The sequence below is a fragment of the Bradyrhizobium sp. 14AA genome, assembly GCF_054185205.1.
Genome location: NZ_JAVAYM010000015.1, coordinates 115,344 through 207,328, shown reverse-complemented (window position 1 = coordinate 207,328; position 91,985 = coordinate 115,344). Strand labels below are relative to the sequence as shown.

Annotated in this window: 94 protein-coding genes, 1 tRNA gene and 2 pseudogenes (1 of these 97 only partly in view); 56 read left to right on the top strand and 41 right to left on the bottom strand. The window is 63.1% G+C overall.

Annotation, left to right across the window (positions count from 1 at the left end; translation table 11 throughout):
* Positions 1 to 127, top strand: a pseudogene (locus RAD15_RS25990) (IS110 family transposase); the annotation flags it as partial.
* A 338-nt stretch (positions 128 to 465) separates the two neighbouring features.
* On the opposite strand, the gene recG reads toward RAD15_RS25990, so the two are convergent.
* Positions 466 to 2,574 carry an ATP-dependent DNA helicase RecG gene (gene recG / locus RAD15_RS25985; RefSeq protein WP_458181037.1) on the bottom strand — a complete coding sequence of 703 codons (2,109 nt, stop codon included), beginning with the start codon at positions 2,572 to 2,574 and terminating at the stop codon, positions 466 to 468.
* Between the two features lie 196 nt (positions 2,575 to 2,770).
* On the opposite strand from recG, the gene RAD15_RS25980 reads away from it, so the two are divergent.
* The 3 genes from RAD15_RS25980 (at position 2,771) to RAD15_RS25970 (ending at position 7,980) form a co-directional block, all read left to right on the top strand.
* Positions 2,771 to 3,061, top strand: coding sequence for an FAD assembly factor SdhE (locus RAD15_RS25980; RefSeq protein WP_458181036.1), 291 nt, complete (start codon positions 2,771 to 2,773; stop codon positions 3,059 to 3,061).
* Positions 3,058 to 6,576: a transcription-repair coupling factor gene (gene mfd, locus RAD15_RS25975; RefSeq protein ID WP_458181035.1), complete on the top strand. Its 3,519-nt coding sequence runs from the start codon at positions 3,058 to 3,060 to the stop codon at positions 6,574 to 6,576. Before RAD15_RS25980 ends, mfd begins: the two co-directional genes overlap by 4 nt.
* 267 nt (positions 6,577 to 6,843) lie before the next feature.
* Positions 6,844 to 7,980 carry an acyl-CoA desaturase gene (locus RAD15_RS25970; RefSeq protein WP_458181044.1) on the top strand — a complete coding sequence of 379 codons (1,137 nt, stop codon included), beginning with the start codon at positions 6,844 to 6,846 and terminating at the stop codon, positions 7,978 to 7,980.
* Positions 7,981 to 8,094: 114 nt separating this feature from the next.
* On the opposite strand, the gene RAD15_RS25965 is transcribed toward RAD15_RS25970, so the two are convergent.
* From RAD15_RS25965 to RAD15_RS25955, 3 genes are all read right to left on the bottom strand, one after another.
* The gene (locus RAD15_RS25965; protein ID WP_458181034.1) at positions 8,095 to 9,318 is read right to left on the bottom strand and encodes a GGDEF domain-containing protein; all 1,224 of its coding nucleotides are present in this window, start codon (positions 9,316 to 9,318) and stop codon (positions 8,095 to 8,097) included.
* Between the two features lie 85 nt (positions 9,319 to 9,403).
* Positions 9,404 to 10,906: an AMP-binding protein gene (locus tag RAD15_RS25960; protein WP_458181033.1), complete on the bottom strand. Its 1,503-nt coding sequence runs from the start codon at positions 10,904 to 10,906 to the stop codon at positions 9,404 to 9,406.
* 4 nt (positions 10,907 to 10,910) lie between these two features.
* Entirely contained in the window at positions 10,911 to 12,749 is a 1,839-nt protein-coding gene (locus RAD15_RS25955; RefSeq protein ID WP_458181032.1) for an extracellular solute-binding protein, read from the bottom strand.
* A gap of 260 nt (positions 12,750 to 13,009) precedes the next feature.
* Between RAD15_RS25955 and RAD15_RS25950 the strand changes: the two genes are divergently transcribed.
* Positions 13,010 to 13,831: an invasion associated locus B family protein gene (locus tag RAD15_RS25950; protein WP_458181031.1), complete on the top strand. Its 822-nt coding sequence runs from the start codon at positions 13,010 to 13,012 to the stop codon at positions 13,829 to 13,831.
* Between the two features lie 78 nt (positions 13,832 to 13,909).
* Here RAD15_RS25950 and hspQ read toward each other — a convergent pair whose 3' ends face one another.
* Complete coding sequence (hspQ, locus tag RAD15_RS25945) at positions 13,910 to 14,242, bottom strand: heat shock protein HspQ (RefSeq protein ID WP_458181030.1); 333 nt, start codon at positions 14,240 to 14,242, stop codon at positions 13,910 to 13,912.
* Positions 14,243 to 14,348: 106 nt separating this feature from the next.
* On the opposite strand from hspQ, the gene RAD15_RS25940 reads away from it, so the two are divergent.
* Positions 14,349 to 15,302, top strand: a complete 954-nt coding sequence (locus tag RAD15_RS25940; RefSeq protein WP_458181029.1) for an AEC family transporter — start codon at positions 14,349 to 14,351, stop codon at positions 15,300 to 15,302.
* 6 nt (positions 15,303 to 15,308) lie between these two features.
* Here the strand turns inward: RAD15_RS25940 and RAD15_RS25935 are convergent, their stop codons facing one another.
* On the bottom strand, positions 15,309 to 16,493 hold the full coding sequence (locus RAD15_RS25935; protein ID WP_458181028.1) for a UbiH/UbiF family hydroxylase: 1,185 nt from the start codon (positions 16,491 to 16,493) through the stop codon (positions 15,309 to 15,311).
* 86 nt (positions 16,494 to 16,579) lie between these two features.
* Here RAD15_RS25935 and pcsA point away from each other — a divergent pair, with 86 nt between their 5' ends.
* The 3 genes from pcsA (at position 16,580) to RAD15_RS25920 (ending at position 19,128) form a co-directional block, all read left to right on the top strand.
* Complete coding sequence (gene pcsA, locus RAD15_RS25930; RefSeq protein WP_458181027.1) at positions 16,580 to 17,347, top strand: phosphatidylcholine synthase; 768 nt, start codon at positions 16,580 to 16,582, stop codon at positions 17,345 to 17,347.
* The gene (locus RAD15_RS25925) at positions 17,344 to 18,078 is read left to right on the top strand and encodes a TerC family protein (RefSeq protein WP_458181026.1); all 735 of its coding nucleotides are present in this window, start codon (positions 17,344 to 17,346) and stop codon (positions 18,076 to 18,078) included. Before pcsA ends, RAD15_RS25925 begins: the two co-directional genes overlap by 4 nt.
* A 75-nt stretch (positions 18,079 to 18,153) precedes the next feature.
* Positions 18,154 to 19,128: a quinone oxidoreductase family protein gene (locus RAD15_RS25920; RefSeq protein ID WP_458181025.1), complete on the top strand. Its 975-nt coding sequence runs from the start codon at positions 18,154 to 18,156 to the stop codon at positions 19,126 to 19,128.
* Positions 19,129 to 19,296: 168 nt separating this feature from the next.
* Here the strand turns inward: RAD15_RS25920 and RAD15_RS25915 are convergent, their stop codons facing one another.
* Positions 19,297 to 20,493 carry an acetylornithine transaminase gene (locus RAD15_RS25915; protein WP_458181024.1) on the bottom strand — a complete coding sequence of 399 codons (1,197 nt, stop codon included), beginning with the start codon at positions 20,491 to 20,493 and terminating at the stop codon, positions 19,297 to 19,299.
* Positions 20,494 to 20,781: 288 nt separating this feature from the next.
* Positions 20,782 to 21,924, bottom strand: a complete 1,143-nt coding sequence (locus tag RAD15_RS25910) for a tetratricopeptide repeat protein (protein ID WP_458181023.1) — start codon at positions 21,922 to 21,924, stop codon at positions 20,782 to 20,784.
* A 125-nt stretch (positions 21,925 to 22,049) separates the two neighbouring features.
* Here RAD15_RS25910 and RAD15_RS25905 point away from each other — a divergent pair, with 125 nt between their 5' ends.
* The gene (locus RAD15_RS25905; protein WP_458181022.1) at positions 22,050 to 22,994 is read left to right on the top strand and encodes a hypothetical protein; all 945 of its coding nucleotides are present in this window, start codon (positions 22,050 to 22,052) and stop codon (positions 22,992 to 22,994) included.
* A gap of 99 nt (positions 22,995 to 23,093) precedes the next feature.
* Here RAD15_RS25905 and rimO read toward each other — a convergent pair whose 3' ends face one another.
* Together rimO and RAD15_RS25895 are read right to left on the bottom strand one after the other, a co-directional pair.
* Complete coding sequence (gene rimO / locus RAD15_RS25900) at positions 23,094 to 24,413, bottom strand: 30S ribosomal protein S12 methylthiotransferase RimO (protein ID WP_458181021.1); 1,320 nt, start codon at positions 24,411 to 24,413, stop codon at positions 23,094 to 23,096.
* Positions 24,414 to 24,654: 241 nt separating this feature from the next.
* Complete coding sequence (locus RAD15_RS25895) at positions 24,655 to 24,792, bottom strand: hypothetical protein (protein ID WP_458181020.1); 138 nt, start codon at positions 24,790 to 24,792, stop codon at positions 24,655 to 24,657.
* A gap of 105 nt (positions 24,793 to 24,897) precedes the next feature.
* On the opposite strand from RAD15_RS25895, the gene RAD15_RS25890 reads away from it, so the two are divergent.
* From RAD15_RS25890 to RAD15_RS25865, 6 genes are all read left to right on the top strand, one after another.
* The gene (locus tag RAD15_RS25890; RefSeq protein WP_458181019.1) at positions 24,898 to 25,266 is read left to right on the top strand and encodes a hypothetical protein; all 369 of its coding nucleotides are present in this window, start codon (positions 24,898 to 24,900) and stop codon (positions 25,264 to 25,266) included.
* 247 nt (positions 25,267 to 25,513) lie between these two features.
* Positions 25,514 to 26,104 carry an ANTAR domain-containing response regulator gene (locus RAD15_RS25885; RefSeq protein WP_027559205.1) on the top strand — a complete coding sequence of 197 codons (591 nt, stop codon included), beginning with the start codon at positions 25,514 to 25,516 and terminating at the stop codon, positions 26,102 to 26,104.
* Positions 26,101 to 27,264 carry a CmpA/NrtA family ABC transporter substrate-binding protein gene (locus tag RAD15_RS25880; RefSeq protein ID WP_458181018.1) on the top strand — a complete coding sequence of 388 codons (1,164 nt, stop codon included), beginning with the start codon at positions 26,101 to 26,103 and terminating at the stop codon, positions 27,262 to 27,264. The genes RAD15_RS25885 and RAD15_RS25880 overlap by 4 nt, the downstream gene beginning before the upstream one ends.
* Before the next feature lie 337 nt (positions 27,265 to 27,601).
* A complete protein-coding gene (locus tag RAD15_RS25875; RefSeq protein ID WP_458181017.1) occupies positions 27,602 to 29,386 on the top strand; it encodes a NirA family protein in 1,785 nt (594 codons plus the stop codon).
* Complete coding sequence (locus RAD15_RS25870) at positions 29,383 to 30,990, top strand: sulfite reductase subunit alpha (RefSeq protein ID WP_458181016.1); 1,608 nt, start codon at positions 29,383 to 29,385, stop codon at positions 30,988 to 30,990. The genes RAD15_RS25875 and RAD15_RS25870 overlap by 4 nt, the downstream gene beginning before the upstream one ends.
* 234 nt (positions 30,991 to 31,224) lie before the next feature.
* Entirely contained in the window at positions 31,225 to 31,377 is a 153-nt protein-coding gene (locus RAD15_RS25865; protein ID WP_014495196.1) for a hypothetical protein, read from the top strand.
* On the opposite strand, the gene RAD15_RS25860 is transcribed toward RAD15_RS25865, so the two are convergent.
* Genes RAD15_RS25860 through pxpB form a run of 3 tightly spaced genes read right to left on the bottom strand, consistent with a single transcriptional unit; the run spans position 31,378 to position 33,945 of the window.
* Entirely contained in the window at positions 31,378 to 32,148 is a 771-nt protein-coding gene (locus tag RAD15_RS25860) for a LamB/YcsF family protein (protein ID WP_458181015.1), read from the bottom strand. It lies immediately after the preceding gene.
* 31 nt (positions 32,149 to 32,179) lie between these two features.
* On the bottom strand, positions 32,180 to 33,217 hold the full coding sequence (locus RAD15_RS25855; RefSeq protein WP_458181014.1) for a 5-oxoprolinase subunit C family protein: 1,038 nt from the start codon (positions 33,215 to 33,217) through the stop codon (positions 32,180 to 32,182).
* The gene (gene pxpB, locus RAD15_RS25850) at positions 33,214 to 33,945 is read right to left on the bottom strand and encodes a 5-oxoprolinase subunit PxpB (RefSeq protein WP_458181013.1); all 732 of its coding nucleotides are present in this window, start codon (positions 33,943 to 33,945) and stop codon (positions 33,214 to 33,216) included. Before pxpB ends, RAD15_RS25855 begins: the two co-directional genes overlap by 4 nt.
* A 257-nt stretch (positions 33,946 to 34,202) precedes the next feature.
* Between pxpB and RAD15_RS25845 the strand changes: the two genes are divergently transcribed.
* Both RAD15_RS25845 and RAD15_RS25840 read left to right on the top strand, forming a co-directional pair.
* Positions 34,203 to 34,901 carry a ribonuclease activity regulator RraA gene (locus RAD15_RS25845; RefSeq protein WP_458181012.1) on the top strand — a complete coding sequence of 233 codons (699 nt, stop codon included), beginning with the start codon at positions 34,203 to 34,205 and terminating at the stop codon, positions 34,899 to 34,901.
* Positions 34,902 to 34,936: 35 nt separating this feature from the next.
* Positions 34,937 to 35,341 (top strand): (R)-mandelonitrile lyase, encoded by a 405-nt coding sequence (locus RAD15_RS25840; RefSeq protein WP_458181011.1) that lies wholly within the window; start codon positions 34,937 to 34,939, stop codon positions 35,339 to 35,341.
* Between the two features lie 143 nt (positions 35,342 to 35,484).
* On the opposite strand, the gene RAD15_RS25835 is transcribed toward RAD15_RS25840, so the two are convergent.
* From RAD15_RS25835 to RAD15_RS25825, 3 genes are all read right to left on the bottom strand, one after another.
* Positions 35,485 to 35,841 carry a hypothetical protein gene (locus RAD15_RS25835; RefSeq protein WP_458181010.1) on the bottom strand — a complete coding sequence of 119 codons (357 nt, stop codon included), beginning with the start codon at positions 35,839 to 35,841 and terminating at the stop codon, positions 35,485 to 35,487.
* A gap of 179 nt (positions 35,842 to 36,020) precedes the next feature.
* On the bottom strand, positions 36,021 to 36,917 hold the full coding sequence (locus RAD15_RS25830; protein ID WP_458181009.1) for a DUF2147 domain-containing protein: 897 nt from the start codon (positions 36,915 to 36,917) through the stop codon (positions 36,021 to 36,023).
* Positions 36,918 to 37,101: 184 nt separating this feature from the next.
* Positions 37,102 to 37,884, bottom strand: coding sequence for a transporter substrate-binding domain-containing protein (locus tag RAD15_RS25825; RefSeq protein ID WP_458181008.1), 783 nt, complete (start codon positions 37,882 to 37,884; stop codon positions 37,102 to 37,104).
* Between the two features lie 114 nt (positions 37,885 to 37,998).
* Between RAD15_RS25825 and RAD15_RS25820 the strand changes: the two genes are divergently transcribed.
* On the top strand, positions 37,999 to 38,496 hold the full coding sequence (locus RAD15_RS25820) for a DUF1993 domain-containing protein (RefSeq protein WP_458181043.1): 498 nt from the start codon (positions 37,999 to 38,001) through the stop codon (positions 38,494 to 38,496).
* Positions 38,497 to 38,498: 2 nt separating this feature from the next.
* On the opposite strand, the gene RAD15_RS25815 is transcribed toward RAD15_RS25820, so the two are convergent.
* From RAD15_RS25815 to RAD15_RS25790, 6 genes are all read right to left on the bottom strand, one after another.
* Positions 38,499 to 38,990, bottom strand: a complete 492-nt coding sequence (locus tag RAD15_RS25815) for a hypothetical protein (RefSeq protein ID WP_458181007.1) — start codon at positions 38,988 to 38,990, stop codon at positions 38,499 to 38,501.
* Positions 38,991 to 39,173: 183 nt separating this feature from the next.
* Complete coding sequence (locus RAD15_RS25810) at positions 39,174 to 40,163, bottom strand: hydroxyacid dehydrogenase (protein ID WP_458181006.1); 990 nt, start codon at positions 40,161 to 40,163, stop codon at positions 39,174 to 39,176.
* A gap of 34 nt (positions 40,164 to 40,197) precedes the next feature.
* Positions 40,198 to 41,298, bottom strand: a complete 1,101-nt coding sequence (locus RAD15_RS25805; RefSeq protein ID WP_458181005.1) for an ABC transporter ATP-binding protein — start codon at positions 41,296 to 41,298, stop codon at positions 40,198 to 40,200.
* Between the two features lie 20 nt (positions 41,299 to 41,318).
* Complete coding sequence (locus RAD15_RS25800) at positions 41,319 to 42,230, bottom strand: carbohydrate ABC transporter permease (protein WP_458181004.1); 912 nt, start codon at positions 42,228 to 42,230, stop codon at positions 41,319 to 41,321.
* On the bottom strand, positions 42,230 to 43,168 hold the full coding sequence (locus tag RAD15_RS25795) for a carbohydrate ABC transporter permease (protein ID WP_458181003.1): 939 nt from the start codon (positions 43,166 to 43,168) through the stop codon (positions 42,230 to 42,232). Before RAD15_RS25795 ends, RAD15_RS25800 begins: the two co-directional genes overlap by 1 nt.
* Before the next feature lie 141 nt (positions 43,169 to 43,309).
* A complete protein-coding gene (locus RAD15_RS25790; protein ID WP_458181002.1) occupies positions 43,310 to 44,650 on the bottom strand; it encodes an ABC transporter substrate-binding protein in 1,341 nt (446 codons plus the stop codon).
* A 502-nt stretch (positions 44,651 to 45,152) separates the two neighbouring features.
* Between RAD15_RS25790 and RAD15_RS25785 the strand changes: the two genes are divergently transcribed.
* A complete protein-coding gene (locus tag RAD15_RS25785; RefSeq protein ID WP_458181001.1) occupies positions 45,153 to 45,953 on the top strand; it encodes a Spy/CpxP family protein refolding chaperone in 801 nt (266 codons plus the stop codon).
* A gap of 111 nt (positions 45,954 to 46,064) precedes the next feature.
* The gene (locus tag RAD15_RS25780) at positions 46,065 to 46,442 is read left to right on the top strand and encodes a response regulator (RefSeq protein WP_458181000.1); all 378 of its coding nucleotides are present in this window, start codon (positions 46,065 to 46,067) and stop codon (positions 46,440 to 46,442) included.
* A 109-nt stretch (positions 46,443 to 46,551) separates the two neighbouring features.
* Here RAD15_RS25780 and RAD15_RS25775 read toward each other — a convergent pair whose 3' ends face one another.
* The 3 genes from RAD15_RS25775 to glk all read right to left on the bottom strand — a co-directional run bounded on the left by RAD15_RS25775 (position 46,552) and on the right by glk (position 48,164).
* Positions 46,552 to 46,707: a hypothetical protein gene (locus RAD15_RS25775; protein WP_458180999.1), complete on the bottom strand. Its 156-nt coding sequence runs from the start codon at positions 46,705 to 46,707 to the stop codon at positions 46,552 to 46,554.
* A gap of 143 nt (positions 46,708 to 46,850) precedes the next feature.
* Positions 46,851 to 47,054 (bottom strand): hypothetical protein, encoded by a 204-nt coding sequence (locus tag RAD15_RS25770; protein ID WP_458180998.1) that lies wholly within the window; start codon positions 47,052 to 47,054, stop codon positions 46,851 to 46,853.
* A gap of 138 nt (positions 47,055 to 47,192) precedes the next feature.
* Positions 47,193 to 48,164, bottom strand: coding sequence for a glucokinase (gene glk / locus RAD15_RS25765; protein WP_458180997.1), 972 nt, complete (start codon positions 48,162 to 48,164; stop codon positions 47,193 to 47,195).
* A gap of 259 nt (positions 48,165 to 48,423) precedes the next feature.
* On the opposite strand from glk, the gene pncA reads away from it, so the two are divergent.
* The 10 genes from pncA (at position 48,424) to RAD15_RS25715 (ending at position 59,486) form a co-directional block, all read left to right on the top strand.
* Positions 48,424 to 49,062: a bifunctional nicotinamidase/pyrazinamidase gene (pncA, locus tag RAD15_RS25760; protein WP_458180996.1), complete on the top strand. Its 639-nt coding sequence runs from the start codon at positions 48,424 to 48,426 to the stop codon at positions 49,060 to 49,062.
* A gap of 16 nt (positions 49,063 to 49,078) precedes the next feature.
* Positions 49,079 to 50,194, top strand: coding sequence for an alpha/beta fold hydrolase (locus tag RAD15_RS25755; RefSeq protein WP_458180995.1), 1,116 nt, complete (start codon positions 49,079 to 49,081; stop codon positions 50,192 to 50,194).
* 138 nt (positions 50,195 to 50,332) lie between these two features.
* On the top strand, positions 50,333 to 52,366 hold the full coding sequence (locus RAD15_RS25750; protein WP_458180994.1) for an NAD(+) synthase: 2,034 nt from the start codon (positions 50,333 to 50,335) through the stop codon (positions 52,364 to 52,366).
* A 38-nt stretch (positions 52,367 to 52,404) separates the two neighbouring features.
* Positions 52,405 to 52,788, top strand: a complete 384-nt coding sequence (locus RAD15_RS25745; protein ID WP_458180993.1) for a GrlR family regulatory protein — start codon at positions 52,405 to 52,407, stop codon at positions 52,786 to 52,788.
* Between the two features lie 452 nt (positions 52,789 to 53,240).
* The gene (locus RAD15_RS25740) at positions 53,241 to 54,056 is read left to right on the top strand and encodes a sugar phosphate isomerase/epimerase family protein (RefSeq protein ID WP_458180992.1); all 816 of its coding nucleotides are present in this window, start codon (positions 53,241 to 53,243) and stop codon (positions 54,054 to 54,056) included.
* A 30-nt stretch (positions 54,057 to 54,086) separates the two neighbouring features.
* On the top strand, positions 54,087 to 55,724 hold the full coding sequence (locus tag RAD15_RS25735; protein WP_458180991.1) for an ABC transporter substrate-binding protein: 1,638 nt from the start codon (positions 54,087 to 54,089) through the stop codon (positions 55,722 to 55,724).
* Positions 55,725 to 55,727: 3 nt separating this feature from the next.
* On the top strand, positions 55,728 to 56,711 hold the full coding sequence (locus RAD15_RS25730; protein ID WP_458180990.1) for an ABC transporter ATP-binding protein: 984 nt from the start codon (positions 55,728 to 55,730) through the stop codon (positions 56,709 to 56,711).
* Positions 56,708 to 57,700, top strand: a complete 993-nt coding sequence (locus RAD15_RS25725; RefSeq protein WP_458180989.1) for an ABC transporter ATP-binding protein — start codon at positions 56,708 to 56,710, stop codon at positions 57,698 to 57,700. The genes RAD15_RS25730 and RAD15_RS25725 overlap by 4 nt, the downstream gene beginning before the upstream one ends.
* Complete coding sequence (locus RAD15_RS25720) at positions 57,700 to 58,629, top strand: ABC transporter permease (protein WP_458180988.1); 930 nt, start codon at positions 57,700 to 57,702, stop codon at positions 58,627 to 58,629. The genes RAD15_RS25725 and RAD15_RS25720 overlap by 1 nt, the downstream gene beginning before the upstream one ends.
* Positions 58,626 to 59,486: an ABC transporter permease gene (locus RAD15_RS25715; protein ID WP_458180987.1), complete on the top strand. Its 861-nt coding sequence runs from the start codon at positions 58,626 to 58,628 to the stop codon at positions 59,484 to 59,486. Before RAD15_RS25720 ends, RAD15_RS25715 begins: the two co-directional genes overlap by 4 nt.
* A gap of 58 nt (positions 59,487 to 59,544) precedes the next feature.
* Here the strand turns inward: RAD15_RS25715 and RAD15_RS25710 are convergent, their stop codons facing one another.
* Together RAD15_RS25710 and RAD15_RS25705 are read right to left on the bottom strand one after the other, a co-directional pair.
* Entirely contained in the window at positions 59,545 to 60,921 is a 1,377-nt protein-coding gene (locus RAD15_RS25710) for a SagB/ThcOx family dehydrogenase (protein ID WP_458181041.1), read from the bottom strand.
* Between the two features lie 95 nt (positions 60,922 to 61,016).
* A complete protein-coding gene (locus RAD15_RS25705; RefSeq protein ID WP_458180986.1) occupies positions 61,017 to 63,263 on the bottom strand; it encodes a TOMM precursor leader peptide-binding protein in 2,247 nt (748 codons plus the stop codon).
* A gap of 741 nt (positions 63,264 to 64,004) precedes the next feature.
* Between RAD15_RS25705 and RAD15_RS25700 the strand changes: the two genes are divergently transcribed.
* From RAD15_RS25700 to RAD15_RS25665, 8 genes are all read left to right on the top strand, one after another.
* Positions 64,005 to 64,928: a VOC family protein gene (locus RAD15_RS25700; protein WP_458180985.1), complete on the top strand. Its 924-nt coding sequence runs from the start codon at positions 64,005 to 64,007 to the stop codon at positions 64,926 to 64,928.
* A 199-nt stretch (positions 64,929 to 65,127) separates the two neighbouring features.
* Complete coding sequence (gene ilvD, locus RAD15_RS25695; protein WP_458180984.1) at positions 65,128 to 66,978, top strand: dihydroxy-acid dehydratase; 1,851 nt, start codon at positions 65,128 to 65,130, stop codon at positions 66,976 to 66,978.
* 218 nt (positions 66,979 to 67,196) lie between these two features.
* Entirely contained in the window at positions 67,197 to 67,520 is a 324-nt protein-coding gene (locus tag RAD15_RS25690; protein WP_458181040.1) for a hypothetical protein, read from the top strand.
* A 281-nt stretch (positions 67,521 to 67,801) separates the two neighbouring features.
* Positions 67,802 to 67,891: transfer RNA gene (locus RAD15_RS25685), tRNA-Ser, on the top strand.
* Positions 67,892 to 68,049: 158 nt separating this feature from the next.
* Positions 68,050 to 69,219, top strand: coding sequence for a tyrosine-type recombinase/integrase (locus tag RAD15_RS25680; protein WP_458180983.1), 1,170 nt, complete (start codon positions 68,050 to 68,052; stop codon positions 69,217 to 69,219).
* Between the two features lie 345 nt (positions 69,220 to 69,564).
* The gene (locus tag RAD15_RS25675; protein WP_458180982.1) at positions 69,565 to 69,834 is read left to right on the top strand and encodes a hypothetical protein; all 270 of its coding nucleotides are present in this window, start codon (positions 69,565 to 69,567) and stop codon (positions 69,832 to 69,834) included.
* Positions 69,835 to 70,077: 243 nt separating this feature from the next.
* Positions 70,078 to 72,285, top strand: coding sequence for an AAA family ATPase (locus RAD15_RS25670; protein WP_458180981.1), 2,208 nt, complete (start codon positions 70,078 to 70,080; stop codon positions 72,283 to 72,285).
* 299 nt (positions 72,286 to 72,584) lie between these two features.
* A complete protein-coding gene (locus RAD15_RS25665; protein ID WP_458180979.1) occupies positions 72,585 to 72,974 on the top strand; it encodes a DUF3775 domain-containing protein in 390 nt (129 codons plus the stop codon).
* Positions 72,975 to 73,641: 667 nt separating this feature from the next.
* Here the strand turns inward: RAD15_RS25665 and RAD15_RS25660 are convergent.
* Entirely contained in the window at positions 73,642 to 74,754 is a 1,113-nt protein-coding gene (locus RAD15_RS25660) for a hypothetical protein (RefSeq protein WP_458180978.1), read from the bottom strand.
* 381 nt (positions 74,755 to 75,135) lie between these two features.
* Here RAD15_RS25660 and RAD15_RS25655 point away from each other — a divergent pair, with 381 nt between their 5' ends.
* From RAD15_RS25655 to RAD15_RS25645, 3 genes are all read left to right on the top strand, one after another.
* Positions 75,136 to 75,300 (top strand): hypothetical protein, encoded by a 165-nt coding sequence (locus RAD15_RS25655; protein ID WP_458180977.1) that lies wholly within the window; start codon positions 75,136 to 75,138, stop codon positions 75,298 to 75,300.
* A 718-nt stretch (positions 75,301 to 76,018) separates the two neighbouring features.
* Positions 76,019 to 76,216, top strand: a complete 198-nt coding sequence (locus RAD15_RS25650) for an H-NS family nucleoid-associated regulatory protein (protein ID WP_458180976.1) — start codon at positions 76,019 to 76,021, stop codon at positions 76,214 to 76,216.
* The gene (locus tag RAD15_RS25645; protein WP_458180975.1) at positions 76,216 to 76,434 is read left to right on the top strand and encodes a hypothetical protein; all 219 of its coding nucleotides are present in this window, start codon (positions 76,216 to 76,218) and stop codon (positions 76,432 to 76,434) included. The genes RAD15_RS25650 and RAD15_RS25645 overlap by 1 nt, the downstream gene beginning before the upstream one ends.
* Here RAD15_RS25645 and RAD15_RS25640 read toward each other — a convergent pair.
* Positions 76,414 to 77,055: a hypothetical protein gene (locus RAD15_RS25640; RefSeq protein ID WP_458180974.1), complete on the bottom strand. Its 642-nt coding sequence runs from the start codon at positions 77,053 to 77,055 to the stop codon at positions 76,414 to 76,416. The genes RAD15_RS25645 and RAD15_RS25640 overlap by 21 nt on opposite strands.
* Before the next feature lie 83 nt (positions 77,056 to 77,138).
* Between RAD15_RS25640 and RAD15_RS25635 the strand changes: the two genes are divergently transcribed.
* Positions 77,139 to 77,438: an H-NS family nucleoid-associated regulatory protein gene (locus RAD15_RS25635; protein ID WP_458180973.1), complete on the top strand. Its 300-nt coding sequence runs from the start codon at positions 77,139 to 77,141 to the stop codon at positions 77,436 to 77,438.
* Here RAD15_RS25635 and RAD15_RS25630 read toward each other — a convergent pair.
* The 5 genes from RAD15_RS25630 to RAD15_RS25610 form a co-directional block, all read right to left on the bottom strand.
* A complete protein-coding gene (locus RAD15_RS25630; RefSeq protein ID WP_458180972.1) occupies positions 77,435 to 77,560 on the bottom strand; it encodes a hypothetical protein in 126 nt (41 codons plus the stop codon). The genes RAD15_RS25635 and RAD15_RS25630 overlap by 4 nt on opposite strands.
* A gap of 356 nt (positions 77,561 to 77,916) precedes the next feature.
* Entirely contained in the window at positions 77,917 to 78,063 is a 147-nt protein-coding gene (locus RAD15_RS25625; protein WP_458180971.1) for a hypothetical protein, read from the bottom strand.
* Positions 78,064 to 78,572: 509 nt separating this feature from the next.
* The gene (locus RAD15_RS25620) at positions 78,573 to 78,869 is read right to left on the bottom strand and encodes a hypothetical protein (protein ID WP_458180970.1); all 297 of its coding nucleotides are present in this window, start codon (positions 78,867 to 78,869) and stop codon (positions 78,573 to 78,575) included.
* Between the two features lie 219 nt (positions 78,870 to 79,088).
* On the bottom strand, positions 79,089 to 79,298 hold the full coding sequence (locus tag RAD15_RS25615; protein ID WP_458180969.1) for a hypothetical protein: 210 nt from the start codon (positions 79,296 to 79,298) through the stop codon (positions 79,089 to 79,091).
* Positions 79,288 to 79,476, bottom strand: a complete 189-nt coding sequence (locus RAD15_RS25610) for a hypothetical protein (RefSeq protein ID WP_458180968.1) — start codon at positions 79,474 to 79,476, stop codon at positions 79,288 to 79,290. Before RAD15_RS25610 ends, RAD15_RS25615 begins: the two co-directional genes overlap by 11 nt.
* Before the next feature lie 77 nt (positions 79,477 to 79,553).
* Here RAD15_RS25610 and RAD15_RS25605 point away from each other — a divergent pair, with 77 nt between their 5' ends.
* The 5 genes and pseudogenes from RAD15_RS25605 to RAD15_RS25585 all read left to right on the top strand — a co-directional run bounded on the left by RAD15_RS25605 (position 79,554) and on the right by RAD15_RS25585 (position 81,871).
* Positions 79,554 to 79,772, top strand: coding sequence for a hypothetical protein (locus tag RAD15_RS25605; RefSeq protein ID WP_458180967.1), 219 nt, complete (start codon positions 79,554 to 79,556; stop codon positions 79,770 to 79,772).
* 587 nt (positions 79,773 to 80,359) lie between these two features.
* Complete coding sequence (locus RAD15_RS25600; protein WP_458180966.1) at positions 80,360 to 80,614, top strand: hypothetical protein; 255 nt, start codon at positions 80,360 to 80,362, stop codon at positions 80,612 to 80,614.
* Positions 80,614 to 80,841 carry a hypothetical protein gene (locus RAD15_RS25595; RefSeq protein ID WP_458180965.1) on the top strand — a complete coding sequence of 76 codons (228 nt, stop codon included), beginning with the start codon at positions 80,614 to 80,616 and terminating at the stop codon, positions 80,839 to 80,841. The genes RAD15_RS25600 and RAD15_RS25595 overlap by 1 nt, the downstream gene beginning before the upstream one ends.
* A gap of 272 nt (positions 80,842 to 81,113) precedes the next feature.
* Positions 81,114 to 81,251 (top strand): hypothetical protein, encoded by a 138-nt coding sequence (locus RAD15_RS25590; protein ID WP_458180964.1) that lies wholly within the window; start codon positions 81,114 to 81,116, stop codon positions 81,249 to 81,251.
* A gap of 255 nt (positions 81,252 to 81,506) precedes the next feature.
* A pseudogene (locus RAD15_RS25585) lies at positions 81,507 to 81,871 on the top strand (RusA family crossover junction endodeoxyribonuclease).
* On the opposite strand, the gene RAD15_RS25580 reads toward RAD15_RS25585, so the two are convergent.
* Positions 81,846 to 82,787: a DUF4238 domain-containing protein gene (locus RAD15_RS25580; RefSeq protein ID WP_458180963.1), complete on the bottom strand. Its 942-nt coding sequence runs from the start codon at positions 82,785 to 82,787 to the stop codon at positions 81,846 to 81,848. The pseudogene RAD15_RS25585 and the gene RAD15_RS25580 overlap by 26 nt on opposite strands.
* Between RAD15_RS25580 and RAD15_RS25575 the strand changes: the two genes are divergently transcribed.
* The gene (locus RAD15_RS25575) at positions 82,786 to 83,334 is read left to right on the top strand and encodes a hypothetical protein (RefSeq protein ID WP_458180962.1); all 549 of its coding nucleotides are present in this window, start codon (positions 82,786 to 82,788) and stop codon (positions 83,332 to 83,334) included. The two genes, RAD15_RS25580 and RAD15_RS25575, sit on opposite strands and share 2 nt — an antisense overlap.
* On the opposite strand, the gene RAD15_RS25570 is transcribed toward RAD15_RS25575, so the two are convergent.
* Positions 83,318 to 83,623, bottom strand: a complete 306-nt coding sequence (locus tag RAD15_RS25570; protein WP_458180961.1) for a Ref family recombination enhancement nuclease — start codon at positions 83,621 to 83,623, stop codon at positions 83,318 to 83,320. The two genes, RAD15_RS25575 and RAD15_RS25570, sit on opposite strands and share 17 nt — an antisense overlap.
* A 159-nt stretch (positions 83,624 to 83,782) precedes the next feature.
* Here RAD15_RS25570 and RAD15_RS25565 point away from each other — a divergent pair, with 159 nt between their 5' ends.
* Both RAD15_RS25565 and RAD15_RS25560 read left to right on the top strand, forming a co-directional pair.
* Positions 83,783 to 83,965 carry a hypothetical protein gene (locus RAD15_RS25565; protein WP_458180960.1) on the top strand — a complete coding sequence of 61 codons (183 nt, stop codon included), beginning with the start codon at positions 83,783 to 83,785 and terminating at the stop codon, positions 83,963 to 83,965.
* Positions 83,966 to 84,654: 689 nt separating this feature from the next.
* The gene (locus tag RAD15_RS25560; RefSeq protein ID WP_458180958.1) at positions 84,655 to 84,858 is read left to right on the top strand and encodes a hypothetical protein; all 204 of its coding nucleotides are present in this window, start codon (positions 84,655 to 84,657) and stop codon (positions 84,856 to 84,858) included.
* Between the two features lie 8 nt (positions 84,859 to 84,866).
* On the opposite strand, the gene RAD15_RS25555 is transcribed toward RAD15_RS25560, so the two are convergent.
* From RAD15_RS25555 to RAD15_RS25545, 3 genes are read right to left on the bottom strand one after another with little or no spacing between them, the layout of a single operon-like run.
* The gene (locus RAD15_RS25555) at positions 84,867 to 85,415 is read right to left on the bottom strand and encodes a hypothetical protein (protein WP_458180957.1); all 549 of its coding nucleotides are present in this window, start codon (positions 85,413 to 85,415) and stop codon (positions 84,867 to 84,869) included.
* Complete coding sequence (locus tag RAD15_RS25550) at positions 85,415 to 85,639, bottom strand: hypothetical protein (RefSeq protein WP_458180955.1); 225 nt, start codon at positions 85,637 to 85,639, stop codon at positions 85,415 to 85,417. The genes RAD15_RS25555 and RAD15_RS25550 overlap by 1 nt, the downstream gene beginning before the upstream one ends.
* Positions 85,640 to 85,655: 16 nt before the next feature.
* Entirely contained in the window at positions 85,656 to 86,162 is a 507-nt protein-coding gene (locus tag RAD15_RS25545; protein WP_259257878.1) for a helix-turn-helix domain-containing protein, read from the bottom strand.
* A gap of 466 nt (positions 86,163 to 86,628) precedes the next feature.
* Here RAD15_RS25545 and RAD15_RS25540 point away from each other — a divergent pair, with 466 nt between their 5' ends.
* The 3 genes from RAD15_RS25540 to RAD15_RS25530 all read left to right on the top strand — a co-directional run bounded on the left by RAD15_RS25540 (position 86,629) and on the right by RAD15_RS25530 (position 89,442).
* Positions 86,629 to 87,291: a hypothetical protein gene (locus RAD15_RS25540; RefSeq protein WP_458180954.1), complete on the top strand. Its 663-nt coding sequence runs from the start codon at positions 86,629 to 86,631 to the stop codon at positions 87,289 to 87,291.
* Positions 87,288 to 87,803, top strand: coding sequence for a hypothetical protein (locus RAD15_RS25535; RefSeq protein ID WP_458180953.1), 516 nt, complete (start codon positions 87,288 to 87,290; stop codon positions 87,801 to 87,803). The genes RAD15_RS25540 and RAD15_RS25535 overlap by 4 nt, the downstream gene beginning before the upstream one ends.
* A gap of 550 nt (positions 87,804 to 88,353) precedes the next feature.
* Positions 88,354 to 89,442, top strand: a complete 1,089-nt coding sequence (locus tag RAD15_RS25530; RefSeq protein WP_458180952.1) for a hypothetical protein — start codon at positions 88,354 to 88,356, stop codon at positions 89,440 to 89,442.
* 253 nt (positions 89,443 to 89,695) lie between these two features.
* Here the strand turns inward: RAD15_RS25530 and RAD15_RS25525 are convergent, their stop codons facing one another.
* Together RAD15_RS25525 and RAD15_RS25520 are read right to left on the bottom strand one after the other, a co-directional pair.
* The gene (locus RAD15_RS25525) at positions 89,696 to 90,565 is read right to left on the bottom strand and encodes a hypothetical protein (protein ID WP_458180951.1); all 870 of its coding nucleotides are present in this window, start codon (positions 90,563 to 90,565) and stop codon (positions 89,696 to 89,698) included.
* Between the two features lie 64 nt (positions 90,566 to 90,629).
* On the bottom strand, positions 90,630 to 90,857 hold the full coding sequence (locus RAD15_RS25520) for a hypothetical protein (protein WP_458180950.1): 228 nt from the start codon (positions 90,855 to 90,857) through the stop codon (positions 90,630 to 90,632).
* A 218-nt stretch (positions 90,858 to 91,075) separates the two neighbouring features.
* On the opposite strand from RAD15_RS25520, the gene RAD15_RS25515 reads away from it, so the two are divergent.
* Both RAD15_RS25515 and RAD15_RS25510 read left to right on the top strand, forming a co-directional pair.
* Entirely contained in the window at positions 91,076 to 91,423 is a 348-nt protein-coding gene (locus RAD15_RS25515) for a thermonuclease family protein (RefSeq protein WP_458180949.1), read from the top strand.
* Between the two features lie 239 nt (positions 91,424 to 91,662).
* A protein-coding gene (locus tag RAD15_RS25510; RefSeq protein WP_458180948.1) for a hypothetical protein crosses the window boundary here: on the top strand, positions 91,663 to 91,985 show its beginning. 1,966 nt of this gene lie beyond the right edge of the window; only the first 323 of its 2,289 coding nucleotides appear in the window; it begins with the start codon at positions 91,663 to 91,665; its stop codon lies beyond the right edge, outside the window.

The window sequence follows — 91,985 nt, the reverse complement described above, 5'->3', positions numbered from 1 at the left end:
CGCGCTGCGAGCCAGGAAGCCCGAGCGGCTGGTCGCCGTGGCTCTCGCCAACAAGCTGGCAAGGATCTGCTGGGCGGTCATGACCACGGGTGAGGGCTTCCGTACCGACACCTATGTCAAGGCTTGAGTGCACCTCACCGTCTCAAGTCGCCTTCAAGAGGAGTAAGCCTGTTCAAGTTTGGTAAGCACGAAAGAAGTGATGAGCGATACGGTCACCGCCGAAAGCCATGGACACCCCGACATCGTCACGAGCCGCCAAGCTCGCCGCAATGATAGGGACCGCGGCAATCGGATTTCATCAGGGCCAGCGGTCATAAACCCCGCACCAACAGGCCGGACATATGACCGAAGCAGACCAACTCGTTCGATACTTCAAAAAGCGCTTGCCAATAGGGGCCGTCCACATATGACGAGGAGGAGACAGCGGTCGCCCGTCTATCACCACCTTACGGCGGCGACGACAGCCTAGCCCGCCCCGATCAGCGGGATCGCCTCGTCCCGCTCGTAGAGGTACAGCAGGCACCGCAGCGCCTCGCCGCGCTCGCCTTTCAGCTTGGGATCGTCCTTCAGGATGCGCAGCGCCTCGTCGCGGGCCTGGGTGATGAGCTGGCCATGGACCTCCGAGCGCGCGATGCGATAGCCGGGCAGGCCGCTCTGGCGCACACCGAGCACGTCACCTTCGCCGCGCAGCTTCAGGTCTTCCTCAGCGATGCGAAAGCCGTCGGTGGTCTCGCGGATCACCTTCAGGCGTGCCTTCGACATCTCGCCGAGCGGCTCCGAATAAAGCAACAGGCAGGTCGAGGCCTCCGAGCCGCGTCCGATGCGGCCGCGGAGCTGGTGCAGCTGGGCGAGGCCGAAGCGCTCGGCATTCTCGATCACCATGATGGTCGCGGCCGGCACATCGACGCCGACTTCCACCACGGTGGTCGCGACCAGGAGGCCGATCTCATGGGCGGCGAACTGGCCCATCACGCGGTCTTTCTCGGTGCCCTTCATCTGGCCGTGGACGAGGCCGACACGGTCGCCGAAACGTTTTTGCAAACTCTCGAAACGCTTGGTCGCATTGGTGAGATGCTCGGTGCCTTCGGCCTCGGACTCCTCGACCAGCGGACAGATCCAGTAGACCAGCTTGCCGGACTGGAGCGCGCGGCCGATGCTCTCAGTGACCTCGTCCAGGCGACTCATCGAAATGGTGCGGGTTTCGATAGGTTGGCGGCCGGCCGGTTTCTCGCGCAGCTCGGAGATGTCCATATCGCCAAAGTAGGTCAGCACCAGCGTGCGCGGAATGGGCGTCGCGCTCAGCACCAGCACGTCGACCGCTTCGCCCTTCGACGTGAGCGCGAGGCGCTCGCGCACGCCGAAGCGGTGCTGCTCGTCGACGATGGCGAGGGCAAGATCATGGAAGATCACATCGTCCTGGATCAGCGCATGGGTGCCGACGAGCAGGTCGATCTCGCCGGCTTCGAGTTGCGCCAGCAGTTCGCGCCGTTCCTTGCCCTTTTCCCGCCCGGTGAGGATCGCGACCCGCAGGCCGGCGCGCTCGGCGAGCGGCGCGATGGTCTTGATGTGCTGGCGCGCCAGGATTTCGGTCGGCGCCATCAGAGCGGCCTGCTTGCCGACTTCGGCAACGGCGGCGGCAGCGAGCAACGCGACCACGGTCTTGCCGGAACCGACATCGCCCTGGAGCAGGCGCAACATGCGCACGGGCTGTTGCAGATCGCTGGCGATCGCCGCGGCCGCGTCACGCTGGGACAGCGTCAATGCATAGGGCAGGGCGTCGATGATCTTGCTGCGCAGGTGACCATCGCCGGCGTTGCGCACGCCGGCCGGCCGGCGCAATTGGGCGCGGATCAGCGCGAGCGCGAGCTGGCCGGCCAAAAGCTCGTCGAAGGCGAGGCGCGACCAGAACGGCTTTTCGGGCAGAATGTCCGTCAGCTCGACCGGCTGATGCACGCGGGTGAGCGCCTCGGTGACCACCGGGAAATTGCAGCGGCGCAGGACCTCCGGGCTGATCCATTCGGGCAGGGCCGGCAGCTTCTGCAGCGCCTGCGCGATCGCGCGGCGGAGCGAGCCGAGCGCCAGGCCCTCCGTCAGCGGATAGACCGGGTCGATCCCGGAGAGTTTCGAGATCGCCTCCTCGTCCAGTACGCGGTCGGGATGCACGATCTGCGGGATGCCGTCGTACATCTGCAGCGTGCCGGAGACGTAGCGCTTCCCCCCCATCGGCAGCAGCTTTTCGACATAGCCGGGTTTGGCGCGGAAGAACGTCAGCACCACGTCGCCGGTGTCGTCGCTGGCGTAGACCAGATACGGCGCGCGCGCATTGCGCGGCGGCGGCGGGCGGTGGCGATCGACGGTGACCTCCAGCGTCACCATGGTTCCCTGGACCGCGTCGCGGATTTTCGGCCGGGCCCGGCGGTCGATGACCTGGCTCGGCAAATGCAGCAGCAGGTCGACCAGCCGCGGCGTCTCGCTCCGGCTGAGCAAATACTGCAACAGCTTGTCCTGCTTCGGACCGACGCCGGGCAGGCTGGTCACGGGGGCAAACAGCGGATTGAGCAGACTGGGGCGCATCAGGCGAATCTAGGATCGTTTCGGCTCGTCATGCCCGGCTTTATGCCGGGCATCCACGTCTTTTTTCGTGCCCGCAGCGGGTACCAAGCCAGATCAAACCGAAAGGCCAAATCGAGGGCTGACACGACCGGTTCGAGTGGCTATATCACCCCGGCCCGGCACGTCCGGGCTTTCTGCGTTTGACTGGATTTGAGACATGACGGGAACGACACGATCGAGCAACGGGCTGGACGATCGCCGCAAGCGGCTTCTGTTCCGCTGTTGGCACCGCGGCACGCGCGAGATGGACCTGATCCTGGGCCGCTTTGCCGATGCCGAGATCGGCAATCTGTCGGACGCCGAGTTGACCGAGCTCGAGACCCTGCTCGAGGTCAACGATCCCGATCTCTATGCCGCCATCACCGGCGACAAGGTGCTGCCAGCCGATGTCACCGGCGCGTTGTTCGCCCGCATCAAGGCCTATCCGATCGCGGACCGCGACGTATGAAGCAGGGAATGAAATCTCCGGCCGAGCTGCTCACGCCCGGCCGCGCGCTGACGCTTGCCAATGTCGCGGAAGGCGCCGAGGGCCTGGTCGTCTCCGATCTCGCCCGCGCCCTCGCGGCGCGCCCGAAGAAGCCGGCCGTGAGCCTTGCCGTGGTCTGCCGCGATGGCCCGCGTATGCAGCAGCTCGAACGCGCCCTGCAATTCTTCGCGCCCGATCTGCCGGTGCTGATCTTCCCGGCCTGGGACTGCCAGCCCTATGACCGCGTCTCGCCGCATGGCGGCATCCTGGCGCAACGCCTGACGACGCTGGCGCGGCTGGCCTCCCTGACCGGCAGCGACAAGCCGCTGATCGTGCTGACGACGGTGAACGCCATCGTGCAGCGCGTTCCCGCACGCGAGCTCGTTGCCGCGCAGGCGCTGTCGGTTGCGCCCGGCAACGTCGTGCCGATGGACACCATTGTCGCCTGGCTCGAGCACAACGGCTACAACCGCTCCTCGACCGTGCGCGAGCCTGGCGAATATGCCGTGCGCGGCGGCATTCTGGATCTGTTTCCGGCGGGCCTCGAGCAGCCGGTCCGCTTTGACTTCTTCGGCGACAGCCTGGAATCGATCCGCACCTTCGACGCCGAGACCCAGCGCACGCTGCTCGATATGCGCGCGCTCGATCTGGTGCCGATCTCGGAATTCCAGCTCGTCACCGACACCATCCGCCGCTTCCGCATGGGCTATGTCGCCGAGTTCGGCGCGCCCGAGCGCGACGATGCGCTGTACGAGGCGGTCAGCGAAGGCCGCCGTCATCCCGGCATGGAGCACTGGCTGCCGCTGTTCCAGGACCGGATGGACACGCTGTTCGACTATCTGCAAGGCGCGACCGTCGCGATCGAGCCGCAGGCCGAGGACGCCATCCGCGAGCGCTTCAAGCAGATCCAGGACTATTACGAGGCCCGCCGCGATGGCATGGAGCATCCAGCCGGCGGCGCCATCTACAAGCCGCTGCCGCCGGACCGGCTTTATCTCACGGACGAAGAGTGGACCAAGCGCGAAAGCACGATGCCGCTGGTGCGGTTGACGCAGTTCTCTGTCCCGGCCGACGGGACGAGTGTCGTCGACGCCGGCGCCCGCAAGGGCCGCGACTTCGCGCCGGAGCGCAATGACACCACGGTCAACGTGTTCGAGTCCGTCGTCAGCCACGTGATGGCGCTGCATGCCGAGCGCAAGAAGGTCGTGATCGCGCTGTGGAGCGAAGGCTCGCGCGATCGCATGAATTCGATGCTGCGCGACCACAAGCTGACCCACACCACCAGCGTCAACACCTGGCGCACGGTGCAGGCGACCCCGCGCAACGAGACCATGCTCGCCGTGCTCGGCCTCGAAAGCGGCTTCGAGACCGACGAGATCGCGCTGATCAGCGAGCAGGACATCCTCGGTGATCGCCTGGTGCGGCCCCGCAAGGCGAGCCGCAAGCTCGACAATTTCATCTCGGAGATCACGAGCCTTTCGGCCGGCGACATCGTCGTCCACGTCGACCACGGCATCGGTCGCTTCGTCGGCCTGCAGACCCTCGACGTCGCCGGCGCGCCGCATGACTGTCTCGAACTGCACTATGCCGCCGAAACAAAACTGTTCCTGCCCGTCGAGAACATCGAGCTGCTGTCGCGCTATGGCTCCGACCAGACCACGGTCGAGCTCGATCGCCTCGGTGGCGGCGGCTGGCAGACCCGCAAGGCGAAGCTCAAGAACCGCATCCGCGAGATCGCGGGCGAATTGATCAAGATCGCCGCCGCGCGCCATCTGCACGAGGCGCCCAAGCTGCCGGTGCAGCCGGGCCTCTACGACGAGTTCTGTGCGCGCTTCCCGTATGATGAGACGGAGGACCAGCTGGGTGCGATCGAGTCCACCCTGAAGGACCTCGAACTCGGCCGCCCGATGGACCGGTTGATCTGCGGCGACGTCGGCTTCGGCAAGACCGAGGTGGCGTTGCGCGCGGCGTTTGCCGTGGCGCTCGAGGGCAAGCAGGTCGCCGTCGTGGTGCCGACCACGCTGCTGGCGCGCCAGCACGCGAAGACCTTCACCGAGCGCTTCAAGGGCTTTCCGGTGAACGTGGCACAGGCCTCGCGCCTGATCGCGACCAAGCAGCTCAACGAGGTCAAGAAGGGCATCGCCGATGGCTCGGTCGACATCGTCGTCGGCACCCATGCGCTGCTCGGCAAGGCGATCAAATTCCGCGATCTTGGCCTCGTCATCGTCGACGAGGAGCAGCATTTCGGGGTCACCCACAAGGAGCGGCTGAAGGCGCTGCGCTCCGAGGTGCACGTGCTGACGCTGTCGGCAACGCCGATCCCGCGCACGCTGCAGCTGGCGCTCACCGGCGTTCGCGAGCTCTCGATCATTGCCTCGCCCCCGGTCGACCGCTTGGCGGTCCGTACCTTCGTCGCTCCGCACGATCCGCTGATGATCCGCGAGGCGCTGTTGCGCGAGCGTTACCGCGGCGGCCAGGCATTCTATGTGGTGCCGCGCATTGACGACCTCGCCGAGGTCAAGGACTTCCTGGACAAGAACGTGCCGGAGATGAAGGTCGCGGTCGCGCACGGGCAGATGCCGCCCGCCGTGATCGAGGACATCATGACCGCGTTCTACGACGGCAAGTTCGACATCCTGCTGTCGACCACGATCGTGGAATCCGGCCTCGACATTCCCAACGCCAACACGCTGATCGTGCATCGCGCCGACATGTTCGGCCTCGCCCAGCTCTATCAGCTCCGCGGCCGCGTCGGCCGCTCCAAGCTGCGGGCGTACGCGCTGTTCACGTTGCCGGCGCAGCAGAAGATCACGGCGCAGGCCGAGCGCCGGCTGACCGTGCTGCAATCGCTGGAGACGCTGGGGGCGGGCTTCCAGCTTGCCTCGCACGACCTCGACATCCGCGGCGCCGGCAACCTGCTCGGCGAAGAGCAGTCCGGCCACATCAAGGAAGTCGGCTTCGAACTCTACCAGTCGATGCTGGAGGAGGCGATCGTCAACCTCAAGGCCGGCGTCTCCGAGCCCGCCGCCGACCGCTGGTCGCCGTCGATCACCATCGGCATGCCCGTGCTGATTCCGGAGGACTATGTCGGCGACCTCTCGGTGCGGCTGTCGCTGTACCGGCGCCTCGCCGATCTCGACACCGAGGAGGAGATCGAGAATTTTGGCGCCGAGATGCGCGACCGTTTCGGCGTGCTGCCGGACGAGGTGCGTTACCTCTTCAAGGTTGCCGCGATCAAGGCGTTCTGCCGCAGGGCCAATGTCGGCAAGATCGACGCCGGCCCGAAGGGCGCCGTCATCGCCTTCCGCGACAACTCGTTCGCCCATCCCGAACGGCTGGTGTCGTTCATCAAGAGCCATGGCCAGGCTGCCAAGGTGCGGCCCGACATGAAGGTGGTATTTTTACAGGACTGGGAGACTCCGGAAGAGCGTCTCGCCGGAACCACCGAAATCATGCGGCAGTTGGCGCAGCTCGCCGAGAGCAAGAAGGCGGCGTAGGGGCTCCCCGGGCCCGGTCACGCGGTATTTGGATACGAAAACAGCGACATCTGGCCACTTGCGGAATGCTCGAACAACAGCCATGTTCGATTCGTGGAGTTTCGGCCAAACGACTTGGCCCCGTCACAGAGCCTATGGTTCGTGCGACCCGCGACTGGTTTACCGGCCGCGGGTTTTTTGTACCCGCCCTTTGAAAAGATTGAGGTCGCAAGTTTGTCTATCAATATCGATTCAGGCCTGGACAACGACGACGAGCACGACGACGTCATGTATCCGCAGGTCCTGCCGTTCGTACTGGTCCACCTGGGATGCGTCGCGGCGATCTGGTCGGGCATCTCGTGGCAAGCCGTTACCATATGCGTGGTTCTGTACTGGTTGCGCATGTTCGGGGTCACGGCCGGCTATCATCGGTATTTCTCGCATCGCTCCTACGCGACCAGCCGGGTGTTTCAGTTCATCCTGGCCTTCCTGGCCCAGAGCAGCGCCCAGAAGAGCGTGCTGTGGTGGGCCGCCAAGCATCGCCATCATCATCTTCACTCGGATACAGCGAAGGACGTGCATTCACCCCGGCACAAGGGCTTCGTCTACAGCCATCTCGGCTGGATCTTCTACCGGCAGCACGATGCGACCGACCTCGTGAAGGTGTCGGATCTGGCGGCCTATCCCGAGTTGATGTGGCTGCACAAACTCGAGCTTCTGCCGGCATTCGTGCTCGCGGGCCTCTGCTTCCTGATCGCCGGATGGTCGGGACTCGTGGTCGGATTCCTCTGGAGCACCGTGCTGGTGTATCACGCCACCTTCTGCATCAATTCCCTCGCGCATGTGCACGGCCGCCGGCGCTATGTGACCGGTGACGACTCCCGCAACAATTGGCTGCTCGCCTTCTTCACGATGGGCGAGGGGTGGCACAACAATCACCACGCCTATCAGGCCAGCGCCCGGCAGGGCTTCTACTGGTACGAGATCGACTTCACTTATTATATCCTGGTGGTCCTGTCCTGGTTCGGGATCGTCCGGGATTTGAAAGCGCCCCCGAAGCTGGTTCTTCGCAACGAGCACCGGTTGGGCTCGCGCGTGGTCAAGCAGGCGGCCGAGCAGCTCGCTGCCCGCTTCAATCCCGAGCACATCGCGCAGGCGATCAGGACGTCGATCCATGAGACCGAATTGTCGGTGCGGGACGCGATCACCCTGTTGCAGCAGCGTGCCGATTTGCGTCTGGCCAGCATGCCGACCCGCGAGCAGTTGCTGGCTGAAGCGCAGCGCATGTTCACGAAGACGATCTCCCTGGACGACATCGTCGACCGCGCCCACGAACTTCTGAATGACTCTGTCGGATTTCTCCTGGCCGCGCCTACTCCCGCTCTGGCGACCAACGCCAAACCAGGGACGAATGGCGGCGGCTAGCACGAGCTACCGTAGGGTGGGCAAAGCGGAGCGTGCCCACGAGTTTCGTCGTTGTTGAAAATGGTGGGCACGGCGCTACGCGCCTTTGCCCACCCTACGGCAGCGAGGTTGTGGCTACGACGCCGCGCGCGAGGCGTCGGCCGACAGCCGCCCAAGCAGCGACCGTGCCGTATCCGACGGCGACAGCGAGTCCACGCTGACGACGGGATCGCTGCGCATCTCGTGCTTGCCGTTCGAGGTGTGCCGCATCACCGCGGATAGGCGGCGCGCGATCATGTGAGCGGTGCGGAAGTCGGTCTCCGCGAACACGACGATGACCGAGCCGTCCTTCTGCGCCGCGCCAAAATCCATCTGCCGCATCAGACGGCTCAGGATGCGCGCGGCATCGAGCTGGGCGCGGGGATTATTGGGGTCGAAGGCGAAACGCGCGACGGAGAGGCCGCCGCCGCGGGCGAGTGCCTGGTCGACCGCCTTGGAGAAATCGCGGGCAAAGGCTTCCACCGTGAGCAGGCCGCTGCGCGGATCGAGCCAGCCACCGGCGTCGATCGAGCGCAGCGTGCGGCTCAGCTGCGCTTCCATCGCGTGCTGGCGGATCAAGGGCAGCGCGTTGGCTGCGACCGTCGCCGGCTCGCCCGGGATCAGCTCGAGATTGGGCAGGTCGTAGGTCTGCGTCAGTTGGTGTGCGGTGACGACAACGGGCAGGCTGCGGAAGCGGGTGTCCTCGGCGAGCACCGTGAGGAAGGCATCGGTCACGCGCGCCGTGAAACCCTCGGCCAGCACGACGCCGTCGAGGTCGCGGGTATTGAGATGTTTTGCCGCGGCCTCGATCGAGAGCGCGCCGATGACGCCGGCCCGTTCACCGAGGGCGACGGAGAGGGCGGGATAGGCCGCACCGCGGCCGATCAGGAGCACGGTGGCATCGCGGGCGGGATCGGCCTCCGGCAGCGCGACCTTCACTTCCGGCAACCGGCGCAGCACCGTCGCATGCAGCGTGCGCACGCGCAGCGCGGCGCGAAGCCGCGCGATCAGGCGGTCGGAATTGCCGCCGCGCGAGGAGAAGGGCAAGGCGTTGTGCGGGAGCGTGCCTGGCGCATCGAGCGCCACGAAGGGCAGGTAGAGCGATTGATCGGCGATCTTCTTCGCGAGCAGCGCCAGGTGCGGCTCATGTCCACCATGCATCGCGGCAAGAACCGCAGCCGGCTGCACCTGCTCGACCGCGCGCGCCGCGCCGGCCCAGTCGGTGTCGACCACGGGAAAGAGCCGGGCCTCGTCCAGCGCCGCAATGAAGGCCGGCCGCCCGGCATTGGACACAAACAGGATCGGGCCCGCCTGGGACATCAAAAAACTCTGATCACGCAACAGATGCTGCGCAATCTAGTTTAGCCGCCTTAATGCTGCGTCAACGGAAGCGCCGAAACTGCGCCTAGACCGGACCGGAGCGGTCGCGAAAAGCCTCGACCATCAGGGGGTTAAGCCCGAGCTCGCTGAGCGCCTCGCGGGCGCGGGCATTGTCCTGGGCGCGGCCCGCCAGCCGGTGTCCCGAGAGCCGGTCGGGCAGCGCGGTGAGCAGGGCGCCCTGGCCGAGGCGCCGCGCCCATTCCTGGAGGTCGTTGGAGAGGAAGCGGTAGCCGCCGACAGCCATGATTCCGGAGGGCGGCGCGGTAATGCAGATCGCGCCGCTTGGACGGTCGAGCCGGGCGGCATAGCCGGTGTCGACATAGTCGCGCGGCGGCTGCGCCGTCAGGGTGTCGCCGACCGGCTGCGGCGGCGCATAGGCCGCGATCGGCACCATCGCCCCGCGCAGGCCGAGCGTGCCCTTCGGCGTCAACAGAATCTCGCCGGCGATGGAGGAGCCGGATTGTTCGCGCGGTGCGCCGTGCGGCCCCGGCATCACCGCAACAGGCATGCCGTCCTCGCCACGGCGGGCGCCGAACAGGCCGGCCTCGCCGAAAAGATAGACGTCGGTCAGCGGCGCATGCGGCGCGATCCAGGCATCGCTCGCCGCCACCTGCTCCGGCGCGCGCCAGAGGCCGACGACGTTGCGCAAGGTCGGCATCCGCGCCGCCAAATCGGCATCGCCGAGCCGTAGCGCGAGCTGCGCCGGCGCGATCAGCACCTCGCATTCGTGCTCGTTGATCTGCCGCTCCAGTACCTCGGTCTCGAAGGGATGATGCAGCGCCAGCGCGCCGCCGGAGAGCAGCCACACCGCGAGCGAGGAGGCGAGGCCCGCGAACGACATCGGCGTGAACGCGGCCATCACCGTCGCGCCCTGCCTGATGTCGGCTTCGAGCGACATCGCAAGGCCGCCGGCGATCAGGCTGAAATGCGGCCGCGGGACGGGGCGAAAACCTTCCGCGGTGACGTCGAAGGAGATCATCGCCGCCTTGCGGCCGTCTTGGATTACGGCGCGCGTGGTGCCGGGCGGGCGGGCCAGCACCTCGTCGAGCGAAGCCATGCCCTCGGGCAGGTCGGTGCCGAACCCGCAGACGTGACGGATCGAGAAGGCTTCGGCGGCCGCGTGCATGGCCAGATCGGCGTAGCTGACGCCGTCGACTGTGCTCATGGTGACGATGGCGCGCGCCGCGGTGCGGTTCAGCGCCGCGGTCAGTTCCGCATGGCGCCAGAGCAGCGGCAGCACGGCGACGACGAGGCCGGCGCGATGGGCGGCAAGCACGGTGAGCACGAACTCGACGGTGGCAGGCAGCTGGATCGCGATGACGGAATTGGCCGGCAGGCCCGATTCGACGAAATAGGCCGACAGCGCCTCGATGGCCGTGTCAGCCTCGGCATAGGTCATTCGCCGCGGCTGGTGCCCGGTCACGCGGGCCTTGTTGAGGGGATCGAGCAGAGCGGGCGCGTGCGGCTGCCGCATCAGCGTGCGCTGAAACAACGTGTCGAGCGTCGGCGATACGGCTGGCTGGTTCACGGCGTCACTTTGCCTGAGTCGCTGGAGGCTGCCCCTTCGACCACCAGGTCTCCGGCAGATAGCCGGACAGCGAAGTGGCCTTGGGCCGTTCTATCCGATTCCAGCGCGCGATCCATTGTTCGGATACGTTAAACAGGGGGATTGTGTAGAAGCCCGCGATCAAGGCGCGGTCGAGCGCCCGCACCGACGAGACGAAGGCCGTATGTTCACGGGCCTCGAGCAGTGCGGCGATCATGGCATCGACCGCCGGATCCCTCGCGCCCATGTAGTTGCGGGTCCCCGGATTGTCGGCGGCGGCGCTGCCCCAGTAGAAATATTGCTCGTTGCCGGGCGACAGCGACTGGTCCCAGCGGTTCTGGATCATGTCGAACTCGTAGCCGAGCCGGCGCTGGTCGAACTGCACGGGATCGACCGTTCGCACGCTCGGCTCGATGCCGGCACGCTTGAGGTCGCGCTGGAAGGCGAGCGCGATGCGCTCCTGGTCGCGGGTCGTGACCAGCATCTCGAAGGTGAAGGGCGCCTTGGTCGTGCGATTGCGCAGCACGGTGCCGTCGAGATCGTAGCCGGCCTCCGACAACAGCTTCAGCGCCGCGCGCAGCGTGGTGCGGTCGCGTCCCGATCCGTCGGTCACTGGCAGGCGATAACTGCCGTCCATGATGTCGGGCCGAATTTGTGCGGCGAAGGGTTTGAGCAGTTCGTGCTCGCGCGCGTCCGCGGGATGGCCATAGGCGGATAGGTCGGAGCCTGCGAAATAGCCGGCGACGCGCGAATAGAGTCCGAAAAAGTAGTTGCGGTTGACCAGCTCGAAATCGAACAAAAGTGTCAGTGCCTGGCGCACGCGGATGTCGGCGAAGATCGGGCGCCTCGTGTTGAACACCAGGAATTCCGAGGGCTGCGGCACGCCTGGCTTGATGGTGTCGCGGATCACTTCGCCGCTTTTGGCGGCTGAAAAATCATAGCCGTCGTGCCAGCGCAGCGGCTCGTGCTCGACGCGGAAGTCATAGAGGCCGCGCTTGAAGGCTTCGAACTGGCCGTTGGCCTCGCGAAAATAGTCGAGCCTGACCTCGTCGAAATTGTAGAGCCCGCGATTGATCGGCAGGTCCCGGCCCCAATAATCGGGATTGCGCGTCAGCGTCACGCTGGCGCCGGGTTTCACCGCCGTGACGCGATAGGGGCCCGATGCCACCGGGGCGGTCAGCGTCGTCTCCTCGAAGGTCGCGACATCGACGGCGTGCTTGGGCAGGATCGGCATCAGGCCGAGGATCAGCGGCAGCTCGCGGTCGTTGGCACCAGTGAGTTCGAAGCGGACGGTGAGGGGATCGCTCGCCTCGGCCCTGGCGACCTTGGCGTAATATTGCCGGTGGTTGGGGCGGCCGTGGTCGCGCAGCAGCTCCCAGGAGAACAGCACGTCCTCGGCCGTGACCTGCTTGCCGTCGGAGAAGCGGGCGCGGGGATCGAGGCGGAACGTGACGAAGCTCCGCTCGTCGTCGGTCTCGACTGACCTGGCGAGCAGGCCGTAGAGCGTGAACGGCTCGTCCTGGCCGCGCGCGAGCAGGCTTTCGACGACGTAGTTGCGGATCGGCTGCACGGCCAGGCCTTTCACGATGAAGGGATTGAGGCTGTCGAAGGTGCCGAGGATGCCCCAGGTCAGCCGGCCGCCCTTGGGCGCATCAGGGTCGGCGTAGGGCATGTGGGTGAAATCGACGGCCATCGCCGGCTTGCCGTGCATGGCGATGGCGTGGGCCTGCTCGCCCCGTGCGCCGGTTGCCCATAGCCCGACGGCCGCGGCTAGGACGCAAAGGCGGACGCCGGAGCCCTCGAGAAGGCGCTGGAACATGAACATTTGCACACGTTGATTCGAGGATCGGCGCGCCTGAATCCTATCACAGGGAATTTGGTGGGGCGCTGCCACCAAGGCGGTCAAAGACGCTTGTCGGCATTGATCTTTTCGTCGGCCACGTTAAGAAGGCACCCGATCGCGCAAGAGCGTCGAGCCCGTCACTTATCCGCCTCATTTGACGGGGAGAGAGCCGCGCCCAACGCGGCTAGGTTCGTCGCTTCGGAGCGGTTCGGGCGCTTCCCGTTCAGAAAGGGTTTTCCGCAATGAATTTCCGTTACTTGGCCGCGTCCGTCCGGCCGCGCGGGCGACTTCTCGCCTTGTTGACGGCGACGGCGTTGGCCGTTCCGTTTACCGCCGAGGCCCAGACTCCGGCGCCGGCGCCTGGTGCACCCGCCGCTCCCAAGGCGGCCCCGGCTCCGAAAGCTGCTCCCAAGGCGGCCCCCAAGGCTCCGGCCCAGGCCCAGCCGGCGCAGCAGGCTCCCGCCCAGGGCGCTCCGGCGCAGCAGGGCGCGGCCCAGCCGGCGGATCAGCAGATCCAGCTGATCTACGCCCCCTGGACCAAGTTCTGCCTCAAGGGCCAGGACGCCAACGCCAAGCAGGTCTGCTTCACCGGCAAGGACGGCCGCATCGAGTCGGGCCAGCCGGTCATCGCCGCCGTGATCATCGAGCCGGAAGGCGAGCCCAAGAAGATCCTGCGCGTGACCTTGCCGCTCGGCATGCAGCTCGTGCACGGCACCCGCATCATCGTCGACAGCAACGCGCCGCTGCAGAGCCCGTACGTGATCTGCTTCCAGAACGGCTGCATGTCCGACTACGAGGCGACGCCCGAGCTCATCGCCAACATGAAGAAGGGCCAGAACCTCGTCGTCCAGGCGATCAACGCCAACGGCGCGCCGCTGACCCTGCCGCTGCCGCTCGCCGGCGAATTCCAGAAGGCCTATGACGGTCCGCCGACCGATCCGAAGGTGTTCGAGGAAACCCAGAAGAAGCTCCAGGAAGAGCTTCAGAAGAAGGCCGACGAGCAGCGCAAGAAGCTCGAGCAGCAGGGTGGCGCGCCCGGCGCACCTCCGACCGCTTCGAAGTAATCGGGGCTTAATCCCGGACATGAAAAAGGCGCTCACCTGGAGCGCCTTTTTTACTGGGCCGTTGGGTCCCGGCGAAGATCAGTTCAGCGACGGATTGCGCGGGCGATAGCCGCCGGTCTTGTCCTTGATGAAGATCTCGGCGACCTGGGAATGCCGGATCGGCTCGCCGGAATCGTCGGGCAGCAGGTTCTGCTCGGACACATAGGCGACGTACTCGGACTCCGCATTCTCCGCGAGCAGGTGATAGAACGGCTGGTCCTTGTGGGGCCGCACCTCCTCGGGAATCGACAGCCACCACTCCTCGGTGTTGTTGAATTCCGGATCGATGTCGAAGATCACGCCCCGGAACGAGAAGATCCGGTGGCGTACGACCTGTCCGATCTGGAATTTGGCGGTCCGCGCTTTAATCATTCCCCGTCGATAGACCAGGATTGTGGCCGATGCTAGTGCCCTCATCTGGAATTAGCCCCCGCTTCCGGGGCGGATAGCCCCCAAGTCTTCAGAAAACACTTCATCAATGGTCGATATCCTCAATCTGGCGCTGCCTTATTTCGGCTTGATCTTCGTTGGTTTCGCCTGCGGCAAGCTCAAGTCCCTGCCGGAATCGGGGCTCGCCTGGATGAACTTCTTCCTGCTCTACGTGTCGCTGCCGGCGCTACTTTTCGCGATCATGTCGAAGACGCCGTTTGCGGAATTGAACAACCCGCCGTTCCTGATCGCGACGACGCTCTCGACGGTCGCGGCGTTCACCCTGGCGCTCGTCGTCGGCAAGGTTTTCGGCCGGCTGTCGCTGCGCGAGGCGACGCTCGCGGGCCTGTCCGGCGGCTACGGCAATATCGGCTATATGGGCCCGGGGCTGGCGCTGGCGGTGCTCGGGCCGAAGGCGTCGGCGCCGACCGCGCTGATCTTTTGCTGCGACAGCATCTTCCTGTTCACGATCGTGCCGCTCTTGATCGAGCTGTCCGACCGCGATCATCCCTCGCTGGTCCATGCCTTCGGCGTCGTGCTGAAGCAGATCGTGCTCAACCCGCTGATCATGTCGGCGTGTTTCGGTGCGGCCGTGGCGGCGCTGCATATCGAGCTGCCGGTCGCGCTCGACCGCACCATCACCTTCCTCCAGAACGCGGCCGCGCCGACCGCGTTGTTCGTGCTCGGCGTGACCGTGGCGCTGCGCCCGTTCGACCGCGTCCCGTGGGAGGTCCCGGGCGTGATTGCGGTGAAGCTGTTGATCCATCCGCTCACCGCATTCGGCCTGATGCTGGCATTCGGCCCGTTCGCGCAGCCCTGGGCCGCGACCGCCGTGCTGATGGCCTCGCTGCCGCCGGCGCTGAACGTGTTCGTCATCGCGCGGCAGAACGATGCCTGGATCGAATCCGCCTCCGTCGCGGTGCTGCTCGGGACGTTTGCGTCCGTGGTCACGCTGACCAGCGTGATGTGGGCGATCCAGACCGGGCGGCTGGCGTTTCCGTGAGAGACGCTATTTTCGCCAGGTCGGCGTCAGGCCCTCGCGCATCGCAAAGCGCCTGAGTGGGCCGATGGCACCGAGCAGGTGCATGCCGACGGCACGGACCGGCTGGAGCGGCAGGAAATCGTTGAGCAGGGAGCGGTTGGCGATGTCGATCGCATACGTCCGGCTCAGGATGTCCGGGCGCCGTGCGCGGTCGTAGCGCTTGAGCACCTCGTCCGCGCCGGGATCCTCGCCCGATGCGATGGCCTCGGCGGCGAGCCGAGCAATGTCGGCGGCATCGCGCAGGCCGAGATTGAGGCCCTGGGCGCCGATGGGAGGCACCACATGAGCGGCCTCGCCGACCAGCGCGATGCGGTCGCGGCCGAAGGATTTGGGCCGTTCGATCGCCAGCGGGAACAGGTTGCGGCCGGGCTCCACCGTCATGCGTCCGAGGATCGAATGCGACTGCTTCTCGATCTCGGCGGACAGCTCCGCGTCGCTCAAGCCGCGGAGCCGTTCAGCCTCGGCTGGAGCCGAGACCCAGACGATGCTGGAGCGGTCGCCGGGCAGGGGGACGAACACGCAGGGACCGTGCGGTGTGTGGAACTCGGTCGAGACGTTGCGATGCGGCCGCGTGTGGCCGACGTTGAAGGTCAGCGCGGTCTGCGTCAGCTCGCGCCGCGTCACCGCAATGCCGGCGGCCTCCCGGCACAGCGAATGCCGGCCGTCGGCGCCGACCACGAGGCGGGCAGACAGGAATTGCGCGGAGGCCGTACGGATTGCGACGTCATCGGCTTCGATGACAACGCTCTCGGCCTCGTCATCGAAGCGGGTGAGGTTGGGCAGCTCGGCCGCGCGCTCTTCCAGCGCCAGCATCAGCGAGCGGTTGTCGATGTTGTAGCCGAAGGCATCGAGTGCGATTTCGTGACAGGAGAACCGGACCTCCGGCGCGCGGAACAGCCGGCCGGTGTCGTCGACGAGCCGCATGATCTCGAGCGCGGCAGCCTTGTCCCTGCAGCGCGGCCAGACATCGAGCGTCTCCAGGAGATCGACAGAGGCACCCAGCAGCGCGGTGGTCCGGTTGTCGGCATAGGGCACGCGTCGCGCCACCAATGCGGTCCGCGCCCCGGCCTGCGCCAATGCGATGGCCGCCGCAAGTCCGGCCGGTCCACCGCCGATCACGGCCGCGTCAAAGTGTGTCGATGCGTCTGTCATGGAACGACAAATGACACGCCCCGCGGCAAATTCAAGCCCGCTGATTTTGCCTGATTTTATGACGAATTGTGCGACCGGGCGGCGCAATGGCTTATGTGCAAACCGGTCCCGTTCTGATAGCAGAAGCCATGGATACCCAGCAGGATTCCCTGAAGCCGAGACCGGCGATCCGCGCCGCGGCCTTCACGGTGCACATCTTCACCGCCTTCGGCGCGGCGATCGCGCTGCTCGCAATGCTGGAGGCCGTGCGCGAGCACTGGGCGGCGATGTTTCAATGGTTGGGCGTCGCCCTGATCATCGACGCGATCGACGGTCCGATCGCGCGCCGGCTCGATGTCAAGAACGTGCAGCCGAACTGGTCGGGCGACGTGCTCGACCTCGTGGTCGATTTCGTCACCTATGTCTTCGTGCCCGCCTACGCGATCGTGGCGAGCGGGCTGTTGCTGCCGGTCGCAGCTCCCTTGCTCGGCGTCGCCATCATCGTCACCAGTGCATTATATTTCGCCGATCTGCGCATGAAGGCGGACGACAATCATTTCCGCGGCTTCCCGGCGCTGTGGAATGCGGCGGCGTTCTATCTGTTCCTGCTGCACTGGCCGCCGCTGTGGTCGACGCTGCTGGTGGCTGCGCTCGTCGTGCTGACCTTCGTGCCGTTCCACGTGCTGCATCCGGTGCGCGTCGTGCGGCTGCGCTGGCTGACGATGTCGCTGATCGCGCTCTGGGCGCTGCTCTCCCTCTACACGCTGGAGGTGGATTTCCGCGTCGGCACCGGCGTGACGGTCGCACTCTGCGCCATCGCGCTATGGATCAGCTTCAGCGACGCGTTGATACGGCTGGCAAGATCCTTCGCATGATGCATCTGCTGACCAGCCCCGAGGCGTGGGCCGCGCTTCTCACCTTGACCTCGCTCGAGATCGTGCTCGGCATCGACAACGTCATCTTCCTGTCGGTGATCGTCTCGCGCATCCCGGAGAAGCAGGCGCATCGCGCCCGCCAGATCGGGCTGGCGCTGGCGCTGGTGTTCCGCATCATCCTGCTCAGCCTCTTGGTCTGGCTGATCGGCCTGACCGCGCCGGTGTTTTCGTTCCAGGGTTACGACTTCTCGTGGCGCGACCTGATCCTGATCGGCGGCGGCCTGTTCCTGATCGCGAAGGCGACGCACGAGATCCATGCCGAGGTCGAGGCGGATGACGGCGAGGGCGATGAGAAATCCGGCGGCAGCGCCTTCTTCTGGGTGATCGTCCAGATCATCGTCATCGACATCGTGTTCTCGCTGGACTCGATCATCACCGCGATCGGCATGGCGCAGGACATCGAGATCATGATCGCGGCGGTCGTGATCGCCTGCCTGATCATGTACATTTCGTCGGGGCCGGTGTCGCGATTCGTCGCGGAGCATCCGACCACCAAGATGCTGGCACTGGCATTCCTGGTGCTGATCGGCGTCGCGCTGGTTGCGGACGGTTTCCAATTCCACATCCCGCGCGGCTATATCTACTTCGCAATTGCGTTCTCGGCGGCTGTCGAATTCTTCAACGTGCTGGCCAAGCGCAACCGCAGGAAACCCGGCAAGCCGTCGGTTTAGGCGCTCCAGCCGGCGTCGAGTTGACAAGACGGGCGCGATGTCTTTCGCTTGGCGGCGAGAAGAGGAGGTCAGGCGATGACCAAAGCGGTCCGTGTGCACAAGGTCGGGGGCCCCGAAGCCCTGGTCTATGAGAGCATCGACGTGCCGGCGCCCGGCCCGGGCGAAGTGCGCATCCGCCAGCATGCGGTCGGCCTGAACTTCATCGACGTCTATTATCGCACCGGCCTCTACAAGGCGCCGGGGCTGCCCTTCATCGCCGGCAACGAGGCCTCGGGCGAGGTGGTCGCGGTTGGGCCCGGCGTGACGCATTTCCATCCGGGCGACCGCGTCGCCTACTATCACAATCTCGGTGCCTATACCGGCGAGCGCAACATCCCCTGGGAGAAGCTGGTCAAGCTGCCCGATCACATCACGCACGAGCAGGGCGCCGTGCTGATGCTAAAGGGGCTGACCGTCTGGTATCTCCTGCACAAGACTTTTAGGGTCGAGCCGCATCACCGCGTGCTGATCCACGCCGCGGCCGGCGGCATCGGCCTGCTCGCCTGCCAATGGGCTCGGGCACTCGGGGCCCACGTCATCGGCACGGTCGGCTCGCGCGAGAAGGCCGAACTCGCCGAGGCCAATGGCTGCGACCACGTCATCCTCTACAATGAGGAGGACTTCGTCGCGCGCGTGAAACAGATCAGCCGCAACGAGGGCTGCGACGTCGTCTATGACGGCGTCGGCAAGGCGACCTTCCCGGGCTCGCTGTCCTGCCTGAAGCCGCGTGGCATGTTCGTCTCCTTCGGTAACGCGTCAGGTCCCGTGCCGCCGTTCTCGATCGCCGAGCTCAACAATCACGGCTCGCTGTTCGCGACGAGGCCGAAGCTCAACGACTATGTCGGTACGCGCGCGGAACTCCTGGAAGGCGCCGACACGCTGTTCGCCGCCGTCATCAACGGCAAGCTCCACGTGCCGATCAACCACGCCTACGCGCTGAAGGATGCCGCGAAGGCCCATATCGATCTCGAGAGCCGCAAGACCACGGGTGCGTCGATCTTGAAGCCTTAATTCCTTCACCATCATCCGCCCCGTGTCCCGGACGCGCCGCAGCGTTCTTACGCTGCTGCGCAGAGCCGGGACCCAGAAGGGGCACGCGACGCTGCGGGGAGATGGGCCCCGGCTCTGCAGCGCACCGCCGAAGGGGCGCTGCGCTGCGTCCGGGGCACGAGACTTGTCCTACGCCACCCGTCTTGCCGCGCCGGCCTTGGTCAAAATTCCGTCGAGACAATCGATCATCTCGGCGATCTCTCCCTTCGTGACGTTCAGCGCCGGCATGAAGCGCAGCGTGTCCACCTGCGGCGCGTTCAGCAGCACGCCGGCCTCGAACGCCTGCGCGACGATCCCGGGCGCGATCGGCAGCTTGAGGTCGAGCGCGAGCAGCAGCCCGCGTCCCCTCACGCCGCCGAGCCCGTGCCGAGCCGAGACCTTCTGCAACTCGCTTTCCAGCAACAGCCCGGTTTCGGTGACCGACTTGAGGAAGTCCGGCTTGCCGATCTCCTCAAGCACTGCCAGGCCCGCCGCGCACATGATCGGGTTGCCGTTGAACGTACCGCCCTGGTCGCCGTGCTCGAAGCAGGAGGCGCGTTCGGTCGCGAGCAGGGCTGCGAGCGGCACGCCGCCGCCGATGCCCTTGCCGAGCGTCATGATGTCGGGCGCAATCCCGGCGTGCTCATAGTGGAAGAGTTTTCCGGTCCGGCCCATGCCCGTCTGGATCTCGTCGAAAATGAGCAGCAGGCCGTGCGTCTCGGTGAGCGCACGCAGCTCCTTCAGGAACTGATCGGTCGCCAGCCACACGCCTGATTCACCCTGGATCGGCTCGAGCATCACCGCGACGGTGTTGGCGTTGATCAGCTTCTCGACCGAGGCGATGTCGTTGAGCTTCGCCTTCTTGAAGCCTGATACCTTCGGCTCGAACAGCGGCTCGAACGCCTTCTTGCCCGAGGCCGACATCGTCGCCAGCGTCCGGCCGTGGAAGCCGCCTTCGAAGCTGATGATCTCGAACGCGCCGCCTCTGTGCAGGTTGCCATATTTGCGCGCGAGCTTGATCGCGCCCTCATTGGCTTCCGCGCCCGAGTTGGCGAAGAACACCTGGTCGAAGGCGCTGTTTGCGACCAGCGCCTGCGCCAGCTTGAGGCTCGGCTCGTTGTAGAACGCCGGGCTCGGCGTCAATAGCCGCTTGGCCTGCGCGGCGAGCGCATCAGCGATTGCGGGCGGGGAGTGACCGAGGCAGTTGACGGCCCAGCCCTGCACGAAATCGAGATAGCGCTTGCGGCCGTCGTCCCAGAGGTAGGAGCCCGCGCCGCGGACGAACACCGCCTTGGGCCGTGCGGTGATGTCCATCAGCGCGTCATACGGATGGGTGGCGGTGGTCATGTCGAACTCCTCTGGAGGCGGGTGGAAAAGGGACGCGAAAAGCAAGAAGGCCGCACTTTGCGGGTGCGGCCTTCTCGAAAACTGTGCTGAATTCAGGTGTTCAGCGGCGTCGTCGGACATGGCGCAACCCATCATCGTCGCGGGAGCGACGACGCATGGCTTGGCGCAGATGGGTCCGAGAGTTGATCATGGGGCGCGGCAATACATGCGATCGGCAGGGCTTGTCAAGCAGGTGTTTTGCGCGACACCCGCCTGGCGTGCTTCGGTCAGGTTGGATGTGCGGCCGCTTCACTGAGCATCGTAATGGGCGAACACATCGGCGATGCCGGCGTTGATCGCCTTTGCCGCCGCGATGTCGCGCTCCGCCCCATCGGTGTCGCCTTTCTTGCGCTTCGCAAGTCCGCGGCCGTAAAGCGCGCTGTCGAGGCCGGGCTTTGCGCTCAGCGCCGCATCGTAGTCCGCAATTGCCGCGTCGAGATTGCCGAGCTTGAGGTGGGTGAGGGCGCGGCTGTCCAGCGTATAGGGATCGTCCGGACGCATCCGCAGCGACTGCTCGCAATCGGCAAGCGCCTCCTGCAAGCGTCCGACGATCGCGCGCGTCATGCAGCGCGAATTGAATACGCCGGAATAATTCGGATTGGCCTTGATCGCGTGGTCGTAATCCTCGAGCGCAAGTGCATAATCATGCGTCTCGAAATACATGTTCGCGCGTGCATAGAAATCGAGGTCGTTGTTCGGGGAGAGCTGAAGCGACTTGGCGAAATCGGCCAGCGCGCGGGCACGGTCGCCGCGGTCACGATAGACGCGAGCACGGTTGCCATAGGCCGGGCCGTAATTCGGGTCGAGCTTGATCGACAGGTCGAAATCGGCGAGCGCGCGATCGGCCTCGCCGTGCTCGCGATAGGCCGAGCCGCGGTTGTAATAGGCCAGTGCGAATTTTGCATCCAGCTTGATCGCCTGATCGTAATCGGCGAGCGCGTGCGCGTAGTCGTTCTTGCCGGCGTAGGAGTTGCCGCGGTTGTTGTAGTAGAACGGATCACCGGGCTTGAGCCGGATCGCGCTCGTATAGTCGGCGATGGCATGGTCGCGATCGCCGAGGTCGTCATAGACGATGCCGCGATTGTACCAGGCGATGGCGTCCTTGGGATCGAGATCGATGGCGCGGTTGAGGTCGGCCACGGCGCGCTCGGTGTCACCTTGGCGGCGGAACGTCTCGCCGCGGTTGGCGAGCGCCCGTGCATGCGAGGGGTTGGCTTTCAGCACCACCGAGCAGCCCGCGAGGCGCTGTTCGTCGCTGACCCTGTCGGTGCCGAAGCACCATTGCCGCGCCTGCGCAGCCGATTGCGCGGCAGCCGGATGGGTGAGCAAGGTCAATGCGATACCGATCGCGCCTAGTCCGGCGCGGATGCTGATGTTGTGAATGCGTGTCATCTGATTGCCGCGCGGAAACCATTGAACCTCTAGCGCGTTTGTGATCGATGGACGCCAATTGGTTCGAACCGGACGCATGGCCGTTCCGACCAAGAGAAGCGGGACCAACCAGATAGTTTTCAGCCTTGTCCGACACCCCTTATCCGATCGATCTCGACAGCATTCGCGGCGCGTTTCCGCCGGGCATCGAAGCGCCTCCGCTGCTGGTCGACTTCGCCGCCTGGCTCAAGGGACGCCCCTGGGGCAGCGTCGGCTGTTTCTCCCTGCTGGGCCAGTTCTCCGATTCCGCGCCGATTGTCGACGGCAGTCCCTTGCGCGACAGGTTTTCGCTGTTCATGCGGCTGCCTGACGGGTCGGCCGTCGGCGGCTGGTATGGCGCCGGCCTCGATCGTGACAATCCGCCGATCGTGGGGCTGGGCTCCGAGGGCGATTACGAGCTGCTCGCGCCGAGCCTCGACGGGTTGCTCGCCAAACTGACGTCGCAGCGATTCGACAAGGCCTGGAGCGACCTGCTGCCGCATGACGAGGTCGAGCCTCAAACGGTCGAGCTCGCGCAATGGCTTGCCGGACAGCCGGCCGCCGGCGACAGCACGGCGTGTGATGACGGTGCGCCTGATATGCCCGACTTCCGTGGCTTCATGGAAAAATGGAGCCGGGATCGCGAAGATTATTGGGCCAATCACCGCTTGATGGCCGAACTCGGCTGGCGGCTTGCGGCGCATCTGCCGAAGGGCAAGAAGCCCTGGGACAAGACGCATTTTGAAGTGGCGATCGTCGGCAAGCAGTACGAGGCGCGCGTCCTGTCGCGCGGTCCGCAGCCGTTCGAGGAAGCCGCCTCGATCGAATCCCTGCTGCGGGACTTGCGCGAGGAGATGCGCCGCGCGCAGCCCGAGCTTGGCCTGTGGTACGCGATGAAATTCGGCCTCTATGCCGATGGCCGCGTCATGCCGACCTTCGAATACGATGTGCGCCCGACCATCCACGGCGAGGCGGCGCTGCTGGCCGAAGCGAAGGCCGATCTCGCCCGCGCACCGCGCCCGGAGCGCTGGGTGCCGAAATGGCTGGCGTGACAGCATCCACAACATCATTGCGAGCGTAGCGAAGCAATCCAGACTGTTCCCGCGGAGGGATTCTGGATTGCTTCGCTACGCTCGCAATGACGGAGGGTGTCAGAACCCCGCGACGCTGCCGTGCAGATCGTACTGGTCGGCGCGCTCGATCTTCGCGGTGACGATCTCGCCGACGCGCAACGGGCGGCGGCTCGACAGATACACCGCGCCGTCGATCTCCGGCGCATCGGCCTTGGAGCGGCCCTTGGCAACGGTCGGGCCGACCTCATCGATGATGATCTGCTGGCGCGTGCCGACCTTGCGTTTCAGCCGGCGCGCGGAGATCTTCTGCTGGCGGGCCATCAGCGCGTTGTAGCGCTCCTGCTTGACCTCTTCGGGCACCGGGTTCTCGATCGCGTTCGACGTCGCACCCGCAACCGGCTCGTATTTGAAGCAGCCGAGGCGATCGATCTCGGCTTCATCGAGCCAGTCGAGCAGATAGGCGAAATCGGCATCGGTCTCGCCGGGGAAGCCGACGATGAAGGTCGAGCGCAAGGCAAGATCGGGACATTCCTCGCGCCAGCGCTTGATGCGCGCCAGCGTCTTGTCCTGTGCCGCCGGGCGCTTCATCGCCTTGAGCACTTCGGGGCTCGCGTGCTGGAACGGGATGTCGAGATAGGGCAGCACCTTGCCCTCGTTCATCAGCGCGATGACTTCGTCGACATGCGGGTAGGGGTAAACATATTGCAGCCGCACCCACGCGCCGAGTTCGCCGAGCTCGCGCGCGAGGTCGAGAAATTTGGCGCGGACCTGGCGGTCCCTCCACGGGCTCTCGGCATATTTGAGATCGACGCCATAGGCCGAGGTGTCCTGCGAGATCACCAGCAGCTCCTTGACGCCGGCGCCGACCAGGCGCTCGGCCTCGCGCAGCACGTCGTTGGCCGGGCGCGAGACGAGGTCGCCGCGCAGCTTCGGGATGATGCAGAAGGTGCAGCGGTTGTTGCAGCCCTCGGAGATCTTCAAGTACGCGTAGTGGCGCGGCGTCAGCTTGATGCCCTGCGGCGGCACCAGATCGAGGTGCGGATTGTGCGCCGGCGGCAGCGCGCGGTGCACGGCGTCCAGCACGCTCTCATATTGCTGCGGGCCGGTGATGGAGAGCACGCCGGGATAGGCCTCTTCGATCTGCTCGGGCTCGGCGCCCATGCAGCCGGTCACGATCACCTTGCCGTTCTCGGCCATGGCCTCGCCGATCGCCGAGAGCGATTCCTGCTTGGCGCTGTCGAGGAAGCCACAGGTGTTGACGATGACGATGTCGGCCCCGTCATGCTTGCGGGCGAGCTCGTAACCTTCCGCGCGCAGGCGCGTGATGATGCGCTCGGAATCCACCAATGCCTTGGGGCAGCCGAGTGACGTGAATGAAATACGCGGCGCTCTGTCCATATCGCCTGGGACCTATTCAGCTCAATTGTTCGGATTTGCGATCCAAGTAATTGATCCGATGGTGAAATTCAACAACTAACGTGCGCGGTGCGATGCTAAAGCAGTACTCACGGAAATATGATGCGATCGGCCAGTAGCTAGGGAGGTGGAGGTGTCGACTAACTGAGGGCCCCCTGATGGTGGAAGCTAGTTCCGATCGAGCGAGTGGCGAGCCGAGATAAATTGCTCGAACGTGCACGTTTTAGTTGTTGTTCTGTTTCTTGCCTTGATTCCATGGAGCTTTACTGCGATGCGCCGTTTCATCTTCGGCCTGGCTTTCGTTACCGTTTCCTGCGGCGCGATGTTTCCGGCGCGGGCCGAAGTCGACAAGATCATCCATGTCTGCGACCGGCAAGAACGAATGTGTCCGGAATTCAGGCCACGCGTGAACGCACCTGATGGGTGGGTGAGAGACGAGGCCGCGAGTCTCAAGTACGGCGCCTCAATGTTCGTGCCTAACGGGAAGAGCTTCGGTAAAGCCGAAGCAATCATCTATGCCGAAGGCAGATACAACAAGGATCGGACCGAATTGGTCCAATGGATCGCAGCCGGCGATCGGGATTGGACGACGACATCCGGCAAGAATGCCAAGATCACCACGCTTCCCTCGGTCAACCCGAAGGTCATCATCAACCGCTACGACAATCCGTCCCTGAAGGACCAGCCGATCGAAGTCATCGCGCATTACGCCGATCTCGACAAGGACGGCAATTCTTACGTCGTGCGGCTAGCGGTCTCCGGCCTCAACGAGACGGCGGTGCTGGCCGCCGTGCCACTTCTCGACAAGATGATCGTTGGCGCGAAGATTCCCTGAGGGCACAAGCCCAGATGACAGCCGCCTTCGGGCGGCTTTTTCTTTTGGGAGCAGCGCGGGTCGAAAAGCATACATTCGTTGTCTCGGGAGCACCCGAGCGACACGAAGCTGACCTTGGGCGCAGCCGTGTGATCCATATCTGATCTGCCTGATGGACCTGCCGCAGCTAGTCCCAATTGCCCATAATTACAACCCTTTGCAGGGCGATCCGGCGTGCTATGGATGAATCACCTGCCGTGAGTGAGCTATGAGCGCCGAACAGTCGCCCAAAATCGTGATCGTCGACGAAAGCCCGATCCGGGCCGCGATCCTGGAGGAAGGATTGCGGGAGGCCGGATTCACGCAGGTCGTCCATATCCGCGAGATGCAGAGCCTGCTCGCCCGTATTTATGCGGTCGACCCCGACATCATCCTGATCGATCTGGAAAACCCCAGCCGCGACGTGCTGGAGGCGATGTTCCAGGTCAGCCGCGCCGTGAAGCGGCCGATCGCGATGTTCGTGGACCAGAGCGATTCAGCCTCGATCCAGGCCTCGGTCGAGGCGGGGGTATCCGCCTACATCGTCGACGGACTGAAGAAGGAGCGCATCAAGCCGATCCTCGACCTCTGCGTGTCCCGCTTCAACGCTTTCGCCAAGCTGCAGGAGGAGCTGGAGCGCACCAAGTCGCAGCTCGAGGACCGCAAGATCATCGAGAAGGCCAAGGGCATTCTGATGAAGGTGAAGGGCCTCACCGAGGACGAGGCCTATGTGCTGCTGCGCTCCACCGCGATGCGCGAAAAGAAAAAGATCGGCGAGATCGCGCAGTCGATCATCACCGCGTCGGAGATGCTGAAATGACCGCTCCCCTCCGTATCGGATTCATCCCGCTGGTCGATGCCGCAGCCCTGATCGTCGCCGTCGACAAGGGCTTTGCCGCTGCCGAGGGCCTCGACGTCGAGCTGGTGCGCGAGGTGTCCTGGTCCAACGTCCGCGACAAACTCAATATCGGCCTGTTCGACGCCGCGCATCTGCTCGCGCCGGTGGCGATCGCGTCCTCGCTCGGGCTCGGCCACGTCAAGGTGCCGATCGCCGCGCCCTTCAATCTCGGCATCAACGGCAATGCGATCACGGTGTCGCCGGCGCTTCATGCCGCGCTGATGCAGGAGGTCGACGGCGACCGTTTCGATCCGCTCGTGACCGCCAAGGCGCTGGCGAAGGTCGTTGCCATCAGGCGCAAGGCGGGGGCCGAGCCGCTGACCTTCGGCATGACCTTTCCGTTCTCGACCCACAATTACCAGCTGCGGTTCTGGATGGCGGCGGCCGGCGTCGATCCGGACGAGGATGTCCGGCTGGTGGTGCTGCCGCCGCCTTACATGGTCGACAGTCTCGCCAACGGCCATGTCGATGCGTTCTGCGTCGGGGCGCCCTGGAATTCGGTCGCGGTCGATCTCGGCATCGGCCATATCCTGCATTTCGTCTCCGACATCCTGGTGCGCGCGGCGGAGAAGGTGCTGGCGGTTCGGCAGGTCTGGGCCGACAAGCACCCGGACGTGGTCGCTAGCCTGGTGCGCGCGGCGGTGAAGGGCGCCGAGTTCATCGAGAGCCCTGCGAACCTGACCGAGGCCGCGCAGATCCTGGCGCAGCCCGAGCGGATTGGCGTCGATGCCGAGGTGATCAAGCGCTCGCTCACCGGGCGCCTGAAGATCTCGCCCGAGGGCGAGGTGCGCGAAAGCGGCCGGTACCTTCTGGTCGGGCGTGAAGGGGCAGGGCGCCCGGAGCCGGTCCAGGCGGCCTGGCTCTACGCGCAGATGGTGCGCTGGGGGCAGACGGCGCTGACCCCTGATGGCGTCAAGACGGCGATGGCCGTGTTCAGGCCCGATCTTTACGATGCCGCCGTCGGCCAGCGGCCGCCGCATGAGGCTCCTGCAGCGTTCGGGGCATTCGCAGGGCCAACCTTCGATGCCGGAGACATCCCGGGGCATCTGAGGGCCTTCGAAGTGGGGCGCTGGAAGGCCTGATTCGACGCTGCATCGTTTTTGGGCGCTACTGATTATCGTCCAAATTTTAGGCTGACTGCTCGAATTTCATGAGAGCGTCCAACCCGGGATTTTCCCGGGAGTTCTTCTATGTAACTGAAATAACAACATTTTTCATTTCCTCAAAGCTGGCACGCAACTTGTATGTTGCACTGCGGCCAGCTTGTCACAGGTGCCTGCTGAGCCGAGTCCCGCAGCAACGAAGCTGATCGGACCGTTGGGTGACAAAGCCGGCTCTTTGGGCCAGCCGAGTTCCTCGCGGGTCGCGCAAATGTCCGTCGATGCCACCGAGGTGGCCGCAGGAGCTTCGTTACCGACCATGAAAATCGATACGCTCGCAGTCGACTTCACCGACGAGCAGAAACGCTACCTCGAAGGCTTCACGACCGGTTTGCAGATCAGCCGGGTCGGACGCGGCCTCGGCGGCGGTGGCGCCGGCAAGGCGAATGCCGAGCCGACCGGTCCCGATGCCGTGCACCTCAAGGCGCAGGACAAGGTCATCGCGTCGGGCAAGAAGCTCAACGACCAGGAGAAGGTCAAGCGCGACGAGCATCCCTTCGATGCCTATCCGCGGCTGCGCCAGCAGGCCCTCGACAACGCGCCGCCGAGCCCGGCGGACAATTTCCGCTGGCGCTATTACGGCATCTTCTACGTCGCGCCGACGCAGGACTCCTACATGAGCCGCCTGCGCATTCCGAACGGCATCATGAAGCACTGGCAGATGTCCGGCCTAGCCGATCTCGCCGACGATCTCTGCGGCCCGTACAGTCACGTCACGACGCGGGCCAACCTGCAGCTTCGCGAGATCCCGCCGAAGAATGCCATCAAGCTGATCGAGGGCATCCAGGATCTCGGCCTGTGCTCGCGCGGCTCCGGCGCCGACAACATCCGCAACGTGACGGGCACGCCGACCGCCGGCATCGATCCGCAGGAAATCATCGACACGCGGCCCTATGCGCGCGAGTGGCACTATCACATCCTCAACGACCGCTCGCTCTACGGCCTGCCGCGCAAGTTCAACGTCGCCTTCGACGGCGCCGGCAGGATCGCGGTTCTCGAGGAGACCAACGACATCGCCTTCACGGCGTTCGAGGTGAAGGACGGGTTCGGCGTCGAGCCCGGGGTCTGGTTCCGCCTCGGCCTCGGCGGCATCACCGGTCACAAGGATTTCGCGAAATACTCCGGCATCATCGTCAAGCCGGAGCAGGCGACCGCCGTGGCAGACGCCATCGTGCGCGTCTTCATCGAGCATGGCGACCGCACCAACCGCAACAAGGCGCGGTTGAAATACGTGCTCGACGCCATGGGGCACGACGGCTTCCTTAGGCTGGTCGAGGAACGGTTGAAGACGCCGTTTACGCGCGTGCCGGAAGAGGCGTTCGCGCCGCGGCCGGCGGCGGACCGCATGGCCCATATCGGCGTGCACAAGCAGAGGCAGGACGGCCTCAACTGGATCGGCGTGTCGCTGACGCTCGGCAAGCTCAGCTGCGACCAGATGCGGGGCCTCGCCAAGGTTTCGCGCGACCTGGGCGATGGCGAGATCCGCCTGACGGTCTGGCAGAACCTCTTGATATCGGGCGTGCGCGACGAGAATGTCGAGCTTGCCGTAGCGGCGATCAAGCAGATCGGGCTCGCGGTCGAAGCCTCGCATATCCGCGCCGGCCTGATCGCCTGCACCGGCAATGCCGGCTGCCGCTTTGCGGCCTCCAATACCAAGCGCAATGCCGCCGAGATCGGCGACTGGTGCGAACCGCGCGTCGCCATGGACAAGCCGGTCAACATCCACGTCACCGGCTGCCACCATTCCTGCGCGCAGCACTACATCAGCGACATCGGACTGATCGGTGCGCGCGTGCCTGTCAACGATGAGGACACGGTCGAAGGTTATCATCTCTTCACCGGTGGCGGGTTCGGCCCCGACGCCGACGTCGGGCAGGAGGTCTATCACGACCTCAAGGCCGAGGACGCGCCGAAGACCGTCGAGGGACTGCTCAAGGCCTACATGGCCCATCGCTCGTCTCCCGACGAAACCTTCCTCTCCTTCGCGCGCCGCCATGACGGCGAGACGCTGCGCAAGCTTGCCGATGCACAGGTGTCCGCATGAACCAGATCACGCCTCCGCCGAAACTCGATATCATTCCCGCCAGCGCACCGTTTTCGGACGCGCAGCGTTCCTGGCTGAACGGCTTCTTTGCCGGGCTGCTGTCGCCTGAGGTGGCGACGCCGCTGTCGGCAGAGCAGGGCGCCGCTGTCATGCAAGCCGGCGACGGGGACGATGGCGAAGCGCCGTGGCACGACCAGACCATGCCGATCGCCGATCGGATGAAGCTCGCCGAAGGCCGTCCCGTGCGCCGCAAGATGATGGCGGCGATGGCGCAGCAGGATTGCGGCCAGTGCGGCTACAATTGCCACGACTATTCGGAGGCGATCGCGGGCCGCAGCGAAGCACGGCTCAATCTCTGCGTTCCCGGCGGCAAGGAAACCGCGCGGATGCTGAAGTCGCTGTACGAGGAGCTGGACAAGGCGCCGGCCGCCAAGGCGGCTGACAAGCAGGACGCGGTGGCAGCCCCGGCTGTGACCGTGACGATCGCAGAGCCCGGCCGCTCGCGCGACAACCCGGTTGCCGCGACCTTCCTGTCGCGCCGCCTGCTCAACAAGGGCAAGTCGGAGAAGGAAACCTATCACGTCGAGTTCGATCTCTCCGAGAGCAAGCTCGACTACGTCGTCGGCGACAGCTTCGGTGTGTTCGCACGCAACGATGTCGGCCTCGTCGACCAGGTCATCGCACTGCTCGGCGCCTCCCACACCACCAAGGTCAGCGGCAAGACGCTGCGCGAGGTGCTGATCGACGACGTCTCGCTGTCGCCGGCACCGGACTCGCTGTTCGAACTGCTCTCCTTCATCACCGGCGGCGCGCAGCGCGAGAAAGCGCGGGCGCTGGCGCAGGGCGAGGATCCCGATGGCGATGCCGCGACGCTCGACGTCATGGCGGCGCTGCAGAAGTTTTCCGGCACGCGGCCGCATCCCGAAGCCTTCATCGAGGCGCTGGAGCCGCTCCAGCCGCGGCTCTATTCGATCTCGTCGTCACACAATGCGACGCCGGGCAAACTCTCGCTGACGGTCGATTCCGTGCGTTACGTGATCGGCAAGCGCAAACGTATCGGCGTCGCCTCGACCTTCCTCGGCGAGCGCATCGCTGAGGGCGAGAAGCTCAAGGTCTATGTGCAGAAGGCGCACAATTTCGGCCTGCCGCAGGATGCGAAGACGCCTGTCATCATGATCGGCCCCGGCACCGGCATCGCGCCGTTCCGCGCCTTCCTGCTCGACCGCAAGGCGACCGGCGCGCCCGGCAAGAACTGGCTGTTCTTCGGCCATCAGCGCAGCGATTGCGACTTCTTCTACCAGGAAGAGCTCAATGCGATGAAGACGTCGGGTCAATTGACGCGGCTGTCGCTGGCCTGGTCGCGCGACGGCGAGAAGAAGTTCTACGTGCAGGACCGCATGCGCGAGGTCGGCCGCGAATTGTGGACCTGGCTCGCCGACGGTGCGCATCTCTACATCTGCGGCGATGCCAAGCGCATGGCCAAGGACGTCGAGCGCGCGCTGGTCGACATCGTCGCCCAGTTCGGCGCGCGGTCGACCGACGAGGCCGTCAGTTTCGTCGCCGAGCTCAAGAAGACGGGCCGCTTCCAGGCCGACGTCTACTAGGGGCGATGGGCGGGGGTCCAAGGCCCGAGTCCGACTGTCATCCCACCGTCATCCGAGCCGGTTCCAACTGGCTCGGATCTTAACGAATAAGATTCTCGGAACCCGGGCTTCAGAAGAATTTGCGCCTGCGAAGCGGTGTCTCCGGAGAAGGCGCATCGCTATTTCCTCCGCCATCTTGCCTCCCGCCAGGGTTGATCCTTCATAATCCCGCAAATGGGGCGTTGGAGATCGACCATGCGCGAACTATCGGCGGAAGCCAGGCTGCACTTCTACGCGCGCTCGCTCTCACGGCGGACCGGGGCGAGCATGCATCATGTTGGGCTCTACAGCGCCTTCGCCGTCATCGCGGCGATCGTGTTCGGTACGCTCTCGGTGCACCCGTTCTGATCACGCCCCGCGCTTGAACGGCGCGACCTCGATCCCCGCATCCTTCAATGCCTGACGCAAGGTCCGCGCGATCTCCACGGCGCCGTGCGTGTCGCCGTGGATGCACACCGTGTCCGTACGCATCTTGATGACCTTGCCCGTCACCGACACCACCGCGCCATCCTGCACCATGCGCACCACGCGGTCGGCGATCGCCTTGGCATCATGCAGCACCGCGCCGGGCTTCTTGCGCGAGACGAGGTTGCCGTCGTCCTCATAGGCGCGGTCGGCGAACACCTCGTGCACGAGCGGCAGGTTGGCGTCTTCGCCGGCCTTTACCAGTTTTGAATTGGCGAGCACGACGAAGATGAGATTGGGATCGACCGCCTTGATGCCCGCGGCGATGGCCTTGGCGGTCATGTCGTCCTCGCAGGCGACGTTGGAGAGCGCGCCATGCGCCTTCACATGCGTGACCTTGTGGCCGGCGGCGGTCGCGATCGCCTGCAGCGCGCCGATCTGGTAGGCAACGAGGTTCTCGATCTCGGAGGCTTTCAGGCCGGCGATCGGATGCCGGCCGAAACCATGCAGGTCGCGATATCCAGGATGGGCGCCGACCGACACGCCGCGCGCTTTCGCAAGCTCCACCGTCCTGCGCATGATGTCGGGGTCGCCGGCATGGAAGCCGCAGGCGACGTTGACCGAGCTTGCGAGGTCGATCATGGCGGCGTCGTTGCCCATCTCCCACGCGCCAAAACCTTCGCCGAGGTCGCAATTGAGATCGATCGTCTTCATGGGTGCTCTCCGCCTCTGGTCTTGCTGCCGCTTACGGTTCCGCCGTGACCTGCCAGGTGCCGGCATCGACGGCGCTCACTGCATAGCCGGCGACGTTAGCATCGCTGAGTGCTTCGATGTTGAGTTCGACGGTGTCGGAGGAGCGCAGGCGATCGGGCAGGTTGCGGATCGCTTGCGCGAACTTGCGGGCCTCGTCCTGTGCCTCCGCCATGGTGACCTGCTTGAAGCGGAACGCCGTTCCCGCCGAGGTCTGCGCGAGGCGGCCGACATCGGCCGTGATGACGGTTGCGATCTTCGGATAGCCGCCACTCGTGCCGCGGTCCATCATCAGCGCGATCGGCGAGCCGTTGCCGGGCACCTGGATGCTGCCGTTGACGGTGCCGTCGGAGACGATGTTGTGGCCGTGCAGATGCTTGATCGCGGGTCCCTCGAGCCGGTAGCCCATGCGGTCTGAGGTCGCCGAGATCTTCCACTCGCTGCCCAGGAACAGCGCCTTGTTGGCGTCGTCGAACTCGTCGTCCTGCGGTCCCAGCAGCACGCGGATCGGGCCGCTCACCGGCTTCGGCAATTCGATCCGCAGTTCGGGCGCGCCGCTTGCGGCATCGACGCTGAATTCGTCGCCAGCCTGGAGCGGACGCGGGTAGGGGCTGCCGAGACCGGCGCGGGCATTGACCGCGAGGCTGCCGAACACCGGCTCGCCTTTGATCCCGCCTTCGATCGCCAGATAGGTGAACGCGCCGCCGCGGGCAAAGCCCAGCGTCAGCGTCTCGCCGTCCTTCAACGACACCGATGTGTCCATGGCGACGGGGCGCCCCGCAACGTCGGCATTGCGCGGCGCGCCTGAAATGGCGACGCGCACGGCGCCGTCTCGGGCGGTGAAGGTGGCGCCGAACGGGCCGATCTCGACGCTGGCTGCGAACGGCTCGTTGCCGACAAGCGTATTCGCGGCCGCGAGCGACAGCCGGTCCATCGCCCCGCTGACCGTCAGGCCATAGCGCTGCGCGCCGTGGCGTCCGCCGTCCTGCACGGAGCTTGCGGGACCAATGCTGGCGACCACGAGCCGGCTCATGCCGTCACCTGCTCGGCGACGATCTCGCCGGCTTCGGCGGCGCGGTCCTGCTCCTCGAACGTCTTGTGGTCGATGGCGAAAAACGTCACGCGATCACCGGGTTCGGTGAGGAAGGTCGGATTGCGGTGAAGCTGATAGGTTCGCACAGGCGTACGGCCGAGCAGGTGCCAGCCGCTCGGCGCAGCCAGGCACTGGATGCCGGCCTGGATGCCGCCGATGGAGATCGTGCCGGCGGGCGTCAGCAGCCGCGGATTTTGTCGCCGCGACATGTGCAGGGATTTGTCGAGGCCGCTGAGATAGGACCAGCCCGGCGTGAAGCCGATCATGGCGACCTTGTAGTCGCCGCCGACATGCCGGGCGACGATGTCGTCGGGCGTGGTGTTCAGCGCCTTGGCGACATCCTCGAGGTCGATGCCGTGCTCGCCGCCATAGGCGACGGGAATGCGCCAGCGGCGAGCCTTGGCGGCGGGCGGTAGCGGTCGGCTGGCGATCGCAAGCAGCTTTTCGCCGAGCGCGTCGAAACCGATCTGGCCGGGATCGTAGTGCACCAGCAGGGAGCGATAGGTCGGAACGGACTCGGTGATGCCGTCGATCGGGCTTGCCGCGAGCGCCTTGTCGAGCGCCAGCACGCGCTGGTTGGCGTCGTCGTCGATGGTGCGGCTGAACTCGACCGTGACGGCGCTGTCGCCACTGGGCAGAAGGCGGGGCGGGGGAAGCGTCGCGGCCATTGAGCTGTCAAAGCGCTGTCGAAATCGGGCTTCTGGAAAAGCGGGCTCGACCTTGAGTTCCGCCTCACCCTGCTTCGCGTAAATGCGCCCGCAAGTCCAATAAATTAATGCAGGGGGAAGCGATAAAGCCTTGTTATCGCGTCGCATAACAGCCCAGCGGCCCTGCGTTATTGATGCCCTCTTGGCCCTTGACGCAAGGCGCCCGGCTCGCAAGATGCGCGCGTTCTATCCCGCCCATCCGGAGCTCGTTGTCGTCCATGTCGCTGTCCCCCGAAGCCCGCAAGACCCTCGCCGGCATCACCACTGCCACCATCACCACGGTCCTGCTGAAGAAGGGCCTGCGTAACGTCTGGATGCGCGGCGCGCGTCCGCTGCGCCCGGGGCTGCCGCGCCTGGTGGGGCCGGCCTTCACGCTGCGCTTCGTGCCGGCGCGCGAGGATCTGGCGACGCCGGAATCCTGGTCGTCGCCGATCTCGACCCGTACCGCGATCGAGGCGATGCCGGAGGGCTGCATCGCCGTGGTCGATGCCATGGGCATCACCGACGCCGGCATTTTCGGCGACATCCTCTGCGCGCGCATGATGAAGCGTGGGGTCACCGCGCTCGTCACTGACGGTGTGGTGCGTGACGTCGAGGGCACGCTCGGCACCAACCTGCCGGTGTGGTGCGACGGCTATGCCGCGCCGCCGTCCGTTGCCGGCCTGACCTTCGTCGGCTGGGGCGAGCCGATCGGCTGCGGCGGCGTCGCCGTGTTCCCCAACGACATCGTGGTCGCCGACCAGGACGGCTGCGTGCTGATCCCGCAGGCGATGCTCGATCACGTGCTCAACGAGGGCGTCGAGCAGGAGCGCATGGAAGCCTGGATCGTCAACGAGGTGAACAACGGTGCCGTGCTGCCGGGCCTCTATCCCATGAACGCCGAGACCAAGGCGCGCTACGCCGCCAGCAAGAAGTAACAGGCAAAAATTACTGGAAGGAAACGAGGTACCCCATGGATATCACGCTCGCCGGTGCGCGGCCGACCCGCCGCGCGCCGAAGGAACACTTCACCGGCACCGTGCTGCAGGACCCCATCAACATGGCGCCCGCACCGGCGCGGCTGAACGTCTCGCGCGTCTCGTTCGAGCCGGGCGCCCGCACCAACTGGCACCACCATCCGCTCGGGCAGACGCTCTACGTGATTTCGGGCGTCGGCCGCGTCCAGACCAAGGGCGGCCCGGTCCAGGAAATCCGTCCCGGCGACACTGTCTGGATTCCGCCGGGCGAATTGCACTGGCACGGCGCGTCGCCGAATAACAGCATGTGCCATATCGCCATGCAGGAAGCGCTCGACGGCGTGTTCTCGACCTGGCTCGAGCCGGTGACCGACGCGGAGTATGGCGCCGCGCTTGGCTGAGGCATTGGTGTCCCGGACAAGACGCATTGCCCTCAAGGCGATGCGTCGCCGATCCGGGACCCAGATCTTCTAACAACCAAGAATGCTGGGTCCCGGCTCCGCGCAGCAACGCTTTGCGCCGCTGCTTGTCCGGGACACGGCACCTACATCCGCTCCGCCGTCCAAGTGCCCGTGCACAGCGCGCCGCGCCAGGTGCCGGAGCCGGAGGTGCCGCTGAGGTGGCCGAAGCCGACCGCGCGTTTGATGCCGGTGCTCAGGGTGACATTGATGCTGCCGGCGTCTGCGACGCGGCCCGACGCCGTCACTGCGGCGCTGCTCGATGCGATCTGACCATTGTTGATGCCGATCGCGACGGTCGCGCCGTTGCCGCAGGTCCCGCTCGATGACGAGATGCGCACGTTCCAGGCGCCGTCGAAGGTGCTTGTCGCAGCGCCTGCCTGCGTCAGCGGGAAGGCGATGGCGATGATGGTGGCGAAGAGACCCTTGCGAAATCCGTTCATGGCACGCCTCGATGGTTGACCATGGGCGGATCGTGGCACGGGCGTGGAACCGACGATGTGAGGGCTGTCACGTGCGCGAGGGGCTCTGTGAGCTGGCGCACGTCCAATGACGCAACCAACCAAAGCAAAGGGGCCCGGATCACGGGCCCCTTATTTTGGTCAAAGCGTCGAAGCCGAATTCAGTTCACGCGCGTCCAGGTCTGGCCGCCGCAGAACATGCCGCCGAAAGCGCAGCCCTGCACGCGCAGCCGGTCGGTGCCCTTCATGGCGATCGTCGAATCGTAGGTCGAGCCGGAGTTCGGATCGAGGATGCGGCCCGACCATTTCTGGTCCTTGTTCTGATCCTTGCCGGGCTTCATGTTGATCAGAACCTGCTCGCCGTTCTGGTTCGATTTGCTGTCGACCGAGTAGCCGCAGAGATTGCTGCCGCATTGCTCGATGCGAACCTTGCCTTCCTTCTCCTCGGTGAGCCAGACGCCGAGCGGGGAACTGAGATCGCGCGTCGGCGCGGCCGCGGGAGCCGGCGGCGCGACCGCAGCCGCCTGAACAGGGGCGGGAGCAGGCGCCGGAGCAGGCGGTGGGGATGGCGCCGGAGGGGCGGCAGCCACGGTCGGGGCCGGCGGTGGTGCTGCGGCGGGGGCTGCCTGCTGCTCGACGGGAGCAGGGGCCGGAGGCGGTGCGGGAGGCGGCACGAGAGCCGTATCAGCCGGAGCAGCAGTAGCGGTTGCCGGCGGTGGCGGAGCAGGTGGCGCTGGAGGCGGTGCGGCCACGACAGGCGCAGGAGCCTGGGTGGCTGCGGGAGCCGCCGCGGCGGGGGCTGGCGGAGGCGCTGGTGCAGCCGGCGCCTGCGGATCGGCCTTGGCCTCCTGCGGCGCCTGCTGGGCGGGGCCGGTCTCGTTCTTCTTGGCCTTCTTCGCCTTGCCCTGGCTGGTGTTGTCATAGACGCCGGGGATCTGCACCGTGCCGCGGTCCGGATCGATGCGGATGGTGCGCCCACCATATTCGAAAGTGTACTGCGCTTGCGCAGCGGTGCTCGCCAACAAAAGGAATGCGGCCGTGGCCAACAGCTTCCTCATTTCGATCTCCTGAGCAGGTGGTCCCCGCACCGACGCTTACGCGCCGGTTCATTCGCAAAAAGTGATCTAGATCACTGTCACGGTATGAGTCGTCGTCCTGCGGTTCCGGGTTCAATACGCCCGGAGCGGGCCCAAAGTTTGGCCGGGGCAAGCGACAGGAGGACGCGGCCCGCTCGAAAACGCTCTAGTCGAACCAGGCGGCGTAGATCTTCCTGTAGCTGCCGTCTTCCATCGAAATGTGCAGCCACTGGTCGACGAAGGCCTTCAGCGCCATGTCGCGCTGGAGCCAATAAGCCTTCTCGGAGAAGTCGAACGGTTTTTCCGGATGCACCGCGCAGAGCACGCCGGCGTGCTGCTTCTGCTGGTAGCGCGTCTCGGAGGCGTCCGTCATCATCAAATCGACATTGCCCTTGGCGATCTCGTCGAAGATCACGGTGTTGTCCGGGAATACTGTGATGTCGGCGTCCTTGATGTTGGCGCGCGCGAAGCGCTCATTGGTGCCGCCGGGATTGACGATGACGCGGGTGCCCTTCTTGTCGATATCAGGGAGCGTCTGGTACTTGCCGACGTCGGCGCAGCGTGCGATCGGCGTCTTGCCCTCGCGCATGATCGGGGTGGAGAAGAAGCCCTTCTTCTGCCGGTCGAGCGTGACCGAGACGCCGCCCATGGCGATGTCGAACTGGTCGGCCTCGAAATCCTTCATCAGCTTTGGCCAGGCCGTCGGGACGAACTCGACCTTGACGCCGATCGCCTTGCCGAGCGCCTCCGCCATGTCGACGTCGAAGCCGCTGAACTGCTGCGTCGTCTTGTCCAGATAGGTGAAGGGCTTGTAGTCGCCGGTCATGCCGACGCGCAGGGTGCCGCGCTTGACGATCTCGTCGAGGCGCGAGGGTGATGCCTGCTGCGCGTGGACCGAAAGGCTTGCCAGCAACGCCACGGCCACTGCCGCCACGATTCGAACGATCATCTCTTCTCCACCCCAGCGCGAGCTGTCATTGTGCAGCTATCCAAAGCTGGATTTAGACCAGATGCCAGTCGCTGGCGAGGCGGAATTGAAAGGAATCTTGAAGTGACGATCTCGATGTACGAGGCCTCGGTCGGCCTTTTCGTGCCCACCTTGCGCAACCTGTCGGGACTGCTCGACAAGGGTGTCGCCTATGCGGAGACCCGCAAGTTCAATCCGGCCGTCCTGCTCGGCATGCGCCTATCCCCGAACATGTACGACCTGGCGCAGCAGGTCGGCGAGGCCTGCCGTCACGCCACCGTGGCGCCGGCCTTGCTGGCGCAAAGCGAGCCCGTGGTGCTGCCGGTGCTGGAGCACGACATGGCCGGGCTCCAGGCGCGCATCGCAACGTCGATCGAATTCATCGAGAGTCTGCCGCGCGCGGACATCGATGCGGCTGCGGAGCAGAACGTCTTCTTCAGGCTGAAGAACGGGACCGAGCTGCCCTTCACCGGGCGGACGCTGCTGCTGACGTTCAGCGTGCCGCAGTTCTTCTTTCACGTCACGACGGCCTACGACCTGTTGCGGCACGCAGGCGTCGAGCTCGTGAAGAAGGACTATCTCGGAAGGAAGTAGTCCTAGGATTCGCCTCTGCGCTCGTAATCGGCGAGCGAGCTGCGGCCGGCGATCTCGCTGCGCAGCTCTTCGAAGCGTCGATGTGCCTCGTGCTCCTGCGCGTCGACGAAATGCACCGCGGCTTCACCCGTCATCGGGCCGGTGATCACGGGCGTTGATTGCTCGCCGATGGTCTCGTGGACGTAGTACTGGCCGTCGTCGCCGCGATGCACCGTCCATTTGAGGCGGATCGCCACCATCGGGCCGGGACCGACCTTGCTGTAGCCGTCGGCGTCGGTGTGCTCCGGCACCAGCGGCTGCTCCTCGACGACCGGATGCTCCTCGGTATGTTCCTCGACGGCCGGATGTTCGTCGGCGACCACATGCTCATCGGCGACGGCCGCTTCAGTCTCGTTCCCGGTCTCGGTTTCACGGACGACGAGAACGGGCTCGGGGCGCTCCAGGATGCTGGCGATGGTGGCCAGCGCGTGGTCGGTCGGGTCGATTTCTGACAAGGGTCCATCCTCCAGCTCGACGCGGCCGGCAAGTCTGTCCCACTGCCGCCGCGGCCGGGAACATTAGGCGCGTTTGATTAAGGCTGAGTTTGGGCTCGATCTGCACCAAAATGGGACGCATTCTGGCGTTCCGAAGGCGGGCGGACAATTCATCGCGCTTTAGCCGCCCGCCCTTCAAATCCTTCAAGCCAGCACGTCCTGATTGATGACGTTCTGCGTGATCGGATCGCCGTCCAGCACGCTCAGGATGTTGCGCGCGGTCTGCTCGCTCATGCGCTGGACGGCCTCGACCGTGACGCCGGCAACATGCGGGGCGATGATGACGTTGGGCAGCGCGAACAGGGCATTGGCGACCGGCGGCGGCTCGACCTCGAATACGTCGATGCCGGCGCCGGCGAGCTTGCCGGAGACGAGCGCGTCGTACAGCGCTGCCTCCTTCACGATGCCGCCGCGCGCGGTGTTGATGAGGTAGGATCTCGGCTTCATCCGGCCGATCCGCGCCGCGTCGAACAGGCCGACCGTCTCCGGCGTCTTCGGGCAGTGGATGGTGACGAAGTCGGCGTGGGGCAGCGCGGCATCGAGATCGGCAACGGCCTCGCACCCGGCGGCCTTGATCTCGGCGGCTGGCTTGTAGGGATCGTACACCTGCACCTTCATTTCCAACGCGAGGCACCGCTTGGCGGTGCGACTGCCGATACGGCCGAAGCCGATGACCAGCACGGTCTTGCCGTAGAGATCGAACGGCAGCATGCCGAGCCGGTCGGCCCATTTGCCGTCCTTGACGCAGGCGTGCAGCTCCTGCGCGCGCTTGGCCAGCGTCAGCATCATGAACAGCGCCGCTTCCGCGACGGAGGGCGAGTTGGCGCTGCCTGCGACCATCAGCGGCACCTTGCGGCGGGAGAGGGCGGGCACGTCGACCGCGTCGTAGCCGACGCCGATGCGCGTCACCACCTTCATGTCGCGGGATGCCTCGAGCTCGGTCTCGCCGAAGGCGGTGGCACCTAACGCCACGCCGTGGACCGGCGCATGACTCTTCAGCAAGGCCTCGAAGTCCGTCGCCGAGATCAGGTTCGGAAACTCGACGAGCTCGATATCGTCCCGCTGGGTGAGGAGGACGCGTGCCCCTTGCGACAAAGTTTGTGTAACGAAAATCTTCTTCTTGTTGGTCGCCATCGTCCCCTGCCTGCGCGAGTTTCTTGGACCAGCGTCACAACACGACGCCGGTTTCCTCGTTTAGCAGGTGCATATTGTTGAGGTCCATCGCCAAACGCATGGGTGCCCCGTCCTTGGCGCCGGCATTGGGATCGACGCGGCCGCAGACGGGCGTGCCGTCGAGCCCGAAGTAGACCAGTGTCTCCATTCCCATCGGCTCGGTGACGTCGAGCACGGTGTCGAAGGTCTCGACCCCCGGGCCCAGATGCGCATGCGACTCGGTGAGATGCTCGGGCCGGATGCCGAGCAACAGCTTGTCGGTGCGCGGCAATGCGTTGTAGCGCGCCGCGCGGGCCGGCGGCAGCGCAAACGCGATGCGGTCGGTGAGGCGGATCTGGAGCGCACCGCCGGCGTCCTCGAGCCGGCACGGGAGGAAGTTCATCGCGGGCGAGCCGATGAAGCCCGCGACGAAGCGTGTCGCCGGCTTGTGATAGAGCTCGTTCGGCGTGCCGATCTGCTCGATCCGCCCCTTGTTCATCACCACGACGCGGTCGGCCAAGGTCATCGCCTCGACCTGGTCGTGGGTGACATAGACTGTGGTGGTGCGGACCTTCTGATGCACCTTCTTGATCTCGATCCGCATCTGCACGCGCAGCTTGGCGTCGAGATTGGACAGCGGCTCGTCGAACAGGAAGACCTTCGGATTGCGTACGATGGCGCGGCCCATGGCGACGCGCTGGCGCTGGCCGCCGGAGAGCTGCTTCGGCTTGCGGTCGATCAGGTCGGTGATGTCGAGCAGGCGGGCAGCTTCCGTCACGCGTGCCTTGATCTCAGCCTTGGGATAGTGCTTCAGGCGCAGCCCGAACGACATGTTCTCCGCGACCGTCATGTGCGGATAGAGCGCGTAGTTCTGGAACACCATCGCGATGTCGCGGTCCTTCGGCGGAACGTCGTTGACGACGTCGCCGCCGATCATGATGTCGCCGTCGCTGATGTCCTCGAGGCCAGCGATCATGCGCAGCGTCGTCGACTTGCCGCAGCCGGAGGGGCCGACCAGAACGATGAACTCGTGGTCGGCGATGTCGAGATCGATGCCGCGCACGGCTTCGACATCGTCGTAACGCTTAACTACCTTCCGCAAAGCAACGTCAGCCATCGAACTTCAGCTCCTCGCCATCAACCCTTTGTCGCACCGGCGGTCAGGCCGGCAATGTAATAGTCCATCAGGAAGGCGTAGATGATCAGCGGCGGCGCCGCGCCAAGCAGCGCGCCGGTCATGATCTGTCCCCAGTTGAACACGTCGCCCTTGATCAGCGTCGTGGTGATGCCGACCGGAAGCACGAGCTGGTCGATCGACGTCGTGAACACCAGGGGATAAAGGAACTGCGCCCAGGAGACGGTGAAAGCGAAGATGGTCGCCGCGATCAGCCCGGGCAGGGCGACGGGGATGAAGATCCGCGTCAGGGTCTGCAGCCATGAGGCGCCGTCGATCAGGGCGGCTTCATCGAGTTCCTTCGGGATCGAGGCGAAATAGCCGATCATGATCCAGGTGCAGAACGGCACGGTCAGCGTCGGATAGATGAACAGCAACACGTACCATCTGTTGAGCAGCGTGATGCCGGTCAGGTCCTGGACGAGGCCGAGCGTCTTGAACAGCGGAATGAACAGCAGGCTGTCCGGGATCAGGTAGGTGAGGAAGACGCCGGTGGCTAGCGTCGCCGAGCCCCAGAACTTCATCCGCGCCAGCGCAAAGGCGGCGGGGATGCTGATCAGCATGGTCACGATCACGACGATGATCGAGATGATCGACGAATTCCAGAAGAACCGCAGGAACTGGTTCGAGCTCAATAGCTCGACATAGTTCGACAGCGTCGGGTGGAACACCCACCAGGGATTGGTCGCCGCCGAGATCTCCGCGCTGCTCTTGAGCGAGGTAATCAGCATGTAGATCGGCGGCGTCAGGAAGAAGATCGCAAACAGCACCAGGAAGAAGTAGGACCAGCGCAGCGCCCAGGTGCGGTCGCGGCTCATGCTGCCGTATTTGACCTTGCGGGAGGGGCCGGCCTTGTCGATTGCAAGCGTGCTCATCAGGCTTCGTTCCCGCGTTTGTTGACATCGCGCAGGATGAAGATCGCTGCGACGGCGAGGATCGGCACCATGAACAGGGAGACGCAGGCGCCGAGCGGAATGTCGCTGCTCTGGATGCCGACCTGGAACGCCCAGGTGGCGAACAGATGCGTGGTATCCAGCGGACCGCCTGATGTCAGGATGCGCACGATGTCGAAATTGGCGAAGGTGACGATCAGCGAGAACAAGGTGGTGATCGCGATGATGTTGCGCATCATCGGCAAGGTGATATGCCAGATCTTCTGCCACCAATTGGCGCCGTCGATCGCCGCGGCCTCGTAGAGCTGGTCGGGGACCGACTTCAGCGCGGCGAGGTACATGATCAGGAAGAACGGCGCTCCGTACCAGACGTTGACGAGGATGACGGAGAAACGCGCCCAGAAGGTGTCACCGAGCCAGGGGATCGGACCGACGCCGAAGAAGGACAGCGTGTAGTTGAAGGCGCTGTAGGAGGGATCGAACAGCCACAGCCAGGCCAGCGTGCTCATCGCGGGCGGAATCACCCAGGGGACCAGCAGCATGCCGCGCCATTTGCGCTGCTTCTTGCCCGGAATGTTGTGGACGAAATGCGCGACGATGAAACCGATCAGCGCCTTGAAGACCACCGCGGTGATCGCGAAGATGCAGGACTGCCGCACCACCATCCAGAACGTCTCGCGCTTGAACAGGAAGGTGAAGTTGCTGAGGCCGACGAACTTCGTCATCGCCTTGTTCAGCGTCGCGAGGTAAACCGAGTAGAAGGCGGGGTAGAGCACGAGCAGGGCGATCAGAAGGATCAGCGGCAGCGTCAGGAAGAACGCCACCGTCGATTTTCGCCCGAGCGCGTTGCGCAGGCTCGATCCTTTCCGCGCGCCCGTCGCACGGACGACGCGACCCTGCTCGACGACGACATCGGCCATGTCAGATTCCTTGGGTCAGTCTGCTTGTAAACTGTCCAACCGGGAAGCCGGCCGACACCGGTCGGCTTCCCGGTCATGCGGATGGGAGGACGTTAGCCCTGGCGGCTCACGCGCGACGCGTAAACCGTCCTGGCATCCGGCCTAGCTCCGCATGAAGCCTTCGCACTCGCCCTCGGCCCAGGCGAGCGCCTGATCCATCGTCTCGCCGCGCGCAAAACGCAGCGCCATCTTGGTCAGCGTCGCCTGGAAGTAGATCTGCTGTGCGATCTTGGGCGGCGCTGGGGACGCCGCGATCGACAGCGTCTGATGCTTGTAGGGGTCCGGATAGTGGAACAGCGTTCCCTTCGGCGGTCCTTCCTCCTCCCAGGTCTTGAACTTGGTCATGTTCGCATAGGCCGGCAGGTCATAGCCGCCGCTCACCGCAACGAATTTCTCGATCGACGATGGCGAGGACATGTGAACGAGCAGGCTCTTGGCAGCCTCCTTGTTCTTGCCGAAGCTCCAGACGCCCCAGAAGTAGGGCAGGTACGGCGCAAACCGCCCCTTCGGACCGGACGGGAAGCCGTGCGTCCAGCACTGCTCGGCGACCTGGGGTGCGTCGCGCTTGGCAACGGCCCAGGCGCTCGGCGGATTGAGGATCATCGCGCCGCGGCCGGAGATCAGCCATTTGTTGTTGGAGGCATCGTCCCAGGACGGCGCATCCGGCGGTAGGAAGGCGATCAGCTTCTTGTAGAACTCCATGGCCTGGCGAACCTGGTCGGTCTTCACCGTGATGTCGCCCTTGGCATTGACGAGCTCGGCGCCGAACGACTGGAAGATCGCGCCGGCGGTGTCCACGCTGTCGGTGGTTTCGCCGAGACCAATGCCGAACGGGAAGCCGGCCTTGTGGCAAGCCTCGGCCGCCTTCAGGAAGGTCTCCATGGTCCAGTTCTCGACCTTGGGCGGGCCGCCGGCCGGATACATCTCCTGCACGTCGATGCCGGCATGCTTCTTCATCAGATCGATGCGGGAGCAGGGGCCCTTGATCTGGCTGCCTGGCGTCGCGGGCACTGCGAGCCATTTGCCGCCTGACTGTCCGAGATATTTGACGGTGCCGTTCACCTCGCCGTTCTGCTTGAGCAGCGGCTCCATGACGTCGTTGAGCGGCTCGAGATTCTCGGAATAGGCCTGCGGCCACCAGCTCGGCATCTGAAGAATGTCATGACCGGACTTGGCCTGGGCCTCGGCGGCGGAGGTCAGCTCGAGCTTCTTGTTGTTGCTGGTGATGTAATCGATGGAGACTTCGACCTTCTCCTTCGCGGCCCATTCGTTGACGAGATCGGTCGAGGCCTTGTTGGCGCCTGGGACCCAATGGTCCCAGAATCCGATCGAGAGCTTGCCGGCGGCGTAAGCGCCCCGGACGTAGGGCGCTGAGATCAGCGCCGCGGAGGACATTGCAGTGGCAGCCACAAATTGACGTCGCGTCAGTGTCTTGCGTGACATCTCGTTTCCTCGCTTGGGTGTTTTATTGTTCTGGCGTTTCCTCGAACTCTTCCGAGTCTTGCTTTTGATTTCTTGTTGGGAGTTTCTTGTCGGACGTTTCTTATTGGCGCCGTCGGCCTCGATGAAAATCATGCGAGGCACGGCAAATTGGTAGCGCGATCAGATCATGATTGACCGCGTCTGTCGAGAAAGCCGAAGGGCCGTTGTCTAGAACTAACGTTGTGCTCCGAACACGCGCGGTGCCGCCGCCATCGCGCGCCGGACGTGAACCGCGCACCCTCGTTTTTGCGACGCACACGTCGTGCGGGCCAGCCTGGAACGATCCGTGCGCAATTACGCCGCAGTTTCGAATAAGCCTGCATAACCGCTTCGCCCGAAAGACTTTTCGGACGTGGACAGCAATCGGCTGCGTCTGGACCTCGTAGCGGGGGAAACGATAGAGTTGCGGTGGCGGGTGGCTCCCACCCGGACAAGCCAAGCAAGATCGACGATGGAGACGAGAATGATCAACCGGGCGCCGCCAGCGCGGCTTTATCTGCGACGATGGTTCGCGCTGGGGTCCGTGCTCGCGCTGCTGCTCGGCGCAGCCGCGGTCGCGAATGCTCAAGGTTTGGTCAAAGGCGTTCAGGACGGCGCCGCGGCCGGGAACAAGGCGGCGGGGCCGGTCGGCGGCGTGCTGGGCGGCGCCATCGGCGGTGTGGTCGGCGTCTTCACCGGCGTGCTCGGCGTCAACAACAACGGCAACCAGGCGGCGCCGGCCGCCAAGGATGCCAGCAAGGATGCCAGCAAGGATTCCAAGCAGCCGGGCGCCGGCAAGGACAAGGACGCCAAGAGCGCCAAGGAGAATGCCAAGGCGGGCAAGGGCGCCAAGGCGACCAAAGAGGCCAAGAACACGCCGCAGGATAACAAGGACGTCACGGTCCTGACCCAGAGCGGCGCGCCGCAACAGACCGCCGAGCAGATCGTGGCCAACAGCGATTCCTATATCGAGCGGATCAAGACCGAGCTGAACCTCACGCCCGATCAGGAGAAGCACTGGTACGGCTTCTCGAGCGCTATGCACTACCTCGGGCATAATGGTGCGGAGCGGCTCAACCTGCGGGTTGCGCGTGCCAAGCGGGATCCGCCGGACGACATCATCGAGCAGATGCGCAACGAGTCGCAATTCCTGATCGATCGCGCCGCCGACCAGCGTAATGTCGCCGACGCCGCCGAGCCGCTTTATTCGAGCCTCGATGACAAGCAGAAGCAGGTCTTCATCCAGGAGATGGTGCGCCTCAGCCACGAGCGAGGGCTGGATTGATCAAGTTGAATCGGATCGGGGGCGTCTGAATTAACGGCGCCCGCCACGAATTCGTGAATCCTCTCCGCAATTCGGTTATGATTAGCTTCACAAGCTGACTGCGGGGTTGATATGGCGGACGGACTCTCCGTTTTCCTGGTCGAAGACGAGACGTTGATCCGGATGATGATCGCGGACATGGTCGAGGAGCTCGGCCACCACGTCGTCGCTGAAGCGGACAATGTCCGGGACGCCAGCGCCTTTGCCATGACCGCCCAGTACGATATGGCCATCCTCGACATCAATCTGATGGGCGTCTACGTCGACCCCGTTGCCGACCTGATCGAACGTCGCGGAAAGCCGTTCCTGTTCGCCACGGGCTACGGGCCGGAGCTGCTGCCGTCCTTGCTCCGGCGCAGGCCGATCCTGCGTAAGCCGATCTCGATCGATCAGCTCAAGGCGATGATCGATTCGATGTTTCCGGAAGCCACGGTGAAAGAATCGCACTGAGCGACGGCAAACGGCCGCACTGAGTGACGGCGAAACGCCGCACTGGGATCGTCAACGAAAATGGCCGCCCGTCTGGGGCGGCCATTTCACGAAACAGCTTGTCGCAATCTCACATCAGGCCGGCACCGAGATCGATGCCGCGCGCCATCAGACCGAACGAGGCGACGAGGCCCGTGCAGCAGAACAGCAAAATTGTCTTGAACGAAGAATTGGCAAAACGCGTTTCGACAGCGGCCGGCATCGCGGCGAGCGAAATCATGCTCATGTTCATTCCCCCTGTGTTGCCCCTGAATTGGATCAGGTGAGGGAACTCCTAGAGTAAAAAGTTTGACGCGGGCTTTCGAGGGATCGTTAACGGAATCGTCATCGGTACTGCGTTCGCGTTGCGCAGTACCACACTCGCAAGTCTCAGTTGCGACCGTTCTTCAGCACCGTGGCGATGGTGTGGGCGGTCATGGCGGCGCGGTCCGAAGCGCGCTGGGCGGCCAGCCGGTCCCGCGCCCTTTCCTCGATCAAGAGCTCGATCAGAGCCAGCCGCTTGTCCTCATCGTCCGCCTCGGTCAGGAGGCGGTGATAGCGGTGATAGTCGAAACCCAAATCCTGCTTACGCATGTCACGCCCCCGCAACTACGCCACACACACGGCAGGATTGTTTCTCATTGGAAACACGCACGCAAGCACCATTGCGCGCGGAACCGCGTGTGCGATGCAATCAGCTGTGCATGACTGGAACTGCCGCTGAGCGCGACCTCAGGATTGGCTGTGGTCGGCAAACATCTTCAGGCCGAGAAAGCTCGCATCGGGTTTCGTGACCAGCCTGGTCGGGATGTTGCGCAGGTAATCCTGGAAGCGTCCCTTGGCTTCGAAGCGCGCCCGGAATGCGGAGGCTGCAAGGAACTCCGGAAAACGCGGTGCGATTCCGCCGGCGATATAGACGCCGCCACGCGCGCCGAAAGTCACCGCGAGATTGCCGGAGACCGAGCCAAGAGTGGCGCAAAACATGTCCAGCGTCTCGCGGCTGATGGGACAAATGTTCTCCAGTGCCGCCTTGGTGATGGCAGCAGCGTCCCGGTGCGGCACCTGCGCGCCGTCAACCTCGGCCAGGGCCTCGTAGAGGGTCTGCAGCCCCGAACCAGACAGTGCGCCGCGCTCGATGGAGACGTGGCCGAGGCGCCGGCGCATGCAGGCGATCACCCGTTCCTCGCGCTCGTTCTCTGCCGGAAGGGTCGCGTGTCCCGCTTCGGTGACGACCGCAAGCCGGGCGCCATGGCGCTCGACCAGACAGGAGACGCCAAAGCCGGTTCCGGGCCCGACCACCAGCAGCGGCTCTCCGGGCAGGCCATCCTGTCCGCCGAGCGGGATCAGATCGGCAGGCTCCAGGGCGGGCAGGGACCAGGCGACCACCTCGAAATCATTGAGTACGTGGACACTGTCGAAGCCGAGGGCGGGTTGAAGCTCGTTGCCGTCGATGACCCACGGGCTGTTGGTCATGACGCAGCGATTGTTGGTGACGGGACCCGCCACGGCCAGCACGGCTCTTTGGGGCTGCCCGCCGCCGGACCGGCGCGCGAGCACATCGACAATGGCTTCCCGGACGGTCGGGAAGTCGGCGACCTTCACATAGTCGATCGGTCCGGTCTGATTGCCGCCGCTCAGCGCGAAGCGCGCATTGGTGCCGCCGATATCGGCGAGAAGAATCTGTCCTGTCTTGCCGATATTCATGGCTTGGGGTTGCCGCCGCCTTCCCGGTGGCGCCAACGCTGTCCTCCGCTCCTTCGCCCCGAACCGCCTGTCGTGGCCAGCACGAGAATCCGCCCTTGGGTGCGCCTAGTCAACACGGACAACGTCAAACCGTTGCATTCCGGGAATCTTCCCGTGACCAATTCGCGCAAGCCTCCGCGCGGGCCAGCGGTTGCGAAGCAGCGCGGGAAGACCGACACTATGGAAGCGTGCCTGGCGCCGTCGCACCGGGCAGATGGGAATGAGACCCGCGATGAAGATTTCCGATCGCGACGTGCTGCTGGTGATCGACGTGCAGAATGATTTCTGCACCGGCGGGGCGCTCGCCGTTCCCGGCGGCGAGAAGGTCGTCCCCGCCATCAACCGCATCGCCCAAAAATTCGCCAATGTGGTGCTGACCCAGGACTGGCACCCGCGCGACCACGTCTCGTTCGCGCCGAACCACGCGGGCAAACAGCCGTTCCAGACCATCGAGCTCGATTACGGCACCCAGGTGCTCTGGCCGGCACATTGCGTGCAGGGGACGGCGGGCGCTGAATTCCATCGCGATCTCGACGCCACCCGGGCGGGCCTCGTCGTGCGCAAGGGATTTCGCCGCGGAATCGATTCCTATTCGGCGCTGTTCGAGAACGACAAGACGACGCCGACGGGCCTGCTTGGCTATTTGCGCGAACGCAAGCTGAACACCGTGTTCGTCGCCGGCCTCGCGCTCGATTTCTGTGTCCGCTTCTCGGCGGAGGATGCCCGCAAGGCGGGGTTCGAGGTCGCCGTCGTCGAGGATGCCTGCCGCGGCATCGATCTCGACGGCTCCGTGGCCGCGACCCATCGGAGTTTTCGGGCGCATGGCATTTCGGTGGTCAGCCTGGAGGCGTTCCTGTGAGGCATTTGAGATAGCCATGGTGGAGAAGCCCGGCAAACAGAGCGGTGCACAGGGACCCGTCCCGGACGACCCGTTGTTGTGGCCGTTTACGGCGGCGCGCCTCGCCATGGACAGCTGCTTCTGGTGGCTGGAGCGGGTTCCGCCGGAACAGGATCAGGGCGATCTGCCCTGGACGACGCCAAACAATGTGGCGCTCGAACTGGCCACCATGCGCCTGCGCGATTGCGCGCAGACCCGGTCTGGACAGCCAGCGCTGGTCTGCGCGCCCTATGCGCTGCATCGGGCCCTGATCGCCGACTTCGCGCCTGGCCACAGCGTGGTGCAGTCCCTGCAAGCCGGCGGCATCGATCGGGTTTATCTCACCGACTGGCGATCGGCCGGGCCTGACATGCGCTATCTCTCGATCGACAGCTATCTGGCCGATCTCAACGTCGCCGTCGACGAGATTGGCGCGCCGGTCGACCTCGTGGGTCTTTGCCAGGGCGGATGGCTGTCGCTGCTCTATGCGGCGCGCTTTCCCGCCAAGGTGCGGCGGCTGGTGCTAACAGGTGCGCCCGTCGACCTCTCGATCGATTCCGCGTTGTCGCAGCTCGCCCGCACCGCGCCCGGGATGGTCTACGATCAGCTCGTCGCGCGCGGCGGCGGCAATGTCAGCGGCGAGGAGATGCTGCGCTTCTGGTCCAAGGCGCCAAGCCGCGACGACATCGCAGTGGCCTTGCAGAAGGATCTCTCGGACGAGGAGGGCGCCGCATTGCTGGCGCGCTTCGACCGCTGGAACACGGAGACGCTGAATCTGCCGGGCACGTATTATCTCGAAATCATCAACCGGATATTCCGGGAGAACCAGATCGCCGGCGGCGATTTCGTCGCGCTCGGCCGCGCAGTCGATCTGAAGGACGTCAAGGCACCGATCTTCCTGCTGGCCGGGCTGGACGACGATGTCGTGCCGGCCGTGCAGGCGCTCGCCACCGCCGGCCTCGTCGGCACGCCGCCGGCCTTCATTGCGGCGGCCTCCGAGCCAAGCAACCATCTCGGCCTGTTCATGGGCGCGCGGACCCACGCGCATGCCTGGCCGCGGATCGCCGCGTGGCTCCGCAGCGATCTGTCCGGCGTGCTGGCCCGCAGCGCCTGACCTTCGCCGGGCCGCCGGGCGAACATGCAAATCCGTTATGCATGATGGCGGACGGCCTGCACGGGACCCGGTCGATGGGTTACATAGGGTCCGGAGCTGACGGCTGCGGCCGCAAAGAGATCAAAGGTACTGCGCTCGATGAGTTTTCACTCGATCTACGCCCACGGATTTGCGCGCGTGGCGGCCTGCGTCACCACCTCCCACGTGGCGGATCCCTCGGCCAACGCAAAGGCCGTCCTGGCGGCGGCCAATGCCTGCCACGAACAGTCGGTGGCGGTCGCGGTGTTTCCCGAGCTGTGCCTGTCCGGCTATGCGATCGAAGACCTGGTCAAGCAGGATCCGCTGCTCGATGCGGTCGAGCGCGGGCTCGCGGCCATCGTCGAGGCCTCCGCTGCTTTGATGACGGTCCTGATCGTAGGCGCGCCGCTGCGCTTTGGCCATCGCATCTACAATTGCGCCGTCGTGATTCATCGCGGCAACGTGCTCGGCGTGGTGCCGAAGAGCTACCTGCCGACCTACCGCGAATTCTATGAAGGGCGGCATTTCGCCTCCGGCGCCGGTATCGCCGGCGAGACGATCGCCTTCGGCGGGCTGCATGCGCCGTTCGGCGTCGATCTGCTGTTCGCGGCCGAGGACGTTCCGGGCCTCACCATCGGCGTCGAGATCTGCGAGGACATGTGGATCCCGGTGACGCCGGCATCCGAGCTCGCGCTCGCGGGCGCGAGCGTGCTGATCAACCTCTCGGGCAGCCCGATCACGATCGGCCGGGCGCGCTCGCGCGCGCTGCTGTGCCAATCGACCTCGGCGCGCTGCCTCGCGGCTTACGTCTATTCCGCCGCCGGTGCAGGGGAATCGACCACCGATCTCGCCTGGGACGGCCAGACCTCGATCTACGAGAACGGCGTGCTGCTGGCCGAGGGCGAGCGGTTCCGCCAGGGCGGCCAGATCACGCTCGCCGATGTCGATCTCGATTTGCTCAGGCAGGAACGTGCCATGATGGGCACGTTCGACGACAACCGCCGGCAGCGCGAGGCCTTTTTCCGCAAGGTGACATTCGCGCTGAACGTGCCAGCCGCCGATATCGGATTCCTGCGCAAGGTCGAACGCTTTCCGTTCGTGCCGAGCGACGAGAGCCTGCTCGAGCAGGATTGCTACGAGGCCTACAACATCCAGGTCGCCGGCCTCGTCCAGCGCATGCGCGCCACAGGCACCAAGCGCGTCGTGATCGGTGTCTCCGGCGGGCTCGATTCCACGCACGCGCTGATCGTCGCCGCCAAGGCGGTCGACCTGCTCGGACTGCCGCGTGAAAATATCCTTGCCTATACGATGCCGGGCTTTGCCACCGGCAGCGAGAGCAAGACCAATGCGCTAGCGCTGATGAAGTCCTTGCAGACCAATTGGCAGGAACTCGACATCCGCACCACGGCGACGCAGATGCTGAAGGACATCGGCCATCCCTTTGGCAAGGGCGAGCAGGTCTACGACGTCACCTTCGAGAACGTGCAGGCGGGCCTGCGCACGGACTATCTGTTCCGGCTCGCCAACCATCATGGCGGCATCGTCATCGGAACCGGCGATCTCTCCGAGCTTGCGCTCGGCTGGTGCACCTATGGCGTCGGTGACCAGATGGCGCATTACAACGTCAATGCCGGCGTGCCGAAGACGCTGATCCAGCATCTGATCCGCTGGGTGATCGCATCGAAGCAGTTCAGCGACGACGTCAACCGCACGCTTGCCTCGATCCTGTCGGCCGAAATCTCGCCCGAGCTGGTTCCGGTCAAGCCCGGCGAAAAGCCGCAGAGCACGGAAGCCTCGGTCGGGCCCTATGAGCTGCAGGATTTCAACCTGTTCTACACGCTGCGCTTCGGCATGCGGCCGTCCAAGATCGCCTTCATGGCGCTGCAGGCCTGGAAGGACGTCGCCAAGGGCGAATGGCCGCCGGCATTCCCGAACGACCGGCGCAAGGCCTACGACCTGCCCGAGATCCGGCGCTGGCTGGAGGTGTTCCTGCGACGCTTCTTCGCCTTCAGCCAGTTCAAACGCTCGGCGATGCCGAATGGGCCCAAGGTCTCGGCCGGCGGTTCCTTGTCGCCGCGCGGCGATTGGCGCGCGCCGTCAGATTCGAGCGCGGCGGCGTGGCTCGAGGATCTCGAACGCAAAGTGCCGAACTGATTGGAGCGGCGGATCGATATTGTTGGGGAGATGATCTGGTGTCGGCCGGGGATGGAGCGGAAACGGGTGAGGAGGCCAGGGTCACCAACGGCCTCTACATCTTCGACATCGAGATGCGCGACGGCAAGCGCGGCCAGGCGAGGGGCGTGGTCGTGCTCTGCGACGGACGCATCATGGGCGGCGACAGCTATTTCTACTACACCGGCAGCTACACCTTCCGGAACGGCAAGTGGCGTGGCGACATGATCGTCAACCAGCACACCGAGGCGGTCGGCAAGACGCTCGCATTCGGCGGCAGGGAGGTCACCTGCGGCTTTTCCGGCGCGTATTTTTCCGGCGGTGCGGAAGTCGAAGGCATGGCGCTGGTCGGCAAGACCAGCGTGACCTTCACGGCGCGGCTGACGCTGAAGGATGCGATGTGAACTGAGGTGTCGCTTGGGGTGATCGGGCTGTGGGCCGATATCAGCCCTGCGAGATGCTGGCGCCGCTCGCGCTGTTGGAAAGCGCGAGGTCCGGAGTGCCTAGGAGTCCGGACCTCGTCACCTTGCCCCAGCCTTCAATCCCCCGCCCCATACGGTCCCCCAACCCCATGGTGCGCGATCAGAGGGTGATGCCCGTGGAAGTGGCCGCCGATCGATGTCCCGCGATGTACGCGACATCAGAATAGGATTCCATTCCGGGTCACTACGGACACGAATACCGCTTGCCATGTGCTCATTCGGCATCAGCGTGCGATCGCTGCTGCCTGTATCCGCGACGCGCGGCCAGCAGGATGTCCACATCTCCCGGCGCTGCGGAACCAACGTTTCACCGGCCTGTCATTGAACTGGTCTAGCGCTGCTCCCGTCATCGCTGACGGCCAAGGGAGCAAGCCATGTCGAAGCCGGTGTTGGGCGCCGCATTGTCCATCAAGTCGATCCCCGCGCATCGCGACTGGCTTCTCGAACGGCAGCGCGATCTCGAAATCCAGGACTTCTTTCGTGCGGATCTGCTCGACGGCGACTGGCGCAGCGCGGCCGGCGAGATCAAGCAGATGCTCTCAGGCCATACCGGCCGGCTCGGCATTCACGGCCCGTTCTGGGGCTTCAAGATCGACAGCCACGATCCGATGATCCGTCAGGCCGTGACGAAGCGCCTGCTTCAGGGCCTCGAAGCCGCCGAATTCCTCGGCGCGACGCAGATGGTGATCCATTCGCCGTTCACGACCTGGGACCACAACAATCTCGATCTCTATCCTGACAACCGCGGCAATCTGGTCGAGCGCGTCAGGTCGACGCTCGCCGAGGTCATTGCGCGCGCAGAAACCATCGGCTGCGAGATCGTTATCGAGAACATCGAGGACAAGGATCCGCGCGACCGCGTGCGCCTCGCCAAGGCGCTGGAAAGTGCCAAGGTTCGCGTCTCCCTCGACACTGGGCACGCCAATTACGCGCACGTCTCCACCGGCGCGCCGCCGGTCGATTTCTATGTCGAGACCGCCGGCGACATGTTGGCGCATGTGCACCTCCAGGACACCGACGGTTTCGCCGACCGGCACTGGGCGCCGGGCGAGGGCAACATCCCCTGGGTCGCCGTGTTCCGCGCGCTCGGCCGGCTGACGTCCAATCCGCGGCTGATCCTCGAACTCCGCAACCACGACGACGTCCGCGCCGGCGCCGCGCATCTCGCCGCGCTTGGGCTCGCGGAATAACCGACCTCACAAAGGGCAGGACTTATCGTCATGAGCAAATTCACCCGTCGCACCATCCTGAAGTCCGGTGGCGCCGCTGCCGGCACGCTTCTTCTGCCGCGCTTTGCGATCGCGCAGGGCGACAATCGTCCCTCGGTGACGATCGCCGTGCAGAAGGTCACCAACGCCAACGTGCTCGACGTGCTGCGCGAGCAGTCCAATGTCGGCGAGCGCGTGTTCTTCTCCTCGATCTGGGAAGGGCTGATCTCCAAGAACTGGCGCGGCAGCCTCGAGGCCGTGCCGGGCCTTGCCACCGAATGGCGCCGCATCGACGACCAGACCGTCGAGGTGAAGCTGCGCCAGGGCGTCAAGTTCCACAATGGCGACGAGCTCACGGCCGAAGACGTCGTCTTCACCTTCAGCCGCGAGCGCATGTTCGGCGAGACCGAGGCCAAGAGCCGCTCGACGATCCAGGCCTTTGAGAAGATCCCGACGCCGCGCCCGGGCAAGGAACTGCCGCCCGACGTGCCGGCCGTTGCGCGCCGGATCTGGCCGGACCTCGTCCGCGTCGATGCCGTCGACAAGTACACGGTGCGCTTCTACAACGCCACGCCCGACGTCACGATCGAGGGCCGGCTGTCGCGCTACGGCTCCGACATCATGAACCGCCGCGCCTGGGACGAATCTGCGAGCTATCTCGACTGGGCGCGCAAGCCCGTCACGACCGGCCCCTACAAGGTCGTCGAGCTCAAGCCCGACGTGTCGCTGACGCTCGAAGCGCACGACGAATATTGGGGCGGCCGTCCGCCGCTCAAGCGCATCCGCTTCCTCGAAGTCCCTGAAGTCGCGAGCCGCATCAACGGGCTGCTCTCGGGCGAATACCAGTTCGCCTGCGACATCCCGCCGGACCAGATCGCCGGCATCGAGAAGAATGCTGCGTTCGAAGTACAGGGTGGCACCATCCTCAACCACCGCCTGACCGTGTTCGACAAGAACCACGCCCAGCTCGCCAATCCGCTTGTCAGGCGCGCCTTCACCCACGCGATCGACCGCCAGGCCATCGTCGACAGCCTGTGGGCCGGCCGCACCCGCGTGCCGAAGGGGCTGCAGTGGGAATTCTACGGCGACATGTTCAACGCCGACTGGAGCGTGCCCGCCTATGATCCCAAGCTGGCGCAGGATCTGTTGAAGCAGGCCAATTACAAGGGCGATCCGATTCCGTATCGCCTGCTCAACAATTACTACACCAACCAGGTCGCGACCGCGCAGGTGCTGGTCGAGATGTGGAAGTCGGTCGGGCTCAACGTCCAGATCGAGACCAAGGAGAACTGGTCGCAGATCATGGAACGCGCGCCGACCCGCGCCGTGCGCGACTGGTCGAACTCGGCCGCCTTCAACGATCCCGTGTCCTCGCTGGTGGCCCAGCACGGACCGAACGGCCAGCAGCAGCAGATCGGCGAGTGGACCAACACCGAGCTGAACACGCTCTCGGAATTCCTGGAGACCTCGACCGACCGCGCGGCGCGCAAGAAGGCGTTCCGCCGCATGCTTGAGATCGCCGAGCGCGAGGATCCCGCCTATACGGTGCTGCACCAGAACGCGACCTTCACGGCCAAGCCGAAGTCGATCAAGTGGAAGGCATCGCCGGCGTTCGCGATGGATTTCCGCGCCGGCAATTTCGAGGCGTAGGCCGTGACGTCGCTGGTCAGCATTGCAGGTCTGAGCGTCGCCTTCAGCGGCGTGCCGGTCCTGCGCGGTGTCGATCTCGCTCTCGGCAAGGGCGAGGCCCTCGGTCTCGTCGGCGAGTCCGGATCGGGCAAGTCGGTGACCTGGCTTGCCGCGCTGGGCCTGCTGCCGCGGCATGCCAAGGTCTCCGGCTCGGTGCGGCTCGACGGACGCGAGATTCTCGGCGCGCCTGCTTCCGAGCTCGACAAGGTGCGGGGCGGGCGCGTCGCCATGATCTTCCAGGATCCGGCGAGCGCGCTCAATCCGGTGCTGACCATCCGCAGGCAGCTCTGCGAAGCGCTGGCGCTGCATCGCGATCTCCGGGGCGAGGCGGTGACAGCGGAAGCGCGGCGGCTGCTCGATCTCGTCGGCATTCCCGATGCCGCGCGGCGGCTCCAGGCCCATCCGCATGAATTCTCCGGCGGTCAGGTCCAGCGCATCATGATCGCGATGGCGCTCGCCGGAAATCCGGACCTGCTGATCGCGGACGAGCCGACCACCGCGCTCGATGCCACCATCCAGGCGCAGATCCTGGAGCTGCTCTCCACCATCCGCCGTGAGATGAACATGGCGATGGTCCTGATCAGCCACGACCTTGGCGTCGTCGCGGAAAACTGCGACCGCGTCGCGGTGATGTATGCCGGCCGCATCGTCGAACAGGCCCCCGCCAACCAGCTCTTCGCCGATCCCGTGCATCCCTATGCGCAGGGCCTGATCGGCGCATTGCCGCCGCTCGACGGGCCGCGGCGGCGGCTCACCGCCATTCCCGGGACGGTGCCCGATCCCGCCGACATGCCTGATGGATGCGCGTTCGCGCCGCGCTGCACCCTGGCAACCGAGGCGTGCGGCGTTGCCGCGCCGACCCTGGCGCCGATCGCGAACGATCGTGTCGTCGCCTGCATCCGCGCCGAGGCTTCGCGCCGCGCGCTGCTCGGGATCGCCGCCGAATGAGCGCGCCGCTCGTCGAGGTGTCCGCGATCTCGCGCAGCTATTCCATGCGCTCCGGCATGTTCGGCCGCGCTACCGCCGTTCATGCCGTCGACGGCGTGTCGCTCACGGTTCCCAAGGGGCAAACGCTCGGCCTCGTCGGCGAGTCCGGCTCGGGCAAGTCGACCACCGGCCGCATCGTGCTCGGCCTCGAGCCGCCGGATCACGGCGAGGTGCGGTTCGACGGCAAGCCGATGGCGGCACCCGGGACGGCCGCGTGGCGCGCACAACGCGCGCGCATGCAGATGATCTTCCAGGACCCGCTGGGCGCGCTGGACCGGCGCTTGCCCGTCGCCGCGCAAATCCGCGAGCCCCTCGACATTCACGGCCTCGGCACGCCCGCGGAGCGCGAGGACCGGGTCCGCGAATTGCTGCGTGCGGTCGAGCTGACCCCGGCGCATGGCGCACGCTATCCCGGCGCGCTCTCGGGCGGCCAGCGCCAGCGCATCGTGCTGGCAAGGGCGCTGGCGACTAAACCGGATTTCCTGGTCTGCGACGAGCCGGTCAGCGCGCTCGACGTCTCGATCCAGGCACAGGTGGTGAACCTGCTTTGCGATCTCCAGGCGCAGCTCTCGCTGACGCTGCTGTTCATCAGCCACGATCTGCGCGTCGTCAGGCAGATCAGCAATGTCGTCGCGGTGATGTATCTCGGACGCATCGTCGAGATCGGCAGCGCCGACGATCTCTTTGCGCGTCCGGAGCACCCGTATACGCAGGCGCTGGTCTCGGCGTCGCCCGCGCCGGGCCGCCGCAGCGCGGGCCGCATCGTGCTGGCGGGCGATCCGCCGAACCCGGCGGCGCGGCCGAAAGGCTGCGCCTTCCATCCGCGCTGCCCGCGCGCCATCGCGCGCTGCGCGAGCGAGGTGCCGTCGCTCTCCGCTGTCGGCGGTAGCAGGCAGGTCGCCTGTCATCTCGTGACCGGGCCGCAGGCCGAGACGCGGGACGCCGCGTGATGGGACGCTATTTCGTCATCCGGATCGCACGCGCGGCGCTGACGATCGTGCTCGTCGTCACCTTCGCCTTCGTCGTGCTGCGTCTGTCAGGCGATCCCGCCCTGATGATCCTCGGACCGGAAGCGCCGCCGGAGGTGCTCGCGGCGTTCCGCAAGGCCTGGGGCCTCGATGACCCCATCTGGTTTCAGTATCTCGACTATTTCAGCGCCATCGCCAAGGGCGAGCTCGGCCGCTCCATGCGTGACGGGCGGCCTGCGATCGAGCTCGTGCTGGAGCGCATCCCGGCGACGCTGGCGCTGACGCTGCCGGCCTTCTTCTTCAAGGTCGTGCTCGGCATTCCCGCCGGCATCTACGCCGCGCTGCATCGGGGCTCGGCAATCGACCGCGCCGTGATGATGACGGCGGTCGCGGGCTTCACAGTCCCGAGCTTCGTCCTCGCGCTGCTGCTCGTGCTGGTGTTCGCCGTGCAGCTCGGCTGGCTGCCCTCGGGCGGGCAGGACAGTTGGCGTCACGCGATCCTTCCCATTGCGACGCTGAGCCTTGGCGGAGCGGCCGTGCTGGCGCGCTTCACCCGCAGCGCCATGCTGGAGGTGCTGGGCCAGCCCTATATCCGCGCCGCCTCGGCCAAGGGCGTGCCGTGGCGCAAGGTGGTGACGTCGCATGCATTGCCGAATGCGGCGATCCCGACCGTCACCATCCTCGGCTTCATGGTCGGCACGCTGATCGCCGGCGCGGTCGTGGTCGAGAGCGTGTTTGCCTGGCCGGGAGTAGGGCGCCTGCTCGTCGTTGCCGTCGCCAACCGCGACCTCGCCGTCGTGCAGTGCATCCTCCTGCTGGTCGCGATGACCATGGTGACCTCGAACTTGGTCGTCGACTTCCTCTACGGCCTCCTCGATCCGCGGCTGCGCGCCAAAGGGGCGCACGCATGACCGACGCGACATTGAAGGATACAGGCGTTCGCCGCCGCATCGGCCTGCCGGCAATCCCGGTCTCGGTCGCATTGGCGATCGCCTGGATCGTCGCAATGCTGGTGATTGCAGCCTTCGCCGAGAAGATCGCGCCCTACGGCTATACCCAGCTCGATTTGCGTAACCGGCTCGCCGCGCCCGGCCATGTCGCGCATTGGCTCGGCACCGACGAGCTCGGCCGCGACGTGCTGTCGCGGCTGCTCGTCTCGATCCGCATCTCGCTCCTGATCGCCTTCGGCGCGACCGCGATCTCGGCGATCGTCGGCACCACGCTTGGCTTCCTCGCCGCGCATTTCCGCGGGGTCGTCGAGCAGCTCGTGCTGATGCTGACCGACTTCCAGGCCAGCATGCCCTTCCTGATCATGGCGCTCGCCGTGCTCGCCTTCTTCGGCAACTCGCTGCCGCTGCTGGTCGGCCTGATGGGCCTGTTCGGCTGGGAGCGCTATGCCCGCATCGCCAGAGGCCTGGCCATCTCCGCCAATGCGCAGGGCTATGCGGCGGCCGTCCGCCAGCTAGGCGCGACGCCATCGCGGATTTACCTCCGGCACATCCTGCCCAACATCGCCTCGACCCTGATCGTCTCGACCACGCTGGTTTTCCCCGAGGTGATCCTGATGGAGTCGGGCCTGTCTTTCCTCGGCCTCGGCGTGCAGCCGCCGATGACCAGCCTCGGCAACATGGTCGGCTACGGCCGCGAGTACCTGACCCGGGCGCCCTGGATCATGCTGGCGCCGGCGACGACCATCGTGGTGACGACGCTGGCGGTCTCGGTGATCGGCGACTGGCTGCGCGACCGATTGGATCCGACGCTGCAATAGCGCGACTGGCTTGAGCCGTGCGCCGATTTGCCGTCGGACAGCCGCTTCTAGCCTTGGCCTAGTCTTGGACCTCCAGCTTCTTGCCGCGCCCGAGCGCGAATTGACCGACCGGACCCTCTATATGCAGTTCCAGCTCCGTCATTTTCGCGAACAGATCGATGTCGGTCGTCCCGATGGCGCAGCCACCAAGGCCCATATCGGTCGCTGCCAGATAGAACGTCTGAATCAGGCTGCCGACATCCTTCAGGATCAACGAATATGCGATTGAGCTGTATTTCCAGGAGACCCGCCCAAAGCGCGCTGCGATCGTGATCAGAATTTGCGGCTGACCAGGCGCGTCCATGGCGAACTGAGCCGCCGCCGAGAGAGCCTGAAGTTGTTGGGCGGAGGCGCTGATCGCGACCAGCGCGTGCCCCCCTGCGTCGTAGTGGTAGAGGCCGCGCGCGAGCCCTTCGCAGTTCGAGACCGCCAGGTACAATTCCAGCTCGTATGCGCTGCCCGCCGACGGATAGGGCCTCGTGCTGTAGGTGACTTCGGGACCGCCGTCAAAATACGGTTCGCTCTTCCATTCGGACAGAACGCGCGCGGCGGTGTCGAGAAACTGCGCGAGTTCGCCGAGCGTGACCGGGTGCTTGTCGTCGAAATCCCGTGTTGAATGGCGTTCGCGCAACAGCTTCGGAAGGAGAGAGTTCGGCTCCGAGGAGGAGAATTTGCGCAGGTCGATCTTGCTGCCGGGCCAGGGCGGACGCACCGCGGGCGGCGGCGGAACGACGCTCGCGTAGGTGAAAGCGGCACCGACCGGATTGGCTTGCCGGCCCTCCGTGCTCCGCGTGTGAAATACCAGATCATGGAAATCCCAGAGAACGAGATTGCCGTCGCCTTCATTCACTCGCAAGCCGTCGCCGCCTTTCGCAGCGAGCTTGAGCAGAATCTGGCTTTCCACCAACAGCTCGAGCAGAAGGAGGTTGAAGGAGAGTGCCTTCCGGTTCAGCTTGCCGATCTTCTGAGGCTGCGACAGCGCAGCAAGGGTGGCGGCGATGGCGGGATCGCCAATCCGGAACAGCGCGCCGGCGCGTGGGGATTCCAGCACCATCTCATTGCCGCGCCGGCGCAGATAGGCAAAGCGCGACAACACAACGGTATCACGGCTGCCCAGCTTCGCGCGTCGCGGCCAGTAGTCGGGGACTTGAGGCTCGATGACCACGAGGTCCCGCGCGTCACGCGAGGAGGAGAGGCGGTATTCCAGGAGCCCCTGCCGGGCCAGGCGATGCACCAGGGCGTCGATTTCCCTGGCGAGGATGCTCTTGCCTGCAAACGAAGCGAGCGGAAGACCGGTGCTCAGATGTCGCGCGCGGTCCAGCGCGGCCTCGCTGAATTGTCCGAGGTTGACGGAATAGTCGCCCAGAGAGACGGCGATGTTTCCGTCCGGCTGCATCTGGAGGGAGAAGCGTTGGCTCAATCGGGCAGCAATGTCCGGCGCGATCTTCCTGGTCGGCGTTTTCCTGGGAGCGCGCACGAAAGAGCAACCCTTCAGGTGTGTGGAAGGAATGAAGTCAGATCGCTTTCCAGTCGCGGCCGGTCCAGCAATCCGAGCTTCACCGGCACATCGTAAAGGCGGCCCGGTGCGAAGCGGCGATAAAAATGACGCAGGCCGGGAACGAGCACTCTGACGACCGGAACCTCGACGTCGGGACGTGTCTGGTCGAGGACGAGGAAATCGTAACCCGCGCGGGCGGCGATCTCGACGCAGGCAATGACCTGGTCACGCGTATTGTCGTGAAGCTTCAGGCTCGGCGCAGGCGGGACGATCGGGTGGTCGCTCGGTGTCAGGAACGGGTAGTCCTCCAGGCGCAGCGGTGTGACACCGTCGAGGGTCGGCTTCTCGCCGCTCGCACCGCCCATCATGGCGACGGACATGAATTGGGTCAGCTCGGTGAGGGAGCGCAGCAGGGCTATGCGGCGGTCGAAATGGGCGCCGGAACCGAACTCGATATGCTCGTGTCCATTCTGCATCCAGTGCATGATGGCCACGTAAGAGGGAATGCCGAGGTCGGTGCTGACATCGAGCACCCACAGCTTGCGCCCGGCTTCCGCAAATTGAGTCCGGAGATCCCGGACATAGAAATCGTCGAACTGCTCGAGGTCGACCTCGGCGCGCTGCACCCGGTTGTACCACCAGATCGCGTAGGCATCGCGTTCGATCAGTTCGAGGAAGCCCTGGACAATCGCTTCGTCGCGGGTGTTGCCGGCCGCGCAGCCGTTGGAATCCGTATGAAAGCCGCCATAAAAGAAGTACAGGAGGCCCGTCGGCAGATATTTGAAGCGTTTGTCGCGCAACGATGAGACCGGCGACCACTCGGTCCTCGCTGAGGGATCGAACGGCTCGGGAACCGGATGGGGATCGTCCGGTTGCTGGAGAAATCTGTTCTTGAACTGCGTTTCACTGAAGAGCTGGACATCGTTGGGAAGAAGCGCGTCGCCAGGCGCGAAATCGGCAAATCGACGCGTCGTCCTGATCTCATCGCCCTGGAAAATACCCGAATAGCGTTCGATCGATTCCATCAGCGCGCTGGCTTCGCCCTGCTCGGCGGTCGAGCCCTTGCCAAAACTGCCGCCGCTCAATCCGGACCTGAGCTGGTCGATGCTGTGGGCCGGCGCGGAGAAATTATGCTGGGCGAAGTAGTTGGTGTTCATCGGCAGATCGACGTCGATGCGTTCGAGCCTGGTCACCACCCCTGTCAGTGGGCTCACATGCTTGCGGAAACGCGAGACCGTCGACCGCGACGTAACGGTGCGATATCCACCGCTGGTCATGACGAGCTTCTTGCCCTCGGCAATTTCGACCAGGGCCGGAGATCGGCGCGGGTTGTTCAGCTTCCTGCTGCCGCAGGTCGGACATTGCGGACGTCGCGTCACGTAGTGCTTGGCGATGGCGGCGCCGGTCAGGTCGAAGCTTGCGATGTGATCGCACAAATCGGTGCGAAAATCCGAGGCAATCGCCTTGGCGATTTCCACGGCCGCAAAATGGATTCCAGTCTGGCCGACGCTTTCTCTGACGAGCGGCGATAGGGCAACCGCACGCGCCGGGCCCCGGTCGAGAAACCCCTTGATCTCCCGGTTGCGGATCATGCGATCGAACAGGCAGGTCCAGCAGGCGCTCTCGCCCGGTTTGAACACGGGCCCGACCAGCGGAAACGGGCCGGATGGCTGGACCAGCAACCAGGGCGTCTTGCCGGCCACGCGTTGCTCGTTCAGTTCAGCCAGTCGCCGGTCGAGATAATCGTTCGCCAGCGTGATCGTGAACTTCGGCGCTCGCTTGGCGATTTGAACGCCGAGCTTGCTGAGCGCCGCGATCAGCTCCTTCGCGCCTTTGACGTCAATCGACTCGACCCGGACGGAGCAATTGCGAAGATTTTGTTCCGCGACTCCCAAAGACAGGCCGAGGCTTGCCCAGAACCCCCCGACGGCTTCGTCGAATGCTTGCGGGGCCCGCGCCACGACATACCGGCGATCGAGGAGCCGCTTGATCGCTTCCTCGATCTTGTCGGCCGGAAAGTGCTTCGAAAGCTGGCTAATGATCTCCGGCCAAGCCTTGCCATGTTTTCCGATCGCGGTGGCCAAGGCACAGTAGAGCTCGCCGTGCAGGAAGAACTTGCGATCCTCGGAATAGAGGCAAACCGCATCGGGAGGCAGTACGTAAGCGGTGAAGTTCGGGGCAAATCGGAGAATGTCTTTGCGGGTCTGCCGCGCGGCGCGGGTCTTGCGAGTTGCAGTCATTGAGTCAGCACGCTGATCCTGTTGCCGTCACGCCGGTCGTAGCGAAATCAAGCAATTGGCCGGCCCCTCTCTTGAGGCCGGCCAATGACCTATCAACCCGTGAATTTGACATTCGGAACGCGCCGGGGCCTAGCACAAGCGGCAACGGCCCCACGATGCGCAGCAACCCGCACATGATACGGCGCATCCCACCACACCAACGCCACAGCCGACGGCACAACCCGCACATCGGCAACCGACGCCACATCGGCAACTACGGCAACCCCGGCAGCCTCTGCAGCCGCGGCAACCGCCGCATCCGCGCCATGCCAGCTGCACGCGGCTACCGGCGTTTTCCTTGTCGAAGAGATGGAAGGTGGCCAGGCTGACGTCAGCCATTTCCTCTTCATCGAGCGTGATTGCCTGACCGGTGCCGAAGTGGGGCAATTGTTGTACGTCGGATGTCGGCACGGCGGACGCCGATGCACCTCCCGCCAGCGAGAACGTCAACCCTGCGGCTCCGAACGCCGGCACGGCGACTTTGGTGACTCGCTTCTTCCCTTTAGAAGTCTTCTTCGCCTGCCGCATGGTCGAACCTCCGAGCATTGCAGGAAGCATCCCAGCCGCGGTAAGCCTACGCCCAGGAAATAACGCGAGCAACAATTTCGCGCACAAAAAGCGCGGCGCCGCACGTTCGGGATGTATTCATCTTCATGAACGGCATCGGCACGGCCAGTTGACACAACGCATCAACGAGTGCGCGTGCAGCTTGGTGCAGTGCCGCAAGCGCATCGAATCTCGAACGGAGAGATCGGCGTGGCAAATCGATCGGGGCATTTCGCCTGGTATGAGCTCCTGACCACGGATGTCGCGGCGGCGGGCGCATTTTACCGCAAGGCCGTCGGCTGGGACGTGAAGGATGAATCGACCCCGGAGCTGCCTTATACGGTGCTTCGTAGCGGCGGAGCTCCGCTGGGCGGACTTATGGATATCCCGGAAGAGGGCCGGAGATTGGGGGCGACGCCGCGGTGGATGGGATACGTCGCTGTCGACGACCTGGACGCGACCGCCGCGCAGATCAGGCGTCTTGGGGGCACGATCCTCGTACCGCCGACCGACACCAATATTGGCCGCATAGCAGTCGTTGCCGATCCGCAGGACGCGACGTTCGGGTTGATCAAAGAACCGGGATATGGCCGACGGAAATCGGGCCGGCTGGACGAGCCGGGGTGCGTAGGCTGGCATGAGCTACTGGCTGCCGACCGGGCCGTGATCTTCGATTTCTACAGGGAACTATTCGGTTGGCAGAAGGCCGACGCTCAAAGCGAAGCAGCTGCCTGGTATCAATTGTTTTCGGCGGGTGGGCAGACGGTCGGCGGCATGCTCACGAAACTTCCGAGCGTAGGGCAGCCGAGCTGGCTGCATTACTTCAATGTCGACGACATCGGTGCTGCCACGAAACATGTGAATGCCGGCGGAGGCCGGATCCTCCAGGGTCCGATCGAATTGCCTGATGGCTGCTGGATCGCACGATGTGTCGATCCCCAGGGCGCCTTGTTTGCATTGCAGGGCGCCCGAGGTCAGACAAGCATTGAGCCATCCTCGGCTTCGGAAATCGGCTGGTCCGCCAAATGGGGTGGCATTGCCTCCCAGGGGAGAATTGTGCTGCCCAAGCCGAAGCGCTAGCTGCGGCGTCTGTCCGGCGCTGACGCGACCCTGCAATAGCCCGCGCCGGGAGCAGGGGAGGCCTGCGATAGGCCGATCCGGCCCCATCCAGGCCAAGTTCCCGTTGCGCGCGCCCATCCCGTGCGCTATCCGGCCGGAAAGGCCTGAGGCGGCTCCATATTTTCCCGCCCGGCCGATCCAACCCAGGACGGAAACCGCCATGCCAGCCTATCGCTCCCGCACCACCACCCACGGCCGCAACATGGCGGGCGCGCGCGGCCTCTGGCGCGCGACGGGCATGAAGGACGGCGATTTCGGCAAGCCGATCATCGCGGTCGTCAACTCCTTCACCCAGTTCGTGCCCGGCCACGTCCACCTCAAGGACCTCGGCCAGCTCGTCGCCCGCGAGATCGAGCAGGCCGGCGGCGTCGCCAAGGAGTTCAACACCATCGCGGTCGACGACGGCATCGCCATGGGCCATGACGGCATGCTCTACAGCCTGCCGTCGCGCGAGCTGATCGCCGATAGCGTCGAGTACATGGCCAACGCGCACTGCGCCGACGGCCTCGTCTGCATCTCCAACTGCGACAAGATCACGCCCGGCATGCTGATGGCCGCGCTGCGGCTCAACATTCCCGTCGTGTTCGTCTCGGGCGGCCCGATGGAGGCCGGCAAGGTCAAGCTGCAGGGCAAGACCAAGGCCGTCGACCTCATCGACGCCATGGTGGCCGCGGCCGATAGCAAGGTCAGCGACGACGACGTCAAGGTGATCGAGCGGTCGGCGTGCCCGACCTGCGGCTCCTGCTCGGGCATGTTCACGGCCAACTCCATGAACTGCCTGACCGAGGCGCTTGGTCTCGCGCTGCCCGGCAACGGCACGGTGGTGGCAACCCATGCCGACCGCAAGCGCCTGTTCGTCGAGGCCGGCCACACCATCGTCGATCTCGTCCGCCGCTATTACGAGCAGGATGACGCATCCGTGCTGCCGCGCAACGTCGCAAACTTCAAGGCGTTCGAGAACGCGATGACGCTCGACATCGCCATGGGCGGCTCGACCAACACCGTGCTGCATTTGCTCGCCGCTGCCCATGAAGGGGAGGTCGCATTCACCATGCAGGATATCGACCGCCTGTCGCGCCGCGTGCCCGTGCTCTGCAAGGTCGCCCCGTCGGTCGCCGACGTGCATGTCGAGGACGTGCATCGCGCCGGCGGCATCATGGGCATCCTGGGCGAGCTCGACCGCGCCGGCCTGATCGACACCTCGGTCTCCACCGTGCACGCGCCGACCATGAACGAGGCGCTGGAGCGCTGGGACATCAAGCGCTCGAAGAGCGAGGCGGTCCGCACCTTCTATCGTGCTTCGCCCGGCGGCATCCCGACCCAGGTCGCCTTCAGCCAGGAGCGCCGCTACGACGAGCTCGATGCTGATCGCGAGAAGGGCGTCGTGCGCAATCTGGAGAATGCCTTCAGCAAGGACGGCGGCCTCGCCGTGCTCTACGGCAACCTCGCGCAGGACGGCTGCATCGTGAAGACCGCCGGCGTCGACGCCTCGATCCTGACATTCACCGGCCCCGCGCGCGTGTTCGAAAGCCAGGACGCCGCCGTCGAGGGCATTCTGGGCGGCAAGGTTGTCGCCGGCGAGATCGTGGTCATCATCTACGAAGGCCCGCGCGGCGGCCCCGGCATGCAGGAGATGCTGTATCCGACGAGCTATCTGAAATCGATGGGCCTCGGCAAAGCCTGCGCGCTCGTCACCGACGGTCGCTTCTCCGGCGGCTCCTCCGGCCTGTCGATCGGCCATCTGTCGCCTGAAGCGGCCGAAGGCGGCAACATCGGCCTGGTGCGCACCGGCGACCGCATCGCCATCGACATTCCGAACCGCAGCATCAATCTCGAGGTCTCCGACGAGGAGCTCGCCAAGCGCCGCGCCGCGGAAGAGGCGAAGGGCGATGCCGCCTGGCAGCCGGCTGCGCGCAAGCGCAACGTCTCGACCGCGCTGCAGGCCTACGCCGCACTCACCACCAGCGCCGCGCGCGGCGCAGTGCGCGAGGTGAAGCGTCGCGCGAAGTGAGCATCGCATCGTTCGCGTCGCGCGGATGGTCAACAAGTGCTGAACGGCCGGCGAAAGCCGGCCGTTCGCATTAAGGATGCCCCGATGAACTTCAGCAGCCCAGGATTTCGCGGCGTATACTGCTGCGACCTTCGCAAATCCATTTCGGGCAATTGGGGCACTACATAATGTCTCGTACTCTTGCTGTTGTTTTCTCCGCGGCCGTCGCCGCGATTTCGATGACGACTGCGGCCTCCGCCGGCTGCTACAATTGCTACGCACCGCCGCCGTGTCAGACCTGCTACCAGCAGCAATACGTGCAGCCGCAATACCGCACCGTCGACGAGACCGTGATGGTTTCGCCCGGCGCCACGGTCGCGCATCGCTCGCCGGCGCAGTACCGCACCGTGATGGTGCCGCAGACCGTGATGGTCGCGCCGCCCAGCGTCCAGTACGAGCGCATCCCGCCGCAATACGCCACGCGCCAGCGCGTCGAGATGGTCTCGCCCGGCTATTCCTATTACGCCCCGGTGCAGACGGGCTGCGCCTCCTGCGGCTACTGAGCCCGGCGCAACGACGACGATTTCAAGCGGCGCTCCTCACGGGGCGCCGTTTTCTTTTGCGCGCAAACGAGGGGCCCGGACATGGAGCCAAAACTCCAGCCGGGCCCTCGCAACCGGCGATGCCCTCGGCGGTCTCGACGGTCGCGCGCGAGGCTAGAGCACCGGACTGACGCAGGCCTGACAGAGCTGTTTCCGGGGAACGAGGGCGGGCCGCTACCGGGGCCCCAACTTCGCGTTGCCTTGCGTCGTCGACTACGTTAAGCGACAGCCATTCCAGGCTTGGAAGGGTGGCCGAGTGGTTTAAGGCACCGGTCTTGAAAACCGGCGTGCCCGCAAGGGTACCGTGGGTTCGAATCCCACCCCTTCCGCCACCATCTCATCTTAGCTCATCTCTCCACGTCTTAGCGACACGTGCAAAGCCCTGCTTTCGCGTGACTTTCCGTCTTATCTAATCTAAATGTATCCTCCGAACTCTGCCCCAATCTACGGTCTTGACGTGGGGTAGGACGTGGGTTTCGGAGGACACTTTATGGGCGCGCTCCACGTTTTGACGGCGCTTCAGGTGAAGAATGCAGGGCCGGGAGCGAAGCTTTCCGATGGCGGCGGGCTACGGCTCGACGTTGACCCTCGCGGGGGCCGTTCCTGGGTCTTTCGGTACAAATCGCCGCTCTCGGGCAAAGAGCGCTACATGGGCTTGGGCGCGGCTCCTAACGGCAGTACCGATGCCGCCCGCAAGAGCCTTGCCGAGGCGCGCGAGGCCGCTGACAGGGTCCGCAAGTTGCTGCGGGAGGGGAAAGACCCAATCGAGCATCGGAACGAGCTGCGCACCGCCGCGAAGGTCGAAGCCGCCAAGGCGATCAGCTTTCAAGACTACGCAGCTCAGTACATCACCACGCACGAAGCCGGGTGGAAAAACCCGAAGCACCGCCAGCAGTGGCGCAACTCGCTTCGTACCTATGTATACCCGATCATGGGGGCTAAGGCGGTCCCGGAGATCGCGAGCGATGACGTGGTCAAGGTGCTTGCTCCGATCTGGATGACGAAGAAGGAAACGGCTGCCCGCGTTCGCGGCCGTATCGAGCAAATACTCGACGCAGCGAAAGCCCAAAAGCTCAGAACGGGTGACAACCCGGCCACGCTCAGCATCATCAAACACCTCTTGCCCAAGCAGAAGCGCAAAGCGGCCGTGCAACACCATCCGGCGCTGCCTTATCAGGAGATGCCGAAGTTCTGGAAGTCGCTCACCGCCGATACGAGCAACGCCGCGCAGATGCTGCGGTGGATCATCTTGACTGCCTGCCGGTTCAATGAAGCGTACTCACTGGATGAAGCGGCCGAAGTGAAGGGCGATCTTTGGACAATCCCTTCGACCCGGATGAAGGGCGAGCGCACGCATTTTGTGCCGCTTACCCCGCTCGCGCTCGCGCAATTGCCTTTCCGGCCAGTTAGCGATGTCACCCTCGCAAATTGCATCAAGCGCCATACGAGCAGCCGAGCCACCACGCACGGCATGCGCTCCACCTTCCGGGATTGGGCTGGGGACGAGACAGAAGCCGCGTGGGAGGTCGCTGAGGCCGCCATTGCACACGCTACCGGCGATGAGACGGAGGCCGCGTATAGGCGCGGTACGGCCCTGGCGAAACGTCGAAAGCTGATGCAGGAATGGGCCGAGTTCTGCCTGTCGGCGGGGCGGCCCTAGGACAGGGTGGGGGGATAATCCGGGGGTGAAATTTTCCCGGGAGCCTAAATCCGCCGTTATGCCCCCAAAGTCGTGTCCCCTAAATTGAAAAATCGCCTAGAGACGCGTATATACAAGATAAGCGCCGCGTAACACGGAATGTGCGCGGGGTAGACCAGAGAGGTTTCGGCGCGTCTCTGGCGTCAGACGGAAGCGACACGTCGCCCCGGCCGGGTTCTAACCCGGTCGAGATCAAGACCTGATTGATAAGGGTTCCCGCTCAGCGGGCTTTGCCGATTTATAGCACCGGGTTGCGGCTCGGCTCCGATGATCAACCGCCCACAGATGGGCAATCGGAGTCGAACTATGTCTAAAGCTACCCGGCAGCGCGCGCCGCGCACGACTAATCTGATCAACTTTCCGGCCGACTACCCCAATCAGTACCGCTACCAGGGCACAGAATTCTTCTGCGGTGCTCTCGGTGGAGCGTCGCTGCCCGCATTCTACAAATACAGGGCCGAAGGACTGATCCCGCCGCCTGACGTGAAGCGCGGACATCTGAACGCGTGGAAAGAGACGACCATCGCGTCTGCGGTCGATGCGTTCGCCGCGCGGTCGCGTTCCGCCGCGACGTGAGCCTAAAAATCCATCGATAGACCATGACCCGTGCCGCCGTGACGCCCTTCGACGGGCGGTCGCGCTTGCGCGCTTGTCGAGAAATCCCATGTCCAAAGAAACTGCTCAACCTGACATCAAGCACTTGCTCGCCTCGGAGCATGGCTTCGTGCTCCGACACATTAAGAGCCTGAATCGAAACGTCGATATAGCCGAGATTTCCGTTCAACGCACCCTGTGCCGCGCTCTGTTGGGAGAGTCGGCATGAGTTCGGCGATCGATAACTCAAGCGCGCGGCGCAGCCGGAACAAGAAGAACGCGTTTCAGTTCGCACAGGTCGGGCTTTACGTCTTCCCGAGCGACGGCAAGGTGCCGTTGATCCCCCGCTACAATCGCGCTGACACGTCGCTGTCGAAGGCCGACGTTGAAGCCGCGGTCGAAGAGTTCATGGAGAAACACGAGGTTGAGCCCGCGCACGTCGGCGCCACTCGTGACATCGAAGTCATCAAGCGCATGTGGCGCAAGTTCCCCGATGCCGTGCCGTCGATCTCGTGCGGTCCTTCCAAGCTGGTCGTACTCGATGCTGACAAGAAGGACGACGGTCCTGCCAAGATGGCAGAGCTGTTTGCCGAGATCGGCGGCGTGCCCGAAGGCGTGCCCGTCAACCCGACGAAGTCGGGCGGGCAGCACTTCGTGTTCGTCGACCCCGAGAGCAAATTCAACAACAAGGCGGGCTTGCTCAAGAAGCAGTATGGGACCGACGTGCGCGGGCAGGGCGGTCAGTTCGTCGGCCCTGGCTCGATCCGTGAGGATGGCAAGACGTACGGCTCAGACGCCGACCGTCTGAACTTCCTACGCGCGATCACCAGCGGCAAAATTCCCCGGCTACCCGACGAGATCGTCGAGCTGATCGGCGCGCAATCCTCCGTCGCGCAGGGCGTGGCTGTCACGCCCACCCAGGAGCGCGAGGTCATCAAGCGTCTCGAAGAGGCCGATTGGGAGAAGTACGAGCATGCCTTCGATGCCAATCTCGGCGATTACGACTTGAACGGGCTCCTGGCGTCAAACCCTGAGCTTCGATCGCTCTATAATGCACCGGGAGCTGACTGCTCTACAAACCGCTTCCTCGCGGCCCGACACATCATGCGCGAATGGCCTGACCTTCCGGTTGAAGCCCTCTCGATCTTCTTTTCGTCTTGGGAAGGAGCAGGCGAATACACTGACGATAAGCCTAAGTCAGGTCAGTATGACGACCGTCAAATCGCGCGCGAGTGGATCAAGAATCAAGGGCTGACGAAGAACACGCCGTCCGATGGCTCCGCGTTCGAAGCCGTTGACGACGACGAGGACGACCATACTGAGCTAGGTGACGGAGTCGTAGGCTCAAAGTCACCGTCAACTCTTTTCGAAATGGAACATGAAGTCGCAGCGAAGTCTTGCCTGCCTTCGTGGCTTGTCGAGGAGCTCATTGAAGAGAAGACCCTGGCTGTTGTCTATGGTCCGCCGAACAGCGGGAAAAGCCTGCTGCTGCTTGATATGCTTTATCACGTCGCTGCGGGCAAAAAGTGGCGCGGGCGCGAGGTTCGGCAAGGCTGCGTGCTCTTTGTCGCGCTTGAGGGGCCGAATGGCACCGCTCGCCGTGCGAAAGCTTGGCGTGCCCACCATAACATCGATGATGGCGACAAGCTTCCCCTCGCATTCGTTCGCGTAGGTATGGACTTCTATAAGAGCGACAAAGACGCCAAACGTGTCGTGAAAGCAGCCAGAGAGCTTGAAAAGGTGACTGGCCTGCCTTGCGTCGCGATTGCGATAGACACGCTGTCTGCTGCGACTCCCGGCATGGATCAAAACAGTGAAATGGGAACCTTTGTGAATCGGTGCCGACTTGTGATTCAAGAGACTAAGGCCGCCGTTCTCGCGGTGCATCACCCTGGCAAGATCAGTGCGAGAGGTATGCGCGGGGACTCAAATCTTCTTGGGAGCGTAGATGCTACTATTTTGGTGGAGGACGGGGTGGCCGAGACGCAGAAGATGCGCGACGGTCGCAGCGGCCAGAAAATCAGGTTCAAGATTGGCGTGGTGAACCTTTGGGCGGACGTTAGTGGCAAGCCGGTCGGCGCCCCTGTTGCCATGGAACGTGATCGTGGCGCCGCGCTAGAAAACGTGGATGGCATTGCAGACGACGAGAGGCTAGTACCGCCCGATACCTCGGCCGATAAGGTCGAGGGAGCGTTGAGCGCTTTGAGGACGTGCGCACTGCGGATTGCAGACGCAACGGGCGACAGGCTTGACGATATTCCCATCGCTCCGGGCAAGGTGTTCACACAGCACAATGAGGACCGTAAGGCTGCGGGCCTAACCGAACTGAAAGATCGGAGCATCACCACAAGATTCCTAGCGAAGCTGGAGAAGCAAGGCAGGGTTGTTCGGTCTGGCGAGAACAGGCGAACAGAATATCGGCTCTCAGGCTGAAGCGATCAGTGTCTGATCTTGCATCGGATGGGCGTGCAAGGTCGTTTCAAGGTTGGAAGCAAAGCTGATTTCAAGGTCTGCGCAAAGTTATTTGCAAAGTGAAAACCGAGCAAAATCAAAACCGTGGAGCCGACCTTGAAAGAACCTTGCGTCTCATTTCCCACTAACTTTGCCTCATTCCCCAACCCCTAAGGGTTGGGGAGCAAATTGGGCGGATAGCTAAGCGCCGACGATTGACGGACGGAGGCAGCCGCTGTCCGCGAACGATTGAAAGACCTCACTCGAAAGGAGCTGACGAAATGCTGAAGTATTTGCGACCGCATACCATTGAAACGATCAAGGTCCTTGCTGAGAGGCTAGGCGAAAAATTCCCTCCCTCCGAACCTAAAGGAGTTCAGTGGGACCATGATGTTGCCCGAGAGGCAGGTGAGCGCTTGTTCGCGATCTACGATGACATCACTCACCACAGTCTCTACACGTTGCTTGAATCCTTGTCCCGGGCTGCGATGGATGAGCTGAAGGCCCTCATGTGGCTTGGGCGAGGTGACTACGACCATTTCGCTTCAGCTATGCGGAGAGCCAGGCAAAGCGCCCGGCGTGGCGACGTACACTACCTTCTGGAGAAGTTCGCGGACCTGCCTAGGTGTCTAGCTGAGGGCGAAGCGATCCTTGCACGCGTGAGTTCTTAGGCGGGTGGAAGCCCGGGTGCCGGGTCCCTGCTGAGGGTACCCGGTCTACCGGGGGGCAGTCGCCGCCCCTGAAATCCTGCAGAACTTAAAAAAGAAAAGGCGCTCTTGATGGATCAAGAGGAGGGAGCGGTCCCAAGGCTGCTGCGCAAAACGCGCAGCATGGTGTGGAGGTATCTCATTTTGCAGAACTCCTTGAGAACGTTTCTGGTTTTTCCACTCGGGGAGGGCGGAGAGGGGCACTGAATAGCAGGAAAATGCAGCCGATGGCACTGATGCGTGGGCACTGATGCGTGCGGGTTGCGTGCGGGTTCACCGATCTTTGTTCTTGCTTTGGCTAGTGCAGAATCTGGCCGCAGTTACCGCTCGCTCCATCGCCCCGTGTCTTAAGCCCCACGTGCTCTCATAACGCCCATCGGGCGGGTGGCGTGGGGTCTAAGGTCCGAAGGACGGGCGTTCAGTAAATGATGTGGCTCCAGTGCATCCATGCGCGATATGCGACCGCTGAGATGATTGCCGCGCACAGGGCAGCAAGCACCGCAAGCTCGATCCTATGATGCCGCATACGGCGCTTGTGAGCGGCTTCGTGATCGACCCACGGAAATGGAAGCGGAGGTGTCGTCATGGGCGGCTCCTTCACCGCCCATGGAAGCTGCTTCGCGACTCGCCGTCAACTCTTCGGCCAATCGAAGTCCAGCTTGTCGGCCCATGAACCACGGATAAGGTCGTAATTGCTGGCACCCTTCTTGAACCTCAGCGTCGGCTGGCCGCGCACCGTGGTGTACTCGACCTTGTAATAGATGCTGTTGAGGTCGTGGGTGAAGAAGCGGTTCAGCTTGTCCGCGTTGGTGCGCGTGAAGAACAACGCCAGATCCTGCAGGCGGTCTTTGAACCTGATGGTCTTCGCCTCAGCGTCGCGGAGAATGACCACGGCGGCGTGGCGCTGGGCTTCGGTCATCGAGACGATGAAGTCCAAGGCGTCCTGGCCGTAGGAGTTGGAAGCCACCGATGTCAGTGACCGGTGGATGTCCTCCAGCTCCTTCGTCGGGTTGTAATCTTTGTGGACAGCGATGTGGCCGGAGAAGGTGCCGAAGGTCACGTCACGGGTTTCGACACCATCCTTGCCTCGACCTTTGAAGCCAGCGGGCCCGTAGTAATCCTCCTGATTCTCCTCGGACTGGTCCCGGATGATTTCGACGAGCGTGAGTTCGCCACCGTGATGCTGCTTCATCTTGCGAAGCTGCTCGTGGACCTGGGGCAGGGTGTTGCGAATTTTCCGGTAAGACCGGACGGCCTCGAAAGCCACCGGCTTCAACGTCTCCAGCACCATCAGCTTCGGACCGACCAGCGGCAGTGCATCGAGGAGATAGCTTTCCTCGCTGTCGCGCTTCTCGCGCCACTTCCGCTCCTTCTCGGCCTCGGCCAATACGTCGTCGTCGGCGCAGCAGTTGCCGATGAAGGCGCAGAACTGAAGGTCTGGAAACCAGACCAGCGAACCGGTGAGAAACCGGTTCGGCGTGCACATCGGGCAGGGGCAGTTATCACCGTTGGGCCGCTTAGTGCCGTTGACGGTGATGAGGTGCTTGAGCACTCGAAACTTGGCATCCTTGGGGATGGGGTTTCGGTACAGGGACTCGATCAGCTCCGGCTGGGCGGTCTCTTTGATCCGCTCCGCCGTGTCGTCGATCCAGACACCTGACGGCCGGTCGTTGAATGGCCTCCAGGGTAGCAGCTTGACTTCAGAACCTTTTACACCACGCGACTTACGGCCGCCTTTGGTCATAAACGCCCCTATGAGAACGAACCCAGAAGGCTCATTTTGTTCTTGTTATCGAACCCCAAGCTCAGCGAATCAGATGCCTATAATTAGTATTGGAACAAGGGGGGACTCGCAACATTTTGCGTGGACCTACCCCCGGTAGTCCCGGTTATCCCCAAGGTCAGGATGCGATAGCGGGCGTGTCTGGGGCGACGTCTGGGCAAAATTCGGTTGGCAACGGTTGCGGCGCGACCGGCCCATGAATATCTATGGGGTGAATGCAGAGCTCGGTACCGTGGCGACCTCTCATTCACATCGATGCCGAAGTGGCGTGGCGCGTCCACCTGACGGTACCCGGTCAAGCCCAAAGTCAATCCGACCCAAAGCCCAACGGAGTACAACACGATGAACAAGCTCGCCGTAAAACTAAACCTGCGCCTGCAACTCGCCGCCAAGGTGCGCCTGCGCATCATCAAAGGCATAGCAATTCTAACGGCTCTGGGGTCCCGAGAGGGTATTAGACGTTGTCACGCCAATTTCGGATGTTGTGAAACATTGGAAGCCTGCTGAGAGTAGCCGCCCCACCAGTTTAAGGCCCCGGTCGCCCCGGGGCCTTTTCTATGCCGCAGGGCTTTCACGCTGTTGCTCTTGCGCGAAGTCGAACAAGGTCGGTTCTCGAAATCGTTCGGGGGTCTTGATGCCGTAAACTTGGCGGCCATGGCGATCGTTGCCGCACCTGACCAAATGGGCTTGTCCGTGCGCGTGTTTACGTACGCCCAGCTTCCCCAGATCTTGAGGCCGTTGCCCTTGTACCAAGTGTCAGGATAGCCCGGCCCACAGCTACCGCCCTCGATACCGAGGGCCAACGCCAGTGCGTCAGATACCTGGCGGTCCGTCTTTGGTCCTTCGCCGAGGTAGTGCAGGAAACTTCCGGTGCAGCGCTTGAAAACGTAGAGACGGTCTTCGGCAGTCATCTCGCGGGGTTGAGAGCGGTCCACATCAACGGCCCTCCACTTTGGCGAGGGTTTATTTCAAAGCGTAGATTTTCCGCATGATGTCGCCATGCGCGCCCAAGTCCTTTTGGATCTCGGGAAACTCTGCGATGCTTTGAAAAAGCCTGATGGTGGATGTTAACTGCTCCAACAGCTCATCATGCACATTGCAGGATTGGACGATGAAAGCGGCGTTTTCTTGCGCATTGCGGCCTTCTCCATGCCAGACATAAGCGATGGAAGAAACATCGTCTTCTTGATGAATTTCATAAAAATCGGTGGTGGACTTCAGGGCAATGCGGCAAGAGACCGAGCGGATGTTCGCGAAACATCAGGCGGAAAAGAAAACGCGGGTGAAGCCGCAACCCACTCATCGCAGCAAGAAGGACCGCAAGCTCACCTGGACGGGCAGGGGCTCGATGCCGCGCTGGATGCGGGAGGAGATGAAGGCGCTGAAGCTGAAGCCGGATGCATTCCTGATTGGTAGGAAGTGATGCATATTCCTCCGTCAAGCTTTGCTTATGGCGTGTTTGTGGAAGCACCAGACGACCTCGAAAGCTTGCAGGCCGAAGCGTTGAAATTCGACCCAGACTTTCAAATGTACTATCTCGACAACGGTATGGAGTTTCGCTTCAACGACCGTGTCGCAGCAACGAAGTTCTTGCTCGTGTCCGGAGGTACTTCTTCTCGCCTACTTCTTCGGATGCGTTGACGGTGTACTCGGGTCTACGTGCTCGATGAAGGTGAGGCCGCCTTCGCCGGTCGTCATCGTGTCCCAGATATCCAGGCCGGACTTCTCCACCATCACCTTCCAAAGCTCTTCAAGGTCAGCGCGGGCCTCAAAAACGGAATCCGCTGTGCATTCCGGCTCCCAGCCGGCCAGCAGCTCGGCGCCGCGGTCCAGCTCTTCGTTGTAGCCAATCTCAATTTCATCGTACTCGGCATAGACCGGCTTGCCGTGGGCGAGGGTGTCCCGCAGCACTTTCATCCGCTCCATGGACTTCAATGGCCGCTTGTCCAGCTCGACCGGGATGCCGAGCGCGCCGAACACTTTCTTCAGCTTCTTCGCAAAGCTCTCGCGCTCGTCCCAATTCGGCAGCTTGCCAGCCTTTTCCAACTCGTAACCCATGAAGTTGACATTGGCCTCGAAGGTGAAGGCCACCATCACCGCACAGGCCATGCCGTCGAACATGATGGCGTCCCGGCTGCCCCGATCCAGCTTCTCCTGGATGTTATCGGCGAAGTACATCGCGGCGTGGGATAGGTCATTGTGGACGAACACGCGCTTGGTTTTCTGAACCCGCGCCTTAATCTTCTTCTCTGGTTCGCTCACAGTTGCACCTCTTTGCCCCGCCACGCCGTTTGGCCGTCTTCGGCGCAAAGCATAGCGTAGCTTACGAGACAGCGGGAGGTTGCATGGCCAGCATAGTCGCATCATTCAAAGCCCTCACACTGGACGAGATGATCGAGGCGTACCCGCAGATCACCGCCTTGCTCGCAGCAGCCAAGGACGCTCGGCGCCTCCAATTGGAGGCCGAGATCAAGGCCCTCGGCTTTAAGCCGGGCGAAGGCAAGCGGCCGCCCTCAGCCGCAGTCAAGTATCGCAGCCTCCGCGACCCGTCCAAAACCTGGGCGGGCCGCGGTGCCGAGCCTACTTGGCTGAAGGCCGAGATGGCCGTGAGCGGTAAGTCGTTGGAAGCTTTTCGGGCGGCTTAGTCCTCCTCATCCTTCGGCTGACGGCCGGCGAGCGCCAAGACCGCGACGCTCATGGCGTAGAGGTAGCCGTTGAGGAGGCTGCGAAGGCTCTCGGGGTCACCCCAGATGACGCCGACGCTCATGGCCATTCCGCCGAATGCCAAGGCGACGGCGGCAGAAAGGTAGCTTACGTGAGGGAATGATGATCCCATTTGATACGTCCAAGATTTGGGTATCAGATGGGGTTTTCCAGCGCGGAAGATCCCCACCCGATCCCGGGTGAAAATCTTCGACGCCGACCCGTCAGGGAGAGCATTTCGAAGCGGTTCAACTCAAATGTCAGGCCCTACTGGCCTGCAGCGCCGCGTGGCGCTCTGACGGGTCCGCCCAGCTTGGGCGTCCTAAATGACCCCTTCATCGAGCCCTACTGGCTCTCCAGGATCATTCAGGTCAAATATGGAAGGGCGGATACCCGCGCAAGGCTACTGGAGAAAAAATTTCAACTGAGCCAAGCGTCGGCAAGGACGGCCGCCAAACCGACCCAAAGGACGAACCCCATGATCTGCAGCTCCTTCAGCCGCAGCTCGGCGTCCCGGTAGTTGAATGGCTTGGCGGTGCGGGGGATGAAGCGGGCAAGCTTGAGCACCTGACGGTCGTGCCAGCGGATGAAACGCCTAAGGATATCGGTCTCTCACATCTCTCAGGTACACGACGTTGGTGTTCTTGCGCTTCGGCTGGAAGCTGCCCTCCGGGAGCCGTGGCCCCAGTGCCTGGCTTAAGCACTCGTCCTCCTCGAAGATGTCGAGCGCCCCCGGCGAGGTCAGGCAGTTGTAGGTGATGACGCAGTACTTGAGCACAAATCTGCTGAACGGCATCCAGCTGGGCTCGGGTAGGGCCGACACCACGGTTCTCAAGATACGCCACGCAAGCCCGGCGCCGGATGAACGGCACGCCGTGCTCCGTCACCGAGCCATCGAGCGCGATGGTCATGGTGGGCTTCGCATAATGTTCTTCGTGGTAGAAAAACATGATCAAGGTCGGCATGGGGGCAACGGCTGTTGTTGAGGCGGAGAGTCTATCCAGAAAAAAGCCCTCCGCAAGGGAGGGAAGTCAGGGAGCACTCGATGTTCACGTTGCGCTGGTTTCAGCGAACATTCAGCATCCGCAAAGGTCCGCCAGCGGTGCCGTGCGTGATGCGATGGGCTCGAACGGAGCGCAGTCGGTATCGAAGGTGACGACGGCGTAAGGGTTCACACCCAATGCAAGGCCCGCGAGAAAGCGGATGGACTTGTATTGGTTCTCGTTCGGGAAGTCGAAGTCGCACATGACGCCGACGCGGGCGGAGCAGAGTTGTTCAAGCTCGCCCAGGCAGGCAATGCCGCCGTCGCGGTCTATGAAGTGGGTGTACTTTGCGCGATTGTTCGCAAGCTCGAAAGCGATGCGCTCAAGCATGATGATGTTCCTGATGTGAGAGTAGGTGCCATCAGCATGCGGAGAGAAGTTGTATACTGCAACGAGCTTGAGAAGGCGTGAGAGCGCATAAGAAAGTCCCGCTCTGGGAAGTCGTCAGCACCTTGCGAGTCCTAAGCTCTCAACGCGGCTTTCAAAGTCCTTGACCGCGCCAGCGTGCCTCGTCGCTGCTCTGGGAAGAATCGCACTGACGAGCTTTCGCTATCTGAAGAGGTCGAGCTGCGGAGGATCGACGATGCCGTTGTCCGACTTGAACTTGGCGGTCGTCATGTCCTCGCTCGCCCAGGGGAATTGAAGCAACTCGCAGGTAGGACACGGCGAGTTCTGGGGCTCTGGCGTTTCTCTGGTCCACTGCATGAGCTGGTGGTCCCAATCGCAGCGGTACCAGTGGCGATGCATGTTAGTCGCCATCGATATCCTCATCAGCGTAGTAATTGCTGTCGGTCAGGACCTCGGGCCGGTAGGCCGAAAGCTTCTCCTTCGCGCAATTCGGACAGATCCGGCAGAGTGGAATTCCCCGGGCGTCGTTCACCCAATTGGAAGATAAGCCGCTGCCGCACGGGCACGGCCTGGCATCGTTGAACGCCATAGGCGCCTCCGCAAACATGATTGAGATGTTCGGTAACTGCGAAATCTTGCGCCGTGAAATCACGCTTGTGAATCGGCGTGGAAGTCGCCATCGGCAGCATGTTCGCGGTGATGAACGTATTCACCGGTGGCGACGCCAAGCTCAAGCTGCAGGTGGCGGGCTGGTGTGAAGCCCTCGGTGAATACCCGCTGTTCGCCATCCGCAAGGCCGCGAAGTGGGCGGTGACGGGAAGGGAGAAGCTGCCGAGCGTGTCCGCCTTCATCGACGACGTGAGGCTTGCGATGGCGGCAAAGTAATGGAGCGGCACAGGCTGCTAAAAGATCAGCTCGTCCAGCATGGCGAAGTTAGTTCCGCATCGCCGAGAATATAAAGTTCTGGCGAGCAACCTCACGCCTGTGCTTGATGGGCCTGCGGACGGCGCTGTCCGTAATCCACTAGCCGACGTAGCGCCCGGCGGCGGAAAGAGGTCCCAATGTTCTTCAACATCAGGATCACGATCATCCTGAAAAGGTGATCAAATAAGGGGATGGTCAGAGCTCCCCGATTTAGGTCTTACTGTTCGATTAGAGATTATTTAGAGAGGCCGTCCTTCGGGGCGGCCCTTTCGTTTTTGGCGTCCCCAAACGCTCTCGCTGCACCGCAGCAAGTAGCGCAGACGACATAATCCGGAGACCGCGTTCCTCAACTTCAAAAGGTTCGCGGTAATGAACACTTCCCACCCAACTCTCGAAGCCAACCTCCGGGACGGTCACCTTAAAGGCACCGGCACCCTCGCAGTAGTCGGTATCTTACTGGCAATGCTTGTATATTCGTCCTCCGGCGGAATACGGATTGACTCGTCGTTCTCTATTCGTTCCTATGACGCCGATCCAAAGGTGCGGCCATGGGAATCGACGGACTACGTAGCGAAATCGAGCACATGCGGCGCCAAATCGGTCGCCAGCAAAAAGAAATCCAATCCCTCCGGCGGGCGGGTATCCCAAGTGCCTCGGCGGAAGCCCTGCTTGAGCGGATGCATGCCAAAGTAGAAGGGCTCTGCCAGCAGCGGGATCGGCTCCTTGGCGAGGAAAAGCTGAAGGGGCCGACCTATGCCTCCGGAAAGCGGATCAACGGTACCCCGGCGAACCGCAGACTCTGATGGATAACCTCCGCCGTTTCCCGGCGCCGTGGACGATGGAAGAAGATAAGCACGGCTTCAGCATCAAAGACGCCAGCGGCTTCTATATCTGCGGCGTCCCTCATCGTGAGGATCTGCATCAAAGCGGCTACCAGTACGCCAGCGGCTTCCTCTCTCGGGAGGAGGCGCGGCGGATCGCGAAGGCCATCTCCAGGCTGCCGGAGCTGCTGAAGCGCCCGCAGTACTGACCTGGGAAAATTACGGGGATGCCCGGAATCCAGGGATATGTGATCTCCACCTACAAAACTGTTTTGTAAAAAGTTTTTGGCGGTCTGGCCGAAGAGCAGTTTCGGATGTCGTATCAGCGGCTTCGCGTCGGGCGTTAACGCCGGTCAAGTTTTTAGACGCCTCAAGTGTGAATCAATTTCCTTGCGAGTCTTCGAATCTATGGTCTTATGAATCTTGGTCGGACGCGCTGATCAACAGCAGCTCATAACCAGTCAAATGGAGAGCTGCGCCCATGTCGGACCTTCCCGAACTGCACCTTGAATTCTGGCTTCTCACGCTGACCGCGAAGGGTACGCTCGCGATCGTGGCTGCCGTCATCATCTGCTTCGCTGTTCTTGGCCTGTGGTGGTTTCGGTTGACGCGAAGCTGATGTCGGCTCACGATTCCGGCCATGCAAACAACTCAGCCTGTGAAGCGTGGCGGTCGCCGCATCGGCGCCGGTCGGCCGCGCGGCACGGGCCGTCATGGCGAGCCCACCGTTTCAATTCGCGTCCCCCGTCCCCGTCAGCGCCATCGCAGATGTGAAGCACTTCTTGGAGACCGGAAAAATCAGACTGCCTCTGTTCGACTTTTGCAAACCCAGTGAGAAGCTGGGTGCATAGAATTCAAGGTGCCCCTGAAGCCAATGCCGTGTCCTCGTCCGCGAGTGACACGCGGAGGCATCGCGTACATGCCGACAAACTATCGGAAATGGAAAGCGGACTTCATCAGGTGCATTCCCTACAGCTGCAAGCTGGGTCTGACTGGCCCTGTCAGTGTTTCCATTGATGCGACGTGGTCTGTACCCAAGTCGTACACCAAAGCGAACGTGAGGCCGCGCTGAGCGGTCAGAAGTATCCAGCGGCTGACAACGACAACGTCGCCAAGGCGGTGCTCGATGCGATGACGCAAGGCGGGGTCTGGGTGGACGACAAGCAGGTTGTCCGTCTCGAAGCCGTCAAGGGGTATGGCGCCGAGGACGGCATCACCGTTCGGCTGCAGCCTCAATAGCCGGCTGCTCCACGACGTTGGCAAGTGCGCGATTGATCGGCGCCTGCCAAAACTCCTCGCCGATATCTGTATCCTTGCCCAGATGCTCATTAGCCCGGTTGATGAGGGCGTCGTCGGTATTCCAGGCATACTTCATGGCGAACCGCAGCACGCGATTGTTGCACTCGGAAGCAAAGTCCGATGAGCGGGCGGCAAGGAGCTTCTCTTCCTGGGCCTTATTCTTGCAGGCCAGAAACACCTTGTGCGGGCTGATGGGGAGGGCGAGGTGCGCATCTGGACCATTGAGCCCGTTGGTCATGATGATGGGGCGGTCTGACGTGAACAGGCTGATGCCGGTATCCGAAACGTCGCGGATCGACCATCGCATCTGGTTGAGGTGTCTCCCCATGCCCATGTTGTCGATGACAGAAGTGGCGAAGTCCATGGTGTTGTACTGGACACGGCCCACGACGTAATCCAGGAAACTCGGGTCTTCGGGCTTTTTCTTGGCGTTATAGTCGGCCTCGTTCTCCTCGTAGTTCTCCAGCGCCATGTCTTCGACGTACTTGCGAGTCGCCGCGATCCGCTCGGGGTTACGAAAGAGCAGCCCCAGCACAAACCTCGACCAGGCGCTGCGGGTCGGGATGGTCCATTCCCATTTGCTGCGCCCTAGGCAGATGTCCAGCGCGTCCTTGGCGAGGTTGTCAACCTGATGGAAGAAGACGCGCTCGAACGCCTCCGACGTCTCTTCCGATGGGCCGTCCAGGCGGTAAAGCCCGCGGACGTAGCCCGTTCCCTTGGGGCTGGTCCTGCGAGGGATGACGTTCTGCCGGGTCGGGCGGCTGAATTCGGTCAGGCGGCCGTCTGGCCGGCGCCATTCATTCAGATACAGGACCGGGATATAGTGGTGCTTTGGCAGCTTGTCGGGGGCGGGCATGTTCGGGATCACAAATGCTCTGCAGTTCTACCAAAAACTCGTCCAGGAATTCGATGATTTCTGTGAGAATCAGGGCTCGGCACGGCATGCAATGAACTTCGTCATCACCGCCTACCACTTGCATGAGTGGATCTGGAAGGATTACCTCAAGAACGATGCCGCTCGACGGCAGGTCATGGGTATCGAAAAGGACTTCAAAGCGTATCGGGAGTGGCTTGACAGCCATAGTATTTGGTACGCGCAAATGGAGCCGCTAGCGAATGGCTCAAAGCATTTCCGTGCGGCGAGTGGTCCGCACATCAGCACAGTTGATGTTGGTCCGCTAAACAGCTTCGCTTTCAACGAGGAAGCCTACAACGACGGCTTCTCCTACTTCGTCATGGACATGGGCTTCCACGAAGGTCTACCGAATATCGCACCTGCAGGCATGCTGTTCGAGGCGGTGATGCGGTTCTGGCGAGACTTCCTGCGCGCCCACAGCCCGTACACCGAGCTGCCAAAAGGTCGGACAAAGCTATCGGACGAATGGCCTATGTCGTCTCAGTGATTCCCAACGCGCTTAGGGTTGAGTTAAGCAATTCAGCTTGCTTCCCATATCGCGCCTCGAAGCTCTTCGTCCCATCGTGGACGGCATGGCCGAAGGGCCCGAGGCGGTGATGGTAAGGGCAGAGGGGAATAGTCTCGAAGTTGCTGGCCTTACGCCCCATCGTTCCGTTGAGAACGTGATGGATCTCCGCGGGCGCTTCACACCTAACTAACCCGAACCTATCCGGAAGTGGGCATATGCATCCCAGCGACGCCACCTTTGAGAGGTGAGCCCGCTCAGCCTTTGTCACCCAGAGCCGCTTATGCAAAGCCCGCAACGCGAACGCCGTACCTGGGCGTTGGTCGGAAGCTTTAGTAAGGAGCGAAGGTCTTTGAGGATGCCTCGGATGTCGGTGTACATGGCCTCAGTCAATAGAAGCTGGATCTGCTTGGGACGTTCGCGGCTCATTATGCTGCAGCGACTGTTCAACGGCCTGAGCAAGACCGTCATCGAGCAGTACGTGTCGTTCAACAAGCACCGGAAGGTGAAGCCGTCCGACTTCATCGAGGTCGGCGGACCGTTTGCGTCCCGTCGGCGTGCGATGCGGCTGGTGACGCAACTGGCCGGTCGCGATCAGCGGAAGAAGCGCTAGGGACACCGCTCGTGACCCACATCATCACGAGCGGGCCTATCAAGCCTCTTACCAAAGTCGAGGCTGCGTGCGCGAGAGCGGTGCGTGGCGAGATTACGGAAGGCGGTCTGGTATTTGTCCGCGCGAGCAAAGCTGCTGAGCTACTGGGCTATGAAGGCGACGACAACGCCTTCCAGTATGCGCGCAGAGACAAATGGAGAAGATTATGCGGCCCGCGTCTTCCGTGGGATGGTGCTAACAGCAAGACGAACCTGACAGTGCTGTACTATTGCCGAGAGGACGTAATGCGAACGGCTGAGCGCCTTGAACGAAAGAGAACGAGGCGAAATGAACCCGACAGAACGATAGGCGGCGCATCGAAACAGCGTTAACGCTGTGTAATTTCGCTTGCTCCGTCGGGCAAAACAGTGATTGAATCTCTTCATCGGCCAGCGGGTACACAAGAGACCTAACTTACGGAAAACTTTAAGAAAAACGTAAGTAAGAGTCTATTAACTATCTGGTATCCGGCTCGCCTTATCCTGCGGAAATTCTGTGGTGCGTTGTTGCGGTTGACGGCCAGCGATAGGCCGTAGCCTCGGCGGTGCGTTGCGGTTGACGGCGTCCGGTGGACCATAGGGTGCGTTGCTGCAACGGCTGCACGGCGTATCGAGTTTCCGGGTTTAACAGCCTCGTGTGAGGACAGGGTAATGGCGACGAAAAAACACCCAGAACGGGTGAATGACAGTCTGCGTCCAAAATTCGGGTTGGCGGCCCTCCTGGCTCAGTCTGATCGGGTCGTCGATGCTTTCGGCCCGTGGCGTGGGTTCATCCTGATGGTGTTGGCGATCGTGGCCAGCGCCGGAGTGATGGGCACCGTAGCGGTGTTTCTCGCGAAGCTGGTCGTCAGATGACCTGGCCGTCAGTTATCTTCGCCCGGCGTCTTGAACTGACGCTGCATCTGCTCGTAGAAGCCCGCATCGTCGTGGTCGGGCTTCTTGATGCCGTAGATCTCCTCCCTTAGTGCATCTTTCTGATCCGAGGTGTAGAGGACCTTCTTCACCTTTGCGCCTTTGCAAAGATGTTCGACGCGATCGCCCTTCCGCTTGTCACCGTTCCAATACTGGGTCGCCAGTTCCTTCGCGGTGTCGTCGTCCTGTCCGTGGTTGGCGATGTCGTTGAACAGGTCCATGTCGGCGCTATGGACGATATCCGCCTCGTCAACCTCCACCTCGTAAAGCGTCCGATTGTCTTTGCCGTTGAAGTAGCGTCGGCTCCAATCCGGATTGTCGAAGGTGAAAAGGTGGTCAGCACGGTATCGAGCGCGATGTTCACCGGCTTCACGGCGAAGTATCCGTTCAGCGAATTTCTGCGGCTCGGTCAAGTCTTCGGCATGGTCGCCGGGGGGAGGCATGTGGTCGCCAGCTTTGAAGGTGCGCTGATCGATCCGGTAAAGTGTACGCTTGGCCATTATTTCACGATCATCTTGTAAGCGATGCTGCCCACGGCGGTGATGATCGCCGCGATGCCGAACGAACCGTACCGGGTCTTGGCCAAACCGAACATCAAGATGAGCGCGGCCAGCCGCGGGCCAAGTGCCTCAGACAATGCGGGCGCGTGCGCCATGACCTGGCTGAGTTCGCACTCAACCGGCGGCGGCTTGACCGGCTTCCTCGGTACGGGCAGCTCACTCATTGGGGCACGCTGACTCCTAAAGTTCGTTCTCGGTAAGCTTCTTCACAACGTCGCCGAACATCTCCTTGGCGGTCTTCTGCGTCGCGATGTGGATGTTGTCATCCAGCACGCGCTCGAAATCCTTCTCCTGGATGAACCTGATGCGCTCCATGGCGTAGGGCTTCAGTTTCTCGACCAGCGGCAACATATCGTATTGCTGCGGGTCGTCCCGGCGCAGGCGAGGCAGCTTGGCGAGGAAACCGTTCTCGATGAGCCACGACATCGCGCGCTGAACCGACCTGGGGCTGATGCCCATCCGGTTCGCGATGGTGCTGGTCCTCGGATGCGGCATTCGGCCGTTCGAATGCCAGTGCGCGATGAAGTTCAGAAGGACGTTCAGATGCTCGCTGGAGATCTTCAGGTCCGACTGATGGAGCAACAGCACATAGGGCAGCGTCAGGAAGCCCGGGTCCGTCACACAATCCCATTTCTGCCGGACACGACTCTGCCGCAGCGGCTCCCCGCTGGTGTCGGTGTTGGTCATGGTGCCTCGTCTCGATCATGGCCGTTTTCTACTCAAAAAACGGTAGGCTGGGGTAGTGTTCTTTTATCTAAAATGACAGTAATGGCGGTTTTTCGCACTTTTGGCTCGACCTCAGATACTTTCGTCTTGTGCGACGGTTCCAAATTACCGTCGTCCCAAGCCGGGTAATGGGGGCCACCAACGAAAAAGGCCCCCGTAGCGGGGGCCGTTGGTCGGTCCGATTAGTCAACCTGGACGACGTGGGATGAGCTTTCCAGGAAGGTATCCGCGTTGGGATTCGTCTTCGCTTGGTGAAAGCCGCCGAACAGTCCGCCTACAAGGGCGGCTGCGGCAACAATAACGACAGCCATTTTGGTTTCTTCTCGTCGGTTCATATCCGTCTTGCGACGTGCGGGAATCATGACGCAATTGTAGATTGCTGGGAAGATGAGCTAACGTACTGATTAATATGGGAATAGGGTGAGAGATGGCCGACGAAGGTTATGAGCTGCTGCGCGTCGATATCGACGGCGACTGGTCGGCTACCGAGTTCTCCAAGCTGTTCGATCAGTTCGAAATGCTCAACCTCATGGCTGGATGGGCCATCGCCAGTCAGGACGAGCAGCAAGGGCGCTTCCTGATCGAGACGCCGTTCATCTATCAGAGTCGAGCGATGCGGTTCTCGCCGTCGTGGACGGACGCCTTCGAGCTGGAAGTGAGGGCGGAGGATTACTTCCGGGAGATTGCCTTGAGGAAGTACCTCAACGATCTGACGTACCTGCCGGAGCTGCGGGTCAACGCAGTCCATTACGCCAGCCCGGGTTGGGTCGATCTGCTCGGGGCAGGCAGGATCGTCGGCCACGTCTCGAAATTCATCCTCGGGATCACCGATCGATACCTGGCGCGGGAAGATCGGAAGCTGGCGCGCGATCTGACCAAACAGAAAATCATGAAGGACAAGATCGCCAATGCCAAGGAGCTGCTGAAGCTCGGCGACAAGATCCACATGGACCCGGAAGCGCAACGGCAGCTGATCAGGCGAGCGCTTGAGATTGACGAGTACATCGAGAACAAGGTCATCGATCAGCAGATCACGGGCATCAACCAGATAGGTCCCGGCGACCAGGTCCGTAAACGTCCTCCGAAGTGAACCACCTTGCCAAGGACTCCTGGGGCGTGCCAAGGCGCGGCCGCCCGTCCGACTATCACATTGAGTATGCAGAGCAGGCGGCGAAGCTTTGCCGTCTCGGGGCCACTGACGAAGAGATCGCTGATTTCTTCAAGGACGTTCGGACCATCAACCGGTGGAAGATCGACCATCCGGATTTCTGTCAGGCCCTAAAAGACGGCAAGCTCGTCTCCGACATGGATGTAGCTGACCGGTTGCACCAGCGCGCTCTCGGCTTCGAATACGAAGAGGCGCAAGCCCATAAGCTCAAGACCGTTGAGTACAAGGACGGCAAGCGCGTTAAAGAAACCGATGGTGAAACGGGTTGTCCCGCCAGACACCACGGCCTGTATCTTCTGGCTCAAGAACCGCCGCAAAGTCGAATGGCGCGAACGGCGAGAAGCTCCGCAGAAGGGCCAATCTATTTGGCTCTGCTTTCTGCCTTGATAGACGTCTTCGATGATCGGGTTCGTTCAACGACAGATCGTCGGTAATTGTTCGCGAGACTGATTGTTCGTGGCGCTAAGCAAGTCAAGCTTGGCGCCGATGCCCGGCGCGGTCAAGCGGACACGGCTTTCATCCTCTTGCGCTTGAACTGTTCGACCCAGAAGACCGTATGTACCGAAAGCCGTATGGTTCATTCGTCCTGATGGTTGCGGGAGCGCTGCCGGGTGATCTCGCATTCGAGCAGTCTTACAGTCTATCAGACGTGTTTGAGTGGTTTTGGTAGTGCTCGTGGAAATCCAGCGGACTGTGAGAGGCGCCGATCGCTATTTGAAATGTTCCCGACCGGCGCCGGACATACGGACTAGCCTGAATTGGCTCCAGGGCTAGCAGCAGATGTAAAGAGTTCCTTTAAAAATGACATCGCGCATCTATGGCAGCAAGGACTGCTGGCCAATAACCAAAGTTGGTTCGAAATCTGAACGAGATTAGAGATATCTCAATTGGTTGTATTGACGGCGCGGACACTCGCCAGCTAGTTCTTTCACAAATCACTAGGTAACCCATGTCGTTAGCTTCGTCCAATCTGTGAAATGCCGCATGCACGAAACAAGTCGTGGAGCGAATGGCTCCGGAAAAGTCTTTGCTCCCTTTGTTTTGATCGTCCTCATAGCCACAGGATTGTTCCGCCACGCAACTGACAATTACGGCGCTTCGGTCAACAGCGATGCGCGGGTGCCGACCTCAATCGAGCTCAACCAAGCCAAAAACGCGACAGAGGACGTTTCCGAGAACAAGGAGATGTCGACAGCTTTGTCACCTGAACCATCGACATCGAGTATGGAGCTCTGGCCGTCGGCAGAAGGTCGAGAGTTAGAATCCTCTTCCGCTGGCGCACCTGTTCTTGTCTCTGCGATTCGAGTTGAGCAAAGCCTTTTTACGGACATTCGCGTGCGCGACAATGTTGTCTGCGCCGCAGATTATCCGTTCTTGGGAATCGGAGAAGTCGGCGGTGGATTTGTGGCCCTGAACGGCATCGCTCGACAATGGGCAAGTAAGAACTACCTCTCGGTCTATCGCGGCAGAAAGTGGGTCGCGGTGCGGGATTCCGGGGTTGATCCTCTCAACGTGGGCTTTTCAGAAACCCAGCGGCTAATTCAAGCTGCAAACGATCTGTGTCCGTCATCTTCGGCAGACATCTTGGGGGAAGCTGCAAAGAAAATGAAAGAAGGTGAGGCGAGGCTGGTTCAACTCGGCTCAGCATTCGGACTTGGATCGGCTAACCGACCGCAGCCTGCCAAGAAAGAGGCAGAGAAGGAGGTAGAGGAGGAAGCGACCGAAGTGATTGCTTGGCACTTGACGCAAGGGCTTGGTCGCGAAGCGCAGGTCGGCCAGAAAATTCGGACAACTGGGGGGATGGCTTGCTTTAGATTTGACGACAATGACTATCGATGTGTGAAGTTCGACAGAACGCATGGGCGGACTGCCGTATTAGTGGCGCCGGACATCGATGAACCGGAAAAGCAGATAATTGATGAGCACTGCTTTACATTTGCTCGTGGCTTGAATGATCGACGTTGTGGTTTCAACGTAACGATGGTGGTCGAAAAGCGGCGAACTGATCACTTGGAAACTACGTTCATCTACTCAAGTGACCATATGAAATTGATCCGTTGGTCGAAATACTAACGAAAGAAAATGGAAGCCGTTCATATGGCTAGATACTCTAGTGAGGATCTGCTCCGGCGAACGACGTAGGCTCCCGATGTCCGCTTAGGAAAGCGGACCTGGCGCCGGGCCAAGGGACAGGTTAGCTACGGGCCCAGTTGAGGACGTTGGCGGCAGCACCGCCAAAAGGTCGGCTAAGATCGGTCTGGTGCTACTTCGGTAGCGGCTTGAGCCGTTCACGTTCGAACTCAGAGACCTCCTACCGACTTTGATTTTAAACGCCGCCCAACCGCTGGAGAATGTGACGTTCCTCCGCTTCAGTCCTTCGCTGAACGATGTCTGGCCTCATTAGTAGGTCGTTTAGGACCCAAGCGGGGACTACACCCATCATACCTGTATTCACGCGAACTTTCGTCTTAGCCTCAAGAGGCCGTCCGCTGTCATCCCGGAGATACTCCCAGTCCATGATGTATCCCCAGGAGATGCCGAGTAAGAACGTATCCCAACTGTGCGATTTCCCGTCAGGGCGTTTACTAAAGGGCGACATATGTACGAAGACGTTGGAGCCGCTGAAACCACTAATCGACTTTGCTTCGATCAAATAGCTATCTTGCCTGAAGTTCTGATTCGTTCCAATGATGCGGCGGTCCTGTAGAATAGGCTCGCCCGGCATCTGGGCAATGTTGCCGAAACGTACAGTTGGCCGATTTTGTTGAACGCCATCGGCGTTGACAAATCTTCCCAACGTCACCGTTTCGTCACCAGGGCCAATGCCGTACTCCGCAACAACTTCGCGCGTCGCGATCATTCGCTTGGGTACGCACACGTATTTATGGATGCGAGCATCAAGTGAAGACAGCAAGCAAATGGCGATGTCATCATGAGAGGCGGGTATGATCCAGTCTCGCTCATCGAGGTCTCGCACTTCAACGGACCCATCGTGACGATTGAGGCGAACTGTACAACTACCACTTTCGATTACGTGTGCGTTAGTCACCGCATAGACGGTCTGGAGTCCTGGCAGTCGGTCAGAGTCGAAGCCCAGGAGGAAGCCGCTACCCCCGGCACGAGCGCCTTCGTACGCATCATGCTCTGACGGGTACAGATACAGCGAATTATTTTGCCATTCGTCAGGTATGCGCATCTTTTATTCTGTTGGTGCGAGGCATCGAACATTTCTCAACGGCTGAATCATTCTAGATAGGCTCTCAACCGGAATAAGTATTGAACCTGCCGTGCTTCAGGCCGCGAATGTACCCGCGCGACACCCGCTCTTCCATCTCGCGCTCTAAGAACTCGTTCGCAATCAGCAGCGTCTTCACAGCTTCGCGGGCATCACCGCCGCAAGCTGCGATTGCCTGATCGGCGGCTGCGTCTACCATCGCCGAGTCCAACGGAAGATTCGGCGAGGACCTTTGGGGCTTGGGATTGCTCATGTTGACCACCCAAAATGTTCTCATTATGTTCCTGGCAAGTCAAGATTGCATTTGGGAGGCGAAGGGTGCCGTCGATTCGTCGGGCAGTTTGAGGTAGTTCAGAGAATGCTGAAGCAATTGGAAGAGCACGTCTTTGATCCCATCACCGCCATAGAGGTGCAAGCACTCATTGGTTTGTCCGGAAAGGAATTGAGTTTGAGATACGGATAGGCCGTATCGTGCGCACTGTTTCGGAAGCAGTTCACTTTAATGGGGTGTACCGCAACAGCACTGATGCAAAGAGCCACAATCTCTTTATGAGCCGCAGGGCAGCGGAGCTGATAACCAAATGTGCCAGCAAGAGAGAATTCGAAAAGGGTATCGGACAGGCCAGCGTCATAGATGGCGATACGCTTGAAATTCACGGCAAGCGCATCCGCCTGTGGGCCATCCATGCGCCAGAAAGCTCTCAGCTCTGCCACGGCGACGACAACCTGCCTTATCGTTGCGGGGCGAAAGCAGCGAACGAGCTGGGCAAGTTTATAGTGGGGGAGGCGGGTTATGGCAGTCCTATTAGAACGAATTAAACTAGTTCGTTCCGCCGAGACGCGCACTTTCCTTTCGGGGCCACGAGGGCTTGCGATAATTTCATTCCAAGTTTGGGGAGCCTTGACCGCCTCGCATCCGGGTCATCTACAATAAATTGGCGGTGCGCAAAGCTCGCACAAGCCCATGTCAAGTCAAACTATCCGCTGAGACGCGAGGGAAGGTTGACGAGGTCTAGCGCGAGCTGGGCCTAAGTTGTGCAGTTATCCAATGTCGGCTAGTGAAGGACAACTTCAATTGCTTAGTCTCCGTTGGTATGGGCCGCCTGACGCTTGACCTTTTTCTGTCCCGCGCACGTAAAGCGCACGGTGACAAGTATGAATACGAGCACGTAGTCCTCGTAAATGGAAAAACCAAGATTCGTATTGGTTGTCCCGTTCACGGTATCTTCGAGCAGATCCCGGACACCCATATGCGAGGCTTTGGATGCAAGGCATGTGGAGCGATTGATAGCGCAGATAAAAGGCGATTTACGGCTCATGAGTTCATCAAGAGGAGCCGTAGTGCACATGGGTCCCGTTACGACTACTCGCGAGTGATCTA

Coding starts and splice junctions, on each gene's coding strand:
- pncA (WP_458180996.1), top strand. CDS start 48,424: ATGAGACCCGCGATGAAGATTTCCGATCGCGACGTGCTGCTGGTGATC.
- RAD15_RS25620 (WP_458180970.1), bottom strand. CDS start 78,869: ATGCTTGAGCGCATCGCTTTCGAGCTTGCGAACAATCGCGCAAAGTAC.
- RAD15_RS25845 (WP_458181012.1), top strand. CDS start 34,203: ATGTCGCTGTCCCCCGAAGCCCGCAAGACCCTCGCCGGCATCACCACT.
- RAD15_RS25520 (WP_458180950.1), bottom strand. CDS start 90,857: ATGAGCAATCCCAAGCCCCAAAGGTCCTCGCCGAATCTTCCGTTGGAC.
- RAD15_RS25740 (WP_458180992.1), top strand. CDS start 53,241: ATGTCGAAGCCGGTGTTGGGCGCCGCATTGTCCATCAAGTCGATCCCC.
- RAD15_RS25540 (WP_458180954.1), top strand. CDS start 86,629: ATGGCCGACGAAGGTTATGAGCTGCTGCGCGTCGATATCGACGGCGAC.
- RAD15_RS25660 (WP_458180978.1), bottom strand. CDS start 74,754: ATGACCAAAGGCGGCCGTAAGTCGCGTGGTGTAAAAGGTTCTGAAGTC.
- RAD15_RS25810 (WP_458181006.1), bottom strand. CDS start 40,163: ATGGCGACCAACAAGAAGAAGATTTTCGTTACACAAACTTTGTCGCAA.
- RAD15_RS25770 (WP_458180998.1), bottom strand. CDS start 47,054: ATGCGTAAGCAGGATTTGGGTTTCGACTATCACCGCTATCACCGCCTC.
- RAD15_RS25650 (WP_458180976.1), top strand. CDS start 76,019: ATGCGGCAAGAGACCGAGCGGATGTTCGCGAAACATCAGGCGGAAAAG.
- RAD15_RS25715 (WP_458180987.1), top strand. CDS start 58,626: ATGACCGACGCGACATTGAAGGATACAGGCGTTCGCCGCCGCATCGGC.
- RAD15_RS25940 (WP_458181029.1), top strand. CDS start 14,349: ATGGTCGATATCCTCAATCTGGCGCTGCCTTATTTCGGCTTGATCTTC.
- RAD15_RS25680 (WP_458180983.1), top strand. CDS start 68,050: ATGGGCGCGCTCCACGTTTTGACGGCGCTTCAGGTGAAGAATGCAGGG.
- RAD15_RS25965 (WP_458181034.1), bottom strand. CDS start 9,318: ATGTCCCAGGCGGGCCCGATCCTGTTTGTGTCCAATGCCGGGCGGCCG.
- RAD15_RS25525 (WP_458180951.1), bottom strand. CDS start 90,565: ATGCGCATACCTGACGAATGGCAAAATAATTCGCTGTATCTGTACCCG.
- RAD15_RS25800 (WP_458181004.1), bottom strand. CDS start 42,230: ATGAGCACGCTTGCAATCGACAAGGCCGGCCCCTCCCGCAAGGTCAAA.
- RAD15_RS25855 (WP_458181014.1), bottom strand. CDS start 33,217: ATGAGCCGGCTCGTGGTCGCCAGCATTGGTCCCGCAAGCTCCGTGCAG.
- RAD15_RS25840 (WP_458181011.1), top strand. CDS start 34,937: ATGGATATCACGCTCGCCGGTGCGCGGCCGACCCGCCGCGCGCCGAAG.
- RAD15_RS25735 (WP_458180991.1), top strand. CDS start 54,087: ATGAGCAAATTCACCCGTCGCACCATCCTGAAGTCCGGTGGCGCCGCT.
- RAD15_RS25595 (WP_458180965.1), top strand. CDS start 80,614: ATGGATAACCTCCGCCGTTTCCCGGCGCCGTGGACGATGGAAGAAGAT.
- RAD15_RS25805 (WP_458181005.1), bottom strand. CDS start 41,298: ATGGCTGACGTTGCTTTGCGGAAGGTAGTTAAGCGTTACGACGATGTC.
- glk (WP_458180997.1), bottom strand. CDS start 48,164: ATGAATATCGGCAAGACAGGACAGATTCTTCTCGCCGATATCGGCGGC.
- RAD15_RS25970 (WP_458181044.1), top strand. CDS start 6,844: ATGTATCCGCAGGTCCTGCCGTTCGTACTGGTCCACCTGGGATGCGTC.
- RAD15_RS25780 (WP_458181000.1), top strand. CDS start 46,065: ATGGCGGACGGACTCTCCGTTTTCCTGGTCGAAGACGAGACGTTGATC.
- RAD15_RS25580 (WP_458180963.1), bottom strand. CDS start 82,787: ATGCCCGCCCCCGACAAGCTGCCAAAGCACCACTATATCCCGGTCCTG.
- RAD15_RS25655 (WP_458180977.1), top strand. CDS start 75,136: ATGAACAAGCTCGCCGTAAAACTAAACCTGCGCCTGCAACTCGCCGCC.
- RAD15_RS25750 (WP_458180994.1), top strand. CDS start 50,333: ATGAGTTTTCACTCGATCTACGCCCACGGATTTGCGCGCGTGGCGGCC.
- RAD15_RS25895 (WP_458181020.1), bottom strand. CDS start 24,792: ATGGATGATCTTGTCGACTTCGGCCCGCGCCGGAAACATCGCGCCGCA.
- RAD15_RS25630 (WP_458180972.1), bottom strand. CDS start 77,560: ATGAGCGTCGGCGTCATCTGGGGTGACCCCGAGAGCCTTCGCAGCCTC.
- RAD15_RS25835 (WP_458181010.1), bottom strand. CDS start 35,841: ATGAACGGATTTCGCAAGGGTCTCTTCGCCACCATCATCGCCATCGCC.
- RAD15_RS25565 (WP_458180960.1), top strand. CDS start 83,783: ATGCTGCAGCGACTGTTCAACGGCCTGAGCAAGACCGTCATCGAGCAG.
- RAD15_RS25955 (WP_458181032.1), bottom strand. CDS start 12,749: ATGTTCATGTTCCAGCGCCTTCTCGAGGGCTCCGGCGTCCGCCTTTGC.
- RAD15_RS25615 (WP_458180969.1), bottom strand. CDS start 79,298: ATGGCGACTAACATGCATCGCCACTGGTACCGCTGCGATTGGGACCAC.
- RAD15_RS25915 (WP_458181024.1), bottom strand. CDS start 20,493: ATGACCACCGCCACCCATCCGTATGACGCGCTGATGGACATCACCGCA.
- RAD15_RS25925 (WP_458181026.1), top strand. CDS start 17,344: ATGATGCATCTGCTGACCAGCCCCGAGGCGTGGGCCGCGCTTCTCACC.
- rimO (WP_458181021.1), bottom strand. CDS start 24,413: ATGGACAGAGCGCCGCGTATTTCATTCACGTCACTCGGCTGCCCCAAG.
- RAD15_RS25555 (WP_458180957.1), bottom strand. CDS start 85,415: ATGGCCAAGCGTACACTTTACCGGATCGATCAGCGCACCTTCAAAGCT.
- RAD15_RS25530 (WP_458180952.1), top strand. CDS start 88,354: ATGCACGAAACAAGTCGTGGAGCGAATGGCTCCGGAAAAGTCTTTGCT.
- RAD15_RS25590 (WP_458180964.1), top strand. CDS start 81,114: ATGTCGGACCTTCCCGAACTGCACCTTGAATTCTGGCTTCTCACGCTG.
- RAD15_RS25560 (WP_458180958.1), top strand. CDS start 84,655: ATGGCGACGAAAAAACACCCAGAACGGGTGAATGACAGTCTGCGTCCA.
- pxpB (WP_458181013.1), bottom strand. CDS start 33,945: ATGGCCGCGACGCTTCCCCCGCCCCGCCTTCTGCCCAGTGGCGACAGC.
- RAD15_RS25865 (WP_014495196.1), top strand. CDS start 31,225: ATGCGCGAACTATCGGCGGAAGCCAGGCTGCACTTCTACGCGCGCTCG.
- RAD15_RS25665 (WP_458180979.1), top strand. CDS start 72,585: ATGCTGAAGTATTTGCGACCGCATACCATTGAAACGATCAAGGTCCTT.
- RAD15_RS25690 (WP_458181040.1), top strand. CDS start 67,197: ATGACGACTGCGGCCTCCGCCGGCTGCTACAATTGCTACGCACCGCCG.
- RAD15_RS25820 (WP_458181043.1), top strand. CDS start 37,999: ATGTACGAGGCCTCGGTCGGCCTTTTCGTGCCCACCTTGCGCAACCTG.
- RAD15_RS25675 (WP_458180982.1), top strand. CDS start 69,565: ATGTCTAAAGCTACCCGGCAGCGCGCGCCGCGCACGACTAATCTGATC.
- RAD15_RS25725 (WP_458180989.1), top strand. CDS start 56,708: ATGAGCGCGCCGCTCGTCGAGGTGTCCGCGATCTCGCGCAGCTATTCC.
- RAD15_RS25825 (WP_458181008.1), bottom strand. CDS start 37,884: ATGATCGTTCGAATCGTGGCGGCAGTGGCCGTGGCGTTGCTGGCAAGC.
- RAD15_RS25885 (WP_027559205.1), top strand. CDS start 25,514: ATGAGCGCCGAACAGTCGCCCAAAATCGTGATCGTCGACGAAAGCCCG.
- RAD15_RS25875 (WP_458181017.1), top strand. CDS start 27,602: ATGAAAATCGATACGCTCGCAGTCGACTTCACCGACGAGCAGAAACGC.
- RAD15_RS25880 (WP_458181018.1), top strand. CDS start 26,101: ATGACCGCTCCCCTCCGTATCGGATTCATCCCGCTGGTCGATGCCGCA.
- pcsA (WP_458181027.1), top strand. CDS start 16,580: ATGGCTTATGTGCAAACCGGTCCCGTTCTGATAGCAGAAGCCATGGAT.
- RAD15_RS25910 (WP_458181023.1), bottom strand. CDS start 21,924: ATGACACGCATTCACAACATCAGCATCCGCGCCGGACTAGGCGCGATC.
- RAD15_RS25795 (WP_458181003.1), bottom strand. CDS start 43,168: ATGGCCGATGTCGTCGTCGAGCAGGGTCGCGTCGTCCGTGCGACGGGC.
- RAD15_RS25830 (WP_458181009.1), bottom strand. CDS start 36,917: ATGAGGAAGCTGTTGGCCACGGCCGCATTCCTTTTGTTGGCGAGCACC.
- RAD15_RS25550 (WP_458180955.1), bottom strand. CDS start 85,639: ATGAGTGAGCTGCCCGTACCGAGGAAGCCGGTCAAGCCGCCGCCGGTT.
- RAD15_RS25950 (WP_458181031.1), top strand. CDS start 13,010: ATGAATTTCCGTTACTTGGCCGCGTCCGTCCGGCCGCGCGGGCGACTT.
- RAD15_RS25635 (WP_458180973.1), top strand. CDS start 77,139: ATGGCCAGCATAGTCGCATCATTCAAAGCCCTCACACTGGACGAGATG.
- RAD15_RS25870 (WP_458181016.1), top strand. CDS start 29,383: ATGAACCAGATCACGCCTCCGCCGAAACTCGATATCATTCCCGCCAGC.
- ilvD (WP_458180984.1), top strand. CDS start 65,128: ATGCCAGCCTATCGCTCCCGCACCACCACCCACGGCCGCAACATGGCG.
- mfd (WP_458181035.1), top strand. CDS start 3,058: ATGAAGCAGGGAATGAAATCTCCGGCCGAGCTGCTCACGCCCGGCCGC.
- recG (WP_458181037.1), bottom strand. CDS start 2,574: ATGCGCCCCAGTCTGCTCAATCCGCTGTTTGCCCCCGTGACCAGCCTG.
- hspQ (WP_458181030.1), bottom strand. CDS start 14,242: ATGATTAAAGCGCGGACCGCCAAATTCCAGATCGGACAGGTCGTACGC.
- RAD15_RS25935 (WP_458181028.1), bottom strand. CDS start 16,493: ATGACAGACGCATCGACACACTTTGACGCGGCCGTGATCGGCGGTGGA.
- RAD15_RS25720 (WP_458180988.1), top strand. CDS start 57,700: ATGGGACGCTATTTCGTCATCCGGATCGCACGCGCGGCGCTGACGATC.
- RAD15_RS25575 (WP_458180962.1), top strand. CDS start 82,786: ATGTTCGGGATCACAAATGCTCTGCAGTTCTACCAAAAACTCGTCCAG.
- RAD15_RS25980 (WP_458181036.1), top strand. CDS start 2,771: ATGACGGGAACGACACGATCGAGCAACGGGCTGGACGATCGCCGCAAG.
- RAD15_RS25860 (WP_458181015.1), bottom strand. CDS start 32,148: ATGAAGACGATCGATCTCAATTGCGACCTCGGCGAAGGTTTTGGCGCG.
- RAD15_RS25755 (WP_458180995.1), top strand. CDS start 49,079: ATGGTGGAGAAGCCCGGCAAACAGAGCGGTGCACAGGGACCCGTCCCG.
- RAD15_RS25610 (WP_458180968.1), bottom strand. CDS start 79,476: ATGGCGTTCAACGATGCCAGGCCGTGCCCGTGCGGCAGCGGCTTATCT.
- RAD15_RS25600 (WP_458180966.1), top strand. CDS start 80,360: ATGGGAATCGACGGACTACGTAGCGAAATCGAGCACATGCGGCGCCAA.
- RAD15_RS25645 (WP_458180975.1), top strand. CDS start 76,216: ATGCATATTCCTCCGTCAAGCTTTGCTTATGGCGTGTTTGTGGAAGCA.
- RAD15_RS25710 (WP_458181041.1), bottom strand. CDS start 60,921: ATGCAGCCGGACGGAAACATCGCCGTCTCTCTGGGCGACTATTCCGTC.
- RAD15_RS25790 (WP_458181002.1), bottom strand. CDS start 44,650: ATGTCACGCAAGACACTGACGCGACGTCAATTTGTGGCTGCCACTGCA.
- RAD15_RS25705 (WP_458180986.1), bottom strand. CDS start 63,263: ATGACTGCAACTCGCAAGACCCGCGCCGCGCGGCAGACCCGCAAAGAC.
- RAD15_RS25670 (WP_458180981.1), top strand. CDS start 70,078: ATGAGTTCGGCGATCGATAACTCAAGCGCGCGGCGCAGCCGGAACAAG.
- RAD15_RS25890 (WP_458181019.1), top strand. CDS start 24,898: ATGTTCGTGCCTAACGGGAAGAGCTTCGGTAAAGCCGAAGCAATCATC.
- RAD15_RS25775 (WP_458180999.1), bottom strand. CDS start 46,707: ATGAGCATGATTTCGCTCGCCGCGATGCCGGCCGCTGTCGAAACGCGT.
- RAD15_RS25785 (WP_458181001.1), top strand. CDS start 45,153: ATGATCAACCGGGCGCCGCCAGCGCGGCTTTATCTGCGACGATGGTTC.
- RAD15_RS25920 (WP_458181025.1), top strand. CDS start 18,154: ATGACCAAAGCGGTCCGTGTGCACAAGGTCGGGGGCCCCGAAGCCCTG.
- RAD15_RS25545 (WP_259257878.1), bottom strand. CDS start 86,162: ATGACCAACACCGACACCAGCGGGGAGCCGCTGCGGCAGAGTCGTGTC.